Origin of the sequence: Pseudomonas sp. FH1 (assembly GCF_000510895.2) — a bacterium.
Taxonomy (GTDB): domain Bacteria; phylum Pseudomonadota; class Gammaproteobacteria; order Pseudomonadales; family Pseudomonadaceae; genus Aquipseudomonas; species Aquipseudomonas azotoformans_A.
The window spans coordinates 1-114,034 of the sequence record NZ_AOHM01000015.1 but is presented as its reverse complement, the minus strand read 5'-3'; the positions used below and the strand labels follow the sequence as shown (position 1 = coordinate 114,034).

Annotated in this window: 102 protein-coding genes (1 of these 102 cut by a window edge); 34 read left to right on the top strand and 68 right to left on the bottom strand. The window is 61.7% G+C overall.

Going from position 1 to position 114,034, the window contains the following annotated elements:
* Together H096_RS06660 and H096_RS06655 are read left to right on the top strand one after the other, a co-directional pair.
* Positions 1–513: the 3' portion of an AI-2E family transporter gene (locus H096_RS06660; protein ID WP_033897378.1), read on the top strand. It extends 501 nt beyond the left edge of the window; only the last 513 of its 1,014 coding nucleotides appear in the window; its start codon lies off the left edge, out of view; its stop codon occupies positions 511–513.
* Between the two features lie 60 nt (positions 514–573).
* Complete coding sequence (locus tag H096_RS06655) at positions 574–1,152, top strand: hypothetical protein (RefSeq protein WP_033897377.1); 579 nt, start codon at positions 574–576, stop codon at positions 1,150–1,152.
* A 254-nt stretch (positions 1,153–1,406) separates the two neighbouring features.
* Here the strand turns inward: H096_RS06655 and H096_RS06650 are convergent, their stop codons facing one another.
* A complete protein-coding gene (locus H096_RS06650) occupies positions 1,407–2,675 on the bottom strand; it encodes an Hsp70 family protein (protein WP_033897409.1) in 1,269 nt (422 codons plus the stop codon).
* Between the two features lie 238 nt (positions 2,676–2,913).
* On the opposite strand from H096_RS06650, the gene H096_RS06645 reads away from it, so the two are divergent.
* Positions 2,914–3,852 carry a DnaJ C-terminal domain-containing protein gene (locus H096_RS06645; RefSeq protein ID WP_033897376.1) on the top strand — a complete coding sequence of 313 codons (939 nt, stop codon included), beginning with the start codon at positions 2,914–2,916 and terminating at the stop codon, positions 3,850–3,852.
* 25 nt (positions 3,853–3,877) lie between these two features.
* Here the strand turns inward: H096_RS06645 and H096_RS06640 are convergent, their stop codons facing one another.
* From H096_RS06640 to urtA, 12 genes are all read right to left on the bottom strand, one after another.
* Positions 3,878–4,159 (bottom strand): hypothetical protein, encoded by a 282-nt coding sequence (locus H096_RS06640; protein WP_033897375.1) that lies wholly within the window; start codon positions 4,157–4,159, stop codon positions 3,878–3,880.
* Positions 4,160–4,281: 122 nt separating this feature from the next.
* The gene (gene ureC, locus H096_RS06635; protein WP_033897374.1) at positions 4,282–5,982 is read right to left on the bottom strand and encodes an urease subunit alpha; all 1,701 of its coding nucleotides are present in this window, start codon (positions 5,980–5,982) and stop codon (positions 4,282–4,284) included.
* A 15-nt stretch (positions 5,983–5,997) separates the two neighbouring features.
* A complete protein-coding gene (locus tag H096_RS06630) occupies positions 5,998–6,306 on the bottom strand; it encodes an urease subunit beta (RefSeq protein ID WP_033897373.1) in 309 nt (102 codons plus the stop codon).
* Positions 6,303–6,836, bottom strand: coding sequence for a GNAT family N-acetyltransferase (locus H096_RS06625; protein WP_016976964.1), 534 nt, complete (start codon positions 6,834–6,836; stop codon positions 6,303–6,305). The genes H096_RS06630 and H096_RS06625 overlap by 4 nt, the downstream gene beginning before the upstream one ends.
* A gap of 5 nt (positions 6,837–6,841) precedes the next feature.
* A complete protein-coding gene (locus H096_RS06620; protein WP_033897408.1) occupies positions 6,842–7,354 on the bottom strand; it encodes a GNAT family N-acetyltransferase in 513 nt (170 codons plus the stop codon).
* 9 nt (positions 7,355–7,363) lie between these two features.
* Entirely contained in the window at positions 7,364–7,666 is a 303-nt protein-coding gene (locus H096_RS06615; RefSeq protein WP_010213535.1) for an urease subunit gamma, read from the bottom strand.
* 3 nt (positions 7,667–7,669) lie between these two features.
* Positions 7,670–8,509, bottom strand: coding sequence for an urease accessory protein UreD (locus H096_RS06610; protein ID WP_033897372.1), 840 nt, complete (start codon positions 8,507–8,509; stop codon positions 7,670–7,672).
* Positions 8,510–8,540: 31 nt separating this feature from the next.
* Positions 8,541–9,239 carry an urea ABC transporter ATP-binding subunit UrtE gene (gene urtE, locus H096_RS06605; RefSeq protein WP_033897371.1) on the bottom strand — a complete coding sequence of 233 codons (699 nt, stop codon included), beginning with the start codon at positions 9,237–9,239 and terminating at the stop codon, positions 8,541–8,543.
* A 12-nt stretch (positions 9,240–9,251) separates the two neighbouring features.
* A complete protein-coding gene (gene urtD, locus H096_RS06600; protein ID WP_162240109.1) occupies positions 9,252–10,085 on the bottom strand; it encodes an urea ABC transporter ATP-binding protein UrtD in 834 nt (277 codons plus the stop codon).
* Positions 10,082–11,149, bottom strand: coding sequence for an urea ABC transporter permease subunit UrtC (gene urtC, locus H096_RS06595; RefSeq protein ID WP_033897369.1), 1,068 nt, complete (start codon positions 11,147–11,149; stop codon positions 10,082–10,084). Before urtC ends, urtD begins: the two co-directional genes overlap by 4 nt.
* On the bottom strand, positions 11,149–12,651 hold the full coding sequence (gene urtB, locus H096_RS06590) for an urea ABC transporter permease subunit UrtB (RefSeq protein WP_033897368.1): 1,503 nt from the start codon (positions 12,649–12,651) through the stop codon (positions 11,149–11,151). The genes urtC and urtB overlap by 1 nt, the downstream gene beginning before the upstream one ends.
* A gap of 144 nt (positions 12,652–12,795) precedes the next feature.
* Entirely contained in the window at positions 12,796–14,061 is a 1,266-nt protein-coding gene (urtA, locus tag H096_RS06585; protein ID WP_033897367.1) for an urea ABC transporter substrate-binding protein, read from the bottom strand.
* A 313-nt stretch (positions 14,062–14,374) separates the two neighbouring features.
* On the opposite strand from urtA, the gene H096_RS06580 reads away from it, so the two are divergent.
* Positions 14,375–18,976 (top strand): DUF4329 domain-containing protein, encoded by a 4,602-nt coding sequence (locus H096_RS06580; RefSeq protein ID WP_033897366.1) that lies wholly within the window; start codon positions 14,375–14,377, stop codon positions 18,974–18,976.
* Positions 18,977–18,978: 2 nt separating this feature from the next.
* Here the strand turns inward: H096_RS06580 and H096_RS06575 are convergent, their stop codons facing one another.
* The 13 genes from H096_RS06575 to H096_RS06515 all read right to left on the bottom strand — a co-directional run bounded on the left by H096_RS06575 (position 18,979) and on the right by H096_RS06515 (position 31,843).
* Positions 18,979–19,989: an iron ABC transporter permease gene (locus H096_RS06575; RefSeq protein ID WP_033897365.1), complete on the bottom strand. Its 1,011-nt coding sequence runs from the start codon at positions 19,987–19,989 to the stop codon at positions 18,979–18,981.
* The gene (locus H096_RS06570) at positions 19,986–20,933 is read right to left on the bottom strand and encodes an ABC transporter substrate-binding protein (RefSeq protein ID WP_033897364.1); all 948 of its coding nucleotides are present in this window, start codon (positions 20,931–20,933) and stop codon (positions 19,986–19,988) included. Before H096_RS06570 ends, H096_RS06575 begins: the two co-directional genes overlap by 4 nt.
* Positions 20,930–21,718, bottom strand: a complete 789-nt coding sequence (locus H096_RS06565) for an ABC transporter ATP-binding protein (protein WP_033897363.1) — start codon at positions 21,716–21,718, stop codon at positions 20,930–20,932. The genes H096_RS06570 and H096_RS06565 overlap by 4 nt, the downstream gene beginning before the upstream one ends.
* Complete coding sequence (locus tag H096_RS06560) at positions 21,718–23,826, bottom strand: TonB-dependent receptor (RefSeq protein WP_033897362.1); 2,109 nt, start codon at positions 23,824–23,826, stop codon at positions 21,718–21,720. Before H096_RS06560 ends, H096_RS06565 begins: the two co-directional genes overlap by 1 nt.
* Positions 23,827–23,976: 150 nt before the next feature.
* On the bottom strand, positions 23,977–25,359 hold the full coding sequence (locus H096_RS06555) for a PepSY domain-containing protein (RefSeq protein ID WP_033897361.1): 1,383 nt from the start codon (positions 25,357–25,359) through the stop codon (positions 23,977–23,979).
* Between the two features lie 43 nt (positions 25,360–25,402).
* Complete coding sequence (locus H096_RS06550) at positions 25,403–27,463, bottom strand: TonB-dependent copper receptor (protein ID WP_033897360.1); 2,061 nt, start codon at positions 27,461–27,463, stop codon at positions 25,403–25,405.
* Between the two features lie 92 nt (positions 27,464–27,555).
* Positions 27,556–27,945 (bottom strand): DUF2946 domain-containing protein, encoded by a 390-nt coding sequence (locus H096_RS06545; RefSeq protein WP_033897359.1) that lies wholly within the window; start codon positions 27,943–27,945, stop codon positions 27,556–27,558.
* Positions 27,946–27,956: 11 nt separating this feature from the next.
* Entirely contained in the window at positions 27,957–28,439 is a 483-nt protein-coding gene (locus H096_RS06540) for a copper chaperone PCu(A)C (RefSeq protein WP_033897358.1), read from the bottom strand.
* Between the two features lie 47 nt (positions 28,440–28,486).
* Positions 28,487–28,882 (bottom strand): DUF2946 domain-containing protein, encoded by a 396-nt coding sequence (locus tag H096_RS06535; RefSeq protein ID WP_033897357.1) that lies wholly within the window; start codon positions 28,880–28,882, stop codon positions 28,487–28,489.
* Between the two features lie 94 nt (positions 28,883–28,976).
* Complete coding sequence (locus H096_RS06530) at positions 28,977–29,267, bottom strand: addiction module antidote protein (RefSeq protein ID WP_033897356.1); 291 nt, start codon at positions 29,265–29,267, stop codon at positions 28,977–28,979.
* A complete protein-coding gene (locus H096_RS06525; RefSeq protein ID WP_033897355.1) occupies positions 29,264–29,572 on the bottom strand; it encodes a type II toxin-antitoxin system RelE/ParE family toxin in 309 nt (102 codons plus the stop codon). The genes H096_RS06530 and H096_RS06525 overlap by 4 nt, the downstream gene beginning before the upstream one ends.
* 349 nt (positions 29,573–29,921) lie before the next feature.
* Positions 29,922–30,641 (bottom strand): cobalt-precorrin-6A reductase, encoded by a 720-nt coding sequence (locus tag H096_RS06520; protein WP_033897354.1) that lies wholly within the window; start codon positions 30,639–30,641, stop codon positions 29,922–29,924.
* A complete protein-coding gene (locus tag H096_RS06515; RefSeq protein WP_033897353.1) occupies positions 30,638–31,843 on the bottom strand; it encodes a bifunctional cobalt-precorrin-7 (C(5))-methyltransferase/cobalt-precorrin-6B (C(15))-methyltransferase in 1,206 nt (401 codons plus the stop codon). Before H096_RS06515 ends, H096_RS06520 begins: the two co-directional genes overlap by 4 nt.
* Before the next feature lie 38 nt (positions 31,844–31,881).
* Here H096_RS06515 and cobG point away from each other — a divergent pair, with 38 nt between their 5' ends.
* The 5 genes from cobG to H096_RS06490 all read left to right on the top strand — a co-directional run bounded on the left by cobG (position 31,882) and on the right by H096_RS06490 (position 37,231).
* Entirely contained in the window at positions 31,882–33,228 is a 1,347-nt protein-coding gene (cobG, locus tag H096_RS06510; protein ID WP_033897352.1) for a precorrin-3B synthase, read from the top strand.
* Entirely contained in the window at positions 33,221–33,847 is a 627-nt protein-coding gene (locus H096_RS06505) for a precorrin-8X methylmutase (RefSeq protein WP_033897351.1), read from the top strand. The genes cobG and H096_RS06505 overlap by 8 nt, the downstream gene beginning before the upstream one ends.
* Positions 33,847–34,578 carry a precorrin-2 C(20)-methyltransferase gene (locus H096_RS06500; RefSeq protein ID WP_033897350.1) on the top strand — a complete coding sequence of 244 codons (732 nt, stop codon included), beginning with the start codon at positions 33,847–33,849 and terminating at the stop codon, positions 34,576–34,578. The genes H096_RS06505 and H096_RS06500 overlap by 1 nt, the downstream gene beginning before the upstream one ends.
* Positions 34,578–36,215, top strand: a complete 1,638-nt coding sequence (cobJ, locus tag H096_RS06495; RefSeq protein ID WP_033897349.1) for a precorrin-3B C(17)-methyltransferase — start codon at positions 34,578–34,580, stop codon at positions 36,213–36,215. Before H096_RS06500 ends, cobJ begins: the two co-directional genes overlap by 1 nt.
* 236 nt (positions 36,216–36,451) lie before the next feature.
* Positions 36,452–37,231 carry a hypothetical protein gene (locus tag H096_RS06490; RefSeq protein WP_033897348.1) on the top strand — a complete coding sequence of 260 codons (780 nt, stop codon included), beginning with the start codon at positions 36,452–36,454 and terminating at the stop codon, positions 37,229–37,231.
* Here the strand turns inward: H096_RS06490 and H096_RS06485 are convergent.
* From H096_RS06485 to H096_RS06425, 13 genes are all read right to left on the bottom strand, one after another.
* A complete protein-coding gene (locus tag H096_RS06485) occupies positions 37,228–37,824 on the bottom strand; it encodes a MarC family protein (RefSeq protein WP_003171467.1) in 597 nt (198 codons plus the stop codon). The two genes, H096_RS06490 and H096_RS06485, sit on opposite strands and share 4 nt — an antisense overlap.
* Before the next feature lie 125 nt (positions 37,825–37,949).
* The gene (locus H096_RS06480) at positions 37,950–40,721 is read right to left on the bottom strand and encodes a hybrid sensor histidine kinase/response regulator (RefSeq protein ID WP_033897347.1); all 2,772 of its coding nucleotides are present in this window, start codon (positions 40,719–40,721) and stop codon (positions 37,950–37,952) included.
* 100 nt (positions 40,722–40,821) lie between these two features.
* A complete protein-coding gene (gene purD, locus H096_RS06475; protein ID WP_033897346.1) occupies positions 40,822–42,114 on the bottom strand; it encodes a phosphoribosylamine--glycine ligase in 1,293 nt (430 codons plus the stop codon).
* 170 nt (positions 42,115–42,284) lie between these two features.
* Positions 42,285–43,892, bottom strand: coding sequence for a bifunctional phosphoribosylaminoimidazolecarboxamide formyltransferase/IMP cyclohydrolase (gene purH, locus H096_RS06470; RefSeq protein ID WP_033897345.1), 1,608 nt, complete (start codon positions 43,890–43,892; stop codon positions 42,285–42,287).
* Positions 43,893–43,974: 82 nt separating this feature from the next.
* Positions 43,975–44,295, bottom strand: coding sequence for a DNA-binding transcriptional regulator Fis (gene fis / locus H096_RS06465; RefSeq protein ID WP_002555375.1), 321 nt, complete (start codon positions 44,293–44,295; stop codon positions 43,975–43,977).
* The gene (gene dusB / locus H096_RS06460; RefSeq protein WP_016976994.1) at positions 44,292–45,305 is read right to left on the bottom strand and encodes a tRNA dihydrouridine synthase DusB; all 1,014 of its coding nucleotides are present in this window, start codon (positions 45,303–45,305) and stop codon (positions 44,292–44,294) included. Before dusB ends, fis begins: the two co-directional genes overlap by 4 nt.
* A 185-nt stretch (positions 45,306–45,490) precedes the next feature.
* On the bottom strand, positions 45,491–46,723 hold the full coding sequence (locus tag H096_RS06455) for a DUF3426 domain-containing protein (protein WP_033897344.1): 1,233 nt from the start codon (positions 46,721–46,723) through the stop codon (positions 45,491–45,493).
* Between the two features lie 30 nt (positions 46,724–46,753).
* Positions 46,754–47,632, bottom strand: coding sequence for a 50S ribosomal protein L11 methyltransferase (gene prmA / locus H096_RS06450; protein WP_033897343.1), 879 nt, complete (start codon positions 47,630–47,632; stop codon positions 46,754–46,756).
* A gap of 248 nt (positions 47,633–47,880) precedes the next feature.
* Positions 47,881–49,242, bottom strand: coding sequence for an acetyl-CoA carboxylase biotin carboxylase subunit (accC, locus tag H096_RS06445; RefSeq protein ID WP_010213490.1), 1,362 nt, complete (start codon positions 49,240–49,242; stop codon positions 47,881–47,883).
* Positions 49,243–49,259: 17 nt separating this feature from the next.
* On the bottom strand, positions 49,260–49,721 hold the full coding sequence (gene accB, locus H096_RS06440; protein ID WP_017136744.1) for an acetyl-CoA carboxylase biotin carboxyl carrier protein: 462 nt from the start codon (positions 49,719–49,721) through the stop codon (positions 49,260–49,262).
* Between the two features lie 24 nt (positions 49,722–49,745).
* Positions 49,746–50,201: a type II 3-dehydroquinate dehydratase gene (gene aroQ, locus H096_RS06435; protein WP_010213488.1), complete on the bottom strand. Its 456-nt coding sequence runs from the start codon at positions 50,199–50,201 to the stop codon at positions 49,746–49,748.
* Between the two features lie 145 nt (positions 50,202–50,346).
* Positions 50,347–52,308, bottom strand: a complete 1,962-nt coding sequence (locus H096_RS06430) for a methyl-accepting chemotaxis protein (protein ID WP_033897342.1) — start codon at positions 52,306–52,308, stop codon at positions 50,347–50,349.
* A 53-nt stretch (positions 52,309–52,361) separates the two neighbouring features.
* Positions 52,362–54,032: a PleD family two-component system response regulator gene (locus H096_RS06425; RefSeq protein ID WP_033897341.1), complete on the bottom strand. Its 1,671-nt coding sequence runs from the start codon at positions 54,030–54,032 to the stop codon at positions 52,362–52,364.
* Between the two features lie 298 nt (positions 54,033–54,330).
* Between H096_RS06425 and H096_RS06420 the strand changes: the two genes are divergently transcribed.
* The 5 genes from H096_RS06420 (at position 54,331) to H096_RS06400 (ending at position 59,540) form a co-directional block, all read left to right on the top strand.
* A complete protein-coding gene (locus tag H096_RS06420; RefSeq protein ID WP_028615580.1) occupies positions 54,331–55,398 on the top strand; it encodes a DUF2333 family protein in 1,068 nt (355 codons plus the stop codon).
* Between the two features lie 2 nt (positions 55,399–55,400).
* A complete protein-coding gene (locus H096_RS06415) occupies positions 55,401–55,937 on the top strand; it encodes an NUDIX hydrolase (protein WP_033897340.1) in 537 nt (178 codons plus the stop codon).
* A gap of 182 nt (positions 55,938–56,119) precedes the next feature.
* Positions 56,120–56,491 (top strand): translation initiation factor Sui1, encoded by a 372-nt coding sequence (locus tag H096_RS06410; protein WP_012722004.1) that lies wholly within the window; start codon positions 56,120–56,122, stop codon positions 56,489–56,491.
* A gap of 143 nt (positions 56,492–56,634) precedes the next feature.
* Positions 56,635–58,548 (top strand): arginine decarboxylase, encoded by a 1,914-nt coding sequence (gene speA, locus H096_RS06405; protein WP_033897339.1) that lies wholly within the window; start codon positions 56,635–56,637, stop codon positions 58,546–58,548.
* Between the two features lie 98 nt (positions 58,549–58,646).
* On the top strand, positions 58,647–59,540 hold the full coding sequence (locus H096_RS06400; RefSeq protein ID WP_033897338.1) for an alpha/beta hydrolase: 894 nt from the start codon (positions 58,647–58,649) through the stop codon (positions 59,538–59,540).
* On the opposite strand, the gene H096_RS06395 is transcribed toward H096_RS06400, so the two are convergent.
* Positions 59,485–60,822, bottom strand: a complete 1,338-nt coding sequence (locus tag H096_RS06395; protein ID WP_033897337.1) for an MATE family efflux transporter — start codon at positions 60,820–60,822, stop codon at positions 59,485–59,487. The genes H096_RS06400 and H096_RS06395 overlap by 56 nt on opposite strands.
* Before the next feature lie 152 nt (positions 60,823–60,974).
* On the opposite strand from H096_RS06395, the gene H096_RS06390 reads away from it, so the two are divergent.
* Entirely contained in the window at positions 60,975–65,873 is a 4,899-nt protein-coding gene (locus H096_RS06390; protein WP_033897336.1) for an alpha-2-macroglobulin, read from the top strand.
* A gap of 35 nt (positions 65,874–65,908) precedes the next feature.
* Here the strand turns inward: H096_RS06390 and H096_RS06385 are convergent, their stop codons facing one another.
* Positions 65,909–66,202 (bottom strand): hypothetical protein, encoded by a 294-nt coding sequence (locus tag H096_RS06385; RefSeq protein WP_016977007.1) that lies wholly within the window; start codon positions 66,200–66,202, stop codon positions 65,909–65,911.
* A gap of 90 nt (positions 66,203–66,292) precedes the next feature.
* Between H096_RS06385 and pbpC the strand changes: the two genes are divergently transcribed.
* The 6 genes from pbpC (at position 66,293) to H096_RS06355 (ending at position 73,011) form a co-directional block, all read left to right on the top strand.
* A complete protein-coding gene (pbpC, locus tag H096_RS06380) occupies positions 66,293–68,623 on the top strand; it encodes a peptidoglycan glycosyltransferase PbpC (protein ID WP_051421954.1) in 2,331 nt (776 codons plus the stop codon).
* A 53-nt stretch (positions 68,624–68,676) separates the two neighbouring features.
* Positions 68,677–68,985, top strand: coding sequence for a MazG-like family protein (locus tag H096_RS06375; protein WP_033897335.1), 309 nt, complete (start codon positions 68,677–68,679; stop codon positions 68,983–68,985).
* Complete coding sequence (locus H096_RS06370; protein ID WP_033897334.1) at positions 68,978–69,727, top strand: methyltransferase; 750 nt, start codon at positions 68,978–68,980, stop codon at positions 69,725–69,727. The genes H096_RS06375 and H096_RS06370 overlap by 8 nt, the downstream gene beginning before the upstream one ends.
* 24 nt (positions 69,728–69,751) lie before the next feature.
* Entirely contained in the window at positions 69,752–70,354 is a 603-nt protein-coding gene (locus H096_RS06365) for a DUF4136 domain-containing protein (RefSeq protein ID WP_033897333.1), read from the top strand.
* Positions 70,355–70,399: 45 nt separating this feature from the next.
* Complete coding sequence (locus H096_RS06360) at positions 70,400–70,957, top strand: DUF4136 domain-containing protein (RefSeq protein WP_033897332.1); 558 nt, start codon at positions 70,400–70,402, stop codon at positions 70,955–70,957.
* Between the two features lie 104 nt (positions 70,958–71,061).
* Complete coding sequence (locus H096_RS06355) at positions 71,062–73,011, top strand: pilus assembly protein TadG-related protein (RefSeq protein ID WP_033897331.1); 1,950 nt, start codon at positions 71,062–71,064, stop codon at positions 73,009–73,011.
* Here the strand turns inward: H096_RS06355 and H096_RS06350 are convergent.
* A complete protein-coding gene (locus H096_RS06350) occupies positions 73,008–75,725 on the bottom strand; it encodes a PAS domain-containing sensor histidine kinase (protein WP_033897330.1) in 2,718 nt (905 codons plus the stop codon). The two genes, H096_RS06355 and H096_RS06350, sit on opposite strands and share 4 nt — an antisense overlap.
* On the bottom strand, positions 75,722–76,165 hold the full coding sequence (locus tag H096_RS06345) for a TadE/TadG family type IV pilus assembly protein (protein ID WP_033897329.1): 444 nt from the start codon (positions 76,163–76,165) through the stop codon (positions 75,722–75,724). The genes H096_RS06350 and H096_RS06345 overlap by 4 nt, the downstream gene beginning before the upstream one ends.
* 72 nt (positions 76,166–76,237) lie before the next feature.
* On the opposite strand from H096_RS06345, the gene H096_RS06340 reads away from it, so the two are divergent.
* Positions 76,238–76,687 carry a prepilin peptidase gene (locus tag H096_RS06340; protein ID WP_033897328.1) on the top strand — a complete coding sequence of 150 codons (450 nt, stop codon included), beginning with the start codon at positions 76,238–76,240 and terminating at the stop codon, positions 76,685–76,687.
* A gap of 126 nt (positions 76,688–76,813) precedes the next feature.
* The gene (locus H096_RS06335) at positions 76,814–77,602 is read left to right on the top strand and encodes a response regulator transcription factor (protein WP_033897327.1); all 789 of its coding nucleotides are present in this window, start codon (positions 76,814–76,816) and stop codon (positions 77,600–77,602) included.
* A 3-nt stretch (positions 77,603–77,605) separates the two neighbouring features.
* Here H096_RS06335 and H096_RS06330 read toward each other — a convergent pair whose 3' ends face one another.
* From H096_RS06330 to cpaB, 8 genes are read right to left on the bottom strand one after another with little or no spacing between them, the layout of a single operon-like run.
* Positions 77,606–77,875, bottom strand: a complete 270-nt coding sequence (locus H096_RS06330; protein ID WP_033897326.1) for a DUF3613 domain-containing protein — start codon at positions 77,873–77,875, stop codon at positions 77,606–77,608.
* A gap of 10 nt (positions 77,876–77,885) precedes the next feature.
* On the bottom strand, positions 77,886–78,596 hold the full coding sequence (locus tag H096_RS06325) for a tetratricopeptide repeat protein (protein WP_033897325.1): 711 nt from the start codon (positions 78,594–78,596) through the stop codon (positions 77,886–77,888).
* A 10-nt stretch (positions 78,597–78,606) separates the two neighbouring features.
* Complete coding sequence (locus tag H096_RS06320; protein ID WP_033897324.1) at positions 78,607–79,494, bottom strand: type II secretion system F family protein; 888 nt, start codon at positions 79,492–79,494, stop codon at positions 78,607–78,609.
* A gap of 1 nt (position 79,495) precedes the next feature.
* A complete protein-coding gene (locus H096_RS06315; RefSeq protein WP_033897323.1) occupies positions 79,496–80,377 on the bottom strand; it encodes a type II secretion system F family protein in 882 nt (293 codons plus the stop codon).
* 10 nt (positions 80,378–80,387) lie between these two features.
* Positions 80,388–81,659, bottom strand: coding sequence for a CpaF family protein (locus H096_RS06310; protein ID WP_033897322.1), 1,272 nt, complete (start codon positions 81,657–81,659; stop codon positions 80,388–80,390).
* Positions 81,656–82,849, bottom strand: coding sequence for a pilus assembly protein (locus H096_RS06305; protein ID WP_033897321.1), 1,194 nt, complete (start codon positions 82,847–82,849; stop codon positions 81,656–81,658). The genes H096_RS06310 and H096_RS06305 overlap by 4 nt, the downstream gene beginning before the upstream one ends.
* Positions 82,846–84,063: a type II and III secretion system protein family protein gene (locus H096_RS06300; RefSeq protein ID WP_033897320.1), complete on the bottom strand. Its 1,218-nt coding sequence runs from the start codon at positions 84,061–84,063 to the stop codon at positions 82,846–82,848. The genes H096_RS06305 and H096_RS06300 overlap by 4 nt, the downstream gene beginning before the upstream one ends.
* A 19-nt stretch (positions 84,064–84,082) precedes the next feature.
* Positions 84,083–85,027: a Flp pilus assembly protein CpaB gene (cpaB, locus tag H096_RS06295; protein ID WP_033897319.1), complete on the bottom strand. Its 945-nt coding sequence runs from the start codon at positions 85,025–85,027 to the stop codon at positions 84,083–84,085.
* A gap of 331 nt (positions 85,028–85,358) precedes the next feature.
* Here cpaB and H096_RS06290 point away from each other — a divergent pair, with 331 nt between their 5' ends.
* Entirely contained in the window at positions 85,359–85,556 is a 198-nt protein-coding gene (locus H096_RS06290) for a Flp family type IVb pilin (protein WP_033897318.1), read from the top strand.
* 47 nt (positions 85,557–85,603) lie between these two features.
* Positions 85,604–86,002, top strand: coding sequence for a response regulator (locus H096_RS06285; protein WP_016977027.1), 399 nt, complete (start codon positions 85,604–85,606; stop codon positions 86,000–86,002).
* A 32-nt stretch (positions 86,003–86,034) separates the two neighbouring features.
* Here the strand turns inward: H096_RS06285 and H096_RS06280 are convergent, their stop codons facing one another.
* The 4 genes from H096_RS06280 to H096_RS06265 form a co-directional block, all read right to left on the bottom strand.
* Complete coding sequence (locus tag H096_RS06280; RefSeq protein WP_033897317.1) at positions 86,035–87,717, bottom strand: POTRA domain-containing protein; 1,683 nt, start codon at positions 87,715–87,717, stop codon at positions 86,035–86,037.
* A gap of 188 nt (positions 87,718–87,905) precedes the next feature.
* Positions 87,906–89,426, bottom strand: a complete 1,521-nt coding sequence (locus H096_RS06275) for a collagen-like triple helix repeat-containing protein (protein ID WP_033897316.1) — start codon at positions 89,424–89,426, stop codon at positions 87,906–87,908.
* 301 nt (positions 89,427–89,727) lie between these two features.
* Complete coding sequence (locus H096_RS06270; RefSeq protein WP_033897315.1) at positions 89,728–90,576, bottom strand: MaoC/PaaZ C-terminal domain-containing protein; 849 nt, start codon at positions 90,574–90,576, stop codon at positions 89,728–89,730.
* 2 nt (positions 90,577–90,578) lie between these two features.
* A complete protein-coding gene (locus H096_RS06265; protein WP_033897314.1) occupies positions 90,579–91,922 on the bottom strand; it encodes a 3-oxoacyl-ACP reductase in 1,344 nt (447 codons plus the stop codon).
* Between the two features lie 114 nt (positions 91,923–92,036).
* Here H096_RS06265 and H096_RS06260 point away from each other — a divergent pair, with 114 nt between their 5' ends.
* Positions 92,037–93,314 (top strand): acetyl-CoA C-acetyltransferase, encoded by a 1,278-nt coding sequence (locus H096_RS06260; protein WP_033897313.1) that lies wholly within the window; start codon positions 92,037–92,039, stop codon positions 93,312–93,314.
* Between the two features lie 124 nt (positions 93,315–93,438).
* On the top strand, positions 93,439–94,338 hold the full coding sequence (locus H096_RS06255) for a PA4780 family RIO1-like protein kinase (RefSeq protein ID WP_016977033.1): 900 nt from the start codon (positions 93,439–93,441) through the stop codon (positions 94,336–94,338).
* 106 nt (positions 94,339–94,444) lie between these two features.
* Here the strand turns inward: H096_RS06255 and cueR are convergent, their stop codons facing one another.
* From cueR to H096_RS06240, 3 genes are all read right to left on the bottom strand, one after another.
* The gene (cueR, locus tag H096_RS06250; RefSeq protein ID WP_033897312.1) at positions 94,445–94,846 is read right to left on the bottom strand and encodes a Cu(I)-responsive transcriptional regulator; all 402 of its coding nucleotides are present in this window, start codon (positions 94,844–94,846) and stop codon (positions 94,445–94,447) included.
* Positions 94,843–97,044 carry a heavy metal translocating P-type ATPase gene (locus tag H096_RS06245; RefSeq protein ID WP_033897311.1) on the bottom strand — a complete coding sequence of 734 codons (2,202 nt, stop codon included), beginning with the start codon at positions 97,042–97,044 and terminating at the stop codon, positions 94,843–94,845. The genes cueR and H096_RS06245 overlap by 4 nt, the downstream gene beginning before the upstream one ends.
* Before the next feature lie 66 nt (positions 97,045–97,110).
* The gene (locus H096_RS06240; protein ID WP_016977036.1) at positions 97,111–97,491 is read right to left on the bottom strand and encodes a hypothetical protein; all 381 of its coding nucleotides are present in this window, start codon (positions 97,489–97,491) and stop codon (positions 97,111–97,113) included.
* Positions 97,492–97,638: 147 nt separating this feature from the next.
* On the opposite strand from H096_RS06240, the gene H096_RS06235 reads away from it, so the two are divergent.
* Together H096_RS06235 and H096_RS06230 are read left to right on the top strand one after the other, a co-directional pair.
* Entirely contained in the window at positions 97,639–97,836 is a 198-nt protein-coding gene (locus H096_RS06235; RefSeq protein ID WP_016977037.1) for a cation transporter, read from the top strand.
* An 85-nt stretch (positions 97,837–97,921) separates the two neighbouring features.
* Positions 97,922–99,115 carry a Bcr/CflA family multidrug efflux MFS transporter gene (locus H096_RS06230; protein WP_033897310.1) on the top strand — a complete coding sequence of 398 codons (1,194 nt, stop codon included), beginning with the start codon at positions 97,922–97,924 and terminating at the stop codon, positions 99,113–99,115.
* 8 nt (positions 99,116–99,123) lie between these two features.
* Here H096_RS06230 and H096_RS06225 read toward each other — a convergent pair whose 3' ends face one another.
* The 3 genes from H096_RS06225 to H096_RS06215 form a co-directional block, all read right to left on the bottom strand.
* Positions 99,124–99,306, bottom strand: coding sequence for a hypothetical protein (locus H096_RS06225; protein ID WP_010213424.1), 183 nt, complete (start codon positions 99,304–99,306; stop codon positions 99,124–99,126).
* A 145-nt stretch (positions 99,307–99,451) separates the two neighbouring features.
* A complete protein-coding gene (locus tag H096_RS06220; RefSeq protein ID WP_033897309.1) occupies positions 99,452–100,465 on the bottom strand; it encodes a zinc-binding alcohol dehydrogenase family protein in 1,014 nt (337 codons plus the stop codon).
* A 22-nt stretch (positions 100,466–100,487) separates the two neighbouring features.
* The gene (locus tag H096_RS06215; RefSeq protein ID WP_016977041.1) at positions 100,488–100,781 is read right to left on the bottom strand and encodes a putative quinol monooxygenase; all 294 of its coding nucleotides are present in this window, start codon (positions 100,779–100,781) and stop codon (positions 100,488–100,490) included.
* A 118-nt stretch (positions 100,782–100,899) separates the two neighbouring features.
* Between H096_RS06215 and H096_RS06210 the strand changes: the two genes are divergently transcribed.
* Positions 100,900–101,826: a LysR family transcriptional regulator gene (locus H096_RS06210; protein WP_033897308.1), complete on the top strand. Its 927-nt coding sequence runs from the start codon at positions 100,900–100,902 to the stop codon at positions 101,824–101,826.
* 137 nt (positions 101,827–101,963) lie between these two features.
* Positions 101,964–102,653 (top strand): helix-turn-helix transcriptional regulator, encoded by a 690-nt coding sequence (locus tag H096_RS06205; RefSeq protein WP_033897307.1) that lies wholly within the window; start codon positions 101,964–101,966, stop codon positions 102,651–102,653.
* 23 nt (positions 102,654–102,676) lie between these two features.
* On the opposite strand, the gene H096_RS06200 is transcribed toward H096_RS06205, so the two are convergent.
* Complete coding sequence (locus tag H096_RS06200; RefSeq protein ID WP_012722045.1) at positions 102,677–103,630, bottom strand: adenosine deaminase; 954 nt, start codon at positions 103,628–103,630, stop codon at positions 102,677–102,679.
* A 194-nt stretch (positions 103,631–103,824) separates the two neighbouring features.
* On the opposite strand from H096_RS06200, the gene H096_RS06195 reads away from it, so the two are divergent.
* Positions 103,825–104,916 carry a calcium:proton antiporter gene (locus tag H096_RS06195; protein WP_016977045.1) on the top strand — a complete coding sequence of 364 codons (1,092 nt, stop codon included), beginning with the start codon at positions 103,825–103,827 and terminating at the stop codon, positions 104,914–104,916.
* Here H096_RS06195 and H096_RS06190 read toward each other — a convergent pair whose 3' ends face one another.
* From H096_RS06190 to H096_RS06165, 6 genes are all read right to left on the bottom strand, one after another.
* Positions 104,917–106,272, bottom strand: coding sequence for an 8-oxoguanine deaminase (locus tag H096_RS06190; protein WP_033897306.1), 1,356 nt, complete (start codon positions 106,270–106,272; stop codon positions 104,917–104,919).
* Positions 106,273–106,416: 144 nt separating this feature from the next.
* On the bottom strand, positions 106,417–107,103 hold the full coding sequence (locus H096_RS06185; RefSeq protein WP_033897305.1) for an SDR family oxidoreductase: 687 nt from the start codon (positions 107,101–107,103) through the stop codon (positions 106,417–106,419).
* 35 nt (positions 107,104–107,138) lie between these two features.
* On the bottom strand, positions 107,139–107,720 hold the full coding sequence (locus H096_RS06180) for a YigZ family protein (protein WP_033897304.1): 582 nt from the start codon (positions 107,718–107,720) through the stop codon (positions 107,139–107,141).
* 12 nt (positions 107,721–107,732) lie between these two features.
* Complete coding sequence (locus H096_RS06175; protein ID WP_033897303.1) at positions 107,733–108,392, bottom strand: TetR/AcrR family transcriptional regulator; 660 nt, start codon at positions 108,390–108,392, stop codon at positions 107,733–107,735.
* 87 nt (positions 108,393–108,479) lie between these two features.
* Positions 108,480–109,874 (bottom strand): nucleobase:cation symporter-2 family protein, encoded by a 1,395-nt coding sequence (locus H096_RS06170; protein ID WP_033897302.1) that lies wholly within the window; start codon positions 109,872–109,874, stop codon positions 108,480–108,482.
* Between the two features lie 79 nt (positions 109,875–109,953).
* Positions 109,954–110,874 (bottom strand): LysR family transcriptional regulator, encoded by a 921-nt coding sequence (locus H096_RS06165; protein WP_033897301.1) that lies wholly within the window; start codon positions 110,872–110,874, stop codon positions 109,954–109,956.
* Positions 110,875–110,999: 125 nt separating this feature from the next.
* Between H096_RS06165 and H096_RS06160 the strand changes: the two genes are divergently transcribed.
* Positions 111,000–112,349, top strand: a complete 1,350-nt coding sequence (locus H096_RS06160; protein WP_033897300.1) for an aspartate aminotransferase family protein — start codon at positions 111,000–111,002, stop codon at positions 112,347–112,349.
* Positions 112,350–112,388: 39 nt separating this feature from the next.
* A complete protein-coding gene (locus H096_RS06155; RefSeq protein WP_033897299.1) occupies positions 112,389–113,882 on the top strand; it encodes a CoA-acylating methylmalonate-semialdehyde dehydrogenase in 1,494 nt (497 codons plus the stop codon).
* Positions 113,883–114,034 lie beyond the last annotated feature (152 nt).

The following is a 114,034-nucleotide window of genomic DNA, read 5'->3' as shown; positions in this document are numbered from 1 at the left end:
CTGCAGCGCGTGCCCGACCTGACCAAACGCAAACCCCTGGCCGCCGCGCTGTTCGACCGCCTGCACCTGCTGGTCCAGGCCTTTCGCAATATCGTCTTCGCACAGATCAAGATCGCCGCGCTCAACACCGCCTTCACCGCCGTGTTCCTCGCCGTTGTGTTGCCGCTGTGCGGGATTCACCTGCCGCTGACCAAAACCCTGATCGTTCTGACCTTCCTGCTCGGTCTGCTGCCGGTCATCGGCAACCTGATGTCCAACACGCTGATCACCATCGTCGCGCTGTCGCTGTCGATCTGGGTGGCGGTGGCGGCGTTGGGCTATCTGATCGTGATCCACAAGATCGAATACTTCCTCAATGCGCGCATTGTGGGCGGCCAGATCAGTGCCAAGTCGTGGGAGTTGTTGTTGGCGATGTTGGTGTTTGAGGCTGCGTTTGGCTTGCCGGGAGTGGTGGCGGGGCCGATTTATTACGCGTATCTCAAAAGTGAGCTGAAGCTCGGCGGGATGGTTTGACGCGATAACGCAAGTGCTTTGGCTTCACAAACTTTAAAGGGACTTAGAGGGAAACCCGCAGTGAGCGACAATATCTATGCGCCGCCAACGGCGCAGTTGAGCGATACGGTTAAGACGTCGCCTGAGTTTTACGTCATTTCCAAAAAGAAGCTGCTGATTCTCAGCGTGCTCAGTTTTGGGCTGTACACCTATATCTGGTCGTATAAAAACTGGCGCTTGTACAAGGATTTCCACCAGTTGGATATCAGGCCTTTGGCGCGGGCCATTTTCTTCATCTTCTTCATGCATCAGTTGTATCGCCGGGCTGATGATCGGGTAGCCCGTAGCGGTCGGAAATTCGATTTTGACTTCGAGCAGTGGGCGACCGTGTTCGTGGTGGTCACCGTAGGGTCACGGGTTTTCGAGATGGCCGCGAACCGGATCGACAGCTGGTTGGCCTACAAACCCCTGGTCATCCTGGCAGTGCCGCTGTGTGCCTACATCCTCCAGCAAGCCCAGGGCCTGATCAATTTTGCAGCGGACGACCCGGAAGGCATGAGCAATAACCGTTTCACGCTATGGAACTACCTGGTGATCGTGCCGGGTGTGGTCATGTGGTGCCTGACAGGGCTTGGGCTTTGGGCCATCTACCACCCTTAGGCACCACTCTAAAAAGGACTGCGCCATCACTACGGATTTGAAACTTGCGTTTTGCGCCATGGCGTTTAGAAAGTAGTGTGCCGAACTGAGTCTTTGTGGTGAGCGGGCTTGCCCCGCGCTGGGCTGCGTAGCAGCCCCAAAACCTGCAGGCAAGGAGTGCCAGATACGCTGCATTTCTCTTTACTGGGGCTGCTGCGCAGCCCAGCGCGGGGCAAGCGCGCTCACTACAGGAAGCTCGCTCAGCATTCGACAGATCAGTGCCCGTAGCGCTTGCTGGCCTCAATTGCCAGACCACTGCCGATACTGCCAAAGATATTGCCTTCCACATGCCGCGCATTCGGCAGCATCGCCGAAATGCTGTGGCGCAGCGCCGGGATCCCGCTGGAACCGCCGGTAAAGAACACCGTGTCCACCTGCGCCACGCTCACCGTAGCGTCGTTGAACAGTTGCGTCACGCTACCGCGCACACGCTCCAGCAAGGCGTCAATGGACGACTCGAACAACGCCCGGCTCAGGTCCACACTCAGGCCGGCTTCGATACGGTCCAGCGCCACGTGGCGGCTGTCTTCGTGGGTCAGCTGGATCTTGGTTTCTTCCACTTCCATGGCCAACCAATGCCCGGCGCGCTGTTCGATCAACTTGAACAGGCGGTCGATGCCACCGGTGTCTTCGATGTCGTAGCGCATGCTGCCCAGGGCCAGCTGGGATTTTTGCGAGTACACCGAGTTGATGGTGTGCCAGGTGGCCAAGTTCATGTGGTGGCTGGTGGGCATGTAGGCGCCACTCTTCATGCGGCTGCCGTAGCCGAACAGCGGCATCATGCCGTTGAGCGAGAGCTGCTTGTCGAAGTCGGTACCGCCGATGTGCACGCCGCCGGTGGCGAGGATGTCGCTCTGGCGGTTGTCGTTGTGACGACGGTCCGGCGACAGGCGCACCAGGGAGAAGTCAGACGTACCACCGCCGATATCGACGATCAGTACCAGCTCTTCTTTCTGGATGGTGGATTCGTAGTCAAACGCAGCCGCAATCGGCTCGTACTGGAACGAAATGTCCTTGAAGCCGATCTTGCGCGCCACGTCCACCAGGGTGTTCTCGGCTTCCTGGTCAGCCATCGGGTCGTCATCGACGAAAAACACCGGGCGGCCCAGCACCACTTCTTCGAACTCACGGCCGGCGTTGGCTTCGGCGCGGCTCTTGAGCTGGCCGATAAACAGCGCCAGCAGGTCGGTGAACGGCATCGCCGTGCCGAGCACGCTGGTGTCGTGCTTGATCAGCTTGGAACCCAGCAGGCTCTTGAGCGAGCGCATCAGCCGGCCTTCGTAGTTTTCCAGGTACTCGTGCAGCGCCAGGCGACCGTACACCGGGCGACGTTCCTCGAAGTTGAAGAACACCACCGACGGCAGGGTGATCTTGTCGTCCTCCAGCGCAATAAGCGTCTCCTCGCCGGGGCGGATCCAGCCGACGGTGGAGTTGGACGTGCCAAAGTCGATGCCGCAGGCACGGGCTGGGGATGAGTTTTCCATGACAATCAGGTTCCGGTTGAAAAACGGCCGCGCAGTGTATGCCAGTCGAGGGCGGATGCGTAGGCCGACCATCTGTTAAATCTTCCTTGAAACCTGGCGATTCGCCCCCACATCTGCTGCATACGGCAAGTGCCGATAACACTTTGACGCACCCCCAGGCCACAAGACTCAACAGGTGCAATGCAGCGCACGTTGTGCCCCGGGCTGTGCGATCTCGATTAAGGATGGTGAACCGCCGATGGATTTCAAAGACTACTACAAGATATTGGGCGTAGAGCCGACGGCCGACGACAAGGAAATCAAGGCGGCCTATCGCAAGCTCGCGCGTAAATATCACCCGGATGTCAGCAAGGAAAAAGACGCCGAAGCCAAGTTCAAGGACGCGTCCGAAGCCTATGAGGCGCTGAAAAGCGCCGACAAACGCGCCGAATACGACGAACTGCGCAAATACGGCCAGCATGGCCAGCCGTTCCAAGGGCCACCGGGCTGGCAGAGCCGTGGCGGTTTTGGTGGCGGCGGTGGCGGTGAGGACTTCTCGGACTTCTTCAGCTCGATCTTCGGCTCCCGTGGCGATGCTTTCGGTGGCGGCCAGCGTCGTCCTGCCGGGCGCAAGGGCCAGGACGTGGAGATGCAACTGACCGTGTCCCTTGAAGAGACGCTGTCCACCGAGTCCAAGCAGATCAGCTTCCAGGTGCCGCAATATGACGCCTCGGGCCGACATGTGAGCAACACCACCAAGAGCCTGAACGTGAAAATCCCGGCCGGCGTGGCCGACGGCGAGCGTATTCGCCTCAAGGCGCAGGGCGCACCGGGGATCGGTGGCGGGGCCAATGGCGACCTGTACCTGATCATCAAGTTTGCGCCGCATTCGAAGTTCGAAGTCGAAGGCGAAAACCTGGTGATCACCTTGCCGCTGGCACCGTGGGAACTGGCGCTGGGCGCCGAAGTGGCCGTGCCGACCCTGACCGGCAAGATCAACCTCAAGGTGCCTGCCGGCAGCCAGAACGGCCAGCGGATGCGCGCCAAGGGTCATGGTTTGCTGAACAAGGCCGGGGAACGAGGGTTCCTGTACATCCAGCTCAAGGCCGTGATGCCCAAACAGGCGGATGACGAGACCATCGCCCTGTGGCAGGAACTGGCGAAAAAGGCCGCGTTCAACCCTCGGGAAAACTTCTGAAAAATAGCCGCCGCGCGCTAACGGTCTAGCGCTGCGGCCTTCGTCGGTCATGCTGCAACTGCCCGGCAGGTACACCAGCAGCAAGCCCGCCCTGGTGGCCAGCCACAGGCGCGGGCGCAAAAACCTGAACGACATTGAGGCCCACCTGGGGGCGATCTAGGACATCAGAGCGTTTGCCGAACCACGGCTCAAAGCGGCGATCCAGCAGCAGTTCAGCCTGGACCTGGATGTCAACAACGTCTATTTCGCGCGCAAGTACGGCTTCAAAAGCCGCGATGACCTGTATGGATTTTTGGTCTTTGAGCAAACGCGCGATTCAGCCCTCAGTTACCGTTATCGCGGCTTGTTGTTGCTGGGCACCTTGACGGGGCGCCTGATGGGTTGGCTTCCCGGCAAGGCCCTGACGCCATGGGCGCCAGGGTTGTTGGCTCAGAACAGGAAATAACGCTGGGCCATCGGCAACACCTCGGCCGGTTCACACCACAGCAACACGCCATCGGCCTTAACCTGGTACGTCTGTGGGTCCACCTCGATATCCGGCAGGTAATCGTTGTGGATCAAGTCGGTTTTCTGCACGTTGCGGCAGCCCTTGACCACCGCTATCTGCTTTTTCAACCCCAGTGTTTCGGGCAAACCGGCGTCCTGGGCGGCCTGGCTGATAAAGGTCAGGCTGGTGGCGTGCAGCGAGCTGCCGAAGCTGGCGAACATCGGGCGGTAGTGCACTGGCTGCGGCGTGGGGATCGAGGCGTTGGCATCACCCATCAGGCTGGAAGCAATCGCGCCGCCCTTGAGGATCAAGGTCGGTTTGATGCCGAAAAATGCCGGGCGCCACAGCACCAGGTCGGCCCACTTGCCCACCTCAATGGAACCGACGATGTGGCTGACGCCGTGGGTGATCGCCGGGTTGATGGTGTACTTGGCGATGTAGCGTTTGGCGCGGAAATTGTCATTGCCGGGGCCGTCGCCGGGCAGTGGGCCGCGCTGTTTTTTCATCTTGTCGGCGGTCTGCCAGGTGCGTGTGATCACCTCGCCCACGCGGCCCATGGCCTGGCTGTCGGAGCTGATCATCGAGAACGCGCCGAGGTCGTGCAGGATGTCTTCGGCGGCGATGGTCTCGCGGCGGATGCGGCTTTCGGCGAAGGCGACGTCTTCGGCAATGCTCGGGTCGAGGTGATGGCAGACCATCAGCATGTCGAGGTGTTCGTCGATGGTGTTGCGCGTGAACGGCCGCGTCGGGTTGGTGGAGCTGGGCAGTACGTTGGCGAAGCCGCAGGCCTTGATGATGTCCGGCGCGTGGCCGCCACCGGCACCTTCGGTGTGGTAGGTGTGGATGGTGCGGCCCTTGAGGGCAGCGAGGGTGGTTTCGACGAAGCCGGATTCGTTGAGGGTGTCGCTGTGGATCGCCACCTGCACGTCGTATTCATCGGCAACGCTCAGGCAGTTGTCGATGCTCGCCGGGGTGGTGCCCCAGTCTTCATGCAGCTTCAAACCGATGGCGCCGGCCTTGACCTGTTCGATCAACGGCTCCGGCAAACTGGCGTTGCCCTTGCCGGTAAAGCCGATGTTCATCGGGAACGAATCGCTGGCCTGGAGCATGCGCGCCAGGTGCCATGGGCCCGAGGTGCAGGTGGTCGCGTTGGTACCGGTGGCAGGCCCCGTGCCGCCGCCGATCATGGTGGTGACGCCGCTGGTCAGCGCTTCTTCGATCTGCTGCGGGCAGATGAAATGCACGTGGCTGTCGATGCCGCCGGCGGTGAGGATCATGCCTTCGCCGGCAATCACCTCGGTGCTAGCGCCGATGGCCATGGTCACGCCGGGTTGGATGTCCGGGTTGCCGGCCTTGCCGATGGCGTGGATGCGACCGTTCTTCAGGCCGACGTCGGCCTTGACGATGCCCCAGTGGTCGATGATCAGCGCGTTGGTGATCAGGGTGTCGACCACTTCATGGGCGAGCAATTGGCTCTGGCCCTGGCCGTCGCGGATGACTTTGCCGCCGCCGAATTTCACTTCTTCGCCATAGACGGTGAAGTCCTGTTCGACTTCGACGAACAACTCGGTGTCGGCCAGGCGGACCTTGTCACCGACGGTGGGGCCGTACATGTCGGCGTAGGCTTGTCTGGAAATTTTCATGTGTATGTCCTCAAGTTATTCCAGATTGCCCATGATGCGTCCGGCAAACCCGAACACTCGGCGCCCGCCACTCAAATCCACCAACTCCACCTCCCGACTCTGCCCTGGCTCAAACCGCACCGCCGTCCCCGCCGGAATGTTCAACCGCATGCCGCGACTTGCCGCACGATCAAACGTCAGCGCGTCATTGGTCTCGAAAAAATGATAATGCGAACCCACCTGGATCGGCCGGTCGCCACTGTTGGCCACGCTCAGGCTGATCGTGCGGCGGCCAACGTTGAGTTCGATATCGCCAGGCTGGATCTGATATTCACCAGGAATCATGCAGGTTGCCCCAGGGTCTTGAAGTAGATGGCGGTCGGGCTGTAGCGCCCGTCCGGGCTTTGGCAGTAGTCGGGCAGTTCACCGATCTTGGTGTAGCGCAGCGACTGGTAGAAGGCTTCGGCGGGGGAGCCGGCCTCGGTGTCCAGGTACAGCAGGCCGCGCTTGTGCTGGCGCGCGGCGAGTTCCAGGGTGCTCATCAATTGCTGGCCGAGGCCATGGCGGCGCGCGCTGCTGTGCACCAACAGCTTTTGCACCTCGGCGCGGTTGAGGCCGTTGGCTTTCTGGCACAGCGCCAATTGCACGCTGGCAATCACCTGTTCATCACGCACCACCACCCACAGCAACAGGCTGGTGTCTTCGATGCTCGCCTGCACGCTGCGCAGATACTCGCGGGCCTGGGCCTCGTCGAAGTCGGCCATGAAGCCGACGGACGCGCCATGCCTGACCGCGTCCAGCAACAGCTCGATCAAGCCCAGGCGATAGTGGGCAAAACTTTCCGCATTGACTCGACGCAGTTGCGCGGCGTTCATCGACGTCACTCCTTGGGCGGTTCGGCGCCCGGGTTCAAGGCCAGTTGCATGAAGGTCAGGTCCAGCCAGCGGCCGAACTTGATGCCCACTTGGGGCATCTGCCCGGTGGTGATGAAGCCCTGGCGCTCATGCAGGCGGATCGAAGCCTGGTTGCCGCTCTCGATGGCGGCGACCATCACGTGTTTGCCGCACGCGCGTGCACGTTCGATCAGCGCCGCCATCAGCAACGGACCGAGGCCCTTGCCGCGTTGGTCGCTGCGCACATACACCGAATGCTCGACGCTGTAGCGGAAACCTTCGAACGGCCGCCAGTCACCGAAAGAGGCATAACCGGTGACTTCAGCGTTTTCCACCGAGACCAGGATCGGGTAACCCTGGGCATGCCGCGCACTGAACCAGGCCTGGCGGTTGCCCAGGTCCACCGGTTGTTCGTTCCAGATCGCCGTGGTGTTGAGGACCGCGTCGTTGTAGATATCGCGGATCGCCGGCAGATCATTTTGGGTTGCGTCACGAATCATCATCAGGCCTCACGCAATCGGCTGGTGCACGGTGACCAGCTTGGTGCCGTCGGGGAAAGTGGCTTCCACCTGGATATCCGGGATCATTTCCGGGATGCCTTCCATCACTTGTTCGCGGCTGAGCAGGGTGGTGCCAAAGTGCATCAGGTCAGCCACGGTGCGGCCATCGCGGGCGCCTTCCATCAGGGCGGCGGAGATGTAGGCGATGGTTTCCGGGTAGTTGAGCTTCACGCCGCGCGCGAGACGGCGCTCTGCCACCAAGCCTGCGGTGAAGATCAGCAGTTTGTCTTTTTCCCGTGGGGTCAGGTCCATGGTTCAGGTACTCCAGATTCGGGGGGGGACGGCTTCACGGCCCAGCACGGCGGGGCGTAACAGGCGCCATAAATCGATCAGCCAGGCGCGGGCATGCAGCGCTTCGCTGGCCAGGCAGCGGGCGACCAGCAGGCCCGGCAATTGGGTCAGGTCACCGCGCACTGCGTGGGGCAGGGCGCGGCAGGTGTCGAGTAATTCAGGGTCGATATCGGCCGTCAGCAGCAACGTGGCAAACACGGGTTGCCCGTCCAGCCCGATGGGCGAATCGAGCAAACCGTCGGCGCCGACAATGCGCTGGCGTTCATGCCAGAGCAACTGACCGTCGCGGCGGATATCGAGGTGTGATTGAAAGTGGCCAAGCTCAAAACGCTCGCCGCTGGCCGGGCGGCCGAGGGCGACCACATCCCAGTAGAACAAGCGCGCATCGCCTTGCAGTTCGATGCGCGTGGTGAGTTCGGCCTGGGCGGCGCTGAACACGATGGTTTCCTGGGGCAGCCATTCCAGCGTAGCGCCGGCTTCCACGGTGAGGTCCAACTGCTGAAACGCAGGGCCCTTGGCGCGATACCATTTGGCTGCGCCAGGGCTGGTCAACTGGGCCCAGGCGCCTGCACCGACGTGGGCGCTGATGTCCAGGCGATCACCCCCGGCAATGCCTCCGGGCGGGTGCACGATGATGTGCTGGCACACCTCGGGGCCTTCGGCGTACAGGTGTTTTTGCACGCGCAACGGGCCGAGGTGGCGGCGCATCACCGGCCGCGTGGTGTCGCCGAAACGCGCGTAGCCGAGTTCCAGCTCGGCGTGCCAGCTGGGGGTGAACAGGGCAGGAGTAACGGGCAGGTTCATGGCAAAGAGCTTATCGTTAGGAGGCTACAGATTAGATGGTTACCAGGCCGCGCACACCCTCACTTTCCATATTTTCACCTCGGCCCTGCTGCACGATTTCACCACGGGACATCACCAGGTATTGGTCGGCCAACTCGGCGGCAAAGTCGTAGAACTGCTCCACCAGCAGGATCGCCATATCGCCGCGCTCCGCCAGTTTCTTGATCACCGCGCCAATCTCCTTGATCACCGAGGGTTGAATGCCTTCGGTGGGTTCGTCGAGGATCAGCAAGCGCGGGCGACTGGCCAACGCCCGCCCAATCGCGAGCTGTTGCTGCTGGCCGCCAGACAAATCACCGCCACGCCGATGTTTCATCTGCAGCAACACGGGGAACAGTTCGTAGATGAATGCCGGGACTTCCTTGGCCTCTGAACCGGGGAAGCGCGAGAGCCCCATCAAGAGGTTTTCTTCCACCGTCAGCCGCCCGAAAATTTCTCGGCCCTGTGGCACGTAGGCGATACCCGCGTGCACGCGTTGGTGCGGCTTGAAACCGGTGATGGCGCGGCCTTCCCAATTCACCGCGCCTTCTTTGGCCGGCAGCAAGCCCATCAGGCACTTGAGCAGGGTGGTCTTGCCCACGCCGTTACGGCCGAGCAGGCAGGTCACTTCGCCGATCTTCACGTCAAACGACAGTCCGCGCAGGATGTGGCTACCGCCGTAATACTGGTGCAACTTGTCGACTTGCAGCATGTTCAGCTCTCCTCAGCGGCCCAGATAGACTTCGATCACCCGCTCGTTTTCCTGCACCTGTTCCAGCGACCCTTCGGCCAGCACGCTGCCCTGGTGCAACACGGTAACGTGGTCGGCAATCGAGCCGACAAACCCCATGTCGTGTTCCACCACCATCAGCGAATGCTTGCCCGCCAGGCGCTTGAACAGTTCGGCGGTGAATTCGGTTTCCGCGTCGGTCATGCCCGCCACCGGTTCATCCAGCAGCAATAGTTGCGGGTCCTGCATCAGCAACATGCCGATTTCCAGGAATTGCTTCTGGCCGTGGGACAGCAACCCCGCCTGGCGCTGGGCCGAAGCGGTCAGGCGGATGGTGTCGAGCACTTCATCGATACGGTCTTTCTGCTCGCCGCTCAAGCGTGCGCGCAGGCTGGCCCATACGGATTTGTCGGTCTTCTGCGCCAGCTCCAGGTTTTCGAACACGCTGAGGGCTTCGAACACCGTCGGCTTCTGGAACTTGCGGCCGATACCGGCCTGGGCGATCTGCACTTCACTCAGGCGGGTCAGGTCGAGGTTTTCGCCAAACCAGGCGGTGCCGTGGCTGGGCCGGGTCTTGCCGGTGATCACGTCCATCAGCGTGGTCTTGCCCGCGCCATTGGGGCCGATGATGCAGCGCAGCTCGCCGACGCCGATGTACAGGTTCAAGGTGTTGAGCGCCTTGAAACCATCAAAGCTGACGCTGATGTCTTCCAGGCTCAGGATGGTGCCGTGGCGGGTGTTGAGACCCTTGCCGGCCGCCTGGCCAATACCGATGGCATCGCGGCCGGCGCCTGCATCGAAAATAGGTTCAAGCATGACGTTCCTCATTTCTTCAGCAGGCCGATAACGCCCTTGGGCAGGTACAGGGTGACGATGATGAACAGCGCCCCGAGGAAGAACAGCCAGTATTCCGGGAACGCCACGGTGAACCAGCTCTTCATGCCATTGACCACGCCAGCGCCCAGCAGCGGGCCGATCAGCGTGCCGCGCCCGCCCAGAGCGACCCATACGGCAGCTTCGATGGAGTTGGTCGGTGACATTTCGCTGGGGTTGATGATGCCCACCTGCGGCACATACAACGCTCCTGCCAACCCGCACAGCACTGCGCTCAGTACCCACACGAACAGTTTGAAACCGCGCGGATCGTAGCCGCAGAACATCAGGCGGTTCTCGGCGTCACGCAGTGCGGTCAGCACCCGGCCGAACTTGCTCTTTGCCAAGCGCCAGCCGATAAACAAGCTGACCACCAGCAACAGCACCGTCGCTACAAAAAGCACCGCCCGCGTGCCCGGTTCGGTAATGCCGAAACCGAGGATGCTACGGAAATTAGTGAAGCCGTTATTGCCGCCAAAGCCGGTCTCGTTCCTGAAGAACAACAGCATCCCGGCGAAGGTCAGGGCCTGGGTCATGATCGAGAAATACACGCCCTTGATTCGCGAGCGGAAGGCAAAAAAACCGAACACCAGCGCCAGCAAACCCGGCGCCAGCACCACCAGGCACATGGCCCAGAGGAAGTGCTCGGTGCCGACCCAGTACCACGGCAATTCGGTCCACGACAAAAAGGTCATGAACGCCGGCAGCTCATCGCCGGACGCCTGGCGCATCAGGTACATGCCCATCGCATACCCACCGAGGGCGAAGAACAAGCCGTGGCCGAGGGACAACATCCCCGCATAGCCCCAGACCAAATCCAGGGCGAGGGCGACGATGGCGTAGCAGAGGATCTTGCCCACCAGCGTCAGGGTGTAGGCCGAGATATGAAAGGCGCTGTCGGCGGGCAGCAGCGACAGCAACGGCAGCGCCAGCAGCAGGATCAGGATCACCGCACCCACGGCAATCGTCACCTTGGGCCCGACTTTCTGCGTGGCGGTAAGCATCAATGGCTGGTTCATCAGTCGATCACCCGTCCTTTCAGTGCGAAGAGTCCTTGCGGGCGTTTCTGGATAAACAGAATGATCAGCGCGAGGATCAGGATCTTGCCGAGCACGGCGCCGATCTGGGGTTCGAGGATCTTGTTGGCGATGCCCAGCCCGAAGGCGGCCATGACGCTACCGGCCAACTGGCCAACACCGCCAAGGACCACCACCAGGAAGGAATCGATGATGTAGCTCTGGCCCAGGTCCGGGCCGACGTTGCCGATCTGGCTCAGCGCCACGCCGCCCAGCCCGGCGATGCCGGAACCCAGGCCAAACGCGAGCATGTCCACCCGCCCGGTGGGCACGCCGCAGCAGGCCGCCATGTTGCGGTTCTGGGTCACGGCACGCACGTTGAGGCCCAGGCGGGTCTTGTTCAGCAGCAACCACGTCAGCACCACCACGCACAGCGCGAAGCCAATGATCACAATCCGGTTGTACGGCAGCACTAGATTGGGCAGCACTTGAATGCCGCCGGACAGCCAGGCGGGGTTGGACACTTCGACGTTCTGCGCGCCAAACACCAGGCGCACCAGCTGGATCAGCATCAGGCTGATACCCCAGGTGGCGAGCAAGGTTTCCAGCGGGCGGCCATACAGGTGACGAATCACTGTGCGCTCTAGCGCCATACCGATGGCGGCGGTGACAAAAAACGCCACCGGCAGCGCGATCAGCGGGTAGAACTCGATGGCTTGCGGCACATAACGCTGCATCAGCATTTGCACCACATAGGTGGAGTAGGCGCCGAGCATCAGCATCTCGCCGTGGGCCATGTTGATCACGCCGAGCAGGCCAAAGGTGATCGCCAGGCCCAGCGCCGCCAGCAGCAGGATCGAACCGAGGGACATGCCGCTGAAGGCTTGTCCGAGGATTTCACCTAGCATCAACTTGCGTTTGACCTGGGCCAGGCTGGTTTCGGCGGCGGTGTGCACGGTGGCATCGGTCTCGACGCCGGGGGCGAGCAAGGCTTCAAGGCGAGTGCGCGCCAGTGGGTCGCCGGTGTTGCCGAGCAAACGCACGGCGGCGAGGCGCACGACCGGGTCAGGGTCGACCAGTTGCAGGTTGGCCAGGGCGAGGCTGAGGGCCGTGTGTACGTCTTCATTGGTCTCGCTGGCGACCTGCTGGTCGAGGAATTTCAGTTGCGCGGGTTGTGCGCTTTTTTGCAGGGTGTGCGCGGCAGCCAGGCGTACCTTGGGGTCTGCGGCGAGCAGTTGCTGGCTGGCCTTTACGTTGTCGATCAGGCTGCGCAGTCGGTTGTTCAGGCGGATGGTTTTGGTTTCACCGTTGAGCGTGAGTTGGCCTTGTTCAAGGGCGTCCACCAATTCGATACGTGCTGGATCGGGTTGGGCGGCCCAGTCCTGGAGCAGCTTGGCTTGTTGGCTGGGGTTGGCGGACAGGAAGTCTTCGGCGTCGCTGGCATATACCGCCAAGGGCAGTAATAACAGGATTGCCAGAATGAAGCGGCAGAGGGCAGTGGGCATAACAAAGTATCCTGATCATGCGCGGACTGGCTTTCTGTGGGAGCGTGCTTGCTCGCGAATGCGGTGTGTCAGTCAATACATCTGTTACTGATCCACCGCATTCGCAAGCAAGCCCGCTCCCACATTTTTTGACCGAGTCGGGCTTTAGTTGCTCTTCACGGCGTAATCCGGCTTCTTGTCATTGCCCGGAATGTACGGGCTCCACGGCTGCGCCCGGATCGGCTCCTGGGTCTGCCACACTACCGAGAACTGACCATCCGCCTGGATCTCACCAATCATTACCGGCTTGTGCAGGTGGTGGTTGGTCTTGTCCATGGTCAAGGTAAAGCCCGACGGCGCGGCAAATGTCTGCCCGGCCAGCGCTTCACGCACTTTGTCGACGTCGGTGGACTTGGCTTTCTCCGCCGCCTGCGCCCACATATGGATGCCCACGTAAGTGGCTTCCATCGGATCGTTGGTCACGGCTTTGTCCGCGCCCGGTAGGTTGTGTTTCTTGGCGTAGGCTTTCCAGTCGGCGACGAACTTCTGGTTCACCGGGTTCTCCACCGACTGGAAGTAGTTCCACGCGGCGAGGTTGCCCACCAGCGGCTTGGTGTCGATGCCGCGCAGTTCTTCTTCACCCACGGAGAACGCCACCACCGGCACGTCGGTGGCTTTCAAACCCTGGTTGGCCAGCTCCTTGTAGAACGGCACATTGGAGTCGCCGTTCACGGTGGAGATCACGGCTGTCTTGCCGCCGGCGGAGAACTTTTTGATGTTGGCGACGATGGTCTGGTAATCGGCATGGCCGAACGGGGTGTAGACCTCTTCGATGTCTTTATCCGCTACGCCTTTGGAGTGCAGGAACGAACGCAGGATCTTGTTGGTGGTGCGCGGGTACACGTAATCGGTGCCCAGCAGGAAGAAGCGCTTGGCGCTGCCGCCTTCTTCGCTCATCAGGTATTCCACCGCCGGGATCGCCTGCTGGTTTGGCGCCGCACCGGTATAGAACACGTTCGGCGACATCTCTTCGCCTTCGTATTGCACCGGGTAGAACAGCAGGCCATTGAGTTCTTCGAACACCGGCAACACGGATTTGCGCGACACCGAAGTCCAGCAGCCGAACACCACGGCGACTTTGTCCTGGGTCAGTAACTGGCGGCCCTTTTCCGCAAACAGCGGCCAGTTCGACGCAGGGTCGACGACCACAGGCTCCAGCATTTTGCCATTCACACCGCCCTTGGCGTTGATCTCGTCGATGGTCATCAAGGCCATGTCTTTGAGCGATGTTTCGGAGATGGCCATGGTGCCCGACAGCGAATGCAGGATGCCGACCTTGATGGTCTCGGCGGCCTGGATCGTCCAGGTCATGCCCATGGCGGCAATGGATGCCGAAAGAGTGAAAGCCTTGATCAAGCTGCGACGCTTCATGGTGCAATCTCCGTGACCGATTTTTCTTGGATGGCTGATAGGAGAGGAGATAGCAAAGGCTGTGCCGAAGTTGTCAAAGCCTGGCAGGTGAGGGGCAGAGAGGGGCGGGAAGGGCCAGGGCGCGCACCATTGTGGCGCTTGTTGAACGCTCGTGTGCACGGCGATGGGCTGTTGTGGTGCCTGCTGACGTTGTGTGGCGCACGCCAGCAGCCCACGAACAACCGGACTACTTATCTACCGATTTAACGTCGTGCCCGGTGCCGAGAATGAAGCGCCAGGACATTGTGTCCTGGCATCATCTCAAGGAGTGGTCATGGCTATCAGATTGTCACGCGAAGAGCGGGCAGCCAGTTCGAACCGTGGGGCTGCAAAGTTGCCCACGCTAAGCCCGGCGTTTATCAAGGAAACCGATGCGGCCTACTGGGCGCATTTGCACATCGGCGAACGCCGTGATGTGGAGTACGGCGGGGTGATCGTGCGCGATGCAGCCGGCCTGTATTTCGCAAGTTACCCGTTCCAGGGTGGGACCCTGCAGTTTGATCTGCGCGATGTATTGGCGTTGGGAGACGATGGCCTCTTTCTACAGCCGTCGGGCTATACCTGTGTGGCCAGTTACCACTCCCATCCTGCGCAACATGCACATATCAATAGCCGAAACCCCAGTTTCGATGAGCGTATGACCAAGGCATTTCTTGGGTTTTTCTCCGGTACGGACTTTTACTCGGATGTGTATGAGCGTAATTTTTTCCCCTCGGCTTATTTGTCCGGCCCGGACGGTTCGCTGATTCGCCACACCCCCAGCGGTTCGCCGGCGGAATTCAGTTTTGCATTGTGGGTACAGGCCGGGAAGCCTGCCAACAGCCCCGTGGGGGTTTACGGCCCCTTTGATCAGTTCATCAAGAAGGTTTCCAGCTTCGGCTCGCTGAGCTTTATCGTGTCAACCGATTGGTGGGGAGGCTCCGTCGGGCGGGTCCCGGCTGATTGGGTAGTGTTCGAACCCTTTGCCTCCTCCGAAGTCACCGAGCAACCGTTGTGTTCAAGTGTCTACGACCAGGCGAAGCTGGCGGTGATGACGGCGCTACCTTCGCCGGCGCCAGAGGCTCAGGTGGGTTTTGTGCTCAAGCACCTCACCCAAGAACGCTACGTGGCCACCGTGGCAGCCCCCGGGCATGCGCCGTTGTTTGCGTTGGATGGCGTGTTTCCAAAAGGCCCTGACGGTACGCCGCAATTGCCTTTCGACTATCGCCTGGAGGCCATTTACTTCAGCGACTGGTACGCCAAAGAGGAGGTGTCGGCCCGGGAAGACTGGCTCGCCAGTGTGTTTTTCTCCCCGGCACAGGTGGTCGCGGCGATTCAACAGGGGCAAAGCACTGAGAAGTTGCACGCTCCCAGCCGTGGGCTGGACCTGTACATGCGAGCCTTGGACCACACCCTACTTCAACTCAAGGTGCCTTCGGCGGCGTTGTCCACCGAGCTGTTCAAGCGCGCGAGTGACGGTACGATCAATGACAACGGCGCCCAGGCGGCGCTGACCGCAGGCACCTTGAGCCCACGCAACTATGTGCGCAGGGTGATCGACGCCACGCCGCTGTGGGTGGTGCAGTCCGGAGGGCTGTGGCATGAAGTGGGCAGTGTGGACAATCGCTCGGCGTTGTTGAGCCCACTTTACTCGGCCACACTGAGTCACTCGTTTTTCTCCGCCCGTGATGCGGCAGTGTATGCCCATGAGCAAGTCGGCCATCAACGCAGCTTCTACTACGGAGGCTATGTACTAAAGAGCACGGATGGCCGTTTTGTGATCACCCAACCGCTGGAAAGTGTGGTGCATCCTTTTGCGTCCACGCTGTTTTTTCCGGTGAACGAACCTGGCCCGCTGATTCCGCCAGAGTCTTACGAACTGCATGCCCGTTATGGCTCCCACACGGAGCTGTCGATGGTCGACCCCGAGTGGGTCAAACAGCGGGGCTGGTCACGGGACGAAGCCTTGATTAACTTGCAGGTGTTTTCCACCGAAGAGATGTACTCGATCATTCAGGATCGACGGGTGGCGTACTTGTCCGGGGCTGAGGACTGCCTGTTGGAGTACACGCCGAATCAGTCGCCTGAAGAAGCGTTGCTGCTGGCCAATATCGCGCCTGGTGCCGGGGAGAACAGCCTGGGGCGGCGCCTCGATCGCGGTGAGATCCGGCCGGGCGATTGGGTGCGGCGCCTGGCCGTGGCTGGGGAGTTCAAGATCGTTCAGGGCAATGCATTGTGGGGGCCACGTTCGGTGGTCTACAGCGATTGGTCGCCCAATTTTACCTATGCCCCACGATCCGGTCCGCCTGATTACATAACCTATGGCGGTATCTTTACCAGCGCCGATGAGGCGGCTCGAGACGTGCAATCGCGAGTGCAGGGGCGTCGGTTGCCGGAAGAGGCGTGCTTTGCCTTTGTGCTCAAGCATGAAAGCTGGCTACAGTTCATCGCCACCGAAGTGGTTGGCGCGCGCACCGTAGAAGAACTGTTCAAACTGAACCGTCTGTTTCCCCGTGTACACCGGCGGGACCTCTACCGACTGCCCGAGGGGTTTAGGCTGCATTCCTTATTCCGCTCGCAGCAATGGTCGCCTCACTGGCTGTCGGGCGCCTCTGGCTGGTTAACACAGCATTTCGTCATGCCCGACGTATTGTTGGCCGCGCTCACTCGCGCTCTGGAGGATGAAAATGCACGCATGGCGATTTACTTTTCCACGCTTGACGGCGCGCTGTTACGGTATAGACCCTCGCCTATAAACTTGGAAAAGGGTGGCGAGGCCGACCGCTTACTGGGGGAGGCAAAAACCCAACTGGCTTCCGGTGCGAAGACACCGCAGGCGTTTATCCAGGACTGGGCGGCCAGGGGCGACCTGCAAGTGGTGCGTGTCAGCCTTTACTGGGACAAGGTCGGGCTGGTCGGTACTGAGTGGAACGGCTATGAACACATTGCGCCGCGCCGTTTGACCCCGTGTTTCGCGTTTGCCGATGATGCCGTGCGCCACGCCCAGGCATTGGTCGGTAATGGGCACAAACGCACGTATGGCGGGGTCGTCCTGCAGTTGGTCAATGGGCTGTTTGTAGCGACAGAGCCCCTGCTGATTCCTCCTCAGGGCGCGACACTGAGTTGGGTCTACCCCGATGCTACGATTGCTACCGGGCTTTACCCAGGTGGCAGTACCCTCGTTGCCAACTACCGGTCGTTGCCGGAGCGAGAGGTGCCCATACTGCTGTCGCCGACGCAAAAAGCCGTTTACCAAAGCATGATTCCCACTGAGGTACTGGCTCATCTACTGCGCCAGACCACTAAGATCAAACGTCAATACGTGTTCGGCCCCACCGGTTCGATACTCAGCTATCAATTGTCAGACACTATTGATGAGGCGCAGCTCAAAAAAAGCCTGAATCTCAATGGCCGCTACACCGGCGACTTCGTTGACAATTTCGCAGAACAGAAAATGCGTACCCAAGCCCTGCTGCCTCAGGACTTCGTCGAGAGTGTGGTCCGCGCCGGCGAGTTGCGCGTGGTGCAGGGCGATACCTTGTGGGGTAGCCCCAGGCTGTTAAGACCCAGGTTTGCACTGAATCAATATCAGGCCAAGCCATGGGAGGTTATCTCGGCGGTTGCTGACGCGCCGTGCGGTCCGATTTTTACCCGTGCTTTGGATGCCGTGCGGCATATTCAGCGCCGTTGGCAGCCACAGGCTCGTGTTGCTGTCGGCTATGTGCTTAAGGCATTCGGACGGGAGTATTACGTGGCCACCCAGCCCTTTCTCAGAGATAGCCATGAGAATTTAAAGGCGATCTTCCATGATGGAAAAGTACCTCAGGGTTATTCGATTATTGGCGTGTATTTGTGTGCGTCGACCGAAACGATCGCTACGGCTGACGATGCAATGGCCCAGCATTTTTTCGCACCAGCGAGGATTGCCCAAGCGCTGCAGTTCATGACCACGCCTCGCAACGGGAACACGTTGCCGTTGTACCTGTTGTGCGCTGACGGCGCGCTGCTTGGGTATACCGTGCCCAAGACGGCGTCCGTATCGGAACGCCTGAGCAAGGTGAGTCAGGACGCCACGCAACTGCGAGATGGCACGCTGACGGTGCGTGACTATGTCGTCAAGTTGGCTGAACTCGGTGAGTTGCAAGTCAGGCTCACCAGTGAAATATGGGGGCGCAAGGAGCGTGTCAATGCGCAGTGGCAGCCAAAACGGGTGCCCCACAGCTTTACCAGCGATCCCTATTTCCATTCGTTCTGCGGGCCACTGTTTTTCTTTGCCGACGACGCCGCGCGTTATGCCCAGCAGTTGATCGCACCGTTTCAGGCCAAGACGTATCTGGGGGCCCTGCTGGTGCCCCCGCGCCTATCGGGGTTTGTTGCGATTGACTCGGTGGAAGACCGGCCCGGGCTTGGCAACAGTTCGCTGGAGTGGTTCTTCTGGCCTGGGCATGCCGGGTTCGACGTACCGTCGGGTCACGACCTGCATGACTACAAGATTGCTGCGGTGCATGCGTTCTTCAAATCAATCCCGTACACCAGCAGTCTCAAACCTCTGGACATCAGTCTGCTGCCCAATTTTGTCTCCAGTCAGGACCTGAACAGTTACCTGTCTGTGCACATCAGCAATCTTCCCGACGCCCAATGCATCTATCTCTCTTGCCGGGGGGGTGGCCTGCTCAAGTACGTACCCGCAGTGTCGAGCGCGGAGTCGACACTGCTTAGCGCTCGGCCTGCGCCTTCGCCCAGTGCACTGGTCAGTCATTTGTGCCGTTTGGGCAGCTTGTCGGTATTGATCACTGACACGTTCTGGAAAAGGCGAGGGGTGCTGGGGGTCGAATGGGCAACGGTCAGTGGGGAGGCCGGCGAGCCCTGGTATGGGCGTGCAAAAGACGAACTCTAATCTCAGCGCCTGCGCATCAACCCGATAAAAAACAACCCGCCAATCGCCGCTGTGGCCACTCCGATGGGCAGGTCTTCGGGGGCGATCAGCGTGCGCGCAGCCACATCGACCCAGACCAGGAACAGGCTGCCGAGGAGCGCGCACACCGGCAGTAACCGTCGATGCTCGGCGCCCACCAGGCGCCGGGCAATGTGCGGGATCATCAGGCCGACAAAACCGATGGAGCCACTGATGGAGACCAGCACGCCGGTCATCAGCGAGGCCACCAGAAATACCTTCAGCCGCACGTTGCGCGCATTCAGGCCCAGGGTCACGGCGGTCTGTTCGCCGGCCATCAGTGCATTCAATGGGCGAGCCATGCCCACCAGTACCAACAGGCCCATCAGCACTGTGGCGGCGGGAATCGCCAGCAGTTCCCAACGTGCCAGGCCCAAGCCGCCGAGCATCCAGAACATCACCGCCGAGGCGGCGCGATGGTCGCCCATGAACAACAGCAGATTGGCTGCCGCCATCATTACAAACGACACCGCCACGCCGCACAGCAGCAGGCGATCACTCTCCAGCCGGCCGTTGCGACTGGCCACTGCCAGCACCACCAGCATGCTCAGCAGTGCGCCGATAAAGGCGGCGATGGGCAACGTGAGCAAGCCGACGACTTCGCCCACATGCAGCACCACAATCACCGCGCCGAGGGTGGCGCCGGAGGTCACGCCGAGCAGGTGCGGGTCGGCCAGCGGGTTGCGCGTGACGGCCTGCAATACCGCGCCGATCAATGCCAACCCGGCGCCCACCAACGCGCCCAGCAACATGCGTGGTACTCGGATCAGCCAAACAATGTGTTCCTGCCCGGCGGGCCAGTTCACCTCGCCGATGCCGCAGGTTTTGTACACCACGATCCGCCACACCACGTCGACCGGCACTCGCGCCGGGCCGAAGCCCAACGAGATGACACAGGAGACGAAGAGCACCACAGCCAGGACGATGAGCAGCAAGGCATAGCGACGGCTGATCATTCGCCGTGAAACCCCTTGGCCAGCGTCTCGACGGCCAGTACGTTATCGATGCCCGGCGTGGCTTGTACGTAAGGGATCACGATAAACCGTTGGTTCTTGATTGCGTCCACCGCTTGCAGCGCCGGATTGTTCATCAGGAACGCCTGCTTCTGCTCGGCGGTGATCTCGCTGTAGTCAACGATCACGATCACCTGCGGGTTGCGCTCCACCACCGTTTCCCAGTTGACGCGGGTCCAGCTGGCGTCCACGTCATCCAGAATGTTGTGCCCACCGGCCGCGTCGATCAGCGCCTGGGGCATGCCCAGGCGGCCTGAGGTCATGGCGCGGTCTTCGCCGCTGTCGTAGAGGAACACCCGGGGTTTGCCTTCGGGCAGGTTTTTCTGCACCTCGTCGACCTGCGCCTGCATTTGCGCGATCAGCGTATTGGCGCGGTCCTGCACGTCGAAAATCTTGCCCAGGTTGCGCAGGTCGTTATAGGTGTCTTCCAGCGTCGCGGCCGGGCGTTTCATCACGAAGGCACAGGATTCGGTCAGCTCGTACACGTTGATGCCCAAGGGTTGCAGGGTACTTGGCGTGAGGTCGCCGCCCACGCGCATGCCGTAGTCCCAGCCGGCGAAGAAGAAGTCCACGTTGGCGTCGAGCAGGGTTTCCACCGACGGGTATTTGCTCGCCAACTCCGGCAGGCCATCGAGGATCTCGGCCATTTGCGGGGTGACTGACTTCCAGCCGGTCACGCCGCTGTAGCCGGCCATGCGCGGTTTGAGGCCCAGGGCGAGCATCATCTGGGTCATGTTGATGTCGTGGCTGACTGCGTGTTTCGGCGCTTCCTGGAAGGTCACGTTGCGGTTGCAGCTTTTGATGGTGACCGGGTAATGGGTCGCTTCGGCGAACGCGTGGGCAGTACCGAACAGCAACGCGAGAGATAGCAGGGAGCGCAGGATCATGGTTGGGTTATCCAGGTGATTCGGGGGTAGCCGGACAAAGGGTGGGTGTCGATCAGTGCTTCGACGCCAAACACCTCGCGTAGCAACTCGGCGGTCAGTACATCATGGGGCGTACCGCTGGCGACGATGCGTCCGTGGTTGATCACGTACAGGCGATCACAGAAGGCGGCGGCCAGGTTCAGGTCGTGGATGCTGGCCAGAGTGCCGATGTTGAGGCGCTTGACCAGCCTCAGCAGTTCAAGCTGATAGTGTGGGTCGAGGTGGTTGGTGGGCTCGTCGAGGATCAGCAGCTGCGGTTGCTGGGCCAGGGCGCGGGCGAGGATCACACGCTGTTTTTCACCGCCGGAGAGGGTGGCGAAGGCGTGGTCTTCGAAGCCTTGCATGCCGACGGACGCCAACGCATTTTGCACCAGTTGCCGGTCATGCAAGGTGTCTCCATCGAACACGCCCTTGTGCGGCGTGCGGCCCATGGCGACGACTTCATCGACCCGCAGCCCAAAGGCATCGGGAAACTCCTGTAGCACCACCGCGATGCGCTGCGCACACCATTTTGAACTCTGCTTCCACAGGTTCTGATGTTCCAGCCGCACATCACCCTGTTCCGGTTTGCTGAACCGGTAGGCGCAGCGCAACAGGCTGGTCTTGCCGCTGCCATTGGGGCCGATCAACCCGACGAACTCTCCCGCACCGACCTGCAGGCTCGCATCACGCAGCTGGAACCGGTGATGGCAGTGGCCGTGGTCCGACGGCGTCCAGGCCAGGTCGGTGAGGATGAGTGAAGTCATCAGAAGCTGTAGTCCGCGGTCACGAAGAATGAGCGTGGCTCGCCGAGGATCCACTGTTGCCCGTCGTTGTACTGGCTGACGGCATAGGTGCGGTCGAACAGGTTATTCAGTTGCAGGCCCAGGGTGGTGTTGCGCATGGCTTGCCACGACACGCTGGCGTCGACCACGGTGTAGCTCGGCAGCTCGTTCTGGTTGGCCATGTCGGCATATCGGGCATCGACATAACGCACACCGGCACCGGCGCGGATGTCGTCGGTCACGGCTTTGCTCAGCCACAAGTTGGCGGTACGGCGTGGCACGTCCACCGGGCGGTTGCCGTCGCGCGAGACTTGCACGCCGTTGACGTCCTGGCTGAAGTCGTCGTACTGCGCATGCACGATGGCGGCGTTGGCTTGCAGGGCCCAGGCGTGAGGCAGTTGCAGGTCGAGGCTGGCTTCCAGGCCTCGGGAGGATTGCTGGCCGACTTGCTGCTGATGGTCCGGGTCACCCGGAATGTCGGTGAGTAGTTTCTTTTTGACGATGTGATAAGCCGCTAAGGTCCATTCGCCGCGTTGGTCCCAGAAGGCTTGCTTGATGCCGATCTCGGTCTGCTTGGCGGTGGACAGGTCGAACTGCTGCTGGCTCGGGCTCAGGGAGATCAGGCCACCGACGCCGTCGGTGCTGGTGGAATACTGGCCGTACACCGAGGTGTCGGGCGTGATCGCGTAGACCAGGCCGGCTTTCCAGTTATTGCCGGTGAGGGTTTTGTCGGACTGGCTGCCATCGCGCAGGCCCTCGCGCTCGACGTGGGCGTAGTCGCGGCGGATGCCGGTGATCAGCGACAGTTGGTCGGTGAGTTGCAGACGGTTTTCGGCGAAGCCGGCGACGGTTTTGGTGGTGGTGGAGAACAGCGGCAGGAACGCGCTGTTGCTTGCAAACTGCCCCGGTTCCGGGTGGTTGACGTCGATGGGCTGGCCATCGCTGAAGGTGTCTGTGAACGGTGAATTACTGGCCAGGCGAAAGCGAATCCGGTTGTACTCCACGCCAGTCACGGTCTGGCTGTCGAGGCCGAACAGCGTGTGCTTGAAGGTGAAGGTCTGGCGGTCGCCCACCTGCTCCTGATTGTGCTTGATGCCGAAGTTGCCGCTGCGTGTGAGCTGGCCGTTGGTGAAGTTGTAGTTCTCGGCGTTCTGCCAGCGGCGCTGGTTTTTCAGGTAGTACAGCTCGTTGGTGGCGCTGACACTGTCGTTGAGCTGCCATTCGCTGGTCAGGCGCGTCCATTGGTCGTTGTAGTGCTGGGTATCGTTGTTGACGTTGTAATTCTTGTCGCGCAGGCCCTTGTGCAATTGGCCGTTGATCAACGGCGTACCGAAGTAGTTCTGCGGGCGCTGGTCGCCGTAGTCGCTGGCCAGGGTAAAGCTCAGGTTGTCCGCCGCCTGCCAGCGCAGGGCGCCGCTGACGAAGTCGCTGCTGGAGTCGCCACGGTCGATGAAACCGTTGCTGCGCAGGCGATTGAGGTTCAGGCGATAGCTCAGGGTATCGGTCAGTGAGCCGCCGCTGTCCAGGGCTTGCTGCTGGCGATCATAGGAACCGTAGCCCAGGCGGATGTGGTTTTCGATCTCGCCTGCAAACGGCTTTTTCGGCACGGTGTTGATCACTGCACCGGTGGCGCCTTCGCCATACAGCACCGAGGCTGGGCCGCGTAAAACGTCCACGCGCTCTACCGACCAAGTGTCCACCGGGAAGGTCGAGGTACCCATGCCCATGTACATGCGGTTGCCGTCGTACAGCTGCATCACCGAACCCTGGCCGGTAAAACCACGGGCCGACAACGAGGTGCCGCCATCGCCCGGCGTGCCGGTGCGGCTGATGCCGGTGGCGCGGGAGATTGCGTCCTGCACACTGGCATCGCCGCGTTCGCGGATCTGCGCGCCGGTCTGGCTTTCGACGCTGCCAGGGGTTTGCAGCGACGTGAGGTTCAAGCGCGAGCCGGCGGTGGTCGGGGTCTTGAGGTCGACGCGTTCGTCATCCAACGCGGGCGCGGTGACGGGGCTGGCGGGCAGGGTCAGGGCTTGGGCACTGTTATGCAGGGCGAGCAGGCACAGCCCGGACGCAAGGTACTTGTTCATCGGTCGATCAGTCTTCTAGGAGGAGTACTCGCCGCAGGGCGCAGCGAGCAACGATAACGCAGAAAGTGTTATAAGTTAACACTTATTCGCTGCGCGGCCAAAGTCCGCGCAAGCCTACAGAAAGGCTCTGCGCCGGGCATCTCGCCTGTTTCATGCAGAACCTGAGGCGGATTCACGTTGCGCAAAAAAGCGTGAAAGCACCAGGCGGTCCAATGCCCACACCAGGATCAACGAGGCACCCACCAGCGGAAAAATGATCGCCAGGGCGAGCATGATCACCATCGCGGTTTTCCACTTCGGCAGGTCATGGCGCAGCGGCGGAACGCCCAGCCCGCCATGAGGCCGACGCTTCCACCAGATCACCACGCCACTGACGGCGCTGAGCAAAATCATCAGGCAGATCAGCAGCACGATCAGCTGATTGACCCAGCCGAACATCTTGCCTTCGTGCAGCATCACGCCGGTCTCGGTGGCCCGTGCAACCAGGTTGTAATGCGCCCAACGCACATCGGCCAGCACCTTGCCGGTGTATTGGTCCACGTGCAGGGTGGCGTCATTGCGTGGGTCGTTGGCGAACACCGCGACGGTGAATACACCTTCGGCGGTGGTGGGGAAGGTGATGCTGTAGCCGGGCTCGACGTGACGTGCATTGGCCAGGTCGACCACCTGCTGCAAGCGCAAGGTGGGCGCCGCCGGACCCGAGTGCATGGCGCCGTGGTTCATGTGTTCGGCATGGTCGCCGGACATCGGCATCGGCGTGTTTTCCATGGCCCAGGGCACGGTCTGTTGGCTGGCGGTATTGAGGACGCGCGCCTGCTGATCGGACTGCGGCACGTTGTTCCACATTGCCGCCGGAAAGGTGTTCCACAAATCAGCGTATTGCTTGCCCCAGAAACCGGTCCAGGTCATGCCGCTGAGTAACATCACCAGCAGCAATGACGCGCCCCAGAAACCGGTGACTGCGTGCATATCGCGCCAGAACACCCGGCCACGACTGTTGACGCGAGGCCATAGAACACCCGCCGAGGACTTGCCGCGCGGCCACCACAGGTACAGGCCCGACACCACCAGCATCACACCCCAACCGGCGGCGAGTTCCACCAGGCGATCACCGACGGTGCCGATCATCAGCTCGCCGTGCAGGGCGCGGGCGATGGCTTGCAGGTTGTATTTCGAGTCCTGCTCGCCGAGGACCGTGCCGCGATAGGGATCGACGAACACAGTCACTTCGCGGCCTCCGTTGTGCATCACGAATTGCGCGCTGCTGGTGGCGTCGGCCGGGGGCAGGTATTTGCTGATCGCAGCGTTAGGGTAAGCAGCTTTGGCGCGCTGCAGTTGCTCGTCGGCGCTCAGGGCGTGCTCGGCGGTTTGGACCTTGAGCAGTTCGCCGTACATCAGCGGGTCGAGTTGGGGTTTGAACAGGTAGATGATGCCGGTCAGTGCCAGCAGCACCATGAAAGGGGCGACGAACAGGCCGGCGTAGAAGTGCCAGCGCCAGGCCAGGTTGTAGAAGGAAATCTTTTGAGTGCTCATCGGGGGCTCCGCAAGGCATTAATTTTTTATGTCCGTGATGCTTTTAGAAGCTCATATCGACTTTGGTCCAGAGCGTGCGCCCCGGCTCCTTGATGGCCTGCGGGTCACTGGCCGGGTAGCCGAACCCGGCGTTGCCGGCCAGGTTCAAGTGCTCGGCGTAGGCCTTGCCGAACAGGTTGTCCACGCCGGTGCTGACCTTGAAGTGTTTGTTGATGCGATACGCCGCGTTCAGCGAGAACACGCCAAAACCGCCGCTCTTATCGAAGTCCTTGCCGACCACGTTGCCCTTGTTCGGGTCGATGCGGTTTTGTGCGGCGACCACACGCCACAGCGCGCCGGCACTCCAGTCATCTTCGCTGTAGGTGAGGCCCAGGCGTGCATCCAGTGGCGGCATTTGTGGCAGCGCCTTGCCGTCGCTGCTGTTCTTGCCCCAGGCGTAGGCGAGGGTGGCGTCGGTTTTCCAGTGGCGCGTCAGTTTGTACGCCGCGCCCAATTCGCCGCCCATGATGCGCGCGTCGACGTTACGGGCCTGGGAGGTGGTGCCCATCATGCCGGGGCGGTAGTCGAACAGGATGAAGTCCTGCACCTGACCGACGTAACCCGAAGCCCAGGCTTCAAGGTCTTCAGCTTTGTATTGCGCGCCGAAATCGAGTTGGGTGGTCTTCTCTGGCTTCACGCCGTCGAAGGCATTCACTGAACCGCTCGCGCCGGTGTTGGGCGAAAACAGCTCCCAGTAATCGGGGAAACGCTCCGAGTGGCCCAGGCCTGCATAGAGGGTGGTGGGGCTGTCGGCCAGGTCGTGTTCATAGCGCACGAAGCCGGAAGGCAAGGTGTCGGCGCGAGTGTTGTCGGCGGTCGGGTTGGGCCGCGTCATCATGCCGGAGCCGGTGCTTTGCCGGAAGTCCTTGGCCGAGGCGCGGTCCAGACGCGCACCGGTGATCAGCCGCTCGCGGTCGGCGGCGTACCAGGTGAGTTCGCCGAACACGCCGTAGTTATGGAAGTTGGCGTCCTTGACCCGTGGCAGGTCCTTGTAGGTGTCGATGCCCATGCTGCTGCGCTGGCGATGTTCGTTGGTCTGCGCATCCAGGCCGCTGATCAACTGCACATCGGCCCAGCGCCAGGTGGCCTTGATCCGTGCGCCGAGGGTGCGGCGATCAACGTTGGACGCCATCGGCCCGGCCATCATCCCGGTGCCGGAGGGCGTGCGCAGACTGTAGTTGTCCATCACGTGGTCGGCGTAGTTGTAGTAGACCTGGGCTTCGACCTTATCCAGCACGTCGCCGATATTGGATTTTTCGAAACGCAGCCCCAGGCTTTCGCGCAGGAACTGCGAGCCATCCATGCCGCGTCCGGCGTAGCGCGCTTCGCCATCGCCACGGCCGGCGGTAAGTTCCAGCAGGGTGTCGGCGTCGGGGGTGAAACCGACAGCGACGTCGCCGTTCCATTTGTCGTAGCGCGAGGCGACGGTGTCGTTGTTGCCGTCCTTGTAGTCATCGGCATGGGCCTGGTTGCCGATCACCCGTACATAGCCCAGTGGGCCACCGGCCGCCGCGTCGATGACTTTGTCAAAGCGCCCGTTGGAACCGGCCAGCACGCTGGCGTTGAGTCGCGTGCCCAGCTCGCCGAATTGCTCAGGCTCACGCTCGAACAGCACGGTGCCAGCCGACGCTCCAGGGCCCCAGAGCACGGTCTGCGGGCCTTTGATGACGGTGAGCTTGTCGTAGGTTTCCGGTGAGATGTACGAAGTGGGCGCGTCCATGCGGCCGGGGCAGGCGCCGAGCATCATGCTGCCGTTGGTGAGGATGTTCAGGCGCGAGCCAAACATGCCACGCAGCACCGGGTCGCCATTGGTGCCGCCGTTGCGCACCAGGGCGAAGCCGGGGATGGTCTTGAGGTAGTCGCCGCCATCGCTGGCAGGCACCGGTTGGCGCGGGTCTTTCGGGTTGGTGATCACGGTCAGCGGTGAGCTGGGGGCGATCGCCGTGATGACGGTGGGGCTCAGTTCATTTTCGTCGGCGTGAGCTACCGGGGCCAGCAGTGCGCCGCACAGAACGGCGAACACGGGAGTACATCCCAAACGGGTGTCAGCAGAAAACCTGGACATGACAAATTCCATCAATCAATCGTAAACAACACGGCCAGCAGCCTGCGGCTGTCTGTCTAAAGTCGGCCGGGTGAAGTAACGCTGTGAAGTGCTTACGAAACGATGGGCGGCGCGCGGCTGCGGGCGCCGGGGAAGATGCTCTGCCGGGCATGGCCCAGGCGCGTGGCGGGGGTGAGGGCGTTGGCGGGTGGCGGACTGCTCAGGGTGAAGGTTGAAACGCCGCCGGGCAGGGCGGGGCAGCTGTAGAGCAGGTCGCAATAGCCGCACTTGGACCAGAGGGCGTGGTGTTCGTCAGGGGCTTTTGGATGATGGGAGTCGCCGTGGTCCATCGGCATGTCCATCGACATACCGGCGTGATGATCCATCGGCATCGCTTGGGAAATCAGCGGACCGATAAAGATCATCAGCATGGCAAACAGGCTGATCCAACCGCCGCGCCTTACGCGGGCGTGCGGGGAGAGCCTGGCGCGAGGGGTGCCCATCGAATGTCAGCCTATTGCGGGTGCTTGTGCTCGTGGCTGGCCATCGGCGGTACTTTCTGCACCGACACGTCCACCTCGACCTTGCCGGCTTTTTCGAAGGTCAGGGTCAGCGGGAATTGCTTGCCGTCGGCCAACAGGCTGCGGTCTTTGAGGCCGAGCAGCATCACGTGGTAGGCCATCGGCGCGAAGGTCAGGTCACCCTTGGCCGGCACGGCGACGCTGGGCACTTGCTGCATCTTCATCAGGTCGCCTTGCATGACGTGTTCGTGCAACTCGGCCTTGTCCGCCACCGGCGTTTCGACGCTGAGCAGGCGGTCCGGGGATTCGCCGGTGTTATGAATCACAAAATAGGCGGCAACAGTCGGCGCATTCGGCGGCAACTCCTGGGACCAGGGTTCGCTGACCACCAGGTCGCCGGCCTTGTAGTCCTCGGCATTGGCAGCACTGAACACCGGCAGCAACAACGCAGCCAGAAGCAGGGAAGATTTGAGCATGGCAGTTCTCCAGAACGGTTCTAAACGCAGTTCACTTGCGAAGAAAATCAGACCGTTGGAGAGGCGCGGGGGTTGAGGCTTGGCCATTGCTGGCGCGGGGTGGGGCTTTGCAGCCGGGCCGGCGGCAGGCTCTGCGAGGTATTGAATTGCGTGAGGTACAACTGCGGCACATGCCCCGGCAACGCCACCAATGGCGCCGAGCCCGAGCAACACCAGCAATGTTGCATGGTGGAATGATCGTCCTGCTGCGGCGCCGGAATCTCCAGCTGGCCCAGGGCGATGGTCTTCAGGCTCGCACCATTTGAGGAACAGAAACTGCCCCACAGCAACTGCTGCACCGGGTCCTGGGACTGTTGCATCGCGCTGGCCATCGGCATGGCAAAGGCGTTGAACAGCACTGCGAGGCAGGCGATCCAGGCGATTGCAAAGCGTTGACGGGCCATGGCGGACAATCCGTAGGGTTAAACGATCAGGGGGGTATTTAGCCTGATCGTGGGGGATAAGTAAAAACAGGGCATGTGGTTTGGTGTCGCAGTGCTATCGGATAGCGGTGGCGTGAAGCTTGAGGCCCAACGCTTTCATGACTTTCATGATAGTCGCGAATTCGGGATTACCAGTGGCGGAGAGGGCTTTGTACAGGCTTTCGCGGCCGAGGCCGGCGTCGCGGGCGATTTGGGTCATGCCCTGGGCGCGGGCGATGTTGTTCAGGGCTGATCGAATCAGCAAGCCGTCGCCGGAGTCCTCTTCGAAAGAGGCTTCAAGGTACTCGGCCATGTCCTCGGGAGTCTTGAGGTGCTCAGCTATGTCGAAGTCTTTAAATTGAGTCATGAGTCATTCCTTATTCCAAATTCATCGGCTATTTCTTTAGCGCGCTGGATGTCGCCTTTTTGCGTGGATTTATCGCCACCTATCAACAGCAGGTAAACCACCTCATCAACGCGTGTGAAGTAAACCCGGTATCCAGGGCCATAGTGGATGCGCATTTCTGATACGCCATTTCCTACGGGTGCACAGTCTCCGAAGTTACCCCTCGTTGCGTTATCCAATCTTGTCAACACACGACCGCGGGCTGGCCTGCTGCGTGACGAATCAAGCCACTCTTGAAACTCGTCGGATCTCTTGAATCGAATCATGTTTGATCGTATTCCTTGGGATACAGAATGGCAAGTTGCGATGCGCTGCAAAAGCAGTGCATCTCCATCGCGGATGCTGGTGCGAGCTCGCGAGGAGAGAGGTTAGGGCGGGGGCTTTTGGCTGAACCAGCCAGCTGGTTCGGAAGTGTTTGTAGGGGGATTCGGCTTTTATGAGAAGGCCAAATGGTTGGTCGTTTTTCGGGTTATTTGAAACGAGAGGAATTGCTCGGCGTTGCGCAATTGATTGAGCTGGCGCAATTGCTCGCGAAGGCGGAGTGTCGGCCAATAGATTTGGTGACTGACGCACAGCCTTCGCGAGCAAGCCCGCTCCCACAGGGATTTGTGGTGGTTAGAGAGTGTTGATTGCCTGTAGTACCTCAGGCACGGTGGTAAATTCTCTATCTACCTGAGCCAGAACGGGCCGCTTCAACACCAACACCGGCACCCCCAACTCCCTTGCCACTTCCAGCTTCGGCTCCGTCGCCGTGCTGCCGCTGTTTTTGCTGATCAGCACATCAATCCCACGCCGCTCAAACAACACCCACTCATCCTCGATCAAAAACGGCCCCCGCGCGCCAATCACTTCGCAGCGCTCATTGCCCGGGTACACATCCAGCGCGCGCAACGTCCAGAACTGCTTCGGCGGGATCTCATCAAGGTGCTGCAACGGCTCGCGGCCAAGCGTGAACAGCGGACGCTTGAAGGGTTTGAGCGCTTCAATCAACGCGGCCCAATCACTGACCTCGCGCCAATCATCTCCCGCCTGCGGCTGCCACGCCGGGCGGCGTAAGGCCCAGCAGGGGACGCCGCTCAACTGCGCGGCCTCGGCCGCATTGCGGCTGATTTGTGCTGCATACGGATGGGTTGCGTCGAGAATCAGGCAAATCCCCTCATCCCGAACAAACTGCGCCAAGCCTTCGGGCCCGCCGTAACCACCCACCCGCACTCGGCATATTAGGTCAGTCGGCACTCGGCCCACACCGGCCAAACTGTAGATATGTTCCGGGCCCAACGTACGGGCAATGGCCAACGCTTCAGTCACACCGCCCAACAACAGGATGCGCTTCATAGCGGCTTGACCACTTCCAGCAAGGTGATCGGCAACGCCTGGCGCCAGGTATCAAACTCCCCCAACGGCTGCGCCTGGGCCACGTGGATGCGCGTCAGTTCGCCGCCATGCCGGGCGCGCCAGTCCATCAAGGTCATTTCGCTTTGCAAGGTCACGGCGTTGGCGACCAAGCGCCCGCCCGGCCGCAGGTGTTGCCAGCAGGTATCGAGCACGCCATCGCGGGTGACGCCGCCGCCGATGAAGATGGCGTCCGGTGCCTCCAGGCCGCTTAACGCCTCGGGCGCCTTGCCGCGAACCAGTTGCAGGCCCGGCACGCCCAGGGCGTCGCGGTTGTGTTCGATCAGGCCTTGGCGACCTTCATCCGCTTCAATCGCCACTGCACGGCAACTCGGATGAGCGCGCATCCATTCAATACCAATGGAGCCACTGCCCGCGCCCACGTCCCACAGCAGTTCGCCGGGCATCGGCGCGAGGCGGGCCAGGGTCATGGCGCGTACATCGCGTTTGGTCAGTTGGCCGTCGTGTTTGAAGGCTGAATCCGGCAGGCCCGCCAGGCGCGACAGGCGGGGTGTTTCGCTGGAGGCTACGCAATCAATGGCAACCAGATTCAAATCGGCGATTGGCGCGTGCTGCCAATCAACCGCCAGCCCGTCGATGCGCCGCTCGTCCGCGCCACCCAAATGTTCAAACACGCTCAAGCGGCTCGGCCCAAACCCGCACGAAGCCAATAAAGCGGCAATCAACGCCGGACTGCGCCCGTCATTACTCAACACCAACAACCGCACCCCACTGGCCAGTTGCGCATTCAGCGCCGCCAGCGGCCGGGCCACCACGGATAACGTCACCACTTCCTGCAACGGCCAGCCCAACCGCGCTGCCGCCAACGACACCGACGAAGGTGCGGGCAAGATCAGCAATTCATTCGCCGCCACCTGCCGCGCCAGACTCGCGCCCACGCCATAGAACATCGGGTCCCCACTGGCCAACACACACACAGGCGCACCGCGCCGCGCCAGTACCGGTTCCAGGGAAAACGGGCTCGGCCATAACTCCCGCTCGCCGCGAATACACACCGGCAACAGGTCCAACTGGCGCTGAGCACCTATAATCCGCGTGGCGCGCAACAGGGCATGCCGGGCATTCCTGCCCAGCCCCTTGAAGCCGTCTTCACCGATGCCTACAACCGTCAGCCAGGGCGACATAAAGATTCCTTGAACGACATCCGACGGGCAGGCTTTTCATGCCGCCGGACAAAGCAGGCATAATACCGCGCCTTTACCCATCAACCGGTAGCCCCGTGAACCCAACGCCCGCTGTGAATACCTTGCGCCCCTCGGCTTGTCCGGGGTTGCTGCGTATTGTCCAGGCGCTGGACGGCGGCATTTGTCGGATCAAATTGGCCGGTGGTTCGATCACTGCCGCCCAAGCCCACGCGGTGGCGGATGCCGCCCAGGCCTATGCGGGCGGGGTGATCGAGGCGACCAACCGCGCCAATCTGCAGATTCGTGGGATTGGCACTGAAGAAAACGTGCTGATTGCGATGCTGTTGGAAGCCGACCTCGGCCCCAATAACGCGGCTGGCGACGACGTGCGCAACCTGATGCTCAGTCCCAGCGCCGGTATCGACCCGCAGATGCTCTTCGATACGCGCCCGTTGGCCGGGCAGATCCTCGCCACCTTGCAGAGCCACCCGCGTTTCCATGAGCTGTCGGCCAAGTTCGCCGTACAGTTGGATGGCGGTGAGGCGTTGGCGATGCTCGAACATCACCATGACCTTTGGTTGTCGGCGTTCGTACGCAATGGCCAGACGCTTCTGGCGTTTGGCCTGGCCGGTTGCCCGGGGCTGGATGCGCCGCTGGCCGCCGTGCCGCTGGAGCAAGGCCATGCATTGGTGGTGGCTGTGCTGGAGGCGTTCCTCGACCTCGCCACACCAGAGCAAACCCGCATGCGTCATCTGGCTGTGGATAACGTACTGCGCCGCCTCAGCCTGCCGCTGCTACCGGCCGACAGCCTTAAACGCCCGCCCAGCGGCGCTTTGCTGCACCTCGGCACTTTTCCACAGGCGCAAAAGAATCAGTTCTACGTCGCCGCCATCGCCCCCTTGGGCCGCCTGGATGCGACGATGCTCAAGGGCGCCGCGCAACTGGCCAGTGAATACGGCGACGGCACCCTGCGTTTCACCCCCTGGCAGGGCGTGCTGCTGCCCAACATTGAAAAACCTCGCGCCGTGACCGAACGCCTGGCGCAGCTTGGCTTTCTGTGTTCAATCGACCAGCCCCTGGCGCGCATGACCGCCTGCACCGGCTCCTGCGGCTGCGGCAAGGCCCTGGCCGACACCAAGGCCGACGCGGTGCAACTCGCTGCCCTGGACACCGGGCACAACGTGCACCTGTCCGGCTGCCCGCGCTCCTGCGCCGCCGCACACACCGCGCCGGTCACCTTGCTGGCGGTGAGCCCCGGCCACTACGACCTCTATTTTCGCGAGGCAGCCCACCCCGGTTTCGGCCGGCTGCACGCACGCAACCTTTCTATTGAAGCGACGGGCGCCCTGCTGCGCGCCCGCCCACGGAGCAACACCGATGATTGATTACATCCGCGACGGTCAGGAGATCTATCGCAACTCCTTCGCCATTATTCGCGCGGAAGCCAAGTTGGACCGCATCCCGGCTGATTTGGAGAAACTCGCGGTGCGGGTGATTCACGCCTGCGGCATGGTCGACGCCATCGACGGCCTGCAGTTCTCCGAAGGGGCGGGCAAGGCCGGGCGCGATGCGCTGGCTGCAGGCGCGCCGATCCTGTGCGATGCGCGGATGGTCTCCGAAGGCGTGACCCGCGCACGCCTGCCGGCCAATAACCCAGTGATCTGCACCCTGCGTGATGACAGCGTTCCAGACCTGGCGCGGGAGTTGGGCAACACCCGCTCCGCCGCCGCCCTGGAGCTGTGGCGCCCGCACCTGGAAGGTAGCGTGGTGGTGATCGGCAATGCACCGACCGCGTTGTTCTATCTGCTGGAAATGCTCGATGCAGGCGCGCCGAAACCGGCGTTGATCCTCGGCTTTCCGGTGGGTTTTGTCGGCGCCGCCGAGTCCAAGGCGATGCTGGCCGCCGACAGCCGTGGCGTGCCGTTCGTGATCATGCAGGGCCGCCTGGGCGGCAGCGCCATGGCGGCCGCTGCGGTGAATGCCCTGGCCACGGAGGTCGAATAATGCAGGCACGCGGACGTTTGATCGGCCTGGGCGTGGGCCCCGGTGACCCGGAACTGATCACCCTCAAGGCCCTGCGCCTGCTGCGCGAATCGCCGGTGGTGGCGTACTTCGTGGCCAAGGGCAAGAAGGGCAACGCCTTTGGCATTATCGAAGACCACCTGGTGCCGCAACAGACGCTGATGCCGTTGGTGTACCCGGTGACCACTGAAGTGTTGCCGGCGCCGATGTCTTACGAACAGGTGATCAGCGATTTCTACGACGCCGCCAGCGTTGACGTCGCCGCACACTTGGACGCCGGCCGTGACGTAGCGGTGATCTGCGAAGGCGACCCGTTCTTCTACGGTTCCTACATGTACCTGCACGACCGCCTCGCCGAGCGCTATGAAGCGCAGGTGATTCCAGGCGTGTGTTCAATGCTCGGCGGTGCCTCGGTGCTGGGCGCGCCGCTGGTTTACCGCAACCAGAGCCTGTCGGTACTCTCGGGTGTGTTGCCCCATGACGACCTCAAGCGCCGCCTGGCGGATGCCGATGCGGCCGTGATCATGAAGCTGGGTCGCAACTTCCCGAAAGTGCGTCAGGTGCTGGAAGAGCTCGGCCTGGCCGGGCGTGCGCTGTATGTGGAACGCGCCACCATGGCCAACCAGAGGATCGTGCCGCTGGATCAGGTCGATCCATCGTCGTCGCCGTACTTCTCGCTGATCATCGTGCCCGGTGAACGGTGGCAAGGTTGATGAGCCCGGCGATTGTCATTCTGGGCCAGGGCAGCCTGGCCACTGCGCGCAAGATCCAGCAGGTCTACCCCGGCGCGTTGATCCACGGCCTGGCCGGACGGGTCGACGGTGCGGACCAGTCCTACAGTGAATTTGGCGCGACCCTGCGCCAGCTGTATCAGCAAGGTACGCCGCTGATTGCGCTGTGCGCGGCCGGTATCGTCATTCGTACCTTGGCGCCGCTGCTGCTGGAAAAAGGCGAAGAACCCGCCGTGCTGGCCGTGGCCGAAGACGGCAGTGCGGTGGTGCCGTTGCTTGGCGGCCTGGGCGGTGTGAACGTGATGGCGCGCGAAATCGCCGCTGCGTTGAACGTGGCCGCTGCGATCACCACCAGTGGCGAGCTGCGTTTCGGCACCTGCCTGCTCAATCCGCCTGCGGGTTATGAACTGGCCGACCTTGAACTGGGCAAGCGCTTCGTCTCCGACCTGCTGGCCGGCGAAAGCGTGCGCATTGAGGGCGCCGCGCCGTGGCTGGACCCAGCCAACCTGCCCCAGGACCAACAGGCGCGCCTGGCGATTCACGTGGGCAGTAACGCGCGCGCGCCTGCTGCCGATGAATTGCTGATCTATTCGAAGAATGTCAGCGTGACCTGCAACCCAGGTGCGCAACTGGCTGAGCGTGTGCGCACGGCGTTGCATGAGGCGGGTATCGCCGTGCAATCCCTGGCGTGCCTGTTGGCCAGTGATACGCAGATGGCCGAGGCGTCGTTGCATGCAGCCGCGTTGGAGCTGGGTGTACCGCTGCGGTTTGCCAGCGTCAGCCAGGACGCGGATATCGTCATCAACGTTGCCGAGCAACCCCTGGACTTGTCGCAAGTCGGCCGTGTGCGTGGTCGCCTGGCTGTGATCGGCCTGGGCCCCGGCGGCGCCGAGTTGATGGTGCCAGCGGTCAAGGCAGAACTGGCGCGTTGCACCGACGTGCTCGGTTACGAAACCTACGTGCGCATGGCCGGGCCCTTCCGGGACGATCAGGTGCAGCACTGCACCGACAACCGCGAAGAAATGCAGCGTGCGCGCCATGCCTTCGAACTGGCGGCCCAAGGTCGCTCGGTGGTGGTTGTGTCGTCTGGCGACCCCGGCGTGTTCGCCATGGCCGCTGCGGTGATCGAAGCCCTGCACGAATCCAGCGATCCGGCCTGGCATCAGGTCGACCTGGAAATCCTGCCGGGTGTTTCGGCCTCGCTCGCCACCGCCGCCCAGGCGGGTGCGCCGTTGGGCCATGATTTTTGCGTGATGTCGCTGTCGGACAACCTCAAGCCGTGGTCGATCATCGAAAAACGCCTGGACCTGGCGTCCCAGGCGGACCTGGCGCTGGCGTTCTACAACCCGATCTCGCGCTCGCGGCCGTGGCAACTGGGGCGTGCGCTGGAAATCGTCGCACTGCACCGTACGCCTGAAACGCCGGTGGTGCTGGGCCGGGATATTGGCAGGCCAGGCCAGACCCTGCGCGTCACTACCCTGGGGCAACTGACGCCGGAGCAGGTGGACATGCGCACCATGGTGTTGATCGGTTCGTCCACCACCGTCACCTTCCCGCGTACCGGTGGCGGTGAGTGGGTGTACACGCCGCGCTGGTACGGCGAGAAACCCGCCTCCTGAAAAGGGCCCCTCGGGTGCCTGAAAGCTCCGAATGATCCAGGGATTTTCCTGGCGTTGTCCGGGGCTTTTTCTTTTTTCTGCGACGAAATCCGGAAGCCCGCCAGGCATGCCGCGTGATTGCTGGGCGGCGCGGTTTGACGGGGGGCGCCAAGGGATGTTTGTCGTCTGGAAAACGCTCCAGCCAGTGGACTAGGGTGGACATAAGCCCCGAGTTGGGGTGCTTGTGGAGAACCAAAATGGAGCGACATCACAGAAGGATCAACAATAAAAAAAGGCGCAAATTGATTGCCGCCTACAAGTTGCCGGGAGCGTCTGGAGCGCTTAAGGCTTTGCCGTTGGACATCGAGAACGACTTCAACGCCGCCGTGGTCAACAACAGTGTCATCTCGTTTGCCGAAGGCTTGTCCGGCTTGAACCGGGAGTACGTGCGCAAGAGCTATTTGCTGGCCAGCAGCTATGTCAGCGATGTGTTGAAAGTACAGCGCGGTACCGAGGGTTGGTACGACGAGTTCATCAAGGTGATGGTCAGCCTGGGGTGGCTGCCGGTGCGCAGCCGCTTCGAACGGGTTTCACGTTCCGGCAAGGGCCTGACCGTGCAATGGGCGGCGCTGAATATCATCACCACCCTGCTGGCGTCGACCTCATTGTCCGGGTACTTGCTGAGCACTTTGCCGAAACTGGCGGCCGATGCTTTGGACGCATTGAAGCAGGCGCCGGGGACGTTCGAACTGTTCAAACGCAACAGCGCGGTACACCAAGGCGGCGACTTCGGCCTGGCGTCCTGTGCCGAAACGGACGGTGAACTGATGATGGTGCTGGTGACCTACAGCAGCCATGGCGTGAGCAAGCAGATAGGGCTGCCCTTCCTGGAGTGGGACAGCTCTTCGTTCGAGGCCTTCAGCGGGCAGACGTGCCTGGTACTGAATACCTCGGTGGTCAACGAAAAGACGATCCAACTGATGCGCGAGAGTGCGGGCGACAAAGTGCAGTTGGCGATCGCCAAGTACCGGATCTAAGGCACCAGGTAACCGCGCACACCGGTGAAGATGATTTGCGCGGCCAGGGCGCACACAAACAACCCCATCAACCGACTGACAATCTGCAAACCCTGGTCACCGAGGATGCGTTCGATCCGGTTGGACAGGTACAGCACCACGCCCACCGTGAGGCTGGCCAGGGCGATACTGAGGATGGCGGTGAGCTTGTCATCCCAGTGCGGCTGGCTCACCCCCATGACCAGCAGCGCACCGATGGTGCCGGGGCCGACGGTGAGGGGAATGGTCAGCGGCACGATGGTCACGTCCTGCTGCACGTTGTCGGTCTGCACCGCCGACTTGCCCTGAGCCATGCCCAGGGCGGAGATAAACAGCACACTGCCGGCGCCAATGCGGAAGGCGTCGACGGTGATGCCGAACACGCTGAAAATCACGCGGCCGAACAAGTAGAGCAACACGCTCGATACCAGGGTCGCCAACGCCACCTTCCACGCCAGGCGGCGCCGTTCTTTGCTGGAGTAGCCACGGGTCAGGCTGATAAAGCAGGACAGCACGAAGAACGGGCTGTAGAGCACCAGCATTTTCAGGTAGACGCTGAATAACACGTGGAGCATGGGGGCGGCTCGCGATGGGAGAAGATTGGGGGAAGTCTATCAGGCGAAACAGTGCAAATGTGGGGGCTGGCTAGCTGTGATGAGTAGGCCCGCTCACCACAAAAAAAGCCCACTCACCTTTCAGGCTAAGAGGGAGCGTGTTCGGGTCGCTGCTGACGCTGCGCCACCCAGAACTCCACCAGCTCACGCAACTGCGACAACTCCACCGGCTTGGCCATATGCCCGTCCATCCCGGCCTGGCGTGCGCGTTCTTTATGTTCCGACAGGATGTGCGCCGTCAGCGCCACCACCGGTGTGCGAATACGCTGGTGGCTGACTTCCCACGCGCGCAGTTGCTGGGTGGCCGAGAAGCCATCGAGGATCGGCATTTCACAGTCCATCAACACCAAGTCATAGCGCTGGGCTTTCATCGCTTCCAGCGCTTCTTCGCCATTGCTGGCAGTGTCCGGGTTGAGATTGAGCTTACCGAGCATGCCACGGATCACTTTGGTGGAGATGCTGTTGTCTTCAGCCACCAGGATGCGGAAATCCGTCGGCACGGTGATGGCCGCCGGCGAATTGAGGACCGGGCGAGGTGGAACGTTGCCCTTGCTGCGTTGGGTCAGTTCGTCGGCCAGGGTGGTCTTGAGCGTGTAGCCGGCAACGGGCTTGGCGAGGATGCGCTTGATCCCGCAATTGCGCGCGATGATCTTGCTCGGCGCGTTGCTGATGCCGGTGAGCATGATCAGCAGGATGTCGTGGTTCAGGCTCGGGTCTTCCTTGATCTTCGCCGCCAGTTGCATGCCGGTCATGCCCGGCATGTTCTGGTCCAGCAGCACCACGTCGAAGTAATCGCGCAGGTGCGCCTTGGTGCGCAGCAGTGCCAGGGCTTCCTTGCCCGATGGCACGGCGCTGACGTTGAGGCCCCAGGCCGAACATTGCTGCACCAATACTTTGCGGCAGGTGTCGTTGTCGTCCACCACCAGCACCCGTGCGCCCTTGAGTGGGCCGTCGAGGTCGGAGGTCGGGTGTTCCAGGCGTTCCGGGTCCAGCGGCAGGGTTAGCCACAAGGTGCTGCCCTGGTGGCTGCCGCTCTTGATGCCGAACTCGCCGTTCATCAGCAGGATCAGTTGGCGGGCGATGACCAGGCCCAGGTGACCGTTCAAGCGGGTGGCCGAGAAGAAATTCTTGCTGTGCAGTTCGCTGTGCAGCAGCGCGTCACGCTCGGCGGCCTCCATCGGCAGGCCGCTGTCCTGCACGGCGATGCGCAGGCGCGGCTTGGTGCTGCGGTCATCCAATGCGACCACGATCAGCACTTCGCCTTCGTCGGTTTTCTGCAGGGCGTTTTCCAGCAGGCTCAACATGGCCTGGCGCAGGCGCGTCGGGTCGCCGCTGATCACGCGGGGCACCTGGGGCTGGATAAAACTGATCAGCTCGACGTTCTGTTGTTCAGCCTTGGCGCGGAAAATACTCAGGCAATCTTCGATCAGCGCGTTGAGGTCGAACTGCACGTCATCCAGTTCGATCTGGCCGGATTCCAGCTTGGAGATGTCGAGGATTTCGTTGATCAGCGTGAGCAGTTCATTACCGGCGCTGTGGATGGTCTGCACGTAGTCGCGCTGTTTCACCGACAGCGGCGTACCCAGCAACAGTTCGGTCATGCCCAGCACGCCGTTCATGGGGGTGCGGATTTCGTGGCTGATCTTGGCCAGGAACTCGGCCTTGGCGGCAATCTCGGCATTGCTCGCCGCCAAGTCGCGGCTGAGGCTGAAGCGCGCTTCGACAATCGCGCGCTGGCGTTCGCCCAGCGCCAGGCTCATCAACAGGCCGCTGAGGCAGATGAAGGCCAGCAACGTGACGATCAGGCCCTGGGGCGAGACCATCGTCAGGCCCAGCAGTGCAGGCAGGATGATCAGCGTGCCGATGTTGAACACCACCATCGCCGCCACGAACAGGCGGGCCGGACGGTAGCCTTTCTGCCAGTGGTAGGCCGAGACGAACAGCATGCTCAAGCCGGCCAGGGCCACCAGGGCATAGGTGATGATGTTCAGCGGCAGGGTGTTGACGAACAACAGCAGCAGGCCGCACAGCACGATGAACAGGATGTCGGCCATCAACAGCTTGTTCAGCGGGTGTGGCCCCAAAGGCATGAAGAACCGATAGGCAAACATCAGCCCGCACGGCGCGGTCAGCAGCAGGGCCAGGTAGGCGCCTGGGGTCTGGATAGCGTGCCAGTTCGGCAGCCAAGGGCCGATCAGGTTCAGCAGCAGCGCGAGGCTGAGCATCAGCAGGATTTCGCAGGCCGCCAGCCACAGGCTACTGCGTGAGCGGTGGTAGGCGAAACGCGTGAGGTTGTGCAGGATCAGCATCAGCAGACAGCCGAACAGCAGTCCGTAGATCAGCGTCTGCGTCTGGTCGGCGGCGGCGAGCACGGCCGGTTCCAGGGTGATATACGGGCGCAGTTCATGTTCCGAGACCAGGCGCAGGTAGACCTCTAAGGGTTTCTGGCTCTGGGGCATCGGCAGCATGAAGTCGCTGCTGGGCAATGGGCGCTCGGCCTGGGGCTGGCGTGTGCCGGTGCTTTGTTGCTCCACCAGGGTGTCGCCGTCCAGTACATAGAGGCTCAGGTGGGACAAATCCGGGGCAAAAACCCGCAGCACTTGTTCGTGCTTGCCGGGTTGCAGCTTGAAACGCACCCACAACGCACCGTCCGGTTCCGCGGCGGTAAGGCGGTCCAGTTCGATGGGGCTGAATTGATTGGTGTAGCGCGAGGAACGGATGTCGCTCAGTTGCAGGTCGGCCTGTTCATCAAGCAATACTGCCCAGCCACTGCCTTGCGCGGCGGCCTGGGCCGGGAACAAGCAGAGCAGTGTCAGCAGACTGACAGTGAAACCTATGGCGATCCTGAGCCAGCGCACGGCGAAATCCCTTCGTAGGTTGATGCACGGTTAACTATGCGCGGGTAGGCCTGCATACGGCAAGGGCCAGAGGCCCTTGCCTAGCCGAACGGATAGCGGCTTACTGGCTTTCGCCACGCTCCCGCGCAATGGCGCGATAGCCGATGTCCTTGCGATAGAAGCAGCCTTTCCAGTCGATTTTTGCAGCCAGCTTATAAGCCTGTTGCTGCGCGGCGTCGACGCTGGCGCCCATGGCGGTGGCGCACAATACACGGCCACCGGCGGTCACGACCTGGCCATCCTTGAGCGCAGTACCCGCATGGAACACTTTGCCTTCCAGCGTAGCAGCCGCGTCGAGACCTTCAATCACGTCGCCCTTGGCGTAATCGGCAGGGTAGCCACCGGCCGCCAGCACAATCCCGACGCTCGGACGTGGATCCCACTGGGCTTCTACCTTGTCCAGGGCCTGGGCCAGGGCAGCTTCCACCAGCAACACCAGGCTCGATTGCAGACGCAGCATCACCGGTTGGGTTTCCGGATCGCCGAAGCGGCAGTTGAACTCGATGACTTTCGGGTTACCGGCTTTGTCGATCATCAGGCCGGCATACAGGAAACCGGTGTACACATTGCCTTCGTCGGCCATGCCACGCACGGTCGGCCAGATCACCAGGTCCATGACGCGCTGGTGCACGTCGGCGGTGACTACCGGGGCAGGGGAGTAGGCACCCATGCCGCCGGTGTTCGGGCCGGTGTCGCCGTCGCCGACGCGTTTATGGTCCTGGCTGGTTGCCATTGGCAGGACGTTCTTGCCGTCGACCATCACGATAAAGCTGGCTTCTTCGCCGTCGAGGAATTCCTCGATCACTACGCGCGAACCGGCGTCACCAAAAGCATTGCCGGCGAGCATGTCGCGCACAGCGTCTTCGGCTTCCTGCAGGGTCATGGCGACGATCACGCCTTTGCCGGCGGCCAGGCCGTCGGCCTTGATCACGATCGGCGCACCTTTTTCACGCAGGTAAGCCAGGGCCGGCTCGATCTCGGTGAAGTTCTGGTAGTCGGCGGTCGGGATCTTGTGGCGCGCCAGGAAGTCCTTGGTGAACGCCTTGGAGCCTTCCAGCTGGGCCGCGCCGGCGGTTGGGCCGAAGCAATCCAGGCCACGGCTGCGGAACAGGTCCACTACGCCGGCAACCAGCGGGACTTCCGGGCCGACGATGGTCAGGGACACATTTTTTTCAGCAAAGTCGGCCAACTGTTCAAGGGCCAGCACGTCGATAGCGACGTTCTCGCACTTGGCTTCAATGGCGGTACCGGCGTTGCCGGGTGCTACGAATACTTTCTGGACGCGCGGGTCCTGGGCAACTTTCCAGGCCAGGGCGTGTTCACGGCCACCGCTGCCAATGATGAGGACGTTCAAGTCAGACTCCTTCGGAGGAAGTTACAAGCTGCAAGCTAAGAGCAATCTGTATCGCTCTGAAGGCAGCCTGCAGCTATGAATTTTAGAGGCTACAACCAGCAGCAAAAGCGACAAAGCTTTGCTTTTACTTGCTGCTTGCAGCTCGAACCTTGCCACTCCACGCTAGTGGATCAGTGGCGGAAGTGGCGCATGCCGGTGAAGACCATGGCGATGCCGGCTTCATCAGCGGCGGCGATGACCTCAGCATCACGCATCGAACCGCCCGGTTGGATCACGGCGGTCACGCCTGCCTTGGCGGCGTTGTCCAAACCGTCACGGAACGGGAAAAATGCATCGGAAGCCATTACCGAACCCACAACCTGCAGGCCCGCATGTTCAGCCTTGATCGCGGCGATACGCGCCGAGTTCACGCGGCTCATCTGGCCGGCGCCGACACCGATGGTCTGGCGATTCTTGGCGTAGACGATGGCGTTGGATTTAACGTATTTGGCCACTTTCCAGGCGAAGATCAGGTCGTTGATCTCTTGTTCGGTCGGCGCGCGCTGGGTCACGACTTTCAGGTCTTCGCTGCCGATCATGCCGATGTCGCGGCTCTGTACCAGCAAGCCGCCATTGACGCGCTTGTAGTCCCAGGCAGCGGCACGTTCAGCCGACCATTCGCCGCAGGCCAGCAGGCGCACGTTGGCTTTGGCCGCCACGATGGCACGGGCTTCCTCGCTGACGCTTGGGGCGATGATCACTTCAACGAACTGACGCTCAACGATCGCCTTGGCGGTCTCGGCATCCAGCTCACGGTTGAAGGCGATGATGCCGCCGAACGCCGACTCGGTGTCGGTGGCGTAGGCCAGTTCGTACGCCTGGCGGATACCGCCTTCAGCGTCCGGGCTCACCGCCACGCCGCACGGGTTGGCGTGCTTGACGATCACACAGGCTGGCTTGACGAAGCTCTTCACACATTCCAGCGCGGCGTCGGTGTCGGCCACGTTGTTGTAGGACAGCTCCTTGCCTTGCAGCTGGGTCGCGGTGGCGATGCCCACTTCGGCCGGCTTGGCTTCTACGTAGAACGCCGCGCTCTGGTGCGGGTTCTCGCCGTAGCGCATTTCCTGGGCCTTGATGAACTGGCTGTTGAAGGTGCGCGGGAACTGGCTGCGGTCTTCGGTGGACAGTGTTTCAGCCGTCTGGTTAACAGTGCCCATGTAGTTGGCGATCATACCGTCGTAGGCGGCGGTGTGTTCGAACGCCTTGAGCATCAGGTCGAAGCGCTGGGCGTAGGTCAGGCCACCGGCCTTCAGGCTTTCCAGCACGTTAGCGTAATCGCTGGCGTTGACCACGATGGCCACGTCTTTGTGGTTCTTGGCCGCCGAGCGCACCATGGTCGGACCGCCGATATCGATGTTTTCGATGGCGGTCGGCAGGTCGCAGCCTGGCTTGTTGATGGTGGCTTCGAACGGGTAGAGGTTCACGGCCACCAGGTCGATCGGCTTGATGCCGTGCTCGGCCATGATCGCGTCGTCGGTGCCGCGACGGCCGAGGATGCCACCGTGGATTTTCGGATGCAGGGTCTTGACCCGACCGTCCATCATTTCTGCGAAACCGGTGTAGTCCGCCACTTCCACTGCGGCCACGCCGTTGTCCTGCAGCAGTTTGAAGGTCCCGCCCGTGGAGAGGATTTCCACGCCGAGGGCTTCCAGCTCCCGGGCAAATTCGAGGATCCCGGTCTTGTCGGAGACACTGATCAAGGCGCGGCGGATCGGCAGGCGGGTAGTCTGGTCGGTCATTTCAATTTCCATCAAAAGCAAAGGAGTCAGCAAAAAAGGCGACCGTTTTTTACGCGGGCGCCTTTCTGGTTTGATTGAATGCTTACAACAAATCGTACTGCTTGAGCTTTTTGCGCAAGGTGCCACGGTTGAGGCCCAGCAGCTCACTGGCTTTGGTCTGGTTGCCCTTGACGTAGTTCATCACGCTTTCGAGCAGGGGCGCCTCGACTTCGGAGAGCACCAGGTTGTACACGTCCGTGACGGAAGCGCCCTCAAGGTGGGCGAAATAATTGTGCAGCGCCTTCTCGACACTCCCGCGAAGGGTCTGGCCTTCTTCGCTCGGCGTGTTGAGGTGCTGTTTCAAATTGACGTTGTCGCTCACGGGTGTTGTTCCACTCACTAAAGTCTCGGTCATCATCGTCATGCGGCCACCCCCTCTCCGTCCCCTGTCCCCAGGCTCTTGTAACGCTCGCTGAAGAACTCACGAACGTTGGCGCACTGTGCTTCCGTATCATCCAAACGATTGAAGTGGGCGCGAAACTCCCTGGCGCCCGGCAGGGTTGCGAGATACCAGCCGACATGCTTTCGAGCAATGCGTACTCCCATCACGTCCCCATAGAAGGCGTGCAGGGCGGCCAGATGCTCTAGCAGAATACGTTCCACCTCGATCAGCTCCGGTGCCGGCAACACTTCGCCAGTACGCAGAAAATGCTCGATCTCACGAAAAATCCACGGCCGCCCCTGGGCAGCCCGGCCAATCAACAAACCATCGGCACCGGTCGCGTGCAGCACGCGCCGGGCTTTCTCGGCGGAGTCGATGTCGCCATTGGCAAACACCGGCATCGACACCGCCTGCTTGATCGCGGCGATGGTGTCGTACTCGGCTTCACCGGTGTAAAGGTCGGCGCGGGTGCGGCCATGCACCGCCAGCGCTGTAATGCCTGCCTGTTCAGCGATCTTTGCCACTGTCAGGCCGTTCTTGTTGTCCCGGTCCCAACCGGTACGGATCTTCAGGGTGACCGGCACATCCACTGCGGCGACAACGGCCTGCAGGATCTCGGCAACCAATTGCTCATCTTTCAACAGGGCGGAACCGGCGGCCTTGTTGCAGACCTTCTTGGCCGGGCAGCCCATGTTGATGTCGATGATCTGCGCCCCCAACTCCACGTTGGCCCGGGCCGCATCCGCCAGCATCTGTGCATCGCCACCGGCGATCTGTACCGAGCGCGGCTCGGGATCACCTTCGTGGATCATGCGCATCCGCGATTTGCGGGTGTTCCACAAGCTCATGTCGCTGGTGACCATTTCCGAGACTACAAGACCTGCGCCCAAACGCTTGCACAGCTGACGAAAGGGCTGGTCGGTAACCCCCGCCATCGGGGCGAGGATCAAGCCGTTCTGCAATGTATATGGGCCGATGCGTACCGCCGACATAGGACTTCCCTGTTGTGGGGCCGGATCATTAGAGTTCGAAAAAGGGTTGGCATGATACCCGCTCTCGATGACTGGATAAAGGCTGAATTGGATAAAATCTGAACAGTTATTTCTTTATCGCCACCGGTTTGGTTGCGCAAAGGAAAGTCAATAACCTGCCGTCAAATCTCAATGCACGAACCGATTCACTCGGGCGAGTGAAAGCTCAGGCTGTAATTCACGGCTTTGTTGCCGGGATCGAGGATATCCAGGGAGATATGGATCGGGGTTTGCGAGGGCATTTCGCTAACACCGGCCAACTCACCGCTGAGGTATTCGGCGGGCTTGAAGCGACGACTGGCAATCAGGCCGCCATTCAAATCGGCAAACCGCAGCTCCAGCAGCGGGAAGGGCTGGGAGAAGGTCGCGCGGTTATAGATGATCGCGTCCACCACCAGTGCCCCGGCGAAATCCGGGTGGCTGCGTACCACCAGGTTGCTGCTCTTGATGTGGGCGATATCGACCCTTGATGGCACGGTGCAGCCCAGTGTGGGGCACAATTGCTGGAACCACGGGCGATAGGCGTCCTGGCGGGCCAGGTCGTCGAATTGATAGGCGATGTACTGGCCGGCAAGACCGCCGGCGGCGATCAGGACCAGCAACAGCCAGACCAGCCGACGGCCCCAGCCCGACGGGCGCTTTTGTGCGTAGAGGTGCAGCGGGTCGTCTTCGAGGTCTAGCAGTTGGTCGTCTTGCACGCTCGTTTCGGCGCGCGAGCGCTTGCGACGGGGTTTGGGGCGTTCTTGGGGTTCTACGTCATCGGCCGATTGGGTCAGCGGCGTAAACGGCGGGTCGATGTCGTCATCGTCGGGCGTTGAACGCAGTGGCGGCTCATCGTCGATATCGTCGGTGTGGAACGACATGGAGGGTTCGGTGCGCTGCTGAGTCGCAGGTTCAGGCACGTCTTCAGTGACGTGAATGCGCTCTTCAGGCGGCTCGCTGAACAGGCTCGCCGCCCATTTCTCTTCTTCGGCCTTGACCGTGTCGCGGCTGGCGCTGAAGGATTCTTCCTTTTGGCGGCGGTCGGTGCCGGGCTGGCGACGATCTGCGCCCATCGGCAACGTGTGCTGAATCTCGCGGCGTTCCAGCTTGGCCAGTTCTTCGTCTAGGTCCAGGTTGTCCAGGTCCAGCTCTTCGGCAGTCCACTGCTTCTGGCTGATGGCTCGCGCGGGCTCAGGCGTCAGCTCTGTCGGCACTTCTGGCACTTGCGGCTCAGGCGCGGACGCCTGGCCGCGCTGCTCCAGCAACTGACGAGCGGCATTGAACACTTGCAGGCACGAGCCACAGCGCACCACGCCACGGGCCACGCTCAATTGAGCGTGGTTGACGCGAAAGCGGGCTTGGCAGTGCGGGCACTGGGTGACGAAACTGTCGGTCATGCGGCTATCCGATTCAGGCAAGCGCTCATTCTAGCGCCGACGACCGCTGATGCGTACCCAGCCATCGCGGTTGGCGATCGGGTCCAGCTCGAAATCCTTGGCGTAGGCGGCAGCGACGTCTTCGCCTTGCTCGGCCAGGATGCCCGACAGCGCCAGGCGCCCGCCCGGCTTGACCAGGCTCGACAATTGCGGTGCCAGGGACACCAGCGGGCCGGCGAGGATATTGGCGACCAGTACGTCGGCCTGCACCTGGGGCAAGTCTTCAGGCAAATACAGTGGGAATTTGCCTTCAGGGACATTGTTGCGTCCGGCGTTATCGCGGGAGGCTTCCAGGGCCTGCACGTCGATATCGGTGCCCACGGCTTCCTTGGCGCCCAGCAACAGGGCGGCAATCGCCAGGATCCCCGAGCCGCAGCCGAAGTCCAGCACGTGGCTGTCGGTCAGGTCCTGGCCATCCAGCCACTCCAGGCACAGCGCGGTAGTGGGGTGGGTGCCGGTGCCGAACGCCAGGCCCGGGTCGAGCAGCAGGTTGACCGCATCTGGCTCAGGCGCGGCGTGCCAGCTCGGCACGATCCACAGGCGCTGGCCGAAACGCATCGGCTGGAAGTTGTCCATCCAGCTGCGTTCCCAGTCCTGGTCTTCGATGACTTCGCTGTGATGCTCCGGCAGCGCGCCGCCGGTAAGCAGCTCCATATGGGCCAGCACGGCGGCGGCATCGGTGCCGTCTTCGAACAGGGCCAGCAAATGGGTGTGGGACCATAGCGGGGTGGTGTTGAGTTCCGGTTCGAAGATCGGCTGGTCTTCGGCGTCCATGAAGGTCACCGAAACGGCGCCGACTTCAAGGAAAGCGTCTTCATAGGTTTCGGCTTGTTCTGGGCTGATGGCGAGACGGACTTGCAGCCAAGGCATGGCGGGCACCTTTGAAAAAATGAATGTGCGACTACATCTGTCGCGAAAGCGCGGGAGTTTACGCGAGAGCGGAGTGTGTGGCGAGGGAGCTTGCTCCCGCTGGGGCGCGAAGCGGCCCCGCTCTGTTTAAAAGAATGGGACTGCTGCGCAGTCCAGCGGGAGCAAGCTCCCTCGCCACAGTGGCCTTTGAGTTATCGGCGGCCAAAAACAACAAAACCGCCCGAAGGCGGCTTTGTTGGGTGGAACGCTTACTGGTTAGCCAGCTTGTGTTCCAGGTAGTGAATGTTCACACCACCTTCGCAGAAGCCTTCATCGCGGACCAGGTCCCGGTGCAGCGGGATGTTGGTCTTGATGCCGTCAACCACGATTTCGTCCAGGGCGTTGCGCATACGGGCCATGGCCTCGTCGCGGGTGGCGCCCCAGGTGATCAGCTTGCCGATCAACGAGTCGTAGTTGGACGGAACCTTGTAGCCGCTGTACAGGTGCGAATCCACACGTACGCCGTTGCCGCCGGGCGCGTGGAAATGCTTGACCAGGCCAGGGCTTGGGATAAAGGTTTTCGGGTCTTCGGCGTTGATGCGGCACTCCAGGGAGTGGCCGTGCATCTTCACGTCGTCCTGGGTGAAGGACAGCGGGTTGCCGGCGGCGATGCTGAGCATCTCCTTGACGATGTCGATACCGGTGACCATCTCCGACACCGGGTGCTCTACCTGCACGCGAGTGTTCATCTCGATGAAGTAGAAACGACCGTTCTCGTACAGGAACTCGAAAGTGCCCGCGCCACGGTAGTTGATGTCGATGCACGCCTTGACGCAACGAGCCAGTACTTCCTGACGCGCTTTTTCATCCAGGCCTGGTGCCGGAGCTTCTTCCAGAACCTTCTGGTGACGACGTTGCAGCGAGCAATCGCGGTCGCCCAGGTGGATGGCGTGGCCTTGGCCGTCGGACAGCACCTGCACTTCCACGTGACGTGGGTTGGTCAGGTACTTCTCCAGGTAGACCATCGGGTTGCCGAACCAGGCGCCCGCCTCGGAGCGAGTCTGCTTGGCCGCTTCGATCAGGTCTTCTTCCTTGTGCACCACGCGCATGCCGCGACCACCACCGCCACCGGCGGCCTTGATGATCACCGGGTAGCCGACTTCGCGACCAATGCGCAGAGCGGTTTCCTCGTCTTCCGGCAGTGGGCCGTCGGAACCTGGAACGGTTGGCACGCCGGCCGCGATCATGGCGTCCTTGGCAGAAACCTTGTCACCCATCAGGCGAATGGTTTCGGCTTTCGGGCCGATGAAGGCGAAGCCGGACTTTTCCACCTGTTCGGCAAAATCGGCGTTTTCCGCGAGGAAGCCGTAGCCAGGGTGGATGCCATCAGCGCCGGTCACTTCCGCGGCCGCGATGATGTTCGAGACTTTCAGGTACGAGTTCGTGGCCAGTGGCGGGCCGATGCAGATGCTTTCGTCCGCCAGTTTCACGTGCATCAATTCGGTATCGGCCGTCGAGTAAACAGCGACGGTCTTGATGCCCTCTTCCTTACAGGCGCGCAGGATACGCAGCGCGATCTCGCCGCGGTTGGCGATCAGGACTTTTTGCAGTTTCTTCGCAGGTTTCAACATCGAAGGCGCTCCGCGGTTCAAACGATGGTGAACAGCGGCTGGTCGTACTCAACCGGCTGACCGTTTTCTACCAGGATGGATTCGATGACGCCGGCTTTTTCCGCGGTGATGTGGTTCATCATCTTCATCGCTTCAACGATGCAGATGGTGTCGCCCACTTTCACGGTTGCGCCGACTTCAACGAAGGCTGGCGAGGTCGGTGCCGGGGTGCGGTAGAAGGTACCGACCATTGGCGACTTGACCACGAAACCGTTCAGCGCAGGAGCAGCTGGAGCGGCAGGTGCAGCGGCAGCAGCAGGTGCGGCGGCTGGAGCAGCAGCCGGCGCCGGTGCTTGCATCTGTGGCGCGTAGAACTGTTGGGCCGGGGTCTTGCTGTGGCGGCTGATCCGTACGGACTCTTCGCCTTCCTTGATTTCCAGCTCGTCGATACCGGATTCTTCCAGCAGTTCGATCAGTTTCTTAACTTTACGGATATCCATGAATCATCAACTCCCAAGGGTCGGTCAGGGGCGCTTGGCCGGTTGTTCAAGTTGTTCCAGGGCGGCCTCCAGGGCCAGTCGGTAACCGCTGGCGCCAAGGCCGCAGATCACACCTACCGCTACGTCGGAGAAGTAGGAGTGATGGCGGAAAGCTTCGCGTTTGTGCACGTTCGACAAATGCACTTCGATGAATGGGATGCTCACCGCCAGCAATGCGTCACGTAATGCAACGCTTGTGTGTGTAAAAGCGGCGGGATTGATCAGGATAAAGTCCACGCCTTCGCCACGCGCGGCATGGATGCGATCAATCAATTCGTACTCGGCATTGCTTTGCAGGTAGAGCAGATGGTGGCCGGCTTCACGCGCCCTGCGTTCCAGGTCGAGGTTGATCTGGTCCAGGGTGACTGCCCCGTAGACGCCCGGTTCACGGGTGCCGAGCAGGTTCAGGTTGGGTCCGTGAAGAACCAGTAAGGTCGCCATCGGCTGTTCCTTGTTATTGATGTGGGTACGGCAGAACCCGGCGACTATGCCGCAAAGCCTTTGTGACTGTCCAGTTCTATGCAGTAGGCAGCACGATTAGCGAGGATAGCGCGAAATTTGTGACTGTGAGGCCGGATTCGGTCAGTTACACACGAAACGCCTGCACGGCGGTGTTGAGCTGCCCACCCAACACCAGCAAGTGCTCACCTTGGCTGCGGCCTTGGCCGATTCGCAGCAAGTTGTCCTCACCCAACTGGTGAATCCGCTCGCTGTTGTCGCGAATCTCACTGACGGCGCCACTCTGCTGTGCCGTCACATCGGCGATGCGCACGGCGGTGTCGGAAATGGTCTGGATAGCCCCGACGATTTCATCCAGCGCGCCGTCCGCTGCCTGGGCTTGCTGGGCGGTGGCCTCGGCGTGCTCGACCTGGGCACGCATGCCTTGCACCGATTGATGGGCGGCGCTTTGCAGGCCGGCGATCAGGGTCTGGATCTCTGCGGTGGCGCCGGCGGTGCGCTGGGCCAGGGAGCGGACTTCGTCGGCCACTACGGCAAAACCACGTCCGGCCTCACCGGCGCGGGCGGCCTCGATGGCGGCGTTGAGGGCGAGCAGGTTGGTCTGGTCGGCAATCGAGCGGATCACCGTCAGCACGCCGCCGATGGTGGCGGACTCTTCGGCGAGTTTTTCGATCATCTGCGCATTCTGCTGTACTTCGCCCACCAGGGCATGCAGCCCGGTCAGGCTCAGGCCGATCACGCGTTGGCCTTGCTCCACTGCCTGACCAGCACTGCGACTGGCGCCCGCCGCCTGGCTGGCATCGCCCGCCACTTGCTGGATGGTCGCTTCCAGCTCACCCAGCGAATCACGGATCTGCGCGGTATCCCCGGCCTGGCGTTCGGCGCCGTCGTGCAGGCCGCTGCTCAGTTCGGCCAGCGCACGGCTGCTGCCGGCGACTTCCTCGGCGTTGCCGCGAATGGTGCCGACCAAATCCACCAGATAAGCCCGTAGGCGGTTCAGGGAAGCTTCAATGTCGTGCAGCTCACGGTTGGTCTTGCCCAGGGCAATCGGCTGGCTGAAATCACCTTCGGCCCAGGTCGACAGGGCCGGTGCCAGGTTGGTCAGCACCCGTGCCAGGCGGCGTTGCAGGGTGTCGATCAGCAGCGCGATCAGCAGGATCAGGCCGATCATCACGCCTTGCATCAGGCGCACTTCGCCCTGGATTTTACCGTGCTGCGCGCGCACTACGGGCTCCAGGCCGGCGATGGCTTGTTGCACGGTGTCGATTTTCTGGTGGGTCTTGGCGGCCAGGTCGGTGCGTTGCTGGATCTGTTCGCGGGTGCGCTTGAGTTCGGCGGGGTAGCGGGTGAGCAGGCTGTTGAGTTCGCGCTTGAGGTCGACGCCTGTGTCCTGGGCTTCGGTTTTCTCGGTGTTCTCCAGGCCCATCAGCGCGGAAAAGTCGTCGGCGCTGGATTCGGCACTGGCTTTCACACCCAGCAACGGCAGCTGTTCCAGCACATCGGCTTGGCTGCGGATGTTGCTGACTTCGCGCTCCACATCATCGGCCAGTTCCGCGCGCCCACTGCTCACCAGCTTGTCGCGTGCCAGGGACAGTTTGCCAAGGTGCTGTGACGCAGCCAGCAAAGGCGGCAGATAACGGGTCGCTTCAGCCGAATTCACGCCAATGGCGTACTGACTCAATTGCTCCAGGTTCGCGCCTAATTCGCGTTCGGCCTGGAGCAACAAGGCTTGAGGATCGCCCGCCAGTTTGCCGGCCGCCAGCAAGTCGGTCTTGCTGAATGCATCCAGGTCCACCAGGCTCGGGCGTAGGTTTTGCGCGAGGTCCGCTGGCAACTCATCCAGATGCTGCAACAGGCTTTCCAGGCTTTGGCTGGCGCTGCTCAAGCGCAGGGCGTCGCCGCTGGACAGGTAGTCGTCGATATTGCGCGCGGCCTGGTTCTGGAACGTCTGGGACAACCCCAGGTAGCGCTCCATCAGCAAATACGGCCGTTCCAGCGCGCGCTGCGACCACCACAGGGTCGCGCCCAGTGCCAGGCACACGGCCACCAGAAGAAGGGTATTCAGATTGGTCAGCAGCTTCAGGCGCATGCGTGGTTTCAACCGACAGCAAAAGATAAGTGCCTGAAGTTATTGCGTTTTCATTACAGGGTTATGACCGAATCAGTGGATTCTGGTGAAAAGGTGGCACTTTGCTTTGATGTGCGCGCGGCTTGCACGCGGTTGCGTCCCGCATCCTTGGCGCGGTACAGCGCCTCGTCGGCCTGGGCCGCCATCATCAGGCTGTCGGAACCATCGCATAGCTCCACCAGCCCGGCGCTGAAGGTGCACCACAAATCCTGGGGTTGGGCGGGGTAGTGGATTTCGGCAAAGCGCCCACGGATTTCATCCAGTACTTTGCACGCCGATTCCAGGTCGGTGTCCGGCATCACAATGGCGAACTCCTCACCGCCGTAGCGCCCGATGTAATCAGTCTTGCGCAGACGCTGCTTGAGAAACAGCGCCAGGCTCTTGATCACACGGTCACCCATGGGGTGGCCGTGGCTGTCGTTGACCCGCTTGAAGTGGTCGATATCGAGCATGGCAAAGCTCAGCGGCTTGTTCTCGCGGCGCGCGCGGAAGCTGCAGTCTTCGAGCAATTGCAGGATGTGGGTGTGGTTGTACAGGCCGGTCAGGCTGTCACGCACCATCCGCGCCTTGAGGTTGCGCGCACGCGCGGCGCGGTTGCGCACGGTGGTGATCAGGTGGCGCGGCTTGATCGGCTTGGTGAGGAAGTCGTCGCCGCCTTCGCTCATGGCGTCCAGCTGTTTGTCCAGGTCGTCTTCGGCCGACAGGTAAATGATCGGCACGCTCACATAACGGTCGTTATGACGGATGACCTTGGCCAGTTCAGTGCCGGTACAGGCGGGCATGTACATGTCGAGGATGATCAGGTCGGGCTGGAAGTCCGCCAGTTCGGCCATGGCCTGGATCGGCTCGATCAGCGTGCGGGTGACGATGCCGGCGCTGTTGAGCAGGCGCTCGGTGTGCAGCGCCTGGGCCCGGGAGTCGTCGATGATCAGCACTTTGTACGGTTCGTACTGGGCGACGCAGGTCAGCACTTCGATCTTTTCCAGCAGGCTGGAGGCTTCCAGCGTGCCGGTGAGGAATTCCTGGCCGCCAGCGCGCACGGCGGCCAGGCGGGTCGGGGTGTCCGTTTCGTGCAGGCTGAAAAACAGCAGCGGCAGCTTTTGCTCCAGGCCTTCCTGGGCTTCGGCGGCGAGCTTGAGGCCCAGGCCGGTGCCACAGAAGTCTACGTCCATCACAATCGCCGAAGGCAGGCGCTCGGCCATTGACGCGCGAAAGGCCGCCACGCTGTCGAGGGACTGAGCACTCATGCCAAAGAATTCCAGCTGCTTGGCCAGGCGCTCGGCGCGGTCGTGATCGGCCAGCATCACGTAGATCGGCTTGCGCATGGGCGGCAGGAAGGTTTGTTCGAGCTGGTCGCCCTGGCGCAGGCCGGTACGGGACAGGCGCTGCATCAAACGGTTGAGTTCGGTGATCAGGTGGCTGCTCAAGCGGCCACGGTTTTCGTCCACCGCCTTGAGGGATTCACCGATATGACGCGCCAACTGGCCGTGTTCGGGCTGTTCGAAGCGCTCGGCAAAACGCAGCAGGCGCAAATTGGCCTCGCTGAGTTCGGACAGGTCGGCGCCGGACCATTCGCTGCGTTGCAGGCGCTGCCAGATCTCAAGAATTTGACGTGCCTGATGAATTACCCGCTGGGCAAAATGCTGCTTGAGGCGCTCACGGCTGGGGTCTTCTGGCTCGGTCATATCCTGACTACTAGTTAGGGTGCATGCTGAGGTCGACTGATGGCTCTATGCTAGCACCTCTTTCCGATGGGATGAGTGTCATACGTCAATAAACTGCGTGCCCGTCGCATTCAGTTGCTGACTGGAGGGTCGCGCTGCGTAAAAAGCGTGCATCCTTTATAGTCGAACGTCCCTTGTGCGCCAGTTTGGCGAAAAGCCCCGCAAGGGTGGGCACGATGGGGTAGGGTTGTGGTCGGAGTGTTTGAACGCACGCCATCAATTCAAGTGCATGAACTCAAGTGATTGAAAGGATATCGCCATGCTGGACTGGAAAAACCGTGCAGGCAGCGCCAAAGGCCCCGCGCCTGAGCCCAAGTCGGCCAACCGCGGCTATTTTCGTACCGTGCTGATGAGCCGCGCCGTGCTCAGCGTGCTCGGCCTGTACCTGTTGGTCACCGGCGCCCTGGGTTGGTACTGGAGCGAAGAGCCGGCGCTGTTTCCGGTGCAGCAGAACGCGCAGCTGGCCGCCGAGAAGGAAGGCAAGCAGATGGTGGTGGGCTACACCACGGTCGAAACCCTCAAGACCGTGGTCGGCACTTTGCTGAACAAGCCCGGTGGCTACATTTCCAACGACCGCTTCCCGCCAGGCCTGTGGATGGACAACATGCCGAGCTGGGAATACGGCGTGCTGGTGCAGGTGCGTGACCTGACCCGCGCCCTGCGTAAAGACTTTGCCCGTTCGCAGTCGCAGTCGGCCGAAGACGCGGACTTGGCCAAGGCCGAGCCACGCTTCAACTTCGACAACAAGAGCTGGGTGCTGCCATCCAGTGAGTCGGAATACCAGGAAGGCATCAATTCCCTGAGCCGCTACGAAGCACGGCTGTCCGACCCAAACCAGCGCGGCGCGCTGTTCTATGCGCGTGCCGACAACCTGAACAACTGGCTGGGCGACGTCGCAACGCGCTTGGGTTCGTTGTCGCAACGCCTGTCGGCCAGCGTCGGCCGGGTGAAACTGAACACCGCACTGAAAACCGAAGCCCTGGCGCCGGGTGAAGTGCCGCAGGTCGATGAAGAAGTGGTGGAAACCCCATGGATGCAGATCGACAACGTGTTCTACGAAGCCCGTGGCCAGGCTTGGGCTTTGTCGCACTTGCTGCGTGCCATTGAAGTCGATTTTGCCGATGTACTGGCCAAGAAGAACGCCACGGTCAGCGTGCGCCAGATCATTCGTGAGCTGGAAGCCTCGCAGGAACCGGTTTGGAGTCCTATGATTCTTAACGGCAGTGGCTTCGGGGTACTGGCGAACCATTCGCTGGTGATGGCCAACTACATTTCCCGGGCCAACGCTGCAGTGATCGACTTGCGTCAGCTCCTCAACCAGGGTTGATGATGGACGCTACTCAAAAGGAGGCCGCACACCGCGCGGCTTCCGATGCTGAACTGATCTGCTGGGTCGACGAGCAGGACAACCTGCTCGGTCACCTGGTGCGGTCCGACCTTCGCCAGCGCGGCCTGATTGGCCGTTGCACCTTCATATTCCTGTTCAACTCCAAGGGTGAGCTGTGTGTGCATCGGCGCACCCTGAGCAAGGCGTTGTATCCCGGTTTCTGGGACACAGCGGCGGGCGGCATGGTGGCGCAGGGAGAGTCGTATGCCGTGTCGGCAGCGCGCGAGCTGGAAGAGGAATTGGGTGTCGGTGGCGTGGAATTGGTCGAACATGACCACTTCTATTTCGAAGATGGCGACAGCCGGCTCTGGTGCACCTCCTACTCTGCCGTCTGGGACGGGCCACTGCGTCTACAGCCGGAAGAGGTCATGGAGGCGCGCTTTTTACCCCTTGAAACAGTCCTGCAGGAGGCTGGGCAAAAGCCTTACTGCCCGGATGCCCAGGAAGGGTTGCGGCGTTATCTGGCCTCGCGTCGCTAAAGTTGCATAAATTGGCGCCATTTGACTCTTAGCAAGTCGGCTTTTTGTGGTTACACTGCGCGACTTTTCACCCGAACCGCCTTGGCGGTCCGGTAGCGCTGCCCCTGCCTGAGTGGGGCTTCGCGGTCGGTTCACCGCTTTGCGGGTGCCGATCAGTCTTCATCCTCCCAAGAGGATTGCCGGTGGCCAAAAAAGCCGCATCCTTCGCCGCCCTTGGTGGCCTGGTATTTTCCACCGATGCAGGTCGACACTGCCCGGACTGTCGTCAGCCCGTGGATTCGTGTACCTGCAAACAGACCCTGATCCCTGAAGGCGACGGTATTGCCCGCGTACGCCGCGAGAGCAAAGGCCGTGGCGGCAAGACGGTGACTACCATCACCGGCGTGCCGTTGGCCGAAGAAGCCCTGAAGGAACTGGCCACGACGCTGAAAAAACGCTGTGGCACCGGAGGCGCGTTGAAAGACGGCGTCATCGAGATCCAGGGCGATCACGTCGAGTTGCTGTTGGCCGAGCTGATCAAGCTCGGGTACAAGGCCAAGAAGTCCGGCGGCTGAAAGCCTCTTCCCGACCTGTGTCTAAACTCTGTCCTGCGCGTGGGGTCCTACCTTGCACGCAGGCAAATCGTCATTTTCATTCTTTAGACTGCGCCAGCCTCTGATAGGGGCGGTGCCTTCGACTTCATTTATAGGGGACTTCGATGTCCGTACGACGCACACGCAAAGACGATGGCAGCCAATGGACAGTTGCGGACAGCCGCAGTGTTTACGGGATTCGCCATTGGGGGGCCGGGTATTTCGCGATCAATGATGCCGGTCGCGTTGAAGTCCGTCCGAACGGCCCGAACAGCACGCCGGTCGACCTGTACGAACAAGTCGACGAGTTGCGCAAGAGCGGCCTGTCGTTGCCGTTGCTGGTGCGCTTCCCCGACATCCTGCAAGACCGTGTACGCCAGTTGACCGGCGCTTTTGATGCGAACATCGAGCGCCTGGAATACCAGAGCAAGTACACCGCGCTGTACCCGATCAAGGTGAACCAGCAGGAGGCGGTGATCGAGAACATCATCGCCACCCAGAACGTGTCGATTGGCCTGGAAGCCGGCTCCAAGCCTGAGCTGCTGGCCGTGTTGGCCCTGGCGCCGAAGGGCGGCACCATCGTTTGCAACGGTTACAAAGACCGTGAGTTCATCCGCCTCGCGCTGATGGGCCAGAAACTCGGCCACAACGTGTTCATCGTCATCGAGAAAGAATCCGAAGTTGAACTGGTGATCGAAGAAGCCGCCAGCCTCAAGGTCAAGCCACAGGTCGGCCTTCGCGTACGTTTGTCGTCGCTGGCATCGAGCAAGTGGGCGGACACCGGTGGCGAGAAATCCAAGTTCGGCCTGTCGGCGGCGCAACTGCTGTCCGTGGTCGAGCGCTTCCGCGCGGCTGGCCTGGACCAGGGTATCCGCCTGCTGCACTTCCACATGGGCTCGCAGATCGCCAACCTGGCGGACTACCAGCACGGGTTCAAGGAAGCCATCCGTTACTACGGCGAGCTGCGCAACCTTGGCCTGCCGGTGGACCACATCGACGTCGGCGGTGGCCTGGGCGTGGACTACGACGGTACGCACTCGCGTAACGCCAGCTCGATCAACTACGACATGGACGACTACGCCGGCGTGGTCGTGGGTATGCTCAAGGAATTCTGCGACGCGCAGAGCCTGCCGCACCCGAACATCTTCTCCGAAAGCGGCCGCTCCCTGACCGCCCACCACGCCATGCTGGTGGTGCAGGTCACCGACGTCGAGAAACACAACGACGAAATCCCGGTGATCGAGAATAAAGAAGCCCTGCCGGAAACCGTGCAATGGCTGGTGGACCTGCTGGGTCCGACCGACATCGAGATGGTCACCGAAACCTACTGGCGTGCGACGCACTACATGAGCGACGTGGCTACCCAGTACGCCGACGGCAAGCTGACCCTGGCCGAGAAAGCCTTGGCCGAGCAATGCTACTTCGCCGTGTGCCGCCGCCTGCACAACTCGTTGAAGGCCCGCCAGCGCTCGCACCGCCAGGTACTGGACGAACTCAACGACAAGCTGGCCGACAAGTACATCTGCAACTTCTCGGTGTTCCAGAGCCTGCCGGACACCTGGGCCATCGGCCAGGTATTGCCGATCCTGCCGCTGCACCGCCTTGATGAAGAGCCGCTGCGCCGCGCCGTGCTGCAAGACCTGACCTGCGACTCCGACGGCAAGATCAAGCAGTACGTCGACGAGCAGTCCATCGAGACCAGCCTGCCGGTGCATGGCTTGAACGAAGGTGAGGACTACTTGCTGGGTATCTTCCTGGTCGGTGCTTACCAGGAAATCCTGGGCGACATGCACAACCTGTTCGGTGACACCGACTCGGTGAACATCTACCAGCGTGAAGACGGTTCGGTGTACAGCGCCGGTATCGAGACCCACGACACCATCGAAGACATGCTGCGCTATGTGCACTTGTCGCCGGAGGAGTTGATGACGCATTACCGTGACAAATGCGCGAGCGCGAAGATCAGTGCGTCGGAGCGTACCCAGTTCCTCGACGCGTTGCGCCTGGGCCTGACGCGGTCTTCGTACCTGTCCTCGTAACCGCGTAAAACTCGGTCTTTGTGGTGAGCGAGCTTGCCTCGCGCGGGGCAAGCCCGCTCACCACATTAGTCTGTCTTCACACGTATAAGGGGTTGGCGATGTCGAGAGTATTCTTGCAAGCGTTCACCCTGGTCGTCGCGGCATGCCTTGCGGCCTGCTCGCCCATCAAAGTGCTCAACGCACTCACCCCCTCCAACACCTTCACCAAAACTTCAGCCATCGCCTACGGCAATGATCCCCGGCAAAAGCTCGATATCTACCGACCTGCCCCGGCTATCTCCAATGCTCCAGTCGTGGTGTTTTTCTACGGCGGCAGCTGGAACAGCGGCTCCAGGAGCGACTACGGCTTTGTCGGCGAAGCCCTGGCCTCACGCGGCATCGTGGTGGTGATCGCCGATTACCGACTTTACCCGCAAGTGCGTTATCCCGCTTTCCTCCAAGACAACGCCCACGCCGTTGCCTGGACCTATCAACACGTCGCCCAATATGGTGGTGATCCCCAACAGCTCTATGTCATGGGGCATAGCTCCGGCGCCTATAACGCGTCGATGCTGGCGCTGGATGCGCGTTGGCTGAAAGAGGTTGGCCTGACGCCGTCAATTTTCAAAGGCTGGATCGGCCTGGCCGGGCCCTATGATTTTCTGCCGATTGAAAACCCTGATGTGAAACCGGTGTTTTTCTTCCCCGATTCACCGCCGGATTCCCAGCCGATCAACCACGTTAGCCGTGACGCACCGCCCAGCCTCTTGATCGCGTCGACGGACGACAAACTCGTCAACCCCAAACGCAACACCGGCGGGCTGGCCCAGCAATTACGGGCGGCGGGTGTGCCGGTGGAGGAAGTCTATTTCGGCAAGACCAACCACCAGACATTGGTGGGGGCGATCGCCCGGCCCTTGCGTTGGCTGGCGCCGGTACTGGACCGGGTCACCGCGTTTATCCAAGCCACTGGTCCTGTCGGTTCAAGCGCCAGGCAATCGCCCACAAAGTAAGGCTGCGCAGGGCCATGAAGAGCAGGAAGGTTATCCACAGCCCGTGGTTACCCAAACCCTGCAACGCCCAGGCGAAGGGCAGTGTCAGCAAGACGGTCAGCAGCATGCCATTGCGCATCTCCCGCGCGCGGGTGGCGCCGATGAACAAGCCATCCAGCAAGTAACTCCACACTGCAATCAGCGGCAGTATCGCCAGGTAAGGCAGGTAGAGGTCGGCGGTTTCGCGCACGCTGGGGATGTCGGTCTGCATGGCGATAAACAGGTGGCCGGCCACTGTGAAGAGCAGCGCAAAGCCGATGCTCGCGATCAACGACCAACCGCCGGCCACCACCAATGAACGGCGCAAGGCCTGGCGGTCATGGGCGCCGATGGCGTGGCCGCACAGGGCTTCGACCGCATGGGCCAATCCATCCAAGGCATGGGCGGCCAGCAACAGGCCGTTGAGCAGCAGCGCGTTGGCGGCCACGGTGGCGTCGCCCAGGCGCGCGCCTTGCACCGTGATCATGAAAAACACCGATTGCAGCGCGAGGCTGCGGATAAAAATGTCGCGGTTGACCGCCAGCAGCGGGCGCCAGCTCTCCCACAGTTTGAGTGCGGCCCAGGCAATATGGCCGGGGTAGGCGCGCAGGGCTTTTTGCGTCATCGCCAGGCCGAGCAAAGCGCCGGTCCATTCCGCCACCACGGACGCACGCGCCGAACCGACCACGCCCCAATCCAGGCCGAGGACGAACCACAGGTTCAACGCGATGTTGACCAGGTTGGTGGTCAGCAGGATCGCTAACGGCGCCCGCGCATTTTGTGTGCCGAGAAACCAGCCGACCAATGCGTAGCTGGCCAGTGCGGCGGGCAGGCCGAACAGGCGGGTGTGGAAAAAATCCTGGGTCAGTTGATTGAGTTCGGGAGAGGGCTGCATCCACTCCAAGGCCAGATGGCTCAGCGGAATGCCCACCGTACCCAAGAGCATCGCCAGGCCCAGTGCGAGCAGCAGGCCTTGCAGCAGGATCTGCCGCAGCGCCGCCCCGTCATTGCGCCCGGCAGCCTGGGCGGCGAAACCGGTGGAACCCATGCGCAGGAAACCCATGGCCCAGGCGAGGAAGGTGTACAGGCTGGCGCCGACCGCGACGGCGCCCAACTGGTGGGCGTGGGGCAGGTGGCCGATGACCATGCTGTCCACCAGCGCCACCAACGGCACCGAGATATTCGACAGGATCATCGGCGCGGCCAGGGCCCAGACGCGGCGGTGGGTGGGGCGATGGCGCCAGTCAGTGAGTAAGGTGGGCATGCAGGCTCCTTCAGAGGAGCGGCATTGTAACCGGGCATTGGCAGCGCGGCAGAACCAAACCACCCTCCGTCGGTCAATGTGACCAGCACCTCATCGGCCCCACGCGGGCTGATATATAGTTCACCCTCGGCCCCTCCCACTACGAGTGCCCCATGCTTAACAAAGGACTGTTCCTGGCTTGCGCGCTGGCCCTGCTGAGCGCCTGCGATTCCTCCGATAAACCGGCTGCCCCGACCGCGCCCGCGGCGGCGACGATTGCGCCCAAACCGGCCAAGGCCGTGGTGGATGTGGCGGCGCTAAAACAGCGTTACGCCGGGCGCGAGTTGAGCGTGGTGGACGTGTCCGAAGTGCAGCTCGACGGCGCCAGCACGCTCTCCGTGAGCTTTTCCATTCCGTTGGATCCCGATCAGAAATTCGCCGACAAACTGCACTTGGTGGACAGCAAGTCCGGCAAGGTCGATGGCGCCTGGGAAATCTCCGACAACCTGATGGAATTGCGCCTGCGCCACCTGGAACCGCAGCGCAAACTGGTGCTCACGGTCGACGCCGGTGTGAAGGCCGTCAACGACAATACCCTCGCCGCCGAGTACAGCGCGCGCCTGGAAACCCGCGACCTGCAAGCCACTGTCGGCTTTGCCAGCCGTGGCACCTTGCTGCCGACACGCCTGGCCGAAGGCCTGCCGGTGATCGCGCTGAACGTCGACAAGATCGACGTCGAATTCTTCCGCATCAAGCCCGAATCCCTGCCCACCTTCCTCGCGCAATGGGGCCGCAACACCAGCCTGCAAAGCTATGAATCCCGCGAACTGCTGCCGTTGGCCGACCTGGTCTACGGTGGCCGTTTCGACCTGAACCCGGCGCGCAACACCCGCGAAACCCTGCTGCTGCCGATCGCCGGCCTCAAGCAATTGCAACAGCCAGGCGTGTACCTGGCGGTGATGCGGGCTTCGGGCACCTACAACTATTCCCAACCGGCCACGCTGTTTACGCTGAGTGATATTGGCCTGTCGGTGCACCGTTACGCCAATCGCCTGGACGTGTTTACCCAGGCGCTGGAAGGTGGCAAGGCGTTGGACGACGTCGACCTTGAAGTACTCGACGCCGAAGGCCGTGTGTTGGGCCAGGGCAAGACCGAGAAGGGTGGCCACGCCGAGTTGCCATTACCGAAAAAGGCCCAGGTGCTGCTCGCCAAGCAAGGTGAACAGACCAGTATGTTGCGCCTCGACAGCGCCGCGCTGGACTTGGCCGAGTTCGACATCGGCGGCCAGCCCTCCCACCCTTTGCAGTTCTTTGTATTCGGCCCGCGTGACCTGTATCGCCCTGGCGAAACCGTGCTGCTCAATGCCCTGCTGCGGGACAAGGACGGCAATGCCGTCAAGCCGCAGCCGGTGAGCGTCGAAGTGCGTCGACCCGATGAGCAGGTCAGCCGCAAATTCGTCTGGGATGCCGACGCCTCTGGCCTTTATCAATATCAACTGCAACTGGCTGGCGAAGCACCGACCGGGCGCTGGCAGTTGGTGTTTGACCTGGGCGATGGCAAACCGCAGCTGTATGAATTCCTCGTCGAAGACTTCCTGCCCGAGCGCCTGGCGCTGGAACTCAAGGGCAGCGACACCCCGCTGAAGCCGGCGGACGACGCGGTGATCCAGGTCAACGGCCGTTACCTGTACGGCGCGCCTGCCTCGGGCAATCGCGTCAGCGGCCAAGTCTATGTGCGGCCGTTGCGCGAAGCGGTCAAGTCGCTGCCGGGCTATCAGTTCGGCTCCGTCACCGAAGAAGAGCTGAGCCAGGATTTCGAACTGGACGAAAGCGTACTCGACGCCAAGGGCCAGGAAGCACTGACCCTGGAAAGCAAATGGGCCGAGGCCAAGTCGCCGCTGCAACTGATCGTGCAGGCCAGCCTGCAAGAGTCGGGCGGACGGCCGATCACCCGGCGCCTGGTGCAGCCGATCTGGCCCGCCGAGCAACTTCCGGGCCTGCGCGGACTGTTTGATGGCAAGGAAACCAACGGCGACGGCCCGGCGGAATTCGAAGTGCTGCTGGCCAACCAGGACGGGCAGAAGCTCGCCGCGCCGAACCTCAAGGTGCGCCTGGTGCGTGAGCGCCGCGACTACTACTGGAACTACTCCGAGAACGATGGCTGGAGCTATCACTTCAACGAGAAATTCCTCAACCTCGACGAACAGACCCTGAACATCAAGGCGGGCGACACTGCCAAGGTCAGCTTCCAGGTGGAGTGGGGCCCGTACCGCGTCGAAGTCGAAGACCCGCAGACCGGCTTGGTCAGCAGCCTGCGTTTTTGGGCTGGTTACCAGGCCCAGGACAACACCGAAGGCGGCGCCGTGCGACCCGATCAGGTCAAGCTGGCGCTGGATAAACCGGCCTACGGCGATGGCGATACGGCTAATGTGACCGTCACGCCGCCGGCGGCCGGTAAGGGCTACCTGCTGGTGGAGTCTGCGGAAGGTCCATTGTGGTGGCAGGAAATCGAGGTGCCGGCTGAAGGCAAGAGCTTCGCGGTGAAGCTTGATCCGAAATGGTCGCGTCATGATTTGTATGTCAGCGCCTTGGTGATCCGCCCCGGCGAGCGCAAAGCCAACATCACGCCTAAACGTGCAGTAGGCCTGCTGCATCTGCCGTTGGATCGCACCCAGCGCAAGCTTGGCGTGACCCTCAGCGCGCCGGAAAAAATGCGCCCCAAACAGCCGCTCACCGTGAAAATCGCCGCCAAGAATGCCGATGGCAGCGTGCCGAAACAGGTGCATGTACTGGTTGCTGCCGTGGACGTGGGCATCCTGAATATCACCGAATACCCGACGCCGGACCCGTATTCCAGCTTGTTTGGTCGCAAGGCCTACGGCGTGGACCAATTCGATATCTACGGTCAGTTGATCGAAGCCGGCCAGGGCCGATTGGCCAGCCTGGCATTTGGTGGCGATGCGGCACTCGCCAAGGGCGGCAAGCGCCCGGACACCAGCGTGACCATCGTCGCCCTGCAAAGCGCGCCGGTGACTTTGAATGAGCAAGGCGAGGGCGAAGTCAGCGTCAATATTCCCGACTTCAACGGCGAACTGCGCCTGATGGCCCAGGCCTGGAGCGACGATCGCTACGGCATGGCCGAAGCCAAGACGGTGATTGCCGCCCCGCTGATTGCCGAGCTGTCGGCGCCGCGCTTCATGGCGGGTGGCGACCAAACCACGTTGGCGCTGGACCTGTCCAACCTGTCGGGCAAACCGCAGAAACTCGATGTGCAATTGAACGCCGACGGGCAGTTGGAGCTGGTCAACAACGGCGCGCAAACCGTCGAGCTGAAACAAGGCCAGCGCACCACCCTGCGTATCCCGGTGAAAGCCTGGGGCGGGTTGGGGCAGGGCAAGGTCAAGGTGACGGTGAATGGCCTGGATCTGCCGGGTGAGAACCTGCCGCCGTTTACGCGCGAATGGACCCTGGGCGTGCGCCCGGCTTATCCGGCGCTGCTCAAGCACTATCGCGCGGTGCTGAAGGATCAACCGTGGAGCTTGCCGGCGGGAACGCTGGATCAGTTCGATGCCTCGGGGCGCCAGGCGCTGCTGAGCCTGTCGAGTCGGCCGCCGCTGAACCTCGGTGCGCAGATCAGTGCGCTCAAGGCCTACCCTTACGGTTGCCTGGAGCAGACTGCCAGCGGTCTATATCCGTCGCTGTACGCCGATGATGCGCTGCTCAAGCGCCTGTCGATCAAAGGCGAGTCGGACAGCGAACGCAAACGCAAGATCGAGCTGGGCATCGAACGCCTGCTGGGCATGCAGCGCTACAACGGTAGCTTCGGGTTGTGGGGCGCGGATGGCGAAGAGGAATATTGGCTGACGGCTTACGTCACCGACTTCCTGCTGCGCGCTCGCGACCAGGGTTTCGCGGTGCCGCCTGAAGCCTTGAAAAAGGCCAGCGAGCGTCTGCTGCGCTACGTGCAGGAACGCAACCTGATCGACGTCGATTACAGCGACAATGCCGACCACACCCGCTTTGCCGTGCAGGCCTACGCGGGCATGGTGCTGGCGCGCAGTCAGCAGGCGCCGTTGGGCGCGTTGCGCAGCATCTTCGAACGCCGCAGCGATGCGCGCTCCGGTCTGCCGCTGGTGCAATTGGCTATCGCATTGCAGAAGATGGGCGACCAGCCGCGTGCGGACCAGGCGTTGCTCGCCGGCCTGGCGGCGCAGCGCAATGCCAATGAATGGCTGGCCGATTACGGTAGCCCGTTGCGCGACCAGGCGATGATCCTGGCCTTGCTGGAAGAAAACGACTTGGCCAAGGGCAAGCGTGAGGAGCGCTTGTTCACGCTGTCGGATCAACTGGCGGCCAGCCCGTATTTGTCGACTCAGGAGCGTAACTCGCTGTTCTTGGCCGGGCGTCTTGGGTTTGCCAAGCCTGATGCGAACTGGCAAGTGTCATTGACGGGCAGTGGCGGTGTGCAGGAACTGAACAATCAGCAGTCGACGCTGGAATTGGAAGGCAAGTGGCTGTCCAGTGATCTGACCTTGAGCAATCAGGGTGAGACGCCGGTGTACCAGCAACTGACGATTTCGGGTTATCCACAGGTGCCACCGGCACCGGGTGGCGACAACCTGAGCATCCGCCGCGAATACCTGGGCATGAACGGCCAGCCGTTGAACCTGCGCAGCCTCAACAGTGGTGATCTGGTGCTGGTGCATTTGGCGGTGAGTGCCAAGCAGCGGGTGCCGGATGCGTTGGTGGTGGACCTGTTGCCGGCTGGCCTGGAGCTGGAGAACCAGAACCTGGCGCAAAGCGCCGCCAGCCTGGAAAACGCCAGCAGCCAAGTGAAGGAGTGGCGTGAGTCGATGCAGAACGCATCGCTCAAACACCAGGAGTTCCGTGATGACCGTTACGTGGCGGCGATCAACCTGGAAGGCTCCGGCACCACGCACCTGCTGTACCTGGCACGTGCCGTGACACCAGGTACTTACCGTGTGCCACCGCCGCAAGTGGAGTCGATGTACCGGCCGAACTGGCAGGCGGTGGGTGAGACGCCGGCGGATCTGGTGATCAAGGGGCGTTAATGTAAAACGGGGCCATGTTCGTCATGGCCCCGTTGTTAATGCACAACCCAGCTCAGTAGCCACAGGCCCAACAGCAACCAGATAATCCCCATGATGATCGACGCCCGCATAAAGGCGCGCACCGCCGAGTACAGCAGCATCAGGCCGATGATCAGGGTGATGATGCTGATGATCGAGGTGTCCATGCCCAAGGTGCGGGACAGGCCATCGATAAAGTTGCCACCGGCATTGGTCAGCGCACCGAACAGGCCGCTGAGCCCGTCGACGATAAAACGGATGATGGAACCGAGCGCCTGGCCCAACCAACCGAAAAAGCTTTCTACCTGCATATGTGTGTCCTGATGAGAAGGTGGGCGTATCTGTGCCTTTGGTTGTTATTGCAACAGGCTAGTTCCCTACCAGCATAGAGGTTTGCCCGTTTGAGTTTGCGTTTAGTTGCCCGTTGGACCTTGGCCAGCCTGTTGTTGGTGGTGGCCTTGCTGTGGCTGGCCGACCGCATCTGGCCTCTCCCGTTGCCCAAGGATGACCTGGCGCGTGTGGTACTGGCCGAGGATGGCACGCCGTTGTGGCGGTTTGCCGATGCCAATGGCGTGTGGCGCTACCCGGTGCAGACCAGCGAAGTGTCGCCGTATTACCTGGACGCGCTGCTGACTTATGAGGACCGTTGGTTCTACCAGCATCCCGGCGTGAACCCGCTGGCGCTGGCGCGGGCGACCTGGCAGAACCTCACGGGTGCGCGGGTGGTATCGGGCGGCAGCACTTTGTCGATGCAGGTGGCGCGGTTGCTGGATCCGCATTCGCGCACCTTCCACGGCAAGTTGCGTCAGTTGTGGCGCACGGCGCAGTTGGAATGGCACCTGTCCAAGGGCGAAATCCTCAACCTCTACCTGAACCGCGCACCGTTCGGCGGTACGTTGCAGGGCGTGGCGGCGGCCAGTTGGGCCTACTTGGGTAAATCCCCTGCGCAACTGACCCACGCCGAAGCCGCCTTGCTCGCCGTGCTGCCCCAGGCGCCCAGCCGTTTGCGCCCGGATCGCCATCCCCAACGTGCCCAGCAAGCCCGCGACAAAGTGCTGCGCCGCCTCGCGGAGTTCCAGGTCTGGCCACAATCGGCCGTCGATGAAGCCCTGGAAGAACCGTTGCTGCTCGCCCCACGCCTGGAGCCGAGCCTGGCGCCCTTGCTCGCGCGCCGCCTGAACCGCCCCGACAGCCCGCCGCTGATCCGCACCACCCTGGATGCCACGTTGCAACGCCGTCTTGAAGACCTGCTGCTGGGTTGGCGCGCGCGGCTGCCGGAGCACACGTCCGCTGCGATCCTGGTGGTGGAAGAGGAAAGCATGGCCGTGCGCGCCTACCTCGGCTCGGTGGATATCAACGATGCCAAGCGCTTCGGCCACGTGGACATGATCAGCGCCTTGCGTTCGCCGGGCTCCACCCTGAAACCATTCCTCTATGGCATGGCCCTGGATGATGGGCTGATCCACTCCGAATCCTTGTTGCAGGATGTGCCCCGGCGTTATGGCGATTACCGGCCGGGCAACTTCTCCATGGGGTTTACCGGAGCAGTGCCGGCGAGTACGGCACTGTCGAGTTCGCTCAACCTGCCGGCGGTGCAGTTGCTGGAGGCCTATGGGCCCAAGCGCTTTGCTGCGCAAATGCGCATCGGCGGTGTGCCGTTGGCGCTGCCGGCGTTGGCCGAACCGAACCTGGCGCTGATCCTGGGCGGCGCAGGCAGTCGCCTCGAAGACCTGGTGAGCGGCTACAGCGCCTTCGCCCGGGACGGCAGGAGCGCCGCTATTCGATTACAGCCGGACGATACGCTCAGGGAGCGGCCGTTACTGTCGCCAGGGTCCGCCTGGATTGTGCGGCGTATCCTCAGCGGTCAGGCGCGGCCCGACCGTGACCCGCGTGCCGAACTGGTGCAACGCCCGGTACTGGCCTGGAAAACCGGCACCAGCTACGGTTTTCGCGATGCCTGGGCCATCGGCGTGGGCCCGCGTTATTTGATCGGCGTATGGAACGGCCGCCCGGACGGCACGCCGGTGCCGGGCCAGTTCGGCCTGGCCTCGGCCGCGCCGTTGATGTTGCAGGTGCATGACGTGCTGACCAACCGCGACAGCCAGCGCGGCATCAGCGCCCCCGTCAAACCGGTGCCGGCCAATGTCGGCGTGGCGGCGATCTGTTGGCCGTTGGGCCAGCCCATGAGCCGCAGTGACCCCAATTGCCGGCGCCAGCGTTTTGCCTGGACCCTGGATCACACCACGCCGCCCACCTTGCAGGCACTGGACCAGCCGTTGAGCGTGGGCTTGATGGAAAGCGTGTGGGTCAATGCCAAGGGCTTGCGGGTCGACGCCCATTGCCCCGGCGCCGAGCCGAAAAATATCGCCTTGTGGCCCGCGCCGCTGGAACCCTGGCTGCCACGGGTCGAGCGCCGCGAAGCGCGTATCCCGGCCGCCGATCCCGAGTGCCCGCCTCCGGCATTGGCCGCGTCGTCGCCGTTGTCGATTGTCGGCGTGCGCGAAGGTGACCAACTGCGCCTGCCCGCCGCCAGCCAACAGGCCCTGCGCCTGAAAATCTCCGCCTTGGGAGGGAGCGGGCGACGCTGGTGGTTCCTCAATGGCGCGCCGCTGGGGGACAGCGCCAACCAGGACTTTATCAACACCAGTTTCGAGCGCCTGGGCCGCTACCAGCTGAGTGTGTTGGATGAGGCGGGGCAGACGGCCAGGATCGAATTCAGTGTGGTGGATTAACTTGCCTTCCGGCGCTTTCGGCCCGAAGCTATCCCCCTTCAGGAGCCTGCCGCATGAACCTCGAACACCTCACCGAACGCCTGCACCGCATCCGCGATACCAACAATTGGAAACAATTCCACAGCCCGAAAAACCTGGCCATGGCCGCCAGCGTGGAAATGGCCGAGCTGGTGGAAACCTTCCAATGGCTGACCGAAGACCAGTCGCGCCAGCTGCCGGCCGACACACTCGCCCATGCCGGGCAGGAAGTCGGCGATATCGTGCTGTACCTGCTGTTGCTGTGCAGCGAGTTGGGCTTGGACATGAACGAGGTGGTACGCGCCAAGTTGGCCGACAGTGAACGGCGGTTTGCCCATGAGTGATCGTCATTTCGACCAACTGGCCACGCGTTTCGCCGAGAAAATCTACGGCGGTGCCAAAGGCGCGATTCGCCTGGCGGTGCTCCAGGCCGACCTGACCGAGGCCCTGCCGAAACGCCCTTTGCGCGTGCTGGATATCGGCGCGGGCCTGGGCCATATGTCGCTGTGGTTAGCCGAACAAGGCCATGAGGTCACCCTGGCCGAGCCCGCCGAGCCGATGTTGGAAGGCGCCCGTCAACGCTTCGCGGATGCCGGGCAAACCGCCACCTTTATCCATGCACCCTGGCAGGACCTGCTCGGCCAACTCACCGAACCATACGACCTGGTGCTGTGCCACGCCGTGCTGGAATGGCTGGCCGAGCCCCACGCGATCCTGCCGGTGCTGCACCAACTCACGGTGCCCGGCGGCTGGCTGTCGCTGGCGTTCTACAACCGCGATGCGCTGATTTACCGCAACCTGCTCAAAGGCCACTTCCGCAAAATGCGCAAGAACGATATGGCCGGCGAAAAGCAGAGCCTGACGCCGCAACAACCTCTCGATCCCCGTGAGTTGGCGGCGCAACTCGATGGCCTTTGGCAGGTCGAAAGCCAAAGCGGCGTGCGGGTGTTCCACGACTATATGCCGGTGGAATTCCAGGCCCGCGCCAATTTGCAGGACCTTTTGGAGATGGAACTCGCTCACCGTCGTCACCCAAGCTTTGCCGGACTTGGGCGTTATTTGCACTGGATTTGCCGTCCGGTTTAAGCGGCCCAGTCTGCGGAGGTCGAAATGCGTCGTCTCTGTTTGATCCTGTTGTCCCTGGTTTTGGGCGCGTGTTCCAGCCCGAACCCCTATGTTGCCGCTTCGGCGCCGATCCCTCCGGCGCCGCCCCAGGCGGCCAATACCTTTGATGCCAGCGCCTACCCGGCGCCCGTGCGCGACTACGGCGCCTACCGCAATTGGGCCTGGCGCAACGGCCAGTTACCGGCGGGCACGGCCTGGGCGGATTCAGCGCAGATTGCCGAAGCGGTCAGCGGTGCCCTTGATCAACGCGGGCTGCGCCCCTTGCATGACAATCGCCCGGCGGACCTGTTTGTCAGCGCCGACGTGCGCCTGGAGAAGCGCCTCAAGCAGGTCCAGGATGACTACGGCTACGGTTACGGCGGCTACAACCGCTATGGCAATGGTTACGGCATGTACAACTCGGTGCCGATCGTGCGCACCTATGAAGTGCAGGTCGTGGTGGTTCGCGTCAACCTGTTCGATGCCCGCACCGGCCAGCCGGTGTGGAGTGCCAGTGCGGAAACCGGCAGCCAGGGAAGCCTCAGTGAGCGGGGAGATGCCTTGCGCCAGGCGGTGCAAAAGGCAATGACGGCGTATCCTCCCAGTTAACAGCTATTCTCATCTTTAGCGCGGGTCGCTCTTTGGAGATAAACCATGTTTCGTCGTATCGCTACGCTTGCTGTTGTAGTGCTGCTGGGCGGTTGCCAGACCAGCCAGGTCAACCACGATTTTGACGCCAGCCGGGACTTCGGTGCCTACCGCAGCTGGGCCTGGAAAGACCCGGCGCTGCAATACCGTCCGGATGATCCGCGCATCAAGAGTGACCTCACCGAACAGCGCATCCGCCAGGCCGTCGGCGAGCAACTCGACCAGCGCGGCCTGCGCCCAGCGGCGCCGGGCAGCAAGGCTGACCTGAATGTACAGGCCTACCTGATCGTCGAAGACCGCCAGCAACAAGTCACCACCAACTATGGCGGCGCCTGGGGCGGGCCGTGGAACGGCTATTGGGGCGCGCCGATGTACAACGAAACGCGTAACATCACCTACAAAGTCGCCACCATCCAGATCGACCTGCTCGACGGCAAGGACGGCAAGTTGGTGTGGCGCGGCAGCGACGAACAGATGATGGCCACCTCGCCGAATCCCCAGGATCGTGACAAAGCCATCCGCACCACCGTCACCCGCGTCCTTTCCAGCTACCCACCGCACTAGAAATACCTTCCGCCAGTCGCCAATGTGGCGACTGGCCAGCGCGCACCTGAAGCCTTGTCTACACTCCAAACCAACATTGGAGAGTAAGCGCTAAGGAGTGCCTGATGTCTCCCCGACTGGGTTCCCGGCAGCATGGTGCGATTGGCTTGATGGCGGCAGGCACCTTGGCGGTGGCCATGGTGTTTATGCTGCTGGCGTTGGACAGCGGCCGTCTGTACCTGGAAAAACGCCGGTTGCAGTCCATCGCCGACACCGCGGCATTGGAAGCCGCCGGTCGTGGCGGCCTGTGCACGCCCTCCAACACGGCCAATGAATACGCCAAGGAAAACGCCGCGCGCAACGGCTTTACCGTGGTCGCCGGCGACAACAGTCGGGGCCTGGCCGTGACCTGTGGCACCTTGCCCACCAATGCCAGCAATATCCGTGTGTTCGTCGCTGATGCGACCAAGAACGACGCCATACGCGTGGTCGCAACGCGCAGTGTCATGACCAGTCTCGCCAACGGGATCTGGAATATGTTCAGCGGCGCGCCGGTTGCCGCTCAGACGATATTGAGTGCCACCGCCGTGGCTGCGGCTGCGCCACCGGTGGCGCAACTGACCATTCGCAGCAGTCTGGCCTCCGTGAATTCGGCCAACTCCCCGTTGCTGAACCTGGTGATCGGCAATCTATTGGGCGGCAGCCTGTCCCTGACGGCCGCAGGCTGGAATGGCTTGCTGACGACGAACTTGAACCTGCTCAGCTATCTGGATCAGTTGGCGATTGATTTGAAAATCAAGGCGGGCGACTACGACGCGCTGCTAAGCACCGCGGTCTCCGCCCGCCAGTTGCTCGACGCCGCCGTGACGATCCTGCAGAAAAACGGTGCGGTCGCCTCGGCGGTCATCAATGATTTGATTACAGTGAAAGCCATTGCTCCGAATACACAGCTTCTTAAGGTTGGCGATTTGCTGAAAGTCGCCACCGGGACGCCGGCGGCAGCTTTGAATACCAGTGTGCAGTTGTTTCAGTTACTGGAGACCGTGGCGCAGCTCTCCAGTAGCAAAAGTGCGGTCAGTGCGGCAGCCCAAGTGAATATTCCGCTGGTAGGCACCGTCTCGATCCAGACCAAAGTCATCGAGCCACCGCAAATGTCGGCGATTGGCAATCCACTAAAGGCCAAGGCGGGGCTTTTGAATAACCCGCGAACGGATCAGATTTTTGTGCGGACGGCCCAGGTACGCACCTTGGTCACGATTGATGCGCCGATCATCAAGGTGGTGTCGGGGGTTTCATCGATTCTTTCCGGGCTGGGGACGCCGGTGTCGAAGGTGGTCAGCGGCCTGTTGAACCTGAACATTCCGGCCGTGGTCGGCGGTGTCTTGTGCCTGGTTGCGTGCAATGTCACGGATGTCGACATCAACCAAACCCTGTCCATTTATATCGAGGCGGCCAGTGCACAAAGCTATGTCACGGACTACAGCTGCGCCACGCCTGCCACCAAGTCGTTGACGGTAAAGACCACCACCTCGCTGGCCACATTGGGCGTGGGTTACGTGGATCCGGTTACTGCGTTTTCTTCATCAGCCCCCGTCACCGTGCAACCGGTCAGGCTGATCGACTTTGGTGAACGCTATTGCATTGTGCTGACGCTGATCTGTGGTCCGCGTACAGCGGGCGTAGGCGGGGGGTTGAATTTGAAGGCGCTGTCTACCGTCGCCGCGCAAACCAACTCGATGCTGTTTTTACCCGTGGCTGAAATGAACGCGACGCCGACCTACAAGAACGCGCCAGGCACCGCCGATATCCTTTATAGCCTGGGGGATACGCTGAACGGTCTGCAGGTCACCTACGTGCCGCCCAGCGGCAGCACACCCAACCCGGCGAACGGCACCGTGACCAGCGCATTGGCGACCATCATCAGCTCGGTGGTCAGCCTTGTCCAAAACGTCCTGTCGCCGATACTCGACCCCATCGTCAACACACTGCTCTCGGCGCTGGGCATCAGCCTGGGCAACGCCGAAGTCGGCGCCAACCTCAGTTGCCACATGGGCCGCGCCTACCTGGTGATTTAACTCACCGGCAACTCCACACAAAACCTCGCGCCGTGCTCGCCATTGGCGACGCTCAGGCGCCCACCCATGTTTTCCACGATCCCGTAGCTCACCGACAAACCCAAGCCGGTGCCCACGCCGATCGGCTTGGTGGTGAAGAACGGCTCGAAAATCCGCTCCAGCAACCGTGTGTCAATGCCGCCACCGTTGTCCTCCACCCAGATGCGCACGTGCCGGCTGTCATGCTCGCAGTGCAGGGCGATCCACGGGCGGAACCCAGGATCCTTTTCCCGTTTGCTCAATAGCGCATCACGGGCGTTGACCATCAGGTTGATCAGCACTTGCTCAAGCTGGTCGACATGACCTTTGACCTGCGCCGTGAAGTCCGCAGGTGTGATGCGCAGGTCCACGCCCTTGCCGCGCAGGCCTTCGCCGAGCAGCGACAGGGTGCCTTCCACTGCCTGTGACGGGTCGAAGGGCTGTTGTTCGATTTCCGAGCGGCGGCCAAACACACGCATATGGTCCACCACGCGCGCCGCGCGCTGTACCTGGGTGTCGATGCGCTGGAGCTTTTCGGTTAGGTAGTCGATCTGCGCGTCGCCGTTGCTCAGGCGCTTGAGCACATTGACGATGGCCATGCGCATCACGTTCAGCGGCTGGTTGATCTCATGGGCCAGGCCGGTGGCCATTTCGCCGAGGGTGGCCATCTTGGCGCTCTGGGTCAGTTGCTGCTGGGAGCGGCGCACTTCGGTGTTGTCGCGGCCCACCGCTTGCACCTCCACCAGTGTGCCCTGTTCGTCGAACACGCCCCGGTCCGACCATACCCACCAGGCATGTTCGCGGCCGGGCAGTTCCAGACTGATTTCGGCGGTGCTGACCGGGAATTCCGGGGTCAATTGTTCGATGCGTTGCACAAAGGCCAGGCGTTGTTCGTCCGACAGCCAGTGCCCCAGGTTCAGCCCCGGCAATTGCGCCGGCGGGCATTCCAGATAATTGGCCAGCGGTGTGTTGCCGAAGGTCAGAGTCAGGTCCGGGTGATAGCGGCAGATCATCGCCGGGGAGTCTTCGACCAGGATGCGGTAGCGCTCTTCGCTCTGTTTGATCTGCTCGGCGGCCAGGGTCGCCTCGGTGACATCCAACCACAGGCCGACGGCTTCCACTGGCAGGCCGAGGTCGTCGCGCAACAGCTTGGCTTCGTCCAGCAGCCAATGGTAATGGCCTTGTTTATCGCGCAGGCGGTAACGGCTGCGCACGTTGCCTTCACGCAGTAGCTGGCGGCTGCGCTCGAAGTACAGCTCGCGGTCTTCGGGGTGGATCAGCGAGGCCAGGCTGTCAGGGTTGCAGTCGGCCAGGGTCCAACCCAGCAGCGGCAGCAGGCTGTCGCTGAAGAACGCCGGGTGCAGGGCGCCACTGACATAGCGCTGCACATAGATCACCGCTGGCGAGCTGGCGATCAGGTTGTCCAGGCGCGCATGGGCGGCGGCGGCTTGCAGTTGCTGGTTCTTGATGTCGCTGATGTCGAGCATGAAGCCGATCCAGCGCCGGTGATCACCCACGCCCAGCACCTGGCCCTGGACGCGATACCACAGGGGGTTGTGCTCGGCGTCGGTGCGTTGCAGGCGCACGCTGGTCATCAAGGGTTTGCCCAGGGCTTGCAGGTCGTGCAAACGGCTGTTGAACGCCTGGCGGTCGGCGGGGTGGATCAGTTCAAGCCACTGGTCCAACGGCTGGCGGGTTGGGCCGTCATCCTGGCTGAGGCTGTGCAGCAACTGCGGGGCCAGTTGGATCTCTTGGGTGGCCGGCAGCAGTTCCCACCAGCCGGTGCCGAGCAGGCCTTGCAGGGCTTCCATACGGTCGAGCTGTTGGTGGTTGCGTTGCTCGCGCAGTCGGCTCAACAACGGGGCGGCGAGGGCGGCGGTGAGGTTCAGCCAGTCCCGCTCGTTGGTATGTTGCTGACCGCTGTAGAAGCCGCAGAGCAACCAGGCGGCAACGCCCTGGCTGTCACGATAAGGCACCAGGAACCCATCGGCATTGCCGAAAATGCTGTGCAGGCGCGGGTTGTCGCTGCGCTCCTCGGCCAGGCTCAACGGCGTGTTGCCATTGGCACTGTCCAGGCTGGTGCCCAGGTGCTGGCCGGTCTGCCACAAGGCGGGTGCATCGTGGGCGGCGTAGTGGTTGTAGATCCGCCAGCCCTGGTTTTCTTCGTCGAGCAAGGCCATGGCCACGCAGGGGATGTGCCAGCGCTGGGCCAGGCTGCGCAGGTGCTCGTTGAACACCTCGGGGAGGCGGGTCAGGCTGCACACCCGCAACTGCTCGCTCATCTGGCAGGCCAACTGATGGTTCTGCTCGCGATGCTGGGCCAGTTGTCTACCGGCCAGCAAGTCGCTGACGTCCTGCAGGTGCAAGCGCCAGCCGTCGTCTTCGGGCTCGATCCAGCCCCGGGTGTGCAGGGTCCGGCCGGCGACGCCCTGGAAGTCCAGGTCCAGGCTCTGGTGTTGCCAGTCGGCGGGCTGGCCTTCGATACTCAAGGCGCTGTTGGCGCACAACAACTCGCGCAGCAAGGGGCGTGATTCATGGGGGGCGAGCAGCGCGCGCAGGGTGCCACTGAAGTCCAGCACACGGCCCTGAGCATCCAGTAGCAGGTGCAGCCCTGGCACAGGGGCGCCGGGCGTATCGAGTGCGAGCGCGCTGCTGCGGCCGAGCAGGCGCCCGAAGAGCTTGTCCCCCGAGGTCAAAGCTGCAGACTCGAACTGACCAACAGGTTGGCCGGCAGATTCGGCACGGTGCCGATGACCGGCAACACCAGCGCCGGGAATACCGAATAGAGGCGGCTGGTGGGGTACTTGATCGAAACGGTCAGCGTGTTGCCGGTGTAGGTGGCAGTGATCAGGTCGTCCGAAAACTGGAAACTGGCCGGGATCCACTTCAGCTGGTTTTTTGCCGTTGTCTTGGCGAGTGTGGTCACCTGCGTGGGATAAGCGGTGCCAGCGGCCACTGGGTCCACCGACATGGCCTGGCGCACGCCTTCCGCCGCCGCCTGGTTGAACGACTGCAACATCAGCAGCGGCAGGCTATAGCTGATCAAGCCATAAAACACCGCAAAAAAGATCCCGAAGACCAGGGCGAACTCAATCGCGGCTGCACCTTTTTGCTTTCCAGGCAGGCCTGTTTTCATGACTGCGTCTACCCTGACGGCTACTACTTGATATCAGCATAGAATCATTCAGCGAAAAGGGATGTTTTTTACGTGATCCATAGCGTGGTGATACTGCTCTGGTTGGGACTTTGTGCGTTGCAGGACATGCGCCAACGGCAAATCGCCAACAGCTTGACCCTGGGGGCGGCTTTGTTGGCGTTGATCTACCTGGTATGGACGGGCACGACCTGGTTGGGTGCGCCCGCCACCGATGGAGGCTGGGCCTTCACCGTGGCGCTGTTGCTGACCTTGCCGGGGTATGCGCTGGGCCGCTTTGGCGCGGGGGATGTGAAGCTGCTGGCCACCCTGGCCCTGGCGAGCAATCTGGATGTCTTGTTGTGGTCGTTGATCGGTGCCGCTGTGTTCCAGGGCGCCTGGGTGCTTATCCATCAACGGCTTAGCGTGCGCCGCGAGGTATCGTCACCAGGCGTGTCAACAAAGCAGCCTTATGCCCCCTTTGTATTGACAGGGTTTGTGCTGTACTGGCTTTGGATCCATTAGTCGCACAAGGCCTCTATCGCTATGTACATAGTCGGAAAGTAGGTCTAGGTTTATTGAGTGGATGCATAGGATTCTTCGTCAAAATGGATAGGTCAATCTTTTGGCTGGCCAGGCATGGAGTAACGCGTGAACAAGCTTACCTCGGCGGTGAAAGTGCTCGTGGTCGACGATCAACCGTTGATCGTTGAAGAGCTCTGCGAATTTCTTGAAAGCAGTGGTTACCGCTGCGTCCCGTGTGAGTCCAGCCGACACGCCTTGCAGCGCTTCAGCGAAGACGCCGAGATCGGCCTGGTGCTGTGCGACCTGCACATGCCGGACATGGACGGCATCGAGCTGGTGCAGGCCATGCAGAAGGTGGCGGGCAAGGCGCGGGCGTTCGAAGCGATCATGCTCACCGGACGCGCCGATAAACAGGACGTGATCAAGGCCCTGCGCGCGGGGATCTCGGACTACTACCAGAAACCGATCAATCTCGACGAGTTGCTCGAAGGCCTGCAGCGCCAGGAAGCGGCATTGGAGGAGCGGCAGAAAGAACTGCAACTGGGGCACCTGAACCAGAAGCTGCAATACCTTTCCGAATCCATCAATGACCTGTACCAGGACCTCGACAAAGTGCGTCGCAGCCCAAGCGCCGGGTTGGCCGATGAGGCCGATCTGGTTGCCGAAGACGCCGGGCCGATGGAAATTCCGACCATCTTCAACCAGCTGTCACCGCGCCAGCTTGATGTTGCGCGCCTGGTGGGCAAGGGCCAGACCAACTACCAGATCGCCTGCGAACTGGGGATCACCGAGAACACCGTCAAGCTGTACGTGTCCCAGGTATTGCGCCTGACCCATATGCATAACCGCACCCAACTGGCACTGGCCTTGTCGCCGAGCAACTCGGCGATGCGCCAGCGAGTGACCGCCCATTGAGCGTCACTGGCTCTTGCCGGCTTTAGAACCCCCACCCGACTCCGATTCATAAAACTCCGGAATCGGGTGCTTGTGACTGTCCAGCCAACGCTGCAAGGACTGCTCCCGTTCCGCGGGCGTGGCCCTTTGCGGCGTCGACGAAGCGGCCCGCCCATTGATCTGCAACGCCATCCAGTTTTCCGTTTCCGCCTGCTGCGGTGATGACGGGCCGGGTTCGATGGCCATGGCACCCAGTGGTAACAGCGCCAGCCCGATCAGGTAATGTGCTTTCATCGATCACTCCTTACTTGAGGCTCACCGGCAGGCCATCGCGGACTGTAGCGACTTTGCGCGCCGCCGTGCGGGCACCCTTGAGTTTTTCCGCACGGGCCTGGGCGTCCGTGACTTGCTCGCGGCTCAGGCCCAGCTGGCTGACCACTTTGGCCGCTTGCCCCCAGTCATCCTGATAGATCAACAGCGTTACCAGGTTGACGGCGGCCAACGGGTCGCCCTGCTTGAGTTCGATGGCGGTCATGAACTCAAAGCGAGCGTCTTCCACGCGCAATTGGTTGAGGTACACCACGCCCAAGTCATTGCGGATCTTTTCGTCGGTGGGCGCCAGCTGTGCCGCGCGTTGCAGGTGCGCCATGGCCAGTCCGTTGTCACCTTTGGCGACTGCCAACTGCCCCAGGCCGTGCTCGCCTTCGGCGGTCATGCAGGTGCCGAGCAGGCTGCGGTACAGCGGCTCGGCTTCACTGCGCCCGAGCAGGCGGTACGTGCGGGCCTTGCGCTGACGCACCTGAGGCAAGGCGTCGGGCAGGTTCTGCAGGTTCGCCAGGCTGGCGTGCAGCTTGCCTTCGTTGGCTAAATCATCGGACAGGTTGAGCGCCAGTTCCTGCTCCGAACTCGGCTTGGCGCAACTGCCCGGCGAGGTCAGCGCGGCCCAGGGCGATTGGCCGTTGGTGGCGCAGCCGCCGAGCATCAGCAAGGCCATGCCGGCAATCAGTACTTTCATCAACGTCTCCTCAAAAATGGACCAACGCACGGGCGATGCCGATAAAGGCCGGGCCGCCGAGCACGATCAGCAACGCGGGAAACAGGAACACCATCATCACCACCGACATCTTTGCCGACATCTTCGAGATGTATTCCTGCAGGCGGGTCAGGCGGCGGTCGTCGAGCAGTTGCTTGAGCGCCAGCAAGGACTTCATCGCGCCGCCGCCCTGCTGGATCAATTGTTGGAGAATGATGCAGGTGTCCGTGAATTCATCCACCTCCAGCAAACGCGCGGTCTTGCCCAGTTCTTCGCCCAGCTCCAGCCCGGAGTCGACCCGCGCCAGGATCAGGCGCAATTCATGGGTGAGGTGAGGGAGCAAGCGTTGGGCTTCGGTGCCCAGTACGCGTAATGATTGTTCAACTGCCATGCCCGATTCGAAGAGGATGCGCAGCAGCGGAATGAAGGTTGAGATTTCTTTGGCGATGGCCTGCTGACGATGCCTGGCGGCGGCGGCCAGCACGCGTTTAGGTAGCAGGTAGCCGATGCCCAGGCCAAACAGGGGCGCAATCCAGGCGGGGTCCATGTCAGGGAAAAAAATCTGCTGGCCGAGAAAAGTCAGGCCCAAGAGCACGATGGGCAAGCCGATCTGAAAGGCCGCAAACAACGAGCGTTGGCTGGCCTTGCGCCAACCGATGCGGTTGAGCAGTACCTGGGTCTCGTTGTCCAGGCTGACCGAGCGCTGCGCCAGGCTGCTTGCGCCGAGTTGACGCAACAGCGTACCGAACTTGGCATCGCCACCCATGCGCCCTTGCAGGCGTTCAGCGACCTGGCGATCACGCCGGCGGTTTTCGAGCAACTGGCCGCCCACCAAGACCAGGGCGGCGAGTAACAACAAGGCACAGGCCAGCAGGGCCATCTCAGACACTCCTCAGCATGCGCCACATGAGCAAGGTGCCGCTGATGTCCATGGCCAGCGCGCTGAACAGCATGATGCGCCCCGTGCCGTCGTTCCACATGGTCATCAGGTAATCGGGATTGACGATGATGAAGTAGCCCACGATCAGTATCGGCAGCCCGCCGAGCACGTAGGCGGTCATGCGGGTTTCGCCGGTCATGGCCTTGAGTTGACGGGCGCCCTGTTCCCGTTCGCGGATCATTTTGATCAGGTTTTCCAGCAGCTCACTGGCGTTGCCGCCATAACGGTGATTGACCTTCAGGCCGAGGGCGAACAGGCGGAATTCGTCCTGTTCGTAGAACTCGGCAAAGTCGCTGACCGAGTCCGGCAGGCTGACGCCCATGCGCACGTTGCGCTGCACACGGCCCATGGCTTCCTTGAGCGGGTTTTCAGTGCTCTCGACGCCACCCAATACGGCGTCGGCCAAGGTTCTGCCGGATTTGAGGCTGCGCACGCTGTGGTCGAGCAACTGCGGCAGTTGCTCGACCATACGCTGCACGCGGCGTTGATAACGCCAGCTGATGTACACCCGCAGGAACAGGGGCGGCCCTACGATCATCGCGACCAGGCCCAAGCCATCGGCCAGCAGCCAGCCCAACAATGCGCCGATCACCCAGGCGCTCACCCACAGGCCAAGGCGGTCGGTGGGTTTGCCCAACCCGGCACGCTGAAACATCCGCTCAAGGCCGGTCCACGTGGTGTTGACGTCCTGTGCTTCGGGCTGGCCCTGGCCGAGGCGTTCCAGTACGCGGTCGGTCTGGGCCTTGCGCAGGCCATGCTGAAGTTGCCAGAACGACAGGCCGATCAGCAGCAGGCAAACAAGCAACAACACCGGTCCTATCATCACGCGCTCCCTATGACTGCAAGGCCGACTCGCGGCGCAGTTTGTCGCCGGCCGGGTTGATAGCCTCGCGCAGGAAGCCGAAGCCGGTGCGCCGGTCCAGGCGGAACAGGGTGTTGGTGACATACACGTCTTCGCGCACGCCGACCACTTCCACCACTTCGCTGACGCAGCGACGGCCATCAGGCATGCGCGTCAATTGGATGATCACGTCCAGCGCAGCACAGATCATCTGGCGCAGGGTTTTTTCGGCGACCACACGGCCGGTCAAACCCACCAGGGTTTCCAGGCGCAGCAGGGCATCCTGGGCATTGTTGGCGTGCACGGTGCTCATGGAGCCGTCGTGGCCGGTGTTCATGGCGGTCATGACGTCGAGTACTTCCACGCCACGGATTTCCCCGAGGATGATGCGGTCCGGGCGCATCCGCAGGGCGTTGCGGATCAGGTCGCTGGAGCGCACTTCACCATGGCCCTCGGCGTTCGGCGGACGGGTTTCCAGGCGCACCACATGGGGATGGCCCAGTTGCAGTTCGGCGACGTCTTCGATGGTCACCAGGCGTTCATGGGGGTTGATCAACTGGCTGAGGATGTTCAGCAGTGTGGTCTTGCCGGTGCCGGTGCCGCCGCTGATCAAGATATTGCAGCGCTTGCCCACGGCCTCCTGGAAGAACTCGAAGATGCTTTGATCAATGGTCTGCATGGCGACCAGGTCGCTGCTCTTGAGCATGTCCTTGCGGAATTTTCGGATCGACAGGCACGGGCCATCCAGGGCAATCGGCGGGATGATCGCGTTGACCCGGCTGCCATCGGGCAAGCGCGCATCCACCATCGGTGAGGACTCATCCAGGCGCCGGCCCAGCGGCGCGAGGATGCGTTGCATCACACGCTCCACGTGGTGGTCGTCGATAAAGCGCAGGTCACTCTGGTGCAGCAGGCCATCGCGTTCGATAAACACACGGTGCGGCCCGTTGACCAGGATTTCCGTCACCGAGGGGTCACGCAGCAGCACTTCCAGCGGGCCGAAACCGGTGAGTTCGTCGACGATTTCTTCGGCCAGGCGCTCCATCTCATAACGCGAGATCGCCAGGCGCATGCGCGTGATGTATTCGGAGACCTTGTCGATGACAAACTGCGCCAGGGACTGGCGCGTGCCTTCGAGCAGGTTTTTACCCGACTCCTCGATGGCGTCGATGATGTAGCGGTGCAGCACCAGCTTCAGGCCATCGTGATCGCTGTTGCCACCGGCAGTGCGGGCCGGGCCGCCAAACAGTTTTTCGCCGTTCATCGTCCCGACCCCAGGATGCGTTCAAACCAGCGCATTGAAGGTTTTGCCAAGCCTTCGGATCGCTTCGCCAGGCGCTCGCCCAAGGTGCGCACGGCTTGGGTCAAGGGTTCACGCGGGGCCAGGGCAAACAGGGTCTGGCCTTGGTTTTTCACATTCAGGCGCAGTTCGGCGCTCAGGGGCAATACAGCGATGCACTCAAGGCCGAAGCTTTTTTCCAGGGCTTCGGTGTCGGGGGCGCACGCCTTGATATAGCGGTCCACCACCAGCTTGGCGTGATCGAGTTTCATGCCTTTTTCGCGCCAGCGGTTGAGTATCGCCAGGTTGCGGCGACAGTCCAGTACGCTCTGGTCGGTGCACCACAGCAGTTTGTCGCAGTGGCTGACAAAGGTGCGCAGGGCTTCGCTGTCGGGTTGCCCCGTGATGTTCACGACGATGTGCTGGAAATGTTGGCGCAGCGCACTGAGCAACATGAACAGTTCGGCGGCACTGGTGAGTTTGAGCGGTTCGTCACCGGTGGCGTAGGCCAGGATGCGCAAACCATCCAGGGCGGTGGTGAAGGCGCTGTTGATCAGGGTGGTGTCGAGGCGACGCAAATGCCGCAACGCATCACCGAAATTAAACGTGCTCTCCAGACCCAGCAAGGCCAGGCTGTCGCTGCGCGGCAGGCCGAGGTCGAGCAGCAGGGTTTGCTGCCCGCTTTTCTGTACGACCAGCGCCAGGTGGGTGGCCAACATTGCTCCATCGGCATTGCTCTGGGTGCCAAACAATACGGTCAGGCCGCCCAGCTGTGTGTTGGGCGTGACGGTGGGCAGGCGCTTGCTCAAGCGTCGCACCAGGCCCGCCACTTCACTGGATCGCGAACCGTAGGCGACGAAATCGCGGGCACCGGCGCGCATCGCATTCAGGACCAACTGGTTGTCCATGCCATCGCCCAGGGCGACCACGGCGAGCATCGGCTTGGCTTCCAGGGCGCCTTCAATGAGTGCGCTCTGGGCCACGACGTTTTCGCGGTCCAGGCCGACGAATACCAGGTTGGCGAAGGTCACGTCCACCAGCGCCAGCAGTTCGTCGAGGCTGCCGGTGCCGGCGCTGACGACTTGGCCCAGGGGCGCCAGGGCGCCCTGCAGCCACTCCATATCAGTGGTGTTGCGGGTGATGGCGAGAAAGGTCTGGCTCAGGCTATCGCTCATTGGGAAAGTCCACTGCGACGGTCGAAGTTGCCGTTTTCCAGGAAGAACAACCGATACCAGTTCGGATCATAGTTGCGCAGTTTTTCGCCCGGCAGGGAGGGCAGTTGCGCGTTGGCAGCCAGCGGTTGCACCAGATGCGGCGTGACGATCATCAGCAGTTCCTTCTCTTCGCGGCTGATGTTGGAGTCACGAAAAAATGCGCCAAGGATCGGGATATCGCCCAGCCCCGGAAACTTGCTGATGGTTGAGCGGTTATTGGTGCTGATCAGGCCGCTGATCACAAAGCTTTCGCCATCGGCCAGGGACACGCTGGTGTCGGTTCGACGGACCGTCAGGGCCGGCACCTGGATGCCTTCGATCTGTACCGCGTTGCTGTAGTCCAACTCGCTGACTTCCGGCGCCACCTTGAGGGTGATGCGGTTACGGTCAATCACTGTGGGGGTCAGGGTCAGGCGAATACCGAACTCTTTGTATTCGATGGAAATGGTGTCGCTGCCGGCACTGGGTACCGGCACTGGCACCTCGCCGCCAGCCAGAAAGGAGGCACTCTGGCCGCTCATGGCCACCAGGCTTGGCCGTGCCAGGGTGTAGGCAAAACCGCTGCGTTCCAGCGCGTTGATCATGGCTGAGACACGACCGCCGCCAAAACCGATATTGAAGTTGCTGCTGCTGATTGCCAGGGCCTGGGTGGTGGGCGTGGGGAACAGCAAGTTGGGGCTGCCGAAAAAAGCGTTCTTGGCGGTGCCGAGGATCGTGGTGCTGGCCTCTTTGAGCTTGGTACGACTGACCTCGACAAAGCGGATATCCGTCTGCACCTGGCTGGGCAACAGCGGATCGTCCGACGGCGACAGCGACAAGCTGGTCAAGGCCGACGTCGCCTTGCCTTTGACGAACACCATGCTTTGGCGCGGCGTGCTGGCGCAGGCGGTCCAGACCATCAGGCTGGTGGCGCCGGACGAGACACCGGTCAGCAGAAAATTGCGGTCACCATTGACCCGCACATCGGCGATTCTCGGGTCGCCGATGGCCAGGCGCGTAATTGCCACTGGCGATTGCAGCTCTTGTTGCAGGCCTTCTCCCACCTCGACCACGGCGGGCAACTGGCCCAAGGCGCTGCAGTTGCCCGGCGCCGCCACGGCCATGCCGACCGGCAGGCTCGACAGCATCAGGGCCCAGGCCAGTTGCGTGAACAGGGGTGCGTAGCGATGGCTCATTCAAGGCATCCTTGCTCGATCACGGAGTTTGTGGCGCCGCTTGGGCGCCGCGAATCACTTCAATGCCACGGCGTACGCCGGGTCCAGCGGTGGAGGTTTGGGCGACACGTTTGGGCGGGCCGACCAGGGCCAGTTGGGTGAATTGGTAGAGGTCGCGGTTGGCGCTTTCCAATCGCTCTGACGCATCGCTTTCGCCGGCCCAGTAGCGGCTGAGCAGTTGTTCCTCGGCGCTGCGCACGGCCAGGCGCAACACACCGGCTTGGGCCGCGAGCATCAGGCGGCTTAACAATGGCTCCGGCACGGCCAGCACCACGGTGCGTGCGCCGGCTCGGCGTTGGGCAGCTTGGACGCGTTCTTCAGGCGTGGCCGGAGGAGGAACCGCAGGTTTGCCATCGTTGGCCAGGCCCAATTGGTCACCGACGCTGAGCAGGCGCATGGCCGGAAGAACGATCTGCGCCGACTGTTCGGCGTTGCCCGCATCTTGGCGCAGGAACAGCAGCACATCCACGTAGTCGCCGGGCGTCAATTGACCTCCGGCGCCGCTCACTTCATCCACCGCTACGGCCAGGGCGCGCTCGTTCGGGCGGATCATGCGTGCGAGTGGGCCGCCGGCGCTGAAGCTTTCTTCGGTGAGCCACGTGCCCGCGCCCAGCGTACGCAGGGGCGTGCGGCCGATGGCCTGGTCGAGTTGGGTCAGGCTGCCGGCGGGTGCGGTGAGCAGTTTTTCGACGGCCAGGTCGGCGGCGGTCAACGGAGTAAAGGCGGACACGTCATGTACCAGCACGACCACCGGTTGGCGAGTCTGGTCTTCAACGGCAGCGACGGTGTTATCAACGGAAACGACAGGTGCGGCAGGGGCGGCTACAGGCTCCGGTGCGCGGCTTAAAACAAGCCCCCAGTACCCGGCGATCAAGGCCCCGATCAGCAGCAAGCCGGCCAGGACCATGCTGATGCGACTGTTCATGACGGCTCTCCCTTTCCCGTTGCACTGCACACCCGCTTAATCCGAATGGGTTAATCCGCAACCTGGCTGTGATGAACATCTAACGATTTGGCTATTTGAAGGTAGCTCAGCTAGGACGAAATGCCATTACCCCAGGAAAAATTTATCTGAACTATAAAAGCAGCCTTTCAGGGTGCGGGTTTATGGCGTCAACTTTACGACTAATACTTTGTGATTAATCCGTTATTACAGTTGTGAGGCTGAGGTTTGTTGACAATGCTCTAGTAGCACGCCGCGATCATCTGGTACTAGAGCCGTTCCGGCTTCCAGTGGCGTTTTAGGGAGAAGTCTTATGTTCCTTGACCTGGTGTTGAAGCTTTATATCCAAACGCAACTATTTTTCAGCCGCAAAGAGGGAGCCTCAGGTATTGAGTACGCCATTGTCGTCGCGTTGGTTGCGCTCGTTATTGTGGGGGCAGGGACAGGGCTGGGAACTAAGATTAAAAATATCTTCACCAATATGACCACTAATATGCCGACCGGGACCTGATTTAGCTGTGGTAGCCGTTATGATTATCCCTTCTTGAAGGTAATGCCATGAGCGCGTCCTCACGCCAGCAAATTCTATTGGTGGACGACGAAGAGGACGCCTTGATCGAACTCGCCGAATCCCTCGAAAACGAGGGATTTGTCTGTTTCACTGCAACTTCCGTCACCTTCGCCCTGCAAGAATTGACACTTCACCCGGACATCGCGCTGGTCATCACGGACCTGCGCATGCCCGAGGAAAGTGGCATTTCCTTGATCAAGCGCCTGCGCGAACACACCTCACGCTCACACCTGCCGGTGATTGTGATGTCGGGTCATGCGGAAATGGATGATGTAAGCGACATGCTGCGTCTGCAGGTGCTGGACCTGTTTCGCAAACCGATCTATCTGGTGCGGTTGATCGATACCTTGAACAACCTGTTTCCTCTCCCCAAAACCAGACTGTAGGCGCCGCTATCCCAGGCGCCTACAGGGTCCGGTTACAGCTGGTAGCTGAAACTCAACGAATACCGAGGCCGCCGATCGTAGCTGTCCAATGCCACGTCCGACATCGGCTTGGCGACTTCCAGCGCGATGTTGTAGTACTTGGCATCACCAAAACGCAGCCCCAGCGCCGCCGATGACAGGTCGTTGCCTTTGACCTGCACGTCGTTGAACCAGGTCTTGGCACGGTCGAACACCACGTAGGGTTGCAGAATCCTCACCCAGTCGCCGGCGCGGTTATAGCTGTAGTTGACCTCGTAGGCCAGGCCCCAGCCCTTGTCGCCGGTGCCCTGGTCATCCGGGTAGCCGCGGCCGAAGCTTTGCCCGCCGAAGGTGGCGCGTTCGCTGTCGGGCAAGTAATCGTTGCTCCAGTAGAGCGCGCCCGATAGCACGCCTTGCCAGTTATCGAACAGCTTGTTGCTCTGCACGCCGGACAGGCGCAGGCGGAAGAAGTCGAGGTCCTGCTTGAGGCCGCCGAAATCCGTGCGGGTCTTGGCGCCCAGACCATTGATACCTTGGTAGATGCCGCCGCTGATGATGCGCAACTGCGTGGTGTCGGCCTTGCGCCAGTCACCTTCGAATGCCAGGGCGCGCAGGTCTGTTTCCAGTTCAAAGCGTTGTGGGAAACCGTCGATCTTGTAGCGGTTGGTCTGGTCGACGGCGTAGAGGCGCGTGCCCAGGCTCAATGACTCGCTGGGCGAGGCGATAAAGGGGTGGCTGAGACCAATGGAGTAACGGTCGATTTCCTGGTGTGGCTTGAGTTCAAGGCCGTCGCCCAATTGCAGCCCGGTCTTGGGATCGGCGCGGTAGCGTTCGCCCGAGAGCGCAAGTTGGGTGCCCTCGGCGTTGATGAATTGGCTGTAGCTCGCTCGGTAGTAATGCTCTTTGTCTTCGCCCGGTGGGAACAGGCCGCTGACGCTCAGTTGTTCGCCCATGGACGTCCACGAGTTGCTGGTGGCGGTCAGCAGCGCTTGGGTGCCGCCGCGGTTGGCTTCATTGAGGCTCATGCTAGTGGTAAAGGGTTTGCGGCTGGCAGTGACCTGCATATGCGTGCCGCCATCGGTGGTGTTGGGTGGCGGCACCAGGGCTTGCACGGTGAGGCCAGGGATGGCGCTCATCAGCGTGGTGTAGCGTTCGAAGGTCTTGCGTGTAAGCGGGCGCTCGGCCTTGAGTTTTTCCGCCAGCTTGTCGATGTAGGACGAGACCGAACCGGTGTCGCCTTGCACTTGGTAATCGCGGATATAACCCTCTACCAACACCACTTGTACCAGGCCGCCTTCGAAGCGTTGTTCCGGCAGATAGGCATAGGACAGCAGATAGCCGTCCTCTTGGTAGCGGCGGGTAATGCTGCGGGTGGCTTCGATCAGTTGCGCCAGGTTGGTTTCATGGCCAATCAGCGGCTCGAAAACCTGGGCGACTTCCTTGAGCGGGTACACCGTGCCGCCGTCGATCTGCAGTTTGCGGATGGTCACTTTGGTATCCATCAGCAGCGGTTGCCCGGCGGTCGCCGCTGGCACCGGAACCTGGGTCGGTGTGGCGGCTGGTCGGTAGGCGTCGGCGGGCAGGTTGGGCACGGGCAGGTTGCGGATGGTGTCGTTGCTGTTGAGGAAACTGGGTAGGGTATCGGCGTGGGCGTAAGCACTGAGGGTGAGCAACAACAACGGCGTCAAAGCGCGCATAGGACACTCCATGGTCAAAATTGCTGCAGCGTTTCGCAGATTCCCGCCGGGCTCTGGGGGCGCGGTTCGGGGGACTTTCAGGGGTCGATCACTGACCCATAAAAAAAGACGAGAGACTTAGTGGGGTCTCTCGTCTCAACCAAGCGTAGGCGCTGTAGGTGAGGCCGTCTAATCGGCCAGGTGCAATTCTATTTTTTGCCAGTCAGGCCACCCAACAGCCCGCCCAGAAGACCACCGTTCGCATTGGCGCCTGCCGAGGCACCGGCACCCACATTCAGGCCACCACCGAGCAGGCCGCCGCCGGTGTTGGTGCCGCCGGTGACCAGGCCGCCAATCGATGCCACGGTGCCACCCACTGCGGTCACGGTGCCGCCCAAGGCGTTGGTGACCGGGTTGGCATTGGTGCCGCTGATTTTGCCACCGAGGCTGCTGACGGCGCCGCCGACATTCGTGACCAGGCCGTTGACCGGGCCACCCAGGCCGGTGGCATTGCCGACGTTTTGGGTCAGGCTCTGCACGCCGCTGGTGACGGGGTTGAGTGCGTTGCCGATCGGGCCGGTCAGCCCGGCTACCGGTGCGCCTGCCGCCGTGTTCGGTGTGCCGCTGCCGCCCAGGAGAGTGCCCAGCGAGGCGACGGTGGTGCCGGCTTTGACGCCGGTCACGCCGGTCGCGCTGACCACGCCATTGGTGCTGCCCGCATCCAGGCCGCTGCCAGCGCCTGCGATGATGCCGCCGATGAGTTCAGGCAAGCCCAGCTGGTTAGTGCCGCCGCCGGTCCCACCGCCGGTCCCACCGCCGCTGCCGCCACCATTGCTATCTGCATCCGGGTCGACATAACCACTGGCCTTGCCGACCACGGTGCCGACACCATTGAGCACGTCGCCCACGGCTCCGGTCACAGGGTTGCCGGTGCCGCCTGCGCCAGCGACTTTATCGCCGAGGCCGTCGACGGTATCGCCGACTTTTTGCAGCAGGCCGCCCACGGGCTTGTCGAGACCGGTGGCGGTGCCGACTTTACCGGTGGTGTTTTCCACCAGGGAGACCACCGGCACCAACACTTTCGCGCCTACGGTGTTGGTGACCGAACCGAGTGGGCCGGTGGTGCTGGCGGTGCTGAGGGTGTCGCCGAGCATGGTGACGGCATTGCCGACCTTGCCCACCACATTGCCGACGACCGGTGCAGCGCCGCCGACTACAGGCACGTTGCCCAGCAGGGTGGCGACGTTAGTACCGGTGACGGTCACGCCATCGCCCAGGTCGGAAACCCCGTTGGCCACGCCAGCGACGGTTTTGCCCAGTGCATTGCTGTCAGTGCCCAGCGAACCCAGGCCGTCTGAAAGGCCGGTGCCGATGCTGCCGACGGCGTTGCCGGTCGCGTTGACCAGGCCACCGGCAGTGGCGCCCACGATTGGCAGGCTGCCAAGGGTGGTGCCCAGGCTGCGGACGGTGCCGCCGAGGCCGGTCACGGTATCGCCGACGGTGTCGACCACCGTGGCGGTGACCAATGGCGTCGAGCCGCCGCCGGGGTTGGTGCCAGGGTCGGTGCCGCCACCGGTACCACCACCCGTACCGCCGCCTGCGCCAGCGCCGGCATCGGAAGATCCACCACTGTGATGCCCACCGCCACCGCTGCTGCAGCCGCCGAGTGCCAGTGCTACTGCCAGGGCCAGCGCGGTACTTGCTTTCCAAAACACGACTTGAGTTTTCATGATTGAGTTCCTTGCACCTGTACAACCTTGGTTGTCTTCAAACACTCGCTATTTCTGGGGATAGCGATATGTTTGTCCGTGTGGCTATAACAGCCCCGGCGGTGCGTTCGCTCAATGCTCTACTTGGTATTAACGATTTATATACGGCGCGGGTGTACCGTTTAAGTAACTAATACCAAGGATGTATGGCGAGGATGTATCAAGATATATATGTGTTAATTATCAATGACTTGAATAGAAAAGCGGACTTTAAAAAGTCCGCTATAACTTAGGGTATATATATACAATTAATCGAGTTATTTCAGGCGATCGGCCGCCACTTGCCTACCATATGTTCAATATCGCCCGCGCCTTTCAACCACAACTCACCGCTGGAACCCGCGGCGCTGGCCAATAACGTCACTTCACCGGGCAGGCGCACGGGTTTTCTGAACTCGACGCTGATCTCGATATTGGCGGTGGGCAAGTGTTCGCCAAGGGCTGCGAGGGTGTGCGCCTTGTTCCACAACCCGTGGGCGATGGCCTGGGGGAAACCGAACAGCTTGGCGGTGATGGCACTGAGGTGAATCGGGTTGTAGTCGCCGGCAACCCGTGCATAACGGCGGCCGATATCGGCGGGGGCTTTCCAGCGGGTCAGTTCGCTGACCTGGGTAGGGGAGGGTTGGGCGTCATCTTCGGGTTCGCCTTCCAGCTTTACGCCCCGGCACAGCATGCGGCTTTCGGCTTCCCATAGCAGACCGAGTGAGTCCTCGACGGTGGTGATCAGATCGAAGATTGCGCCTTTGGGGTGGGGCCTGAGGTTTTGCGCGTGGACAGCGATGGACAACTCACTGACACCCCCCAGCGGGCGATGAATGCGGATGCGGTTACTCAGGTGAATCAACCCCAGCAACGGGAAGGGAAATTTTTTGTCGGTGAGCAGTTGCATCTGTAACCCGAAGGCCAGGATATGCGGATAGGTCGCCGGCAGGATCGGGCTCTCCGCAAAACCGCAGACCTTGCGATACGCCGCCACCTGCTTGGGATCGATGCTCACCCGGCAGCGCAACCCCTGCTCGGGCAGTGTGTTGCCGGTGATCTTGCGTTTGAGTGCCGCGCGCCAATACAGCGGCGGCAGGAATGGCGTAGTGCCTAGCGTCTTCCATTGCATGTTTATGCTCCCAAGAGGCTTTGCCCACACACCCGCAACGCTTGCCCGGTGACCGCACCGGAGCCCGGTTGGCCGAGCCACGCCACTGCTTCGGCGACGTCCTGCGGCAGGCCGCCCTGGCCCAGCGAACTCATGCGCCGCCCGGCTTCACGCAAGGCGAATGGAATATGCGCAGTCATCTGGGTTTCGATAAAGCCGGGGGCCACCGCATTGATGCTGATGCCGCGCGCCTTGAGCTGCGGTGCCCAGGCCTGCGCAAGACCGATCAATCCCGCTTTGCTCGCGGCGTAATTGGTCTGCCCACGGTTACCGGCAATGCCGCTGATCGACGCCAGTAACACCACGCGGGCGTTGTCATGCAGGGTGCCGCTGTCGAGCAGCGCCTGGGTCAGCACTTGGGGTGCATTGAGATTGACCGCCAGCACCGCATCCCAGTATTCCGGGGTCATGTTGGCCAGGGTTTTGTCACGGGTGATGCCGGCGTTGTGCACCAGGATGTCGAGGCCATCGGGCAGGTGTTCGATCAATTGGCTGGCGGCATCTGCGGCGCAGATATCCAGCGCGACCGTGCGTGCGCCCAGGCGCGCAGCCAAGGCTTCGAGGTCGGCCTTGGCCTGGGGCACGTCGAGCAGGATCACTTCGGCGCCGTCGCGGGCCAGGGTTTCGGCGATGGAGGCACCGATGCCTCGGGCAGCACCGGTGACCAGCGCCTTGCGCCCGGCCAGGGGCCGCGTCCAGTCCTCGACAGGTGTGGCGCAAGCTTCCAGGCGAATGACCTGGCCGGAGATATACGCGCTCTTGGGCGAGAGGAAGAAGCGCAACGCCCCTTCCAATTGATCCTCGGCACCGTCGCCCACGTAGAGCAATTGCAACACGCCGCCATTGCGCAGTTCCTTGGCCAGCGAACGGCTGAACCCTTCAAGGGCGCGCTGGGCACTGGCGGCGAAGGGATCGCTGAGGCTTTCCGGCGCGCGGCCGAGGATCACCAAGTGCGCGCTGTTATCCAGGTTTTTCAGCAGCGGCTGGAAGAATTCGCGCAGCTGTTTGAGTTGATCGGTGTGTTGCAACTCGCTGGCGTCGAACACCACGGCCTTGAGCTTGGGACCGTGACCGGGGATCCACGTCGACGTCTCGGTGCCGTAGGTATAAATCGCGTCGGTAAGCTTGTGGGCAAACGCCTGTACGTTGCTCGCCAGCGCGCCGCCGCCCAGCAGCAATGCACCTTCCACCGGACGCAGGCGCCCGGCTTGCCAGCGTTCCAGGCGTACCGGTGACGGCAGGCCAAGGGCGGCGACCAGGCGATGGCCTAGGCTTGAGTTGGCGAAGTCGATATAACGGTCAGACATGGAACGCTCTCCGAAGGCTGGGGTTCAAAGGGTTGACCACCCCGGGGTGGCACTCGTTCGATTGAGCCTAGGCTAGGCTGAATGATTCCACCCATAACCATAAGGGAGCTTTCCATGACTCAATTGCGCCGTGTGGCGATCATCGGCGGTAACCGCATTCCGTTTGCCCGCTCCAATGGCCCTTATGCCACGGCGAGCAACCAGGCGATGCTGACCGCCGCCCTGGAAGGCCTGATCGAACGCTACAACCTGCACGGCTTGCGCATGGGCGAGGTGGCCGCTGGCGCCGTGCTCAAACATTCCCGCGACTTCAACCTCACCCGTGAATGCGTGCTCGGTTCGCGCCTGTCGCCGCAAACCCCGGCCTATGACATCCAGCAGGCGTGCGGCACCGGTCTGGAAGCGGCGTTGCTGGTGGCCAACAAGATTGCGCTGGGCCAGATCGAATGCGGGATTGCCGGTGGGGTGGACACGACGTCTGATGCGCCCATTGGAGTCAATGAAGGCCTGCGCAAGATCCTGTTGCAAGCCAACCGCAGCAAATCCGTGTCAGATAAATTAAAAGTCCTGTTACAACTTCGTCCCCATCACCTCAAGCCGGAACTGCCGCGCAACGGCGAACCCCGTACCGGTTTGTCCATGGGCCAGCACTGCGAATTGATGGCGCAAACCTGGCAGATCCCCCGCGCCGAGCAGGACCAACTCGCCCTGGAAAGCCACCAGAAAATGGCCGCTGCCTACGCCGAAGGCTGGCACAACGATTTGCTCACCCCGTTTCTAGGCTTGACCCGCGACAACAACCTGCGCCCCGACCTGACTCTGGAAAAACTCGCCGCCCTCAAGCCGGCTTTTGAGCGCAGCGAAAAGGGTACGCTCACCGCCGGTAACTCCACGCCGCTCACCGATGGCGCCTCGCTGGTGCTCTTGGGCAGTGAAGCCTGGGCCAAGGAGCGCGGCTTGCCGATCCTCGCGTACTTGCGCGATGGCGAAGCGGCGGCAGTGGATTTCGTCAACGGTGCCGAAGGCCTGCTGATGGCGCCGGTGTATGCGGTGCCACGCTTGCTGGCGAGGAACGGTCTGACGTTGCAGGACTTCGATTACTACGAGATCCACGAAGCTTTCGCTGCCCAAGTGTTGTGCACGCTCAAGGCCTGGGAAGATGCGGACTACTGCAAGACACGCCTGGGTCTTGATGCCCCCCTGGGTGCCATCGACCGCAGCCGGCTCAATGTAAAGGGCAGCTCCCTGGCCGCCGGACACCCGTTTGCCGCCACGGGTGGACGTATCGTTGCCAATCTGGCCAAGTTGCTGGATGCGGCGGGCAAGGGCCGCGGGCTGATATCCATCTGTGCGGCAGGCGGGCAGGGCGTTACGGCGATCATTGAACGCTGAAACTGGCCTATTGGTTGCATTCTTGAGTGATCAACGGTCGGTAGCCCCTCCCACCGACGCGCTGATTGCCGTATAACGAGTGCCATACGCGTATTTGGTAATAAAGGACCCACAATAAAAGCTGATGAAGACTCCTAAACGCATTGAACCCCTGATCGAAGACGGTCTGGTCGACGAAGTGCTGCGCCCACTCATGAGTGGTAAAGAAGCAGCTGTTTATGTGGTGCGCTGCGGCAACGAATTGCGTTGCGCCAAGGTTTACAAGGAGGCGAACAAACGAAGTTTTCGTCAGGCGTCCGAATACCAGGAAGGCCGTAAGGTCCGTAACAGCCGGCAGGCCCGGGCCATGGCCAAGGGCTCCAAGTTCGGCAAGAAAGAGACCGAAGATGCTTGGCAGAACGCCGAAGTGGCGGCGCTGTTCCGCCTGGCCGGTGCGGGCGTTCGCGTGCCCCAGCCGTTCGACTTTCTCGAAGGCGTGCTGCTGATGGAGTTGGTGGCCGACGAGTACGGCGATGCGGCGCCGCGTCTGAACGACGTCACGCTGGAACCGGACCAGGCGCGCGAATACCACGCCTTCCTGATTTCCCAGATCGTGTTGATGCTGTGTACCGGCCTGGTGCACGGTGACCTGTCCGAGTTCAACGTGCTGCTCACGCCGACCGGCCCGGTGATCATCGACCTGCCCCAGGCGGTGGATGCGGCGGGCAATAACCACGCCTTCAGCATGCTGGAGCGCGATGTGGGCAACATGGCGTCCTACTTCGGGCGCTTTGCCCCGGAGCTGAAGAAGACCAAGTACGCCAAGGAAATGTGGGCGCTGTATGAAGCTGGCACCCTGCACCCGGCCAGTGTCTTGACCGGTGAGTTTGACGAGCCGGAAGAACTGGCGGATGTCGGCGGCGTGATCCGCGAGATCGAAGCGGCGCGGTTGGACGAGGAGCGTCGCCAGGCGATCCGCGCAGCGGATGATGCGCCACCGAGCAAGGTGCCGGACGAGCCACCGCCACCGCCGTGGATGCAGTGATCTTTGGGTAGATGAAGATCAAAGCTGTGGGAGCGGGCTTGTTGTGGCGAGGGAGCAAGCTCCCTCGCCACAAGCCAGCTCCTACAGTTGTTTTGTGTACGCCTGGTCAGGCGCAACAGCTCCCGGCAGCCAACTCCTTGAGAATCGGACAATCCGGCCGATGATCGCCCTGGCAGTGTTCCACCAGGTCCTGCAAGGTATCGCGCAGTTGCCCCAGTTCCAGAATCTTCTGGTTCAGCTCATCGATATGCTGGCGCGCCAAGGCTTTTACGTCGGCGCTGGCCCGTTGCCGGTCCTGCCACAGGGTCAGCAGCTTGCCGACTTCCTCCAGTGAAAACCCCAGGTCCCGCGAACGCTTGATAAACGCCAGGGTGTGCAAGTCATCCTGCCCGTATACGCGATAGCCGCTGTCGGTACGATGCGCGGCTTTGAGCAGGCCGATGGATTCGTAGTAGCGAATCATCTTGGCACTCAACCCACTCTGGCGCGCGGCTTGGCCGATGTTCATGGGCGCTGATCCTCCAGGTTCTTGGGCTTCCACGTCTTCAACAGTAACGCATTACTCACTACGCTGACGCTAGACAGGGCCATCGCCGCGCCGGCCAGCACCGGGTTGAGCAGGCCGAATGCCGCCAGGGGAATGCCGATCAGGTTATACACAAAGGCCCAGAACAGGTTCTGGCGGATCTTGGCGTAGGTCTTGCGGCTGATCTCCAGCGCGGCCGGTACCAGGCGCGGATCGCCGCGCATCAGGGTGATGCCGGCGGCGTGCATCGCCACGTCGGTGCCGCCGCCCATGGCGATGCCGATATCGGCAGCGGCCAGGGCCGGGGCGTCGTTGATGCCGTCACCGACCATGGCAACCACGCCGGTTTTTTTCAACTCGGCGACGGTGGCGGCTTTGTCGGCGGGCAGTACTTCGGCGTGCACGTCGTCGATACCCAACGCCTCGGCCACCACGCGGGCGCTGCCGCGATTGTCACCGGTGAGCAAATGGCTGCTGATGTGCTGGGCCTTGAGTTGCTCCACCGCTTCCAACGCGCCGGGTTTGAGCGTGTCGCCAAGGGCGAACAGCCCCAGCACTCGGGATTGTGGGCCTTGCTCGATCAGCCAGGACAAGGTGCGGCCTTCTGCCTCCCAAGCCTTGGCTGATTCGGCCAACCCGCCTGCGTTCAAGCCGCTTTCTTCCAGCAGGCGACGATTGCCCAGGGCCAGTTGCAGACCCTCCAGCGTGCCGGCGATGCCGCGTCCGGTCAGGGATTGGCTGGCCGTTACGTCAGCCACCTTCAGCCCTTTTTCATCACAGGCATCCAGCACGGCTTTGGCCAGCGGGTGTTCACTGCCCCGTTGCAATGCGCCGGCTTGCTGCAGCAGCAAGGTCTCGTTTCCATCCACGGCTGCCAGGTGCGCAATTTTTGGCGTGCCGGAGGTGAGGGTGCCGGTCTTGTCGAAAACCACCGCGCTCACTTCATGGGCGCGTTCCAGGGCTTCTGCGTCCTTGATCAAAATGCCGTGGCGCGCGGCAACACCGGTGCCGGCCATGATGGCGGTTGGCGTCGCCAGGCCCAGGGCGCAAGGGCAGGCGATCACCAACACGGCGACGGCATTGATGATCGCGGTCTCCAGGGGCGCGCCATACAGCCACCAGCCCACCAACGTCATCAACGCCAGCACCAGCACGGCCGGAACGAATACCTGGCTGACTTTATCCACCAGTTTCTGGATCGGTGCCTTGGCGGCCTGGGCGTCTTCCACTAGGCGGATGATCCGCGCCAACACGCTTTCGGCACCGAGGGCCAGGGTGCGCACGAGCAGGCGACCTTCGCCATTGATGGCGCCACCGGTAACCTGATCGCCGGGTTGTTTCGGTACGGGCAGGCTCTCGCCACTGATCAGGGCTTCGTCGGCATGGCTTTGGCCCTCGACGACTTCACCGTCCACCGGGAAGCGTTCACCGGGTTTTACCAGCACCAGATCATTGAGTTTCAGGGCATTGATGGCGACATCTTCTTCACGGCCTTCAATCACCCGAATCGCCCGCTCCGGACGCAAGGCTTCCAGGGCGCGGATAGCGCTGGCGGTCTGGCGCTTGGCGCGGCTCTCCAGGTATTTACCGAGCAGCACCAGGGCGATCACTACCGCCGAGGCTTCGAAGTACAGGTGCGGCGCCATGCCAGGGTGCGCCGTGAGCCATTCATAAATACTCAGGCCGTAACCGGCGCTGGTGCCGATCGCCACCAGCAGGTCCATATTGCCAGCACCGGCACGCACGGCTTTCCAGGCGGCGATATAAAAGCGCGCGCCAAAGATGAATTGCACGGGGGTGGCCAGCGCGAACTGCACCCAGGCGGGCAGCATCCAGTGCAGGCCGAACGGCTCCACCAGCATCGGCAGCACCAGCGGCAGTGCCAGCAGGATCGCCAGCAGCAGCGACCAACGATCGCGGTGCAGACGCTGGGCTTGATTGGCGTCGGTGGCGGTTTCGCTTTGGGGCAGGGTGGCGGTGTAGCCGGCTTTGTCGACGGCGGCGATCAACACGCCGGGGTCCATCTGGCCGAGTACTTCGATATGGGCGCGCTCATTGGCCAGGTTGACGCTGACGCTTTGCACCCCCGGCACCTTGCCCAGCGCACGCTCGACCCGGCCGGCACAGCTGGCGCAGGTCATGCCGCTGATGGGCAGGTCAAAGGTGGTGGATCCATTCATGGGGCAGTCCTCCAAGAGAAGTTGCCCCTAGGATCAACCTTGACCTGTGGGGAAGGTCAAGCGCCTTCAGTATTCCAGTTTGGCGGCTTTGAGGTACATCCCATCCGGGCCCTGGGCAATGCGCAATTTGCGCACATCACCGGCCTTGAGCGTGATGTTCTGCGCCGGTGGCGCCAGCATCCCCGGCAGGCAGCCAGGGGATTGGCCCGGCAGCAGCTTCAGGCGCAACGACAGATTACCCGCCGGCAAGTTGAATGACGTAGCCTGCTCCTGGAACAGCCGGCCCGCCAGCTGGTCATTCAGGTACAGGCCGATTTCGCAGTTGGTCGGCACTTCCAGGCGTTCCCGGGAAATGATCAGCACCGCATAGTCTTCTGCGGCGAAGGCTTGGGGCGCAGCGGCCGATAAGCTCATCAGGCCCGCAAGGGCAAAAAACGACCAGCGCATGGCGAATGCTCCGTGGTGTGAATCAAAGATGGATGAAGCTTGGCCTTAGAAGCGGCCAAATACCAGCCCGGCAGAAGGTTTCAGAACTTGACCTTGCCATCGTGGCAAGGTCGAGACTGGGTTCAACCTCATCAAAGGAGTCATGTCATGCAAGTATTCAGCGTTGAAGGAATGACCTGCGGCCATTGCGTTCGAGCGGTGACCCAGGCCGTGCAGAGCCAGGACCCGGCGGCCAGCGTGAAGGTCGACCTGGCGGCCAAGGAAGTGGGCGTCGAAAGCCGTTTGTCTGCCGAGCAAGTGATCGAGGCGATCACCGAAGAGGGCTACAGCGCCAAGCTTGCCTGATACGGGTAAATAGTTAGCGAGCTATCGTGTTCAATGCACCCAAGCGCGGCTAGACTATCGGGCTGCCGTCTCACTTGGGTGCCCGATGAACCTTCGCATAATCCTGATTCTGGGTGCCTTGAGCGCCTTCGCGCCGTTGGCGATCGACTTTTACCTGCCCGGCTTCCCGGCCATGGCCAAGGCTTTCGCGACCGATGAAAAACACATCCAGCTGACCCTGGCGGTGTATTTCGCTGGCCTGGCCATCGGCCAATTGATCTACGGCCCACTGGCTGACCGCTTTGGTCGACGCGGCCCGCTGCTCAGTGGTGTCACGCTGTTTACCCTGGCTTCATTTGCCTGCGCCTTTGCGCCGTCCCTGGAGTGGCTGATCGCTGCGCGTTTTGTGCAAGCCCTCGGCGGCTGCGCGGGCATGGTGATTTCCCGTGCGGTGGTCAGCGACAAATGCGACGCGGTAGGCTCGGCCAAGGTGTTTTCCCAGTTGATGCTGGTCACCGGCCTGGCGCCGATCCTCGCACCGCTGGCCGGTGGTTTGATGGTGGGCATATGGGGCTGGCAGTCGATTTTCCTCGCCCTGTCGATCTTCAGCGTGATGGCGGCCATCGCCGTGGCCGTCGGGCTGCCGGAAACCTTCCCGGCCCATCAGCCGCGCCAGCCGTTATCAGGGTCGCTGCGTCGTTATGCGGCGCTGCTGTCGGACCGGGTTTACCTCGGCTATGCCCTCACCGGTGGTATCTCGATTGCCGGGATGTTTGCCTACATCGCCGGTTCACCTTTCGTGTTTATCCAACTCTATGGCGTGCCAGCCGAGCATTACGGCTGGCTGTTCGGCTCCAACGCTGCGGGCTTTATCCTGGTGGCGCAGGTCAATGCGCGGTTGCTGTCCAAGCGTGGCCCGGCGTTCCTGTTGTCGCGCAGCGTTTGGGTCTATCTGCTGGCCGCGTTGAGCTTGCTGGGTATTGCGGCGCTGCGCACTGACGCGTTGTGGCCATTGCTGGTGCCGCTGTTTATTTGCATTGCCAGCCTGGGCTGCATTTTGCCGAATACCTCGGCTTGTGCCATGAGCGGGCAGGGTGCACGGGCGGGTAGCGCTTCGGCGTTGCTCGGTTGCATTCAGTTTGGCGTGGCGGCGGGGGCGGCGTCGTTGGTCGGGGTTTTGCACGACGGCACGGCGATGCCGATGGCGATGGTCATCAGCCTGTGCGGTGTGTTGGCGGTGACGATTGCGATGTCGACCCAGCGCCTGCAACGCAAACGGGCCTTGCAGGCGCAGGTCTGAACAGCGGATCAGCCAGCGGCAGAGCGTTGCTGGCTGTTCGGAAAACGGTGAGGGGCCTGGATACGGGCTTGCAGGGTGTCGGCAAAGGCACGGGCCTCGGCCTCGGTGCGGAAGGTGAAGGCGTCCTGGTCGAGACGGACCTGCCATTTATTGCCTGCGGATTTTGCTAACGCTTTTATCAGGATTTTCATTGCTGACTTCCTCACGTAAAAGAATCGTGGCAAAGGCGGCCAATATAAACCCGAATACGCTCACAAAGATGACAAAGGCCAACTCTCTGACTAGCGGTGTCGTCCATTACCCACATGAATAATGGACGACCCTGACAGCTATTTTTTAGAAGCCTTCCAGCACGATCTTGCCCTTGGCCTTGCCACTTTCCAGCAGCGCGTGGGCACGGCGCAGGTTTGCCGCATTGATCACACCGAAGTGCTCACCCACGGTGGTTTTCAGGGTGCCTGCGTCGATCAGTTCGGCCACGCGATTGAGCAGGTTGTGCTGTTCGATCATGTCCGGGGTCTCGAACATCGAGCGTGTGTACATGAACTCCCAGTGCAGCGACAGGCTCTTGCGCTTGAGTTTGCTGACGTCCAGCGCCTTGGGGTCGTCGATCAGTGCCAGCTTGCCCTGGGGTTGCAGGGCTTCCACCAGGTGGTCCAGGTGATGATCGGTCTGGGTCAGGCTGGCAACGTGGGTCACTTGCGGGTGGCCGGCAGCTTTCAGCGCTTCGCTCAGCGGTTGGCTGTGGTCGATCACCAGGTCAGCGCCGAGGGCTTTGGTCCACGCTTGGGTTTCCGGACGCGAGGCGGTGCCGATCACTTTCAAGGCGGTGAGCTGGCTGGCTAGTTGAGTCAGGATCGACCCCACGCCACCGGCGGCACCGACGATCAGCAGGCTCTGGCCTTCGTCTTGTGTACCTTCCTGCACTTGTAGGCGTTCGAACAGCAATTCCCAGGCGGTGATGGCGGTCAGCGGCAACGCGGCGGCGTCTGCAAAACCCAGGCTTTTCGGCATATGCCCGACGATGCGCTCGTCCACGGTGTGCAATTCGCTGTTGCCGCCAGGACGCACCAGGGAACCGGCGTAGAACACCTTGTCACCGGCCTTGAACAGCGTTACGTCGCTGCCGACTGCCTTGACCACACCGGCCACGTCCCAGCCCAGTACCTTGGCGGCGCCATTTTCCGGGGCGACGTTCTGGCGCACCTTGGTGTCCACCGGGTTGACCGAGATGGCTTTGACTTCCACCAGCAAGTCACGCGGGCCGGGGACAGGCGCGGGCAGTTCGATGTCTTGCAGGGCGTTTGGATCGTTGATCGGCAGTGAGGCGTAGTAGGCGATGGCTTTCATGATGGCTCCAGGAAAAGGGGGATCAGGCGAGAAATTTCAGGCGCTTGAGCTCGAAGTGTTCGAGCACATCCGCGGCCTTGGCGCGAAAGCTCTGGATGTGCGCGCTCTGGTCGTGGTCGGCCAGCGCCGCGTCGTCGCTCCAGCGTTCGAGCATGTAGAAGGTTTCGGGGTGTTGCAGATCCTGGTGCAGGTCGTACTGCTCGCAACCGGCTTCCAGGCGCGTGGGCTCCAACAGGCCGCGCAGCAAGGTTTCCAGGGTGGCCTGTTGGCCGGGTTTGGCGATCAGCGTGGCAATGACGTTAAAGGCGGTGGACATATTCAACTCCAGACACGTGATGAACGGGATGCACAGATGATTGGCTATTTCCCGCGCAGATAAAACCCGCTAAAACTGCAGTCTGTTTCAACAAAACTTTGATAATGAGCGGAAGAGCATGCTGCGTTTTGATGATTTGCAGTTGTTTGTGCGTGCGGCAGACCTGGGTAGCTTGTCCGCAGCAGCCAGGGTAATGGACCTGTCGCCTGCGGTGGCGAGTGCGGCGCTCAAGCGCATCGAACAGCAACTGGGCACACGCTTGCTGGCGCGTTCCACTCGCAGCCTGCGCCTGACCGCCGAAGGCGAGGGCTTCCTGGAGTATGCCCGTGCGGCCTTAAGCTCGCTGGATGAAGGGCGACGCTTATTGGCCAGCGGGCAGGACCATGTCAGTGGTGTGCTGCAGTTGTCGGCCCCGTCGGATTTCGGACGCAATCAGCTGTTGCCGTGGTTGGATGAATTCCAGCGTGACTACCCGCAACTCACCGTGCGGCTGTTGCTGGGCGACCGGATCGCCGATCTGTTCCGCCAGCCGGTGGATATCGCCTTGCGCTATGGTGAGCCTGAAGACTCCAGCCTGATTGCGCTGCCCATCGCCCCGGACAATGTGCGTGTGCTGTGTGCGTCTCCCAGCTACCTCGCGCGTTATGGCGAGCCTCGGCACCTGGAGCAACTGGCCCAGCACAATTGCCTGCTGTATATGCTCGGCAGCCGGGTCCACGATCACTGGAGCTTTCACGACGGTAAACGTGAAATCAGCCTGACCGTCACCGGAGACCGCTTCAGTGACGATGCCGATGTGGTGCGGCGCTGGGCGGTGGCGGGCGTGGGCATTGCCTACAAGTCCTGGCTGGATGTGAGTACCGATGTGCTGGCAGGACGTTTGCGCCTGATCCTGCCGGAGCTGCGGGGCGAGCGTACTCCGCTCAATCTGTTGTGTGCCCATCGGGCGCAACTGAGCAAACCCATTAACTTGTTGCGGGAAATGCTCGTGTCCCGTTGTGCGACATTGACCGGCCAGCTGCCAGAGCGATCCGGCACCACGTAAAGGACTCCATCAAAGCAGGAAATTTCACTCAGACCCTGTCCCTCTCTACGCTGTCAGACGCCATGGAACCGGCGGTTTGCGCCCCTATACTTTGGTGCCTACCTCAGCAGAAAAATAAATCGACAGGGAGTGAAAAGATGGAAGCTGCACCTTGCATCAGTCAGATCGCCAGCTTGCTCGCCGAGCCCAAACGTACTGCCATGCTGTGGGCCTTGATGGATGGCTCGGCCAAGTCGCCCGTCGAGTTGGCGACGCTTGCCGGCTTGTCACCGACCTCCGCCAATGCGCATTTGGCGCGAATGACGGCCAGTGGTGTATTGCGGGTGGAAGCCCGGCGTGGCAAGCGCTTGTTCCGTGTCGCGGCGCCTGATGTCAGCGCCGCCATCGATGCCTTGGCCAGGACCACCATGGCCTGCGCCGCACGCTGCGCGCCGGATGCTCTGCCTCCGGCCCTGGTGGCTCCCGCATTGTTACGCCATGCACGCCTGTGCCATGGCCACCTCGGCGGGGAATTGGGCGCGCAGTTGTACCAGCACCTGCTGGAAGCGGATTGGATCGAACGTCATGAGCACCGCACCGATATCACGGTCAAGGGCGCGCAGCGCCTGGCAGGCCTGGGTATTTTTACCCAAGCCCTGGCGTCGCCGCTGGTATGCAATTGTTTCGACTGGAGCCAGCACCAACCTCATCTGGGTGGTGCGCTGGGGGCGGGGTTGTTGCAACTGTTTCTGCAGTCGAATTGGATCACTGTGATCAATGAGTCTCACGCTTTACGGGTCAACGCCGTAGGGCACAGGGAAATCACCCGATTGGCCATGTCTGTGTGACATAGCCAATCGCTTTTACTCAGTCATGGCTTTACGAGGCGCGCATCCAGGCTGTTCTGCGCCAGGCGTTTGGCCTGGTCCTGGGTCATGCCCAGCGAGGTGTACAGCGCGTGGAAGTTCTCGGTGACATAACCGCCGAAGTAGGCCGGGTCATCCGAGTTCACCGTCACCTTCACGCCACGCTCCAGCATGTCGAGGATGTTGTGCTGGGCCATGTCGTCGAACACGCACAGCTTGGTGTTGGACAGTGGGCAGACGGTCAGCGGGATCTGCTCGTCGATGATGCGCTGCATCAGACGCTCGTCTTCGATGGCGCGCACGCCATGGTCGATACGCTGGATTTTCAGCAGGTCGATGGCTTCCCAGATGTACTCGGGCGGGCCTTCTTCGCCGGCGTGGGCCACGGTAAGGAAGCCTTCGTGGCGGGCACGGTCGAACACGCGCTGAAACTTGCTCGGTGGGTGACCCATTTCCGAGCTGTCCAGGCCCACGGCCACGAATGCGTCACGGAACGGCAAGGCCTGGTCCAGGGTTTTCTCGGCCTCGGCTTCGCTCAGATGGCGCAGGAAGCTGAGGATCAAGCCGCTGGTGATACCCAGTTGCTGCTCGCCATCTTTCAGCGCAGCGGCGATGCCGTTGAGCACCACTTCGAACGGGATGCCACGGTCGGTGTGGGTCTGCGGGTCGAAGAAGGGTTCGGTGTGGATCACGTTCTGCTCTTTGCAGCGCAGCAGGTAGGCCCAGGTCAGGTCGTAGAAATCCTGGGAAGTGCGCAGCACGTCGGCACCCTTGTAATACAGGTCGAGAAACTCTTGCAGGTTGTTGAAGGCGTAGGCCTTGCGCAGGGTTTCGACGTCGTTCCACGGCAGCGCAATCTTGTTGCGCTCGGCCAGGGCAAACAGCAGCTCAGGCTCCAGCGAGCCTTCCAGGTGCAGGTGCAGTTCAGCCTTGGGCAGGGCGTTGAGCCAATCGTACATTTTCAAAATTCTCATCAGGTGCAATGGCGACATTCTACAGGCCATGGCCGAAATAATCGGCAAAACCTGACCAGCAGGATTGTTTTCGTTGCATTCGCGCAAGGGCCGCGTGAACTAAGGTGTAACGAAACGTTAGCGGCGTGACGCAGTCTGTACCCCATCAATGACTGATTTGCCGCACTAAAAGGCCCGGAATGCTCACATCCCTCAAGCAAGAAAAATTCATGCTGCTGGCGCTGATTGCCGCCATCGCCGCCTACCCGTTGGAGCACTGGATGCTGCACAGCGGGCAGATCACGGCGTTGCTGGCTGGCGTGGTGCTGATCGGCTTTATCGTGGTGGCGTCGATGCGCGTAGCCCACCATGCCGAGCAACTCGCGGAAAAAGTCGGCGATCCCTACGGCACCATGATCCTCACCCTTGCCGCCGTACTGGTGGAAGTGGTGATCCTGGCGATCATGATGAGCAACGAACCGTCGCCCACCTTGGTGCGGGACACCATTTATTCCGCGGTCATGCTCGACATCAACGGCATCCTCGGCCTGGCCGCGCTGATGGGCGGCATCAAGCATGGCGAACAGTCCTACAACGATGATTCGGCCCGCACCTACAGCGTGATGATCCTCACCGCCATGGGCGTGTCGATGGTGGTGCCGGAGTTCATCCCCGAAGCGGACTGGAAAATCTACTCGGCCTTTACCATTGGCGCGATGGTGGTGTTGTACACCCTGTTCCTGCGTATGCAGGTGGGGCCGCACAGTTACTTTTTCAGCTACAGCTACCCGGAAAAACGCCGTAAGAAGTTGCCGGAAGATGAGCAGGCGCCGCCGGTCAACCTGGCATTTTCCATCGGCACCCTGGTGTTTGGGGTGATTGTGATCGGCGCATTGGCCGAGGTGATGTCCAAGACTCTGGATCTTGGCCTGGAAGGTACGGGAGCGCCGCCGGTGATCACGGCGATTGTGGTCGCGGCGATTTCGGCTGCGCCGGAGATTTTGACGGCATTGCGCGCCGCGTTGGCCAACCGCATGCAGTCGGTGGTCAACATTGCGTTGGGGGCTTCGCTGTCGACGGTGATCCTGACGGTGCCGGTGATGGAGGCGATGGCGCTCTACACCGGCCAGCCGTTCCAGATGGCAATGACCCCGGTACAGACCGTGATGGTGTTTATCACGCTGATTGTCAGCGCGATCAACCTCAACGATGGCGAAACCAACGCCATCGAAGGGATGACCCATTTTGTGCTGTTTGCGACCTTTATCATGCTGTCGCTGTTGGGGTTGTAGTCAGCCGGCGATCAACTGCCGCGCGGCCTGGGTGTGATCGGCGATCAAGCCCTTGAGATCCAGACCTTCGACCTGGCCGTCGATCACGCGCCATTTGCCTGCAATCATCACCCGGTCCGCACGGTCGGCGCCGCACAGCAGCAGCGCCGAAATCGGATCATGGCTACCGGAGAAGCGCAGCTCGTCAAGTTTGAACAGCGCCAGGTCGGCCTGTTTTCCGACGGCCAATTCACCGATATCCGTACGGCCCAACAACTGTGCCGAGCCTTTGGTCGCCCAGCCCAGCACGCCTTGCGGGGTGATCTTTTCCGCGCCGTAACGCAGTCGCTGGATATACAAAGCCTGGCGCGCTTCAAGGATCATGTTCGACGCATCGTTGGACGCGGAACCGTCCACGCCCAGGCCGACAGGTGCGCCGGCGGCGAGTAGGTCCAGGGTCGGGCAGATGCCGGATGCCAGGCGCATGTTCGAGCTTGGGCAATGGCAGATGCCGGTGCCGGCGGCGCCCAGGCGTGCAATTTCATCCGGGTTGAAGTGAATACCATGGGCCAGCCAGGTGCGCGGGCCGAGCCAGCCGACGCTGTCCAGGTAGTCCACGGTGCGCAAGCCGAAGCGCTGCAGGCAGAAGTCTTCTTCGTCGAGCGTTTCGGCAAGGTGGGTGTGCAGGCGCACGTCCAGGCGGTTGGCCAATTCGGCGCTGGCTTCCATGATTTCCGGGGTCACGGAAAACGGTGAGCAAGGCGCCAGTGCGATCTGGATGTGCGCGCCGTCACCACGTTCATGGTATTCGTGGATCAGGCGTTGGCTGTCCTCAAGGATGACTTGGCCTTGTTGCACCGTTTGTTGCGGTGGCAGGCCGCCGTCGGCTTCGCCCAGGCTCATGGAGCCACGGGTGAGCATGGCGCGCATCCCCAACTCGCGGACGCTTTCCACCTGTACGTCGATGGCGTTTTCCAGGCCGTCGGGAAACAGGTAGTGATGGTCCGCCGCCGTGGTGCAGCCCGAAAGCAGCAATTCAGCCAATGCGACTTTGCTGGCGAGGGCGAGTTTTTCCGGGGTGAGCCGCGCCCACACCGGATACAAAGTTTTCAACCAGGGAAACAACGGCTGATTGACCACCGGCGCCCAGGCGCGAGTCAGGGTTTGGTAGAAATGATGGTGGGTATTGATCAGCCCCGGCAGGACCACATGCTCACGCGCATCGAACACTTGGGTGCAGGGCTGCGCAGGTTCTTGGCCTTGGGGCAGCACTTCGGTGATCACACCGTCTTGCAGTACCAGGCCGCCACGGGCATCGAGGCCATTGGCGGTGAAAATCGCGAGGGGGTTTTTTAACCAGATACGGGTCGCAGGCATTGGCCGGCTCCTCTGAATGATGGGTTCAGGTTTGCCAGCTCAGTGTTGCCCTGTCTGCTGATCCAGGGTCGCCGGTGAGGGCGAGGGGGCAGTCTACGCGCGGATCGTTACCGACGGCAATCGGTCGATAACGATCCGGAGGGTTTACCAGGCGATGGTGTCGCCTTTGTAATCGATAAAGTGATGGCCGCCCTTGCCGGTGTAGGCGTTCACCTGGTCCACCAGGCCGCGCACGCTGGTGTCGACGTCGATGTGTGCGTTTTCGCCACCCATGTCGGTCTTCACCCAGCCTGGGTGCAGCGACAGCACGGTCAGCTTGTGATCGCCCAACTGAGTGATGAAGCTGTTGGTCATGGAATTGAGTGCCGCCTTGCTGGCTTTGTACAGCGCCAGGTCGGAGCCGTCGGGGATGGTCACGCTGCCCAGTACCGAACTCATGAAGGCCAGCACGCCAGTGTCCTTGCGGATCTGCCCGACAAAACGCTGGGCCAGGTTGATCGGCGCTACGGCGTTGGTGAAGAACAACTGGCCGACTTCTGCCAAGGTGGCGTGGCCCGGCTCCTGATTGGCGGGGCCTTTGACACCGGCGTTGACGAACAGCAGGTCGAAGGTGCGTTCCTTCAGGCGTTGGCTCAGGGCGATCACGGCTTGCTGGTCGTCCATGTCGAGTTTCTCGATCTGTACTGGGCCCACGGCTTTCAGGGCATCGGCCTTGCTCGGATCACGCACGGTGGCGGTCACGTCCCAACCGTCCTGCAACAGTTGCTTGACCAGGCCAAGGCCCAGCCCACGCGAGGCGCCGATGATCAATGCGGTTTTTGGCGTAGACATGAAAAGCTTCCTTTAAGCGTCGCGGTTCAGGGATTTCAGCGTTGGAGCAGGATACGCCCACGGCTGAGGTCTGCGAGTTGAATTTGCAGGGTGTCGATATGCGCTTCGCCCAAGGCGAGTTGCAACTCGACGCCGTTGGCGGTGAAGGTTTCTTCGACCACCAGCCCGCCCAGTTCTGCAACGCGCAGTTTAACCAGATTCAGCTCGGCGAAAGCGCAGGCGCAGCTCAACGGTACGCGGCTGATCAACTCAATGCGTTCGGCCGTTTGCAGGCATTTATTGGCGCCGCCGCCGTAGGCGCGGGCCAGACCGCCAGTGCCCAACTGAATGCCGCCGTACCAGCGAATTACCAGCACCGCGACCTGGTCAAAACCCTGCGCCTCGATGGCGGCCAGAATCGGTCGGCCAGCAGTGCCGCCGGGTTCGCCGTCGTCATTGCTGCGGTACTGGTCAGCGAGTTTCCAGGCCCAGCAGTTGTGCGTGGCATTCAAGTCGCTGTGCTGCTCGAAAAACGCCTGGGCGTCTTGCGCGCTGGTGATGGGCGCCGCGAGGGTGATAAAGCGGCTTTTGCGTATTTCTTCACGAAACTCGCAAAGGCCGGTGAGCGTGAAAGGCATAAGTCGCTTCGTTTAATAGGCGGGCTTGACGCCACAGCCTTTGAGAATGATGTGGATCAGGTTGGTGCCGGCGTCTTCCATGTCCTGCTTGGTCAGCTTGGTGCGCCCGGTGACGCGGCAGATCTGGGTGGCGAAGTCGGCGTAGTGCTGGGTGCTGCCCCACAGCAGGAATATCAAGTGCACCGGGTCGATGGGGTCCATCTTGCCGGCATCCATCCAGGCCTGGAACACCGCCGCGCGGCCGCTGAACCAGGCGCGGTAGTCCTGGCTGAAGTATTCGGTCAGGCATTCGCCGCCGCTGATGATCTCCATCGCGAAGATTCGCGAGGCCTGGGGTTGGCGGCGTGAGAACTCCATCTTGGTGCGGATGTAGCGCGTGAGGGCCACGGCCGGGTCATCTTCGGCGGTCAGCGCGTTGAAGGTGCTGTCCCACAGTTCGAGGATGTTGCTGAGTACCGCGATATAAAGACCGAGCTTATTGGTGAAGTAGTAATGCAAGTTGGCCTTGGGCAGCCCGGCACTGGCAGCAATGGTGTTCATGCTGGTGCCTTTGTAGCCATGACGCGCGAACTCATCTTCAGCAGCCTGGAGAATCGCTTGTTCGTTCTTTTGCCGAATGCGGCTGGCGGGCTTACCGGCGTGGTTGCTGTGGGCAGGAACTTCGAGGCTCATGGAGGTTTCCGTGCTGATCGATAGAGACGACGTGTGCACAGATAACCCACCCTCAAGCCTCAGACAAGTCCTGATGCAATAAAACCGTCAAAGCGATTCCAGCGTGTCGCTTTCCGGTGCGTGGTTTGCGGCAGTCGTGGTTGCCTTGGCTTCGGGCAATAACAGGCACAACACAATCGCGGTCAGCCCGCCGCTGGTGATGGCGGAGTCGAACAGGTTCTGTACCAGCGTCGGCATCAGGTGCAGCAGGTTCGGTTGCGCGGCGATGCCCAGGCCGACGCCAAACGAGGTGGCGATGATCAGCATGCTGCGTCGGTCCAGCGGCGCCTGGGCGAGGATGCGCACGCCGGCGGCGGCCACGCTGCCGAACATCACCAGGGTGGCGCCGCCCAACACCGGTTTGGGGATTTGTTGCAGTACCGCGCCAATCAATGGAAACAAGCCGAGGCAAAAAAGCACCACGCCTATGTATAAACCGACGTAACGGCTGGCCACGCCGGTCAGTTGGATCACGCCGTTGTTTTGCGCAAAGGTAGTGTTGGGGAAGGCGCTGAACGTAGCGGCGATCATGCAGCTCACGCCATCACCGAGTACGCCGCCCTTGAGCCGGCTTATATAAGAGGGGCCGCTGATGGGCTGGCGGGCGATCATGCAGTTGGCGGTGAGGTCGCCGACGGTTTCGACGCTGCTGATCAGATAAATCAGCGCGATCGGCAGGAAAGCGCTCCAGTCGAAGCTGAAACCGAAGCGGAACGGAATCGGCAGGCTGACCAGAGGGAGGTCGGGCAGGGCTTGCGGCACGAGCTTGCCGCTGAACCAGGCGGCCAGGCTGCCGAGGGCCAAGCCGATGATGATGGCCGAGAGGCGTACCCAAGGCGTATTGGAACGGTTGAGCAGAATGATCGTCAGTACGACGAACACGCCCAGCGCCAGGTTGGTCGGGGCGCCGAAGTCGGGGGCGTTGAAGCCGCCGCCGAGGTCAGTGATACCGACCTTGATCAAGCTGATGCCGATCAAGGTGATGACAATCCCGGTCACCAGAGGCGTGATGACCCGACGCAGTTGCCCGATAAAGCGGCTCAGCACGATCTGCACCACAGCGCCGAAAAAGCACACCCCAAAGATCATCGCCATGATGTCTTCCGGGCTGCCGCCGCGTTGTTTTACCAGGAAGCCTGCCGATAGCACTGCGCCAAGAAACGCAAAGCTGGTGCCTTGCAGGCAGATCATCCCAGCTCCGATTCCAAATGGCCTGCGCGCCTGAATGAAAGTGCCTACACCGGAAACCATCAGCGCCATGCTGATCAGGTAGGGCAAGTGGGCAGTCAGCCCAAGGGTGGAGCCGATGATCAGCGGTGGGGTGATGATGCCGACAAATGCAGCGAGTACATGTTGCAGTGCGGCGAGAAAAGCCGGGGCGGGTTTTGGGCGATCGTTGAGGCCGTAGATCAGGTCGCTGCTGTTGGACGCTTCTGGTGACATGGCGGGAAAACTCGAGGTCTATGTCCTCGGGCTGTTGCAAAAAACTGTCCAACTGCTCAGCTTTCGCTTCGGAGCCGAATTAGCGGGTTGCCGCGAGACTTTCCAGGAAGCTTTCCAGCACCAAATGGGAGCGTCGGCCCTTGCGCGTGACCGATGCGAGGCTTAAATCGTAAAAACGTGTAGTCGGTTTCAGCGCACGCAGTCGGCCTTGCTGTACCCACAGGCTGGCGTAGTGGTCGGGCAGGTAGCCGATATAGCGGCCGGTGAGAATCAGGAACGCCATGCCTTCTCGGTCCGAAGCGCTGGCGGTGCAGTTGAGCGCCTGGTAATGGGCCTGGATCTCGGCGGGCAGGCGGAAGGTCGGGGCGATCGCGTCTTGGGCATCGATGCGTGCGTCGTCCAACTGTTTGTTGTCGGCGTAAAACAGCGGGTGACCCACCGCGCAGTAGAGCAATGAACGCTCACTGTACAGCGGCTGATATTCCAACCCCGACAAGGCGCTGGCCTGGGGCACCACGCCGACATGCAGGCGGCCGTCGAGTACGCCTTGTTCGACTTCGTTGGGGGCGATCATGCGGATCTGGATCTGCACATCCGGACCACGTTCCTTCAACTGCGCAAGTGCGTGAGTGATCCGCATGTGGGGCAGGGTGACGAGGTTGTCGGTGAGGCCGATGATCAACTCGCCGCGCAAGTGCTGGTGCAAACCGTTGACCTCGGTGCGGAAACTTTCCAGGGCGCTCAATAATTGCAGTGCGGATTGGTAGACCTCGCGGCCCTCTTCGGTCAGTGAGAAGCCGGCGCGGCCGCGTTGGCACAGTCTTAATCCGAGCCGTTGTTCGAGATCGCTCATTTGCTGGCTGATCGCCGAGCGCCCGATGCCCAGCACGGTTTCCGCCGCCGAGAAGCCGCCGCATTCCACCACGCTGCGAAAGATGCGCAGCAGGCGGATATCGAAGTCGCTGACTTGGGCCAGGGGATCGGGTCGACGGCTGCTCATAGTTTAGTGAAGGCCTGACTGAAGGTTAGAAGAGTTGAATTTCACCGACTTTATCGCCGTGGCAATTTAGCTGCAACAACGCTTTTCAATCCCGACGCTGCCTTTTGCCCTGCGAGGTTTTGCTGATGAACATGCCCGAAAACGCCCCATCGTCCCTGGCCAGCCAATTGAAGCTGGACGCGCACTGGATGCCGTACACCGCCAACCGTAACTTCCAGCGCGACCCGCGCCTGATCGTGGCGGCCGAAGGTAGCTGGTTGACCGATGACAAGGGACGCAAGGTGTACGACTCATTGTCGGGCCTGTGGACCTGTGGTGCCGGGCATACCCGTAAGGAAATCCAGGACGCGGTGGCCCAGCAATTGGGCACTCTGGACTACTCGCCGGGCTTCCAATACGGTCATCCGTTGTCCTTCCAACTGGCGGAAAAGATCACCGACTTGACCCCTGGCAACCTGAACCATGTGTTCTTCACCGACTCCGGCTCCGAGTGCGCCGATACGGCGGTGAAGATGGTGCGTGCCTACTGGCGTCTGAAAGGCCAGGCCACCAAGACCAAAATGATCGGTCGCGCTCGCGGTTATCACGGTGTGAACATCGCCGGTACCAGCCTGGGTGGCGTTAACGGTAACCGTAAGATGTTTGGCCAGGCGATGATGGATGTCGACCATCTGCCGCACACCTTGCTGGCGAGCAATGCTTTTTCCCGTGGCATGCCGGAGCAGGGCGGTATCGCGCTGGCCGATGAGCTGCTCAAGCTGATCGAGTTGCATGACGCGTCGAACATCGCTGCTGTTTTCGTCGAACCAATGGCCGGCTCTGCGGGCGTGCTGGTGCCGCCACAGGGTTACCTCAAGCGTCTGCGTGAGATCTGCGACCAGCACAACATCCTGCTGGTGTTTGACGAAGTGATCACCGGCTTCGGCCGTACCGGTTCGATGTTCGGTGCCGACAGTTTCGGCGTGACCCCAGACCTGATGTGTATCGCCAAGCAAGTCACCAACGGCGCGATCCCGATGGGTGCTGTGATTGCCAGCAGCGAGATCTATCAGACCTTCATGAATCAGGCGACGCCGGAGTACGCGGTGGAATTCCCCCACGGCTACACCTACTCGGCGCACCCGGTCGCTTGCGCGGCTGGCTTGGCGGCATTGGACCTGTTGCAGAAGGAAAGCCTGGTGCAGAGCGTAGCCGAAGTCGCACCGCACTTTGAGAATGCGCTGCATGGCCTGAAGGGCAGCAAGAACGTGATCGATATCCGCAACTACGGCCTGGCCGGTGCGATCCAGATTGCCCCGCGTGACGGTGATGCGATCGTGCGTCCATTCGAGGCCGGCATGGCCTTGTGGAAAGCCGGCTTCTACGTGCGTTTTGGCGGTGACACCCTGCAGTTCGGGCCAACCTTCAACAGCAAGCCGCAGGACCTGGATCGGCTGTTCGATGCGGTCGGCGAAGTGCTGAACAAAGTCGACTGATTTCTCCTTCTATATAGAACAACTTTTCAGGAGCCCTGCATGAGCCTTATCCAGCATTTGATCAACGGTGAGTTGGTCAACGACAGCGGTCGCAGCGCCGACGTGTATAACCCGTCCACCGGCCAGGTGATCCACCAGGTGCCGTTGGCCAGCCGCGAAACGATTCAACAGGCGATCGACTCGGCCAAGGCGGCGTTCCCGGCCTGGCGTAATACACCAGCGGCCAAGCGTGCCCAGGTGATGTTTCGTTTCAAGCAATTGCTGGAGCAGAACGAAGCGCGTATCTCGCAGTTGATCAGCGAAGAGCATGGCAAGACCCTGGAAGACGCTGCCGGTGAATTGAAGCGCGGGATTGAGAACGTGGAGTACGCGTGCTCGGCGCCAGAGATTCTGAAGGGCGAGTACAGCCGTAACGTAGGACCGAACATTGATGCGTGGTCGGATTTCCAGCCTCTGGGTGTAGTCGCTGGTATTACGCCGTTCAACTTCCCGGCGATGGTGCCGTTGTGGATGTATCCGCTGGCAATCGTCTGCGGTAACTGTTTCATCCTGAAACCATCGGAGCGTGATCCAAGTTCCACGCTGTTGATCGCACAGTTGTTACAGGAGGCCGGTCTGCCTAAAGGTGTGCTGAGCGTAGTGCACGGCGACAAGGGCGCGGTGGATGCGCTGATTGAGGCGCCGGAAGTGAAGGCGCTGAGCTTCGTAGGCTCGACACCGATTGCTGAGTACATCTATTCGGAAGCCACCAAGCGTGGCAAACGCGTGCAGGCACTGGGTGGTGCGAAGAACCATGCGGTACTGATGCCGGATGCGGACTTGGATAACGCCGTGAGTGCACTGATGGGGGCGGCGTACGGTTCTTGCGGCGAGCGCTGCATGGCGATCTCTGTGGCCGTGTGCGTGGGCGACCAGGTGGCGGATGCCTTGATTGCAAAGCTGGTGCCACAGGTCAAGGCACTGAAAATTGGTGCGGGTACGTCCTGCGGTCTGGATATGGGGCCACTGGTTACAGGCCAAGCGCGTGACAAAGTCAGTGGCTATATAGAAGACGGCGTGGCAGCGGGGGCTACGCTGGTGGTTGACGGTCGTGGCTTGAGTGTTGCCGGGCATGAAGAGGGTTTCTTCCTCGGTGGCAGCCTGTTCGACCGTGTAACGCCGCAGATGCGCATCTATAAGGAAGAGATCTTCGGGCCAGTACTGTGCGTGGTCCGGGTGAATAGCCTGGAAGCGGCGATGCAACTGATCAATGATCACGAATATGGTAACGGCACCTGCATCTTTACCCGTGACGGTGAAGCGGCGCGTCTGTTCTGTGACGAGATTGAAGTGGGCATGGTGGGCGTTAACGTTCCGCTGCCGGTGCCGGTGGCGTATCATAGCTTTGGTGGCTGGAAGCGCTCGTTGTTTGGTGACCTGCATGCGTATGGGCCGGATGGGGTACGTTTCTATACCCGTCGCAAGGCGATTACCCAGCGTTGGCCGCAGCGGGCCAGCCATGAAGCGTCGCAGTTTGCTTTCCCCAGCTTGTAATGTGGGCTGAAAGCCGGCCCCTTGGGGCCGGCTTTCGCGTTTTTGGGGCTTTTCTGACTTATATGACAGAAATATGAAGAAAGGCATTGACGGCAGATTCCAGATGTCTATAATTCGCCCCACTTCCGGCGCAGTCGAAACGTAAAACTCCT

What these genes read in the sequence shown, in the direction of transcription:
- H096_RS06575 (WP_033897365.1), bottom strand. Translation starts at nt 19,989, where the DNA reads ATGATCAGCCGTCGCTATGCCTTGCTGCTCATCGTCCTGGCTGTGGTG.
- H096_RS06185 (WP_033897305.1), bottom strand. Translation starts at nt 107,103, where the DNA reads ATGTCTACGCCAAAAACCGCATTGATCATCGGCGCCTCGCGTGGGCTG.
- H096_RS06645 (WP_033897376.1), top strand. Translation starts at nt 2,914, where the DNA reads ATGGATTTCAAAGACTACTACAAGATATTGGGCGTAGAGCCGACGGCC.
- H096_RS06155 (WP_033897299.1), top strand. Translation starts at nt 112,389, where the DNA reads ATGAGCCTTATCCAGCATTTGATCAACGGTGAGTTGGTCAACGACAGC.
- H096_RS06275 (WP_033897316.1), bottom strand. Translation starts at nt 89,426, where the DNA reads ATGAAAACTCAAGTCGTGTTTTGGAAAGCAAGTACCGCGCTGGCCCTG.
- accB (WP_017136744.1), bottom strand. Translation starts at nt 49,721, where the DNA reads ATGGATATCCGTAAAGTTAAGAAACTGATCGAACTGCTGGAAGAATCC.
- H096_RS06365 (WP_033897333.1), top strand. Translation starts at nt 69,752, where the DNA reads ATGCGTCGTCTCTGTTTGATCCTGTTGTCCCTGGTTTTGGGCGCGTGT.
- speA (WP_033897339.1), top strand. Translation starts at nt 56,635, where the DNA reads ATGTCCGTACGACGCACACGCAAAGACGATGGCAGCCAATGGACAGTT.
- H096_RS06580 (WP_033897366.1), top strand. Translation starts at nt 14,375, where the DNA reads ATGGCTATCAGATTGTCACGCGAAGAGCGGGCAGCCAGTTCGAACCGT.
- H096_RS06175 (WP_033897303.1), bottom strand. Translation starts at nt 108,392, where the DNA reads ATGAGCCTCGAAGTTCCTGCCCACAGCAACCACGCCGGTAAGCCCGCC.
- H096_RS06210 (WP_033897308.1), top strand. Translation starts at nt 100,900, where the DNA reads ATGCTGCGTTTTGATGATTTGCAGTTGTTTGTGCGTGCGGCAGACCTG.
- H096_RS06165 (WP_033897301.1), bottom strand. Translation starts at nt 110,874, where the DNA reads ATGAGCAGCCGTCGACCCGATCCCCTGGCCCAAGTCAGCGACTTCGAT.
- H096_RS06490 (WP_033897348.1), top strand. Translation starts at nt 36,452, where the DNA reads ATGGAGCGACATCACAGAAGGATCAACAATAAAAAAAGGCGCAAATTG.
- cueR (WP_033897312.1), bottom strand. Translation starts at nt 94,846, where the DNA reads ATGAACATCGGCCAAGCCGCGCGCCAGAGTGGGTTGAGTGCCAAGATG.
- H096_RS06330 (WP_033897326.1), bottom strand. Translation starts at nt 77,875, where the DNA reads ATGAAAGCACATTACCTGATCGGGCTGGCGCTGTTACCACTGGGTGCC.
- H096_RS06400 (WP_033897338.1), top strand. Translation starts at nt 58,647, where the DNA reads ATGTCGAGAGTATTCTTGCAAGCGTTCACCCTGGTCGTCGCGGCATGC.
- H096_RS06230 (WP_033897310.1), top strand. Translation starts at nt 97,922, where the DNA reads ATGAACCTTCGCATAATCCTGATTCTGGGTGCCTTGAGCGCCTTCGCG.
- H096_RS06650 (WP_033897409.1), bottom strand. Translation starts at nt 2,675, where the DNA reads ATGGAAAACTCATCCCCAGCCCGTGCCTGCGGCATCGACTTTGGCACG.
- urtB (WP_033897368.1), bottom strand. Translation starts at nt 12,651, where the DNA reads ATGCCCACTGCCCTCTGCCGCTTCATTCTGGCAATCCTGTTATTACTG.
- H096_RS06560 (WP_033897362.1), bottom strand. Translation starts at nt 23,826, where the DNA reads ATGAACAAGTACCTTGCGTCCGGGCTGTGCCTGCTCGCCCTGCATAAC.
- H096_RS06270 (WP_033897315.1), bottom strand. Translation starts at nt 90,576, where the DNA reads ATGCAATGGAAGACGCTAGGCACTACGCCATTCCTGCCGCCGCTGTAT.
- H096_RS06430 (WP_033897342.1), bottom strand. Translation starts at nt 52,308, where the DNA reads ATGCGCCTGAAGCTGCTGACCAATCTGAATACCCTTCTTCTGGTGGCC.
- H096_RS06415 (WP_033897340.1), top strand. Translation starts at nt 55,401, where the DNA reads ATGGACGCTACTCAAAAGGAGGCCGCACACCGCGCGGCTTCCGATGCT.
- H096_RS06285 (WP_016977027.1), top strand. Translation starts at nt 85,604, where the DNA reads ATGAGCGCGTCCTCACGCCAGCAAATTCTATTGGTGGACGACGAAGAG.
- H096_RS06190 (WP_033897306.1), bottom strand. Translation starts at nt 106,272, where the DNA reads ATGCCTGCGACCCGTATCTGGTTAAAAAACCCCCTCGCGATTTTCACC.
- H096_RS06255 (WP_016977033.1), top strand. Translation starts at nt 93,439, where the DNA reads ATGAAGACTCCTAAACGCATTGAACCCCTGATCGAAGACGGTCTGGTC.
- ureC (WP_033897374.1), bottom strand. Translation starts at nt 5,982, where the DNA reads ATGAAAATTTCCAGACAAGCCTACGCCGACATGTACGGCCCCACCGTC.
- cobJ (WP_033897349.1), top strand. Translation starts at nt 34,578, where the DNA reads ATGAGCCCGGCGATTGTCATTCTGGGCCAGGGCAGCCTGGCCACTGCG.
- H096_RS06320 (WP_033897324.1), bottom strand. Translation starts at nt 79,494, where the DNA reads ATGGCCCTGCTGGCCTGTGCCTTGTTGTTACTCGCCGCCCTGGTCTTG.
- H096_RS06245 (WP_033897311.1), bottom strand. Translation starts at nt 97,044, where the DNA reads ATGAATGGATCCACCACCTTTGACCTGCCCATCAGCGGCATGACCTGC.
- H096_RS06530 (WP_033897356.1), bottom strand. Translation starts at nt 29,267, where the DNA reads ATGACTCAATTTAAAGACTTCGACATAGCTGAGCACCTCAAGACTCCC.
- H096_RS06610 (WP_033897372.1), bottom strand. Translation starts at nt 8,509, where the DNA reads ATGAACCTGCCCGTTACTCCTGCCCTGTTCACCCCCAGCTGGCACGCC.
- H096_RS06505 (WP_033897351.1), top strand. Translation starts at nt 33,221, where the DNA reads ATGATTGATTACATCCGCGACGGTCAGGAGATCTATCGCAACTCCTTC.
- H096_RS06215 (WP_016977041.1), bottom strand. Translation starts at nt 100,781, where the DNA reads ATGTCCACCGCCTTTAACGTCATTGCCACGCTGATCGCCAAACCCGGC.
- H096_RS06265 (WP_033897314.1), bottom strand. Translation starts at nt 91,922, where the DNA reads ATGTCTGACCGTTATATCGACTTCGCCAACTCAAGCCTAGGCCATCGC.
- accC (WP_010213490.1), bottom strand. Translation starts at nt 49,242, where the DNA reads ATGTTGAAACCTGCGAAGAAACTGCAAAAAGTCCTGATCGCCAACCGC.
- H096_RS06555 (WP_033897361.1), bottom strand. Translation starts at nt 25,359, where the DNA reads ATGAGCACTCAAAAGATTTCCTTCTACAACCTGGCCTGGCGCTGGCAC.
- H096_RS06540 (WP_033897358.1), bottom strand. Translation starts at nt 28,439, where the DNA reads ATGCTCAAATCTTCCCTGCTTCTGGCTGCGTTGTTGCTGCCGGTGTTC.
- urtA (WP_033897367.1), bottom strand. Translation starts at nt 14,061, where the DNA reads ATGAAGCGTCGCAGCTTGATCAAGGCTTTCACTCTTTCGGCATCCATT.
- H096_RS06630 (WP_033897373.1), bottom strand. Translation starts at nt 6,306, where the DNA reads ATGATTCCTGGTGAATATCAGATCCAGCCTGGCGATATCGAACTCAAC.
- H096_RS06345 (WP_033897329.1), bottom strand. Translation starts at nt 76,165, where the DNA reads ATGAAAACAGGCCTGCCTGGAAAGCAAAAAGGTGCAGCCGCGATTGAG.
- H096_RS06375 (WP_033897335.1), top strand. Translation starts at nt 68,677, where the DNA reads ATGAACCTCGAACACCTCACCGAACGCCTGCACCGCATCCGCGATACC.
- cobG (WP_033897352.1), top strand. Translation starts at nt 31,882, where the DNA reads ATGCCGCCGGACAAAGCAGGCATAATACCGCGCCTTTACCCATCAACC.
- H096_RS06315 (WP_033897323.1), bottom strand. Translation starts at nt 80,377, where the DNA reads ATGATAGGACCGGTGTTGTTGCTTGTTTGCCTGCTGCTGATCGGCCTG.
- cpaB (WP_033897319.1), bottom strand. Translation starts at nt 85,027, where the DNA reads ATGAACAGTCGCATCAGCATGGTCCTGGCCGGCTTGCTGCTGATCGGG.
- H096_RS06195 (WP_016977045.1), top strand. Translation starts at nt 103,825, where the DNA reads ATGCTCACATCCCTCAAGCAAGAAAAATTCATGCTGCTGGCGCTGATT.
- H096_RS06390 (WP_033897336.1), top strand. Translation starts at nt 60,975, where the DNA reads ATGCTTAACAAAGGACTGTTCCTGGCTTGCGCGCTGGCCCTGCTGAGC.
- H096_RS06280 (WP_033897317.1), bottom strand. Translation starts at nt 87,717, where the DNA reads ATGCGCGCTTTGACGCCGTTGTTGTTGCTCACCCTCAGTGCTTACGCC.
- prmA (WP_033897343.1), bottom strand. Translation starts at nt 47,632, where the DNA reads ATGCCTTGGCTGCAAGTCCGTCTCGCCATCAGCCCAGAACAAGCCGAA.
- H096_RS06520 (WP_033897354.1), bottom strand. Translation starts at nt 30,641, where the DNA reads ATGAAGCGCATCCTGTTGTTGGGCGGTGTGACTGAAGCGTTGGCCATT.
- H096_RS06310 (WP_033897322.1), bottom strand. Translation starts at nt 81,659, where the DNA reads ATGAACGGCGAAAAACTGTTTGGCGGCCCGGCCCGCACTGCCGGTGGC.
- H096_RS06220 (WP_033897309.1), bottom strand. Translation starts at nt 100,465, where the DNA reads ATGAAAGCCATCGCCTACTACGCCTCACTGCCGATCAACGATCCAAAC.
- dusB (WP_016976994.1), bottom strand. Translation starts at nt 45,305, where the DNA reads ATGTCGGCGGTACGCATCGGCCCATATACATTGCAGAACGGCTTGATC.
- H096_RS06615 (WP_010213535.1), bottom strand. Translation starts at nt 7,666, where the DNA reads ATGGACCTGACCCCACGGGAAAAAGACAAACTGCTGATCTTCACCGCA.
- H096_RS06425 (WP_033897341.1), bottom strand. Translation starts at nt 54,032, where the DNA reads ATGACCGAGCCAGAAGACCCCAGCCGTGAGCGCCTCAAGCAGCATTTT.
- H096_RS06515 (WP_033897353.1), bottom strand. Translation starts at nt 31,843, where the DNA reads ATGTCGCCCTGGCTGACGGTTGTAGGCATCGGTGAAGACGGCTTCAAG.
- H096_RS06235 (WP_016977037.1), top strand. Translation starts at nt 97,639, where the DNA reads ATGCAAGTATTCAGCGTTGAAGGAATGACCTGCGGCCATTGCGTTCGA.
- H096_RS06550 (WP_033897360.1), bottom strand. Translation starts at nt 27,463, where the DNA reads ATGTCCAGGTTTTCTGCTGACACCCGTTTGGGATGTACTCCCGTGTTC.
- H096_RS06200 (WP_012722045.1), bottom strand. Translation starts at nt 103,630, where the DNA reads ATGTACGATTGGCTCAACGCCCTGCCCAAGGCTGAACTGCACCTGCAC.
- H096_RS06240 (WP_016977036.1), bottom strand. Translation starts at nt 97,491, where the DNA reads ATGCGCTGGTCGTTTTTTGCCCTTGCGGGCCTGATGAGCTTATCGGCC.
- H096_RS06420 (WP_028615580.1), top strand. Translation starts at nt 54,331, where the DNA reads ATGCTGGACTGGAAAAACCGTGCAGGCAGCGCCAAAGGCCCCGCGCCT.
- H096_RS06305 (WP_033897321.1), bottom strand. Translation starts at nt 82,849, where the DNA reads ATGAGCGATAGCCTGAGCCAGACCTTTCTCGCCATCACCCGCAACACC.
- H096_RS06260 (WP_033897313.1), top strand. Translation starts at nt 92,037, where the DNA reads ATGACTCAATTGCGCCGTGTGGCGATCATCGGCGGTAACCGCATTCCG.
- H096_RS06620 (WP_033897408.1), bottom strand. Translation starts at nt 7,354, where the DNA reads ATGATTCGTGACGCAACCCAAAATGATCTGCCGGCGATCCGCGATATC.
- purH (WP_033897345.1), bottom strand. Translation starts at nt 43,892, where the DNA reads ATGACCGACCAGACTACCCGCCTGCCGATCCGCCGCGCCTTGATCAGT.
- urtE (WP_033897371.1), bottom strand. Translation starts at nt 9,239, where the DNA reads ATGCTGCAAGTCGACAAGTTGCACCAGTATTACGGCGGTAGCCACATC.
- H096_RS06290 (WP_033897318.1), top strand. Translation starts at nt 85,359, where the DNA reads ATGTTCCTTGACCTGGTGTTGAAGCTTTATATCCAAACGCAACTATTT.
- H096_RS06455 (WP_033897344.1), bottom strand. Translation starts at nt 46,723, where the DNA reads ATGACCGACAGTTTCGTCACCCAGTGCCCGCACTGCCAAGCCCGCTTT.
- H096_RS06625 (WP_016976964.1), bottom strand. Translation starts at nt 6,836, where the DNA reads ATGAACGCCGCGCAACTGCGTCGAGTCAATGCGGAAAGTTTTGCCCAC.
- H096_RS06180 (WP_033897304.1), bottom strand. Translation starts at nt 107,720, where the DNA reads ATGCCTTTCACGCTCACCGGCCTTTGCGAGTTTCGTGAAGAAATACGC.
- H096_RS06325 (WP_033897325.1), bottom strand. Translation starts at nt 78,596, where the DNA reads ATGAAAGTACTGATTGCCGGCATGGCCTTGCTGATGCTCGGCGGCTGC.
- aroQ (WP_010213488.1), bottom strand. Translation starts at nt 50,201, where the DNA reads ATGGCGACCTTACTGGTTCTTCACGGACCCAACCTGAACCTGCTCGGC.
- fis (WP_002555375.1), bottom strand. Translation starts at nt 44,295, where the DNA reads ATGACGATGATGACCGAGACTTTAGTGAGTGGAACAACACCCGTGAGC.
- H096_RS06225 (WP_010213424.1), bottom strand. Translation starts at nt 99,306, where the DNA reads ATGAAAATCCTGATAAAAGCGTTAGCAAAATCCGCAGGCAATAAATGG.
- H096_RS06545 (WP_033897359.1), bottom strand. Translation starts at nt 27,945, where the DNA reads ATGGGCACCCCTCGCGCCAGGCTCTCCCCGCACGCCCGCGTAAGGCGC.
- H096_RS06570 (WP_033897364.1), bottom strand. Translation starts at nt 20,933, where the DNA reads ATGATCCTGCGCTCCCTGCTATCTCTCGCGTTGCTGTTCGGTACTGCC.
- urtD (WP_162240109.1), bottom strand. Translation starts at nt 10,085, where the DNA reads ATGAGGAACGTCATGCTTGAACCTATTTTCGATGCAGGCGCCGGCCGC.
- H096_RS06205 (WP_033897307.1), top strand. Translation starts at nt 101,964, where the DNA reads ATGGAAGCTGCACCTTGCATCAGTCAGATCGCCAGCTTGCTCGCCGAG.
- H096_RS06485 (WP_003171467.1), bottom strand. Translation starts at nt 37,824, where the DNA reads ATGCTCCACGTGTTATTCAGCGTCTACCTGAAAATGCTGGTGCTCTAC.
- H096_RS06370 (WP_033897334.1), top strand. Translation starts at nt 68,978, where the DNA reads ATGAGTGATCGTCATTTCGACCAACTGGCCACGCGTTTCGCCGAGAAA.
- urtC (WP_033897369.1), bottom strand. Translation starts at nt 11,149, where the DNA reads ATGAACCAGCCATTGATGCTTACCGCCACGCAGAAAGTCGGGCCCAAG.
- H096_RS06170 (WP_033897302.1), bottom strand. Translation starts at nt 109,874, where the DNA reads ATGTCACCAGAAGCGTCCAACAGCAGCGACCTGATCTACGGCCTCAAC.
- H096_RS06500 (WP_033897350.1), top strand. Translation starts at nt 33,847, where the DNA reads ATGCAGGCACGCGGACGTTTGATCGGCCTGGGCGTGGGCCCCGGTGAC.
- H096_RS06395 (WP_033897337.1), bottom strand. Translation starts at nt 60,822, where the DNA reads ATGCCCACCTTACTCACTGACTGGCGCCATCGCCCCACCCACCGCCGC.
- H096_RS06525 (WP_033897355.1), bottom strand. Translation starts at nt 29,572, where the DNA reads ATGATTCGATTCAAGAGATCCGACGAGTTTCAAGAGTGGCTTGATTCG.
- H096_RS06160 (WP_033897300.1), top strand. Translation starts at nt 111,000, where the DNA reads ATGAACATGCCCGAAAACGCCCCATCGTCCCTGGCCAGCCAATTGAAG.
- H096_RS06360 (WP_033897332.1), top strand. Translation starts at nt 70,400, where the DNA reads ATGTTTCGTCGTATCGCTACGCTTGCTGTTGTAGTGCTGCTGGGCGGT.
- H096_RS06565 (WP_033897363.1), bottom strand. Translation starts at nt 21,718, where the DNA reads ATGACTTCACTCATCCTCACCGACCTGGCCTGGACGCCGTCGGACCAC.
- H096_RS06535 (WP_033897357.1), bottom strand. Translation starts at nt 28,882, where the DNA reads ATGGCCCGTCAACGCTTTGCAATCGCCTGGATCGCCTGCCTCGCAGTG.
- H096_RS06385 (WP_016977007.1), bottom strand. Translation starts at nt 66,202, where the DNA reads ATGCAGGTAGAAAGCTTTTTCGGTTGGTTGGGCCAGGCGCTCGGTTCC.
- H096_RS06355 (WP_033897331.1), top strand. Translation starts at nt 71,062, where the DNA reads ATGTCTCCCCGACTGGGTTCCCGGCAGCATGGTGCGATTGGCTTGATG.
- H096_RS06300 (WP_033897320.1), bottom strand. Translation starts at nt 84,063, where the DNA reads ATGAGCCATCGCTACGCACCCCTGTTCACGCAACTGGCCTGGGCCCTG.